Origin of the sequence: Roseovarius sp. CAU 1744, from assembly GCF_039839345.1 — a bacterium.
GTDB lineage: Bacteria > Pseudomonadota > Alphaproteobacteria > Rhodobacterales > Rhodobacteraceae > Roseovarius.
The window spans coordinates 1-112,889 of sequence record NZ_JBDOQV010000004.1; the positions used below are offsets into that span (position 1 = coordinate 1).

The window sequence follows — 112,889 nt, forward strand, 5'->3', positions numbered from 1 at the left end:
GCCGCCACACCGGCCCCCGTCTCGATCACACAGTCATGGCCCAGCTTCCGCAACTGCTCCGCTGAATCCGGCGTCATCGCAACCCGACTCTCGCCCTCAATAACTTCCTTCGGCGTTCCTATCTTCAATGTCCTGTTTCCTCTCCTGGCAAGTTCGATTGCCCGACCGGCCCTGACCGGCCGTCGCTCTTGTTGTCGAGCGTCCTTATTTCACATGGCTTGAGAATATGCGACAGTCAGTTTGTCTCATCAATTACAACCAACGTCGCGTTTTTTGGCAATATCGAGCGAATTCTGCCCGAAATTTACGCCGCAGCCGGTCTTCTTCGGCGACGACAAAGCGTTTTTCGATCACCCAGACGAAAATCGGCACCAGTGATAGCGCCAACACCGCGTCCCATCGCAGAATCAGCCCCGCCAGGATCATCGCATCGCCCAGGTAGATCGGATTGCGCGTGCGTTTGAAGATCCCGCCGGTGATCAGCCGGTCGGCCTCCTGGTGGGGAAGGACGGTCGTGCGGTGGCGGCGAAACGCGGCAAGCGCCAACGCCAAGAGCACCAGTCCGCCCCCCACCAGAAGCCCGCCGGCAAAATCCGCCCAGCCCCCGCCGAAGTTGAGACCCAAGGGCAAATATGCACCCTGCCACCAGGCAAGCGCCACGAAACCCAGCAGCCAGACGGGGGGTGTGTCGATCCACTTGATCATGACAGGGTGCTAACCTGTGGGCCGCCAAAGAAAAAGAGCGCGACTTGTCACAGGCGATACGCCGGCGCACCCGCCGCGATGGACCGGAAAAATACCCATCCTCCACCTTGCTCCTTCGCGGCATTGCGCTAGGCTGCCCCGCATGACTCTCTCGGGCAAACACGCATTGGTCACCGGCGGCGGCACCGGCATCGGACTTGCCATCGCCCGTGCGCTGGCCGATCACGGCGCGCAGGTGACGATCACCGGACGCCGCGCCGAGGTGCTGGAGGGTGTCGCGGGCAATGGTCTCTACCCCGCGGCGATGGATGTGACCGACGAGGCGCAGGTCGCCGACACCATTGCCAAGGCCGCCGATCAGCGCGGCCCGGTCCAGATCTGCATCGCCAATGCCGGCATCGCCGAGGGCCGCGCTGTCCACAAGACCGACATGGCGTTCTGGCGGCGCATGATGGCCACCAACCTGGACGGTGCCTTCCTGACCGTGCGCGAAAGCCTGAATTCGATGCGCGGGTCCGATTGGGGCCGGGTCATCGCAATCTCGTCGATTGCCGGATTGAAGGGGCTGAAGGGCGCCGCCGCCTATACCGCGTCGAAACACGGCATGATCGGCCTGATCCGTGCGCTGTCCGAGGATTACCTGAGCACGCCCTACACGTTCAACGCCATTTGTCCGGCCTATGTCGATACCGAGATCATCAGCCGCAATGTCACGTCGATCCAGGAGCGCGCAGGCGTATCCGCCGACGAGGCGCGCGCGATGATGGTCGACGCCAACAAGCACAAACGCCTGATCGCGCCCTCCGAAGTGGCCCAGGCCGTGCTGTGGCTCTGCGGTCCGGGATCAGAGAGCGTGAACGGACAAGCCATCGAAATTGCCGGGGGAAAGTTCTGATCCGATGACACGGGATGAATTCAACGCCTTCTGCGGCGGCCTCACTGCCACCACACATGTCGTGCAGTGGGGCAATGCCGATGTCTGGAAGGTGGGCGGCAAGGTCTTTGGCGTCTGCGGGTGGAATGACGGCAAGGATGCGTTCACTTTCAAGGCGTCCGAGATCGCGTTCGAGGTGCTGCAGGATCAGCCCGGCATCCGGCCCGCGCCCTACCTGGCCTCACGCGGGTTCAAATGGCTGCAGGTCTACGGGCAACCGGGGCTGAGCGACGATGAACTGCGCGACCATCTCGTCGCCTCCTACCACATGGCCGCCGCCAACCTGAGCCGGAAGAAACGCGCAGAGCTTGGCATTCCAGACAAAAATGATTGATTTCAAGAGACTGAAAGACGATTTTCACCTTCCCGAAGGGGTCACCTACCTTGATGGCAACTCGCTGGGTCCGCTGCCCAAGACCGCTGCGGCCCGGATGGCGGCGGTGATGCAGGCGGAATGGGGCGACATGCTGATCACCGGCTGGAACCGTGCCGGATGGATGGACCAGCCGCGCCGCCTGGGTGATCGAATCGCCCGCCTGATCGGGGCAGAGCCCGGGCATGTGGTCTTGGGCGACACGCTGAGCATCAAGGTTTATCAGGCGCTTGCTGCAGCGCTGGCGCTGCGCCCGGATCGCAAGGTGATCCTGTCAGATACCGGCAACTTCCCGTCAGACCTCTATATGGCCGAGGGCCTGATCCGCACGCTGGACCGCGGGCACGAGCTGCGCGTGGTCGCCCCGGACAAGGTCAGCGATCATATCACCGACGAGGTCGCCGCAACGCTGCTGACCGAGGTCGACTATCGCACCGGCCACCTTCACAATATGGCGCAACTTACTGAAAAAGCGCATAACTCCGGCGCTCTTGCCATCTGGGATCTGGCCCATAGCGCGGGGGCGATCCCGGTTGACCTGCAGGGCTGCAGTGCGGATTTCGCGGTCGGGTGCACCTATAAATACCTCAATGGCGGCCCGGGCGCGCCGGCCTTCATCTACGTGGCGCCCCGCTATGCGGACCGGGTAGATCCGGCCCTGTCGGGATGGCTCGGCCATGCCGCGCCCTTCGCTTTTGACCCCCGATACCAACCCGGCCCCGGTATCGAGCGGATGCGCGTGGGCACCCCGCCCGTGCTGGCGATGGCGGCGCTGGAGGCGGCGCTCGATATCTGGGACCGGGTCGAGATGGACGCCGTGCGCGCACGGTCCATCGCCCTGAGCCAGAGGTTCATCGAACGGGTCGAACGCGCCTGCCCCACGCTCACGCTGGCCTCGCCGCGCGATCCCGAAAACCGTGGCAGCCAGGTCTCTTTTCGGTTCGAACACGGGTTTGCGGCGATGCAGGCCTGTATCGCGCAGGGGGTGATCGGCGATTTCCGCGCACCTGACATCATGCGTTTCGGCATCACGCCGCTTTATCTTGATGAGGCCGACATCGACCGCGCCGCCGCGGTTCTGGCCAAGGTAATGGCTGAAAAACAGTGGGAAAATGCGGAATTCCAGCAGCAGGGACGGGTAACCTGACTGTAATTACAGCCAAAGGTTGAAAAACCGCATTATTAACAAAATTCGCCGCAAATTCACCCAGACGGATGCCCATTTGCGCCTCACGAAATTGTTAACCTGCCTCACCTAAGAAGGGTGTCGTCAAGCACCAGCCCGAAATGCCGGGCAATTCAGAGCAGGCGCAGGTTTTAAAACCTGTGAAACGAAGGGGTAAATTCATGCCCACATATACCGTTGGTCTCTATGATGCCAATCCCGCGTCGATTTTCTCGACCGCGATCGGCTCGACCTTCAGCTGGAGCGGCCCCGCCGATCAGGAGGGCACCGCCACCATCACCGACAACGAAGCCAACTTTCAGGGCTACACGCTGGATGATGACAATAATGGCGGCGAAACGGCCACCGCGGACGTCACCATCGGCGGCAACAGCTCGACCGGCTCGAACGTGGATGCCGAGCTGAGCTGGACAATCCGGGACACCGTCACCGGAGAGACATTCGATGTGTCGCAGTTTCAGGTCGAAAACGGCGCGGCCAACGGGTTCTACACACTATCCGAAAGGCCGCTCATCCCGGGTCGTATCTACGAGGTCGTGGCCTATGACAGCAATCCTGACGTTACTGCCGGGGATCCGGGATTCAATATTTCAAACTTTGTCGGGACCGATACGGTCGTCACTGGCACGTCGGGCAACGACACGATCGACGGCAGTTACTCAGATCACGACGGCGACAGCGTCAACGGCAGCGGCAATGATGACAGCGTTCAGGCCGGCGACGGCGATGACAGCGTGGTCACCGGTGCCGGCAGCGATACGATCGAAGGCGGCGGTGGCGCCGATACCCTGCTGGGCGGCGATGGCGCCGATACGATCTATGGCGGTGACAATGGAGCCCCGCCATCCTCGCCGGAATTCCTGAACTGGGAAGCGGCCGGCAATGACGAGGGTGACGTATCGGGGGGCCTCACCCAGATCACCGGCGAAATCGAGGTCACCGTCAGTTTCACCGATGACGGCGACAACACCCCGACATTCGAGATCGAAAGCACCGACGCCCAGTATGCGGATACCGGTGAGCCCTTCAACACGACGTCTTCGCTGCGGCTGTTCGGCGATGGCGATGCGGCAACCTCGACCACGACGATCGATTTTGCCGCCGCGCCCGGCAGCACCTATGCGGACGAGGTCGAGAATGTCAGCTTTCGCATCAACGACATTGACAGTTTCCTGGGCAATCACACCGACACGGTTACCGTCAACGCCTTTGATGCCGACGGCAATCCCGTCACCGTCACTTTCACCGTCGGCGGGGATGAAACGGTGGCGGGCAACACCGTAACCGCGGGTGGCGCGCTGGACGATCCGGATGACGCCAACGGCTCGGTCCTGGTCGAAATTGCGGGCCCCGTGGCGCAGATCGAAATCATCTACAGCAACGGTCAGGGCGGCACCCACGCGATCAACGTCACCGATGTGCATTTCGACGCGATGCCCCCCGAAGACGGCGATGACAGCATCGACGGTGGTGGCGGGGCTGACAGCCTCTTTGGCGAAGCCGGCAATGACACGCTGGACGGCGGGCTGGACGATGACACGCTGGACGGCGGGGCGGGTGATGACAGCCTGACCGGCGGCCTCGGGTCGGACAGCATGACCGGCGGCGCCGGCGATGACAGTTTTCAGGTGGCCCAGGGCGACACCGCCGCGGGCGGCGACGGGGATGACTATTTCACCCTCACCGATCTGGGCGAGGCCGGTAACGACGCGATCACCATCACCGGCGGCGAAGGTGACGAGACGGCGGGCGATACGCTGCGCCTGACGTCGGATATCTCGCAGGCGGATATCACCTTTACCAATACCGATGACAACGCCGGTGGGCTTTCGGGCAGCTTCACCATGTCCGACGGGACCGTGGTGACATTCTCGGAGATCGAGAACATCATCTGCTTTACCCCCGGCGCGCGCATCCAGACCCCACAGGGCGCCCGCAAGATCGAAACCCTGCAGCGCGGCGATCTGGTGCTGACCCGTGACAACGGCCCGCAGCCAATCCGCTGGCTGGGCCGCCGCACCGTGCCCGGGCTTGGCCGTTTCGCCCCGGTCACGGTGGCGGCCGGTGCGCTGGAGGGCCTCGCGCAGACCCTGACCGTCTCGCCGCAACACCGGTTCCTGTTTACCGGCTACCGGGCCGAGTTGCTTTTTGGCACTTCCGAGGTGCTGGTGGCGGCCCGACATCTGATCAACGGTCTGAACATACGTCAGGCGGAATGCACCCGCGTCACCTACCTTCACATGATGTTCGATCGGCATGAGGTGATCTATGCCGATGGTACCGCGACGGAAAGCTTTCACGCGGGCGAGGTCGGCATCTCCGCGATTTCAGATCGCTCCCGCGAGGAAATGTTCGCGCTCTTCCCCGAGCTGCGTTCGAATATCTCAGCCTATGGCGATACGGCGCGCACCTGTCTTAAAGCCCATGAAGCGCGCTTGCTGGTGCCGCAACCGGCGGCGCAGGAAGCTGTCTGCACGGGGTGATCAGGCCGATTTCAGCACCGGCGCCATGCGGCCCGCCGCCCAGGCCCGTGACGCGTCACCGAAGGCCTTGAAAAGAGGTTGGCTGACCGGATCGTTGGCCGCATTCCATTCCGGATGCCATTGCACCGACAGCGCAAACCCTTTCGCGCCTTCGATATAGATCGCCTCGGGGGTGCCATCGTCGGCATGGCCGTCAATCACGATACGCTTGCCCGGCTGCTCGATACCCTGTCCGTGCAACGTATTGGTCAACACCTTGGTCTGCCCCATCAGCCGGTGAAACGGCCCGCCGGTGCTGAAGGTGACCGTATGGCGCAGGGCAAACTGTTCTTCCAGCGTGCCGTCGGGCGGCATCCGGTGGTTGTTCCGCCCCGGCAGCTCACGGATTTCGGGGTGCAGCGTGCCGCCCATGGCAACGTTGACCTCCTGAAAACCGCGGCAGATCCCCAGTATGGGCTGACCCCGATCGACGCAGGCCCGCACCAGGGGCAGGCACAGCGCATCGCGCGCCCGGTCAAAGGCACCATGTGCCTCGGTCTCGGCATGGCCGTATTCCTCGGGATGGACATTCGGGCGCCCGCCGGTCAGCAGGAAACCGTCGCAGATCTCCAGCAGATCCTCGATCCTGGCCAGTGACGGATCAGACGGCACGATCAGCGGCACGCAACCCGACACATGCGCGATCGCGGCCGAGTTCATTTCGCCGTTGGCGTGAACCATGTAGCGGTTTTCCAGATCGTATTTATTGCCGATAATGCCAATTACTGCACGCGCCATCACGAACCTCAGAAACTACTTCACCTTCAGCGTATATGGTGAAAATTGATAATAAAACATCAATCGCTGCACAGGTTTCCGCGCGTAGGTGCACGATATGGTAACGCGGCGACGCTAAACCGCGACGGGTGGGCGATGGTATGTGGCGTTTGCGGCCGATGGTTCCGATGCGCCGCTGATCCGGCCCAAAGCATCCCGGCCGGTTCAGGTGCCATCGTTCACACCATCCCCACCTTGCAGCCACCCGGTATTCCGCTAAACCTGTCCCCGGACCCGTGACAGGAGACGCAAGCACATGCGCGACGCCGCCCCCCAGACGATTTACCTCAGGGATTACACGCCATTCGGCTACCTGGTTGACGGTGTCGAGCTGACCTTCCGCCTGCACCCCACCCGGACCCGCGTGATGTCGCGCATCCGTTTTCGCCCCAATCCGGAGGCGACGGATCACCGGTTCTTCCTGCATGGCGAGGGCCTGACCCTCATCAGCGCGGCGATTGACGGCCGGCAGGTCAGCCCCGAACCGGTTGAGGGCGGCCTTGTCTGCCCTGCCCCCGATGCCCCCTTCACCTGGGAGGCCGAGGTGGAAATCTCACCCGAAACCAACACCGCGCTCGAGGGGCTCTATATGTCGAACGGCATGTATTGCACCCAGTGCGAGGCAGAGGGGTTTCGCAAGATCACCTATTACCCCGACCGCCCGGACGTGATGGCGCCGTTCAGCGTGCGCATCGAGGGGGGTGAAAACATCCTGCTGTCCAACGGCAATCCGGGCGCGGCTGGCGCCGGCTTTGCCGAATGGCACGATCCCTGGCCCAAACCCGCATACCTGTTCGCGCTGGTGGCGGGCGATCTGGTCAACCATCCTGACAGTTTCACCACCCGTTCGGGCAAACAGGTCGCGCTGAATATCTGGGTGCGCCCCGGCGACGAGGGCAAATGCGCCTTCGGAATGCAGGCGCTGAAGGACAGCATGAAATGGGACGAAGAGGTCTATGGCCGCGAATATGACCTTGACATCTTCAACATCGTCGCGGTCGATGATTTCAACATGGGAGCCATGGAAAACAAGGGGTTGAACATCTTCAACTCCTCCGCCGTACTGGCCTCGCCCGAAACCTCGACGGACGCGAATTTCGAGCGGATCGAGGCGATCATCGCGCACGAATATTTCCACAACTGGACCGGCAACCGCATCACCTGCCGCGACTGGTTCCAGCTCTGCCTCAAGGAGGGGCTGACGGTTTTCCGCGATGCACAATTCACCTCGGACATGCGCAGCGCATCGGTCAAACGCATCTCGGATGTGATCGCGCTGCGGGCGCGGCAGTTTCGCGAGGATAACGGCCCGCTGGCCCATCCCGTCCGTCCCGACAGCTTTGTCGAGATCAACAATTTCTACACCGCCACGGTCTACGAAAAGGGCGCCGAGCTGATCGGGATGCTCAAGACGCTGGTGGGGGATAAGGCCTATTACAAAGCGCTCGACCTCTATTTCGAGCGCCACGACGGCGAGGCCTGTACGATCGAGGATTGGCTCAAGGTGTTCGAGGATGCAACCGGCCGCGACCTGGGCCAGTTCAGACGCTGGTATGAACAGGCGGGGACGCCACGCCTGACGGTGTCAGAAGAGTTCAACAACGGCACGTATACCCTTCATTTCGAACAGAAAACGCCACCGACACCCGGACAGGATGTGAAAGATCCCCGCGTGATCCCGATTGCCGTGGGCCTGCTGGGCGCCAACGGGGACGAGCTGCGCGAAACCACCGTTCTTGAAATGACCGAGGCGACGCAGAGTTTCCGTTTCCAAGGTCTTGCTGCACGGCCGGTTCCGTCGATACTACGCCAGTTTTCCGCCCCGGTCATTCTGGAGCGCGAGACCAGCAGCGCCGAGCGCGCCTTTCTGCTGGCACATGACACCGATCCGTTCAACAAGTGGGAGGCCGGGCTGAGCCTGGCCCGCGAAGGGTTGATGGCGATGATCTGCGACGGGGCCGCGCCGGATGCGGCCTATCTGGAGGCGGTGCAGATGATGGCCCGCGACGATAGCCTCGATCCGGCCTTCCGTGCCCTGGCACTTGGCCTGCCGTCGCAGGATGATCTGGCGCAGGCGCTGTTTGACGCCGGGCACACGCCAGACCCGCAGGCAATCTGGGAGGCGTTGGAAACGCTGCGCCAGGCCAAGGCACAGGCCATGCAGGACCTCGCCCCGCGGCTTTATGCGCAATATCAGGTGACCGAACCCTACCAGCCCGATGCGGCGCAGTCCGGCGCGCGGGCGCTGGCCAATGCGGCGCTGGCGATGATCACCCGGCTGGATGGCGGCGCGCAGGCGCAACGGCAATATGACAGCGCGACAAACATGACCCAGCAGCTTGCGGCCTGGTCCTGCCTCTTGCAGGCGGGCAACGGCGCTGCCGCGACCGGCGCGTTTTACGATCAGTGGCGGCATGACCGGCTGGTGATCGACAAATGGTTCATGCTGCAGATCCTGCACGCCGACCCTGCCGATGCCGCCGATACCGCTGCCCGGTTGACGGAACACCTTGATTTCACGATGAAAAACCCCAACCGATTCCGGGCAACCCTGGGCGGGTTGACGGCCTCGCCCGCCGGTTTCCACCACGCCAGCGGCAAGGGCTATGCGCTGTTGGCCGACTGGCTCATCCGGCTCGACCCGGTGAACCCGCAAACCACGGCGCGCATGTGCTCGGCCTTCGAGACATGGCGGCGGTTCGATGCGGACCGGCAGGCGCTGATCAAGGCACAGCTGGAACGGATCCTCGACACGCCCGACCTCAGCCGCGACACCACCGAGATGGTCACGCGCATCCTGGCGGCTAGATAGGATGTCCAAGACACCAAGAGAGACAGCATAGAACCCTGCGTAGCCAAGCAACCGCCAGACCGATCCGTCCACCCGAAAGTCAGTACCGGCCTGGATAATTGGTTATTCTTGGGTCATCCGATCTTCCGCCACGCTCGCCACTTCAATCGGTCTGGTCCGGGGCCGGACCGCGTTCATCGGTTTGCAATAGGTCTGCCGGCGGGTCCACTGCATCATCTCGTTGCGCTTCCTGCGGTTGTGAAACGGCCCCCAATCGGCGGCCACGCCGCGCATTCCCTTGGATACGACCTGATCGCGCGCAACCGTCCTTGCCATGATGCGGATCGCACAGGAAAGGTTGGCCGCGCCGTCCTTGAGCGCCGCGCCGGACCGCGCCCGGCAGTTGTAGCCACGTGCGGTCCCCGGAGAGATCTGCAAGAGCCCGAACCACTTGCCACCGCCGCCCACGGCGCCCGGCCGGAACGTGCTTTCATGCCTGGCCAGCGCAGACAGAAGCCCGACCCAGAATGCCCGGCGTTGTTTCAGGTCGGCCTCAGGATATGCAGGGCACCAAGCCGCGATGTCCTGTGGCACGGTGCGGGGCAGTTCTGCGCCGTGCTGCTTGAGCGCCGACAGCGCCGCGCGGGTCCACAGCTTGGCCGCGGGGCGGTGTTCCCAGCGGGTGCGCGGCAAATTGCCTTCGCGGGCCGGTGGCTTGGGCTTGGACATGGCAAGATCGGTGTTCCCGGTTTCCCCGGCGAGGGCGAATCCGGGCCACAGGGCCAGCAAAACAAGGGAAATTGCGCGTTTCATCCGGGCATTCTGGCCGGTTTGCACGGATAAGGCAACGCCCCCGCGCGGCCCGCGAAATTCCCAGCATTGACCCAAGCCTTGTCATGATTTGGCCCTTAAACCCGGCCAGTTTGCAACAAGGTAACGAGTTGGAGAATCCATGAAGACCCCGTTCAATACCGGCAAATCCCTCGCCGGTTCTGTGTTCAAATCGCTGAAAACGGCTATTCCCGACGCCGTCGGGTCAATAAGCACCCGCAAGACGCCGCAATTTGACCTGGATGCTTTGACCAAACATATCATTCTGCCCTCTTTGCCGGTGACCGATGAGGAATTGGCCCGTGCCGCGCATCAGGACAACGGGCAGAAGCTTGCCCGTCAGGAAAAATGGGCGGAACTCTCGGATATGATCCAATATGCCGAGGATTGCCGCCTGAGCACGCCCGGTGGTGAATCCGCGGCGATGCTGCTGGCTTTCGGGGCGCGCAGCGATGTGGTCGCGGTGACCGAAGACGCGCTCTATGACGAGGCCGAGCCCAGCCCGGACGGCATCAATGCCCTCGAAGAGATGCTGGCCGAGCATTACGGCGACTATGCCTGTGCGCTGGTCACGGCGCTGGCACATATCGACATCGGCTGGGCCTGGCGCAACACCGCCCCGGACGAGGGTGGTGAGCTGCACGCGCTAAAATTTAAGGAACATTTCAGACGCGCCGAAGACATATTGGGCCCGTTCGACGGGGTGGATCTGGATGCCCCGTCATTGGCGGCGGCGCAATGCGCGCTGTTGGCCGCAAGGCCGCAGCCGGGCAATCGAGTGGCCGATGACTATGCGAAGCTGATCGATCTCGACCCGGACAGCACGCGGCACATGCGGGCGCTCGGGCAGCACCTGCTGCCCGCACATTACGGCGACTACAAGCGGCTGGAACTGGAGGCCCGGCGTACCGCGGCCCGCACCGGGGATATATGGGGGGCCGGCGCCTATGCCTGGGTCTATTTCGACGCGCTGGCACTGGATCCGGCAGCAATCGAACTGCTGGATTGCGAATTCTTCATCGAAGGCATGAAGGACATTCTCAGGCGCCGGACCGACCAGCACGTCACCAACCAGCTGGCGGCCTTCTGTGCGATCACAGTGGCGCCCGACGCCAAGCCTGCCGCAGCCCTGCCCGCCGCCGCACGCGCCGCGCGCGCCCGGCTGCACGATTTCCTCGATTACATATTGACCTGCCACCTTCAGGAACTGCACCCGCTGATCTGGTCACAGACCCTGCTCAGCCCCGGCCTGACCCCGCCCCTGCCCTCGCGCCGGGCATTGGTGAACAAGGGCCGCCAGACAGCGCTGAGGGTCATCGCCGAACGGTTCGCCGACGACATCGCCGACGGCTATTCCATCGCGTTTTCCACCGCAGGTATGTACCGGTTGCCGTCCCTATGATCCGACCTCGGGGTGGAAGAAACGCATTGCCGATTGCCGGTGACGCGGAAACAGTGCGCCTCCTTTCACGGCCGGGACACACCCCGCTCAGAAGATGAAATCGCTAGCGTCCAGATCGCTGAGCCTTACATAGGTCAGGTGGATCGAGTCGCCGCCGCCGGTGTCGATCACTGTATGCTTGTTCTTCTGATAGGCCGCGTCGCGGACATCTTGGAAACTGTCAAAACCGCTCAGCGCGCTCAGGTCGATCTTTTCATTGGAGTTCCGGGCGTTGAAATCGACGATGGCATCATTGCCGTGGTTGTCGTCAAAGACGAAGATGTCTGCCTTCCGCCCCCCTTTCATCCAGTCGTTGCCGGTGCCACCTTCCAGCGTATCCGACCCTCCTCCGCCGCGAAGCACATCATCGCCGCTGCCGCCATCCAGACGGTCATGGCCACGACCGCCCTTCAGCAGGTCCCTATCGCTTCCACCAAGCAGGTAATCGGAGCCGTTTTGTCCGAAGAGCTTGTCGCGATCCCCGCCGCCTTCCAGGCGGTCATTGTCGCCTCCGCCAATGAGGCGATCAAGACCATCGCGCCCGATCAGCGTGTCTTCGCCATTGGTCCCCTTGATCGTATCGTTCGAGTTTGTCCCGACCAGGCGCTCACCCGAACCGGAATCTTCCTGCGGCGGTGTCGGTTGTTCCGCCTCATGGTCGTGACCGTCATGCGACCCGTTATCCTCGGGGGGCGGCGCATTGTCCTGCACGCCATAAATCGCCTGGATTCCCGCGATGTCATCGGCCTGCAGGCCGATCTTGCTGATTGTTGATGTCATGATCGAATTCGCGTGCACGTGACCAAGCCCCAGCGCATGGCCAAGCTCGTGCAGAACGACGCTCTCAAAAAGAGCCTGGTCGGTGTTGAATCGATCCAGCGTGTCCAGAAGCACATCGCCGGCAATCGCGGAGCCCCAGGAAGACGGGTAAAACGCATAGCCTGCCGTGCCGCCCGGAATCTCGCCGAAAAAGATGCGGATATCCGCGTTATGGCCAACCCCTGCGGCCCCGCCACCATCGGCCACCTGCCTGAATTCTATGTCACCGTATTTCGACCACTCCGCGAAGGCGTTGGCGATCACCTGGGTGAAATTGTAATCAAGAAACGAGCTTCCCGAAACGGACGTCTGGGTGCTGACGCCAAAGCGGGAGATATCAAGGCCGGCACCGGCGATGCTCCAGGTGACTGTCCCGCCGGGGGTACCAAGTCTGCTGTCTCCCCACTTAGATCCTACCAGATTTGCCAATTCAGTCACCTCAATGCTTGTTGCCGCTCAGTCCGCGGTCAGTGCTAAACACGTCCCGCCATGCCGCTCAACAACGTTCCCATCACTCCCGCAACGCCCGCGAGAATCCGCCAGCAAATACCGATTTATTAACCAAAAGAGGCGGAAATATGCTCGAACTGTCAAAACTTCGCCGCTATTTCAGCAAGATCGGGAGCGGCCCGGCAACTTGACGAAACCGGTACCGAGTCAAAGATCAACCAAAATGGTTAATTTCCGGTGATCCCGTTGGCTCTGACAAATCCATGTCGGCGCCTGCCGGAACAGCAGGTGCCGAGAAATCGTGATCGGAAACAGGTTGTTTCTGACCTCTGGTCAGAAAAGGAAATCGTCTGCGCTTAGCTTGTTCAGGCTGATGTTGTTCAGCAGAATCGAATCTCCTCCGCCGGTGTCGATCAGCAGCCCGTCGATCGTGTCCGCAGAAGCGGCCAGAACATCGGCGAAATCGCCAAGCGCGGTGACCCCGCTCAGATCAATCACCTCGGCGGTGCCACGAGTGCTGAAATCGCCGATCGTGTCGTTGCCGTGGCCATCGGCAAAGATGAACACGTCTGCATTCCGGTTCCCTTTCAGGTCGTCGTTCCCCGCCCCGCCTTCGATCACATCGTTATTTCCGCCACCGCGCACCACATCATCGCCATCGCCGCCTTCGAGCGTGTCATTGCCGCGCGCACCGATGATGACGTCATTATCCGCGCCTCCCTCCAACAAGTCATTCCCCGCTTCGCCGTGCAACGTATCGTCACCGGTGCCGCCACGCAGCGTGTCGTTGCCGTTGAAGCCGCTGATGAAATCATCACCGCCCCGGCCATCGACCAGATCCCAGCCATGCAGGCTGACGATCCGGTTGTCGTTGTCGTCGGCCAGGATTGTATCCGCGCTCTTTGAGCCGATGATCTTTTCGATGTTGCTCAGAACGTCGCCCGTCGCGTCGCCACCTGTCCCGGCGGGTTGCAGCATGTCCAGTACGATGCCCTTGGCCGAACTGCGGTAATCGGCCGTGTCGAAGCCTTCGCCACCGTCCATCAGATCCGCACCTGCCTTGCCGATCAGAATGTCGTTTCCGGTGCCCCCGCGCAGCTCGTCCGCACCAACCCCGCCGATCAGCCGGTCGTTGTTGGCGCCGCCGTCAATCGTGTCATTGCCCGATGTGCCGACGATAATGTTCTTCCGGCCGTTGCCCTGGGCGATCAGGTCATTATTCTTGGCTGCCAACCGGTAGACACCCGCGCCTTTGATATAAAGCGAGGGCGCGATATCTGGATCGCCGTAAAGCTGTCGCATGGCGTCGCGATCATCTCGCTGCAACCGGGTCAGGCCCAGTACCGGGGTCATGATCGAGTTTCGCGAAACATGATCCAGTCCCAGGGCATGGCCAATCTCGTGCAGAACCAGCGCACGGAACATTTCGCGGTTTGTGTTGTAGGAGGTACGCACGTCCAACAGGATGTCGCCGCCGATAGGGTTGGTTGGATGCGGGAATGCCCCCAGCCCAAGCGTACGCCCCGGCAGCGGCCCGAAGAAAATCCGGATATCACCGTCATCCTGAGATCCCGCGGCGCCGCCCCCGTCGGGTACTTGCTGAAACTGGATGTTGCCGTATTTCGCCCATTCAGCGAAGGCGTTCTCGATCACTTTCTCATAGTTGAACCGCAGGAACCTACCCGGATCGCGGGAGTTCATTTCGTAGTAATAGCGACTGAAGAAATCGTTAATGTTTTCGCCGCCGTCGGCGATGCTCCAGGTTACAACTCCGCCAGTTGTTCCAATTGCGGGATCGCCCCACTTTGTCCCGTACAGATTGGGCAACTCAAACTCTCCATTCATACCTTGCGGGTCGTGTACGGTGATTCCGTCCCGCAGGGCCAGCCAAATTCGCGGAAATGCCGCGGAAACAATACGTTTCACCCCTCTTGCCCGGGCTACGCCGCTGGCATAGAACCGCGTTCAGCAAACCAGAAGGCCCGAACCATGCTTGACCTGACCTATGAAAGCCCGAAACCCAAGGTAATCGCCGGCGCGAAACATGATTGGGAGCTTGTCATCGGCATGGAGGTTCACGCTCAGGTATCCTCGAATGCCAAGCTGTTTTCCGGCGCCTCGACCCGTTTTGGCGCCGAGCCGAACTCGAACGTAGCCTTCGTCGATGCGGCCATGCCGGGCATGTTGCCCGTCATCAACGAGTTTTGCGTCGAACAGGCGGTGCGCACCGGGCTGGGCCTGAAGGCGCAGATCAACCTGAAATCCGCCTTCGACCGCAAGAACTACTTCTACCCCGACCTGCCACAGGGCTACCAGATCAGCCAGCTATATGAGCCGCTGGTCGGCGAAGGCGAGATCCTCGTGGACATGGAACCCGGCATCGCCCGTCTGGTCCGGGTCGAACGCATCCACATGGAACAGGACGCGGGCAAATCCATCCACGACATGGACCCGGCCATGTCCTTCGTCGATCTGAACCGTACCGGCGTTGCGCTGATGGAGATCGTCAGCCGCCCGGATATCCGCGGCCCCGAAGAGGCCGCCGCCTATGTCACCAAGCTGCGCCAGATCCTGCGCTACCTGGGCACCTGCGACGGCAACATGCAGAACGGCAACCTGCGCGCCGACGTGAACGTCTCGATCTGCCAGCCGGGCGCCTATGAGAAATACCGCGAGACCGGCGATTTCAGCCACTTGGGCACCCGCTGCGAGATCAAGAACATGAACTCGATGCGTTTCATCCAGGCCGCCATTGATTACGAGGCCCGCCGCCAGATCGGCATCGTCGAAGGCGGCGGCGAAGTGGTGCAGGAAACCCGGCTCTACGATCCGGACCGGAACGAGACCCGCTCGATGCGCTCGAAGGAAGAGGCGCATGATTACCGCTATTTCCCCGATCCCGACCTTCTGCCGCTGGAGATCGAGCAGGCATGGGTCGACGGTATCGCCGCCTCGCTGCCCGAACTTCCGGACGAGAAAAAAGCCCGCTTCGTCAATGAATTCGGACTGAGTGAGTATGATGCCAGCGTGTTAACCGCCGATGTGGCGAACGCCGCGTATTTCGAAGGGGCGGCGCAGGGCCGCGACGGCAAGCTGACCGCGAACTGGGTGATCAACGAGCTTTTCGGCCGTCTCAAGAAGGACGACCACGACATCACCGCCAGCCCGGTCAGCCCGGCGCAGCTGGGCGGGATCATCGACCTGATTGCCTCGGACGCGATTTCAGGCAAGATCGCCAAGGATCTGTTCGAGATCGTCTATACCGATGGCGGCGACCCGGCAACGATCGTGGAAGAGCGCGGCATGAAACAGGTCACCGATACCGGCGCGATCGAGGCCGCCGTCGACCAGATCATCGCCGACAACCCCGCACAGGTCGAAAAGGCCAAGCAGAACCCGAAACTGGCAGGCTGGTTCGTAGGCCAGGTGATGAAAGCCACCGGCGGCAAGGCCAACCCCAAGGCGGTCAACCAGATCGTCAGCGCAAGACTGGGGCTGTGACGGCCAGCGGATTTCCCTGACCGAAACAAAGCTTCGGCGCACGGGCAGATTAGGCTATGATGTTGCCGGGCTGCACGTTGTCTTGCACCCGCTTCCGTCTGCATAGCGCGGGGCCAACAAAAATGAACGATCTGGAAATCTACCAAAAACAGGGCCTGGGACAGACAATCTCGTTCGGATCTTCGCCGGCCTTGCTGATCGTAGATTTCGTGAACGGGTTTCTTGATCCCGAAATATTCGGCGGGGGCAATTGCCTCGAGGCGGCCGAGAATACGGTGCCGGTTCTGCAGAAGTTCCGGGATTGCGGTCTGCCGGTGGTGTACACCCGGATCGTCTATGCCGAAGACGGGTCGGATTGCGGCATCTGGTGCGAAAAAGCGCCCAGGCTCAGAACCCTGACCGAGGCGGCGCCAAGCAGCCAGGTCGCCGATATTCTCGCGCCTGAACCCGACGACATCATCATCCGGAAAACACAGGCATCCGCTTTCTGCGACACGCCGCTGTCTTCGATCCTCAGGAATCGGGGCATCGACACCTTGTTCCTAGCGGGGGCGACCACAAGCGGCTGCGTGCGGGCCAGCGCCACCGATGCGATCAGTCTGAATTTTCGCCCCTTCGTCATTGCCGACTGTGTCGGCGACCGTGCAATCGAACCACATCGGGCCAACCTGTTCGATATCGGGCAAAAATACGCGGACCTGATCAACGCAAGAGAGGTGATGCAATACCTTTCCAGCTTAGAGGCCGGACAGGGGGTCAGACCGGCGAATTGACAGGCTTCGGCAAACCGATATGGTCCGCGCGACTTCATCCGCGCCGCCGCGCGCACAGGCCTTCTATCAGCGGATAATCGAGTACCGATGACCTCACCTTTCATGTCCACATTCCTGGAGATCGAGCCTGGCTGGATCGACTACAACGATCATCTGAACATGGGCTATTACACGGTCCTGTTCGATCGTGCCGCCGATCAGGCGTTCGACAAGCTGGGCTTCGGCCCCGCCTATGTCACGGCGCGCAACCACACCACCTTCTCGGCCGAATTTCACGTCCGCTACCTGCGCGAGGTGAAACTCGGGGATCGCCTGCGCGCGTCCTTCCGGATCCTCGGCCATGACGAGAAGCGGTTCCATTCCTTCCAGGAACTGTTGCACGAGGATGGCTGGCTGGCCGCGACCGGCGAGGGCATGACCCTGCATGTCGACCTGTCGGGCCCGCGGGTTGCCCCGATGCCCGTCGAGATACTGGATCGCGTCGCCGCGATGGCGGCAGACCACGCCCGCCTGCCCCGGCCCGACGGGATCGGCGGCAGGATCAGCCTTGACCGCGCACGCGGCTGACCCCGTGCGCGGCTTCGTTCACGACTGCTCCGCTGCGCCGGTGTCCAGATCGTCCAGCGGGATATGACAGCGAATGACATGGCCCTCGCCGGCGTCACGCCAGGGGGGTGCCTCGGTGTCGCAGATCGCGCCAAGCCGGCGTTTGCACCGGCGCTGGAACGGGCAGCCCTGCGCGGGAGGCGACAGTTCGACGACATCCTCGGCCATCAGCGCGGGCGCCTTGTCGGGGTCGGGTTCCAGCACCGCGTTCAGCAGCACCGAGGTATAGGGGTGTGACGGGCTGCCATAGACTTTCTCGGTTGGGCCGATCTCACACAACCGGCCCTGATAAAGCACCGCCACCCGGTCCGACAGCGCCCGGACAACGGCCAGATCATGGCTGACGAACACATAAGTCGTGTCCTTCAGCTTTTTGAAATCATTCAGAAGTTCCAGCATCGCCGCCTGTACCGACACATCCAGCGCCGAGGTGATCTCGTCGCAGAGCACCAGCTCGGGTTCTGCGGCGAAGGCCCGCGCGATGGCGACACGCTGCTTTTCCCCGCCCGAGAGCTGCCCAGGCAGACGGTCCAGGTAATGCGCCCCCAGCCGGACGGTTTCCAGAATTTCGACGCTGCGATCAAAAAGCGCCTGCCCGCTGAGCCGGTCATAAAGCCTGAGCGGCTGCGCCAGGATCTCGGCCACCGTATGGCGCGGGTTCAGGCTGTCGTCCGGGTTCTGAAATATCATCTGGATTCGGCGCAGCTGCTCGGGTCGGCGCTGCTCGACCGTGGCGGGCAGGCCGGTATCTTCACCCACGCCGATCCTGCCGCCGGCTGGCGGCAGCAACCCGGCCACCGCCTTGAGGATGGTGGATTTGCCCGATCCCGATTCCCCGACCAGGCCCAGTGTTTCACCGCTGGTGATCTTCAGGGTGATGCCATCAACTGTCGGCACGTCGTCACCGCGCCCGAACAACCGGTCCAGGAACCCCGGCGCGGCATAGCTGATCGAAACGCCGTCCAGGGCCAGCGCAGGGGTGCCATCCGGGCGGTGGTGCAGCGGGTCGGCGCCAGTGCCGCCGGCGGCCAGCGCATGGGCCTCTTCGTGAAAGAAGCAGCGCGCCTGGCTGCCCTGACCGGCCTCCAGCAGGTCGGGACGCGCGGCGCGGCACGCCTCTCGTGCCAGCGCGCAACGGGGCGCAAAGGCACAGCCATCGCCGGCCCCGCCCGGCGGTGGCGGGCGCCCGTCCAGCGCGATCGGCAGGTGGCTGTCGCAAAGCCGCGGGATCGACGCCAGCAGGGCGCGGGCATACGGGTGCGCCGGGTCCCTCAGCACCGCCGCCGTCGGACCCTGCAAGACCGCCTCGCCCGCGTACATCACCATCACCTTCTCACAGACCCGCGCAATCACTCCCAGGTCATGGCTGACATAGACCATCGCCATGTTCCGCTCGCGCGCGAGGTCGCGCAACAATTCCAGGATATGCGCCTGCGTGGTCACGTCCAGACCGGTTGTCGGCTCATCCAGCAACAGCGCATCCGGCTCTCCGGCCAGCGCCATCGCGATCGCCACGCGCTGTTGCTGCCCGCCGGACAGCTCATGCGGGTAGCGGTTGTAGATCACCTCCGGGTCAGGCAGGCGTACCTGCCCCAGAAGCTCGATGATGCGGGCGCGGAACCCGGATTTCGGCAGGGAACAATGCAGTTCCAGCGCCTCGGCCATCTGCGCCCCGATCCGCATGGTCGGTGTCAGCGACTGGCCCGAATTCTGCGGGATCAGGCCCAGTTGCCCGCCGCGGATCGACTCAAGCTCCTGACGTGAGCGCGCAAAGATATCCTCGCCGTTGAACCGCACCCGGCCACCGATCACCCGCAGCCCCTGCTTGAGAAACCCCATCGACGCCAGCGCCAGCGTGCTCTTGCCCGAGCCGCTTTCGCCGACGATGCCGATGCTTTCCCCGCGATGCACGGTCAGGTCGACATTGCGCAGCACCGGCAGGGTCAGGCCGGCGCGTCCGGTGAATCCCACGGAAAGGTTGCGGATGTCGATGATCGGCGTGGCCATTCAGACAACCGCCTTCCGGGCGCGGTCGATGCCCATCGCCTTGGCCAGTGCGTCGGCGGTCAGGTTGATCCCGATGATCAGCGACGACAGCGCAAAGACCGGCGCCAGCACCCCCAACGGCGCCAGCGGCATATAGGCGCGTTCGTCGGCGATCATCACCGCCCAGTCCGGCGTGGGCGGGGGCACGCCGAAGCCCAGGAAGGACAGGGATGAAAACGCCAGCAGCATCCACGACCAGCGCATCGCGCCCTCGACCATCATCGCGTCGCGCACATTGGGCAGAAGCTCGCGCCAGACGATGCCAAGCCGGCTGTGCCCCCGCGCCCGCGCCGCCAGCACGAAATCCCGCGCCACCACGTCATGGGTGGCGGCCCGGATCACGCGAATGACCGGAATGCCGAAGAAGAAGGCCAGCGTGGGGATCATCACCGCATTGCCGGTGCCGAAGATCGCCACCAGCACCAACAGCGACAGCACGCCGGGGATCGACAGGAACGCATCGACGACGCGCATGGCGATCTCGTCCGTGCGCCCGCCGACCAGCCCAAGCAGGATGCCCGTCATCCCGCCCCACAACAGGGCAATCGGGGTGGCAATCCCCGTCACCAGAAGCGCCACGCGCCCGCCCTGCAAGACCCGGCTGAGAATGTCCCGGCCCAGGTGATCGGTGCCCAGCCAGTGCTCGGCCGAAGGGGGTTCGAGGATCAGCGACGAATCCATCGCCTTGTAGTCGTAGCCGGCCAGCCAGGGGCTGATGATTGCCAGCACGATATGGCCCACGACCAGCATCAGGCCGATCGCACCAGAGGGGCGCGATGCCACGTCCCCGGCGATAATCCAGAACTGGCTCAAAGGGGCTTTGCCTTTTTTCTGCGCCACGCTCCCGGTCATTTTCGCCTCTGGCTCAGCGTACGCAGGCGCGGGTTCAGCAGGATGGTCAGCATGTCGGCGGCCAGGTTGACGCCCACATAGGTCGCCGCCACGATCATCGCCAGCGCCTGCACCGTGGGCAGGTCGCGCGACGATATCGCGGCAATCATCGTCCGTCCCAGGCCGGGGTAGTTGAACACCATCTCGACCACCACGACTCCGCCCAGCAGCCAGGCCACCGTCAGCGCAACGACATTGATCGCCGGCAAGAGCGCATTGGGCAGCGCGTGGCGAAACACGATCCGCCAGTAGGGCACGCCCTTGAGCGTTGCCATCTGTACGTAATCGCTGGCCATCACCTCGATCACCGAGGATCGGACCATGCGCATGATATGCGCGATCATCACCATGGTCAGCACCACCGAGGCGAGGACGAATTCAGGGAAGAAATCCAGCGCCGGGGCATCGGCGGGCGTCAGGACCACCGCCGGAACCCACCCCAGCCAGACCGCGAAAATCAGGATAAGCACGGTGGCCGACACGAATTCGGGGATGGTCATGGCGAAAATCGCGCCGGTCGAAAACAGGATGTCCAGCCAACTGTCGCGCCAGAGCCCGGTGACGACACCCAGCACGATCGCCAGCGGGACACCGACGGCAAGCGCGCCCGCCGCCAGCAGGATCGAGTTCTTGACCCGGTCCCCGACCAGCGCCGCAATACGCTGCTGACCATCGGCAGAGACACCGAAATCGCCCCGTATCGCGCCCGAGGCCCATTCGACGTAACGGGTGACGGCGGGCCGGTCTAGGCCAAGGTCGCGGCGGCAGTTTTCCAAGAGCTTGCCCTTGGCATCACGTTCCAGGAAAGCTGTGCAGGCATCTCCGGGCAGGGCCTCGACCCCGGCAAAGATGATCACCGAGACAATCCAGACGGTGACGAAGCCCAGGAACAATCGGCGCACAAGCATTCGTAACATATATCAAACACCAGGTTGGCGGATGTTGGATCAGACAGCCCCCAGACCGCCCATGTGAGTCAGGCCAACCCTAACCCGCCGATCTTTGATGCGTCCAGACGTTTCACGACCCGCCCGCTAGAGCCATTCGGCATAGGTCTGCATCCATTCGCGCCGCAGCGCCTCGCCCTGCCCGGTGAACCTGTCGTCCAGCTGCTTGTAGCTGACGATGCGATCCGGGCGGAAGTTTCTGAAATCGTTTCGTAATTCACACCAGCCCGCCAGCACGATGGCCTCGGAATGGTAGACCATCGCGAAGGGCAGGATGGTGCGGCTTGTCTGCGCGCCGGTGCCATCGCGATAGGTGATCGCCAGCTTGCGCTCCTGCCGGATCGCCGCCCGCAGGTCCGCAAGGTCGACGGTCTCCGGCTCCTCCGGCCCCCAGGTCGAGGAAAACAGCGCATTGCTCAGCTCGGTCGCTTCTTCCAGCTTGCGGCAGGCCCGGCGACCGGCCTCTTTCAGCCCCCGGTCCCCGGTGCGCACGATCATCGCCAGACCGACGGTGACGGCTTCGGCCTCTTCGATATCGAAATTGATCGGCGGCAGGTCGAAACCGGGGCGCATGATATACCCCACCCCGGCCGCACCGTCGATCGGCACCCGCATCGCCTGAAGCGAGGCGATATCGCGATAGATCGTGCGCGGCGTGACTTCCAGTTCCTGCGCGATCTCTGCCGCCGTACGGGGCCGGTTTGCGCTGCGCAAAAGCTGGATGATCTCGAACATCCGGGTCGATCGTGCCACTGTTCTTCCTTCACCGGGTTTTTTCGAGGATAGCACGACACTGCTGACAGATACATGTCAGTAGTCGTCTGGCACAATGCAGGGCCGTCTTGCCAGGAGCACCTCATGACCGCCATTTCACCCCCTCGCCCCGCTGCCCCTTTGTCGCATCTGGCAGGTGTCGCCCTGGTCTGCGTCTCCGCGGTTGTCTTCAGCACCGCCGGCATCTTTACCAAGGCGGTCGACGCCAATGCCTGGTCGGTCATCTTCTGGCGCGGCGCGGGGGCCGCGATCCTGTCGATGGGCTTCCTGATGATGCGCGGCGGGTTCCGTGACGAGGTTTCGCGCTTTGGCGGTGTCGCGCTGCTGGCCGCGGTGGTCGCCGCATCGGGCACCGCGGCCTTCATCCCCGCGTTCAAGCTGACCACCGTCACCAATGTGGTGCTGATCTGGGCAACCGCGCCTTTCGTTGCCGCGGCGCTGGCCTGGCTGCTGATCGGCGAGCGGCCGGGGCTGAAGATCATGCTGACCAGCCTGCTGGCGCTTGCCGGCGTCGGCCTGACCCTGCGCGGCTCTGTCGGCTCGGGTCAGCTGGCGGGCGATCTGCTGGCCCTTTGGATGACGCTGATGATGGCGGCCTTTTACGTGATCTACCGGATCTGGCCGGGCACGCCGACGGTATTGCCCAACGTCCTGGCATCCGTCATCCTGCTGGTGCCGGGCTGGATACTGGGGGGCCCGATGGACACCGACGGCACCGAGATCGGCATTCTGCTGGGCTTCGGACTGGTTTTTGCCGTGGCCTCGATCACCCTGACCGAAGGGGCGCGGCGCATCCCGGCCGCGCAGACCGCCCTGCTGGGTGCGCTTGAAACACCGCTGGCGCCGCTCTGGGCGTGGCTGCTGCTGAGTGAGCTGCCCACAGCCTGGGCAGTTGCCGGCGGTATGCTGGTCATGGTGGCGGTCATTCTGTCGCAAACCACGTTTCGCAGACACAAGAAGGAGGGAGTATCTCATGGGCATTAAGACCCACAAGCTGAACCGCAGTTTTCGCCGCTTCATCGCGGCGCAGCGGATGTTCTTCGTGGCAACCGCCGCGCCCGAGGGCCGGGTCAACCTGTCCCCCAAGGGATTGGATTCGTTACGCATCCTGTCTGACACACGCATCCTCTGGCTCAGTGTCACCGGCAGTGGCAACGAAACCGCCGCACATCTGCTGCAATCGCCGCGCATGACCCTGATGTTCTGCGCATTCGAGGGCGACGCCCTGATCCTGCGTGTCTATGGCACGGCCCGGGTCTTGCACCAGCGCGACGATGAATGGCCGGCGCTGAGCGCACATTTCCCGGCCTATGCGGGGGCGCGCAACATTTTTGACCTGACGATCGATCTGGTCACGACTTCCTGCGGCACCGGCGTGCCGGAGATGACCTTCGTACGCAGCCGCGCTGAAACCGAACTGGTCCCCTGGTATGCCGAGATGTCCGATGACGAATTGGCGGAATTCTGGAAGAAAAAGAACATGACCAGTCTTGACGGTGATCCGACCGGCCTGTGAATGACCATGATAGCCATGTTCTGACTTGCGCTGGTCCGCCACGCGGCTAGGATGCGGCGCTTATTGCGGCATCAGGGTTGGACAACTCAATGATCGGTTACGAATACAAGGTGATCCCGGCACCGGCCAAGGGGTTGAAGGCACGCGGCATCAAGGGCCCCGAGGCACGGTTTGCCCATGCGCTGGAACAGCGCATCAACGAGCTGGCGGCGGAGGGTTGGGAATACCTGCGCGCCGATATTCTGCCCAGCGAGGAACGCCAGGGGCTGACCTCGACCCAGACGGTCTATCGCTCGCTTCTGGTGTTCCAGCGCCCGGTCGGTCATGCGGCCGAGGACGAGAGCACAACCACCGAAGACCCGCCGGCCGCGCAACCAGACAGCGATGACGCCGCAAGACCCGGCAAGGATCAGGACGCCGAAGCCCAGGAACGCATCGAAACCGACGGCGCCCGGGATCATTCAGGCGAGAGCGAAGAAAAAGAACCCGCTTCCTAGCCGCGATCCAAGCAGGTCTGCCCCTGGAAATTTCACCAACCGACCCCAGATAGGCAGCAGGCAATGCTGCTTTACCGTCTTCGCAATTTCCCGCTGTTGCCAACAATTTTTTGCATCTTCCCCCCTTCAATTCGCCGCGTTTTGGCCTAAACTCCCTGCTTCGAGTCGCAAAGGTGTTCCAATGTCCAAGTCTGATCCGTTCGGTTTCGATATGTCGGTCTCTGCCGCGAAGAAGAAAAACCCGCGCGGGCGGCGGGGGATGTCCGGCGAGTCGGAGACCTCGGTACGGATCTGCGAACATGAGGGATGCAAGGAGCCGGGCAAGTACCGCGCGCCCAAGGCGCCGGACGTCCTGGATGATTTCTATTGGTTCTGCCAGAAGCATGTGCGCGAATACAATCTGAAATGGAACTTCTTCCACGGCACCACCGAGGCCGAGATGAATGCCCAGATGTCCAAGGACAAGGTCTGGGAGCGGCAGACCAGGGCGTTTTCAGATCCCGAGGCACGGGCCTGGGCACGTCTGGGTATCGAAGACCCGCACCAGGTTCTGGGCGGGAACGCGACGCAGAATCCCGGGCGTGGCGCGACGGGCGGCCGCAAGCTGCCGCCGACCGAACGCCAGGCAATTGAAATACTGGAAGCCAAGGACACCTGGACCAAGGCCGAAATCCGCAAGTCCTACAAGGCGTTGATCAAGATACTTCACCCGGACATCAACGGCGGCGACCGCAGCCAGGAGGAACAACTGCAACAGGTGGTCTGGGCCTGGGATCAGATCAAGTCCAGCCGGAACTTCAAGTAACCGGCGCCACCGGCTTCGAGCGCCGGACCATTCAGGCACCGTGGGCCTACCACCCTTTAATCAAACGAAACGCGCCGCCTGGCCGGGCGGCGCGCTCTGTCTGAAACCATTGATGACGGCGCGGTCAGACGGCGCCCTGGTATTCGCCGCGGGCTGGATAGTCATTGGCGATGGCGAAATCCAGCGCGCCGACCAGTTCCGAAAAATGCGGGCGCACGAAGGGCATGGTCTGGACCGACCCGTAATAGAGCGTCTGTTCGGGTGTTACCATGAACAGGCCCGGTTCCGAGAACAGCGCCGGTTCCTCGATCCCGATCGAGGTCTTGCCGCGCGAGGTCGAAATATAAAGCCCCCATTCGCGGGCCTTTTCCAGCGACAGGTCAAAACCGAAACGCAGCTTGCCGGCCTTGATCCTGTCGACCATCTGGCGGGTGCGGTCCTCTCCGTCGGAGCTGATGGCGATCGTCTTGACACCGCGTTCCGCGAAATCGTCAACACGCTTTTCCAGCTCGGTCAGATAGTTTGCGCAGATCGGGCAGTGCAGACCGCGATAGAAACAGATCACGGTACCGCGTTCCGAACCGTCATTCGTCAGGTCGAACGCTCCGTGATCGAGCGTCGGCAGCGACAGGTCCGGGGTTTTCTGGCGGGGCATCAGCATAGGGTATTTCCTCTTTCTGTATCTGGTTGCCCTTAGGAATAGCCCGCTTTAAGATCAGGAAAAGCCAATAAAGTTGATTAGTATTCCTGAATGGCCAAGATTGATCGCCTGTCCGCCCTGATGTCCCGTTTCAAACTGTCGGTCTCTCCCTGCGAGGTCGGCCAGGCCAATTTCGTGGTTTCAGGACAGTCCGGCACCCCCGGCCCCGAGGCGATCTGGTTTTCCCCTGCCGGCCACGCCGCCGCGGCCAGCGGCGATCCGGCGGCGGTGTTGCTGAGTGCCCACGTGGATTGGGGCGGGCCGGAAAACCCGTTGCTGGCGGCCCTGCCGCCGGTCATCAGCTATCCGGTGCGTCAGGATCCGGAAATGCAAGCGCTCGCACAGCTGCTGGTCACCGAAAAGCAGGTCGCGCGCTGCGGGTCTGCTTCGGTGCTCAACCGGCTGGGCGAAGTGCTGATCGTACGGCTGATGCGCGCCCAGATCGAAGCCGGCGCGATGCAGCGCGGGCTGCTGGCCGGATTGGCGGATACGCGCCTGAGCCGCGCGATGGTGGCGATCCATGAGCGGCCCGGCGATCCCTGGCGGGTCGAGACGCTGGCGGTCGAGGCCGGGATGTCCGTCAGCCGGTTTTCCGAGCTGTTCCGGAACGCGGTCGGCGATCCCCCGCTGGCCTATCTGCGGAAATGGCGGTTGATCCTTGCCAAACAGGATATCGAACGCGGCGACCGTATCCAGCGCGTGGCCAGCAGGTACTGTTATGGCTCGACCGAGGCACTGAGCCGCGCGATATCGGGCGCCTATGGCACGAGCCCCCTGCAGATCAGGAAGGCCGCGCTGAACCGCAAGGCCGCCTGAACAGCCCGGTCAGTCCGGGCCTGGCCGCGCAAAGCAACGGCACCCCCTATTTCCCAAGTCAGGCCGCCCTGAAAACCAGCGACACGCCGTTCAGACAGTGGCGTTTGCCGGTGGGGGCGGGACCATCGTCAAAGATGTGTCCCAGGTGGCTGCCGCAGCGGCGGCAATGGCATTCGGTGCGGACCGAAAACAGCCTGCGGTCCTCCTTGGTGCCGATGGCATTCGGCAAGGACTGGTAGAAGCTGGGCCAGCCGGTGCCGCTGTCGTATTTGTGCTCAGAAGAATAAATCGGCAGATCACAACCGCGGCAGTGATAGGTGCCCGGATCATAGACCTTGTCCAGCGGCGAACTTCCGGCGCGCTCGGTGCCTTCTTCGCGCATGACCTTGTATTGCAGATCGGTCAGCATGGCACGCCATTCGGCCTCGGTGCGGGTCACTTCGAACGTGCCGGCGGCCTCGGACCGCAGGCCCAGGCTGATCGCGGTGCCGCCCCCCAGGACGGACAGGATGAAATTGCGTCGGTGCATTGTCTTGCTCCCTTTTAATTGACTGGTATGTGAGGTCGGCAGCGCTAGCGCGCAACATGTCCTGCCGCAAATTCGCGTGAGGAACGTTACATCGCGACCGGTCAGAACGCGGGTATCGCAGGGTGATGGACGGGTCATGTACAGGGCGCATTCCGGCCGCCTTTGATTGGGTTGTGACACAGTTACGCGGCACGGCGGGCAAAAGTTTCACCCTGTACCCCGGCGCACAGGCTGGCCCTTGATTGCCCGCCAACTGGCCCTATCTGCGCCCGCCGTGACGCATTATAACCTGACAAGACTTCTGCGCCCTTCCCCTTGCCCTTGGCGGCGAATTCGGGCACCACGGGCGCGAGCAAAAGACCCGATTGAAGGACCCCGCCAATGGCTGACGGCACGACAGAGATGAATGCGAAACCGACCGAGGAGATCTCGGTACGCGAGGTGTTCGGCATTGATACCGACATGATCGTGAAGGGTTTCGCCGGCAAGACCGACCGGGTGCCTGATATGGACAGCACCTACAAGTTCGATCCCGACACCACGCTGGCGATCCTTGCCGGGTTTTCCCATAACCGCCGGGTGATGATCCAGGGCTATCACGGCACCGGCAAATCAACCCATATCGAACAGGTCGCGGCACGGCTGAACTGGCCCGCCGTGCGCGTGAACCTCGACAGCCATATCAGCCGGATCGACCTGATCGGCAAGGACGCGATCAAGCTGCGCGACGGCAAGCAGGTGACCGAGTTTCACGAGGGCATCCTGCCCTGGGCGCTGCGCAACCCGGTGGCGATCGTCTTCGACGAATACGATGCGGGCCGTGCCGATGTTATGTTCGTCATCCAGCGGGTGCTGGAACATGACGGCAAGCTGACCCTTCTGGACCAGAACGAGATCATAACGCCCAACCCGTGTTTCCGCCTGTTTGCGACGTCGAACACCGTGGGCCTGGGCGACACCACCGGGCTTTACCACGGCGTGCAGCAGATCAACCAGGCGCAGATGGACCGCTGGTCGATGGTCGCCACGCTGAACTACCTCAGCCATGACGCGGAAACCGCCATCGTGATCGCGAAGAACCCCCTCTTCAACAACGAGAAGGGGCGCAAGACGATCAGCCAGATGGTGACGGTAGCAGACCTGACCCGCACCGCCTTCATGAATGGCGAATTGTCCACCGTCATGAGCCCCCGAACCGTGATCAACTGGGCCCAGAACACCCATATCTTCCGCAATGTGGGCTATGCTTTCCGCTTAACCTTCCTCAACAAATGCGACGAGCTGGAACGCCAGACCGTCGCCGAATTCTACCAGCGCTGCTTTGACGAGGAACTGCCGGAAAGCGCGGCGAGCATGAGTTTAGGGTAATGATTCCCGACGAACTGGTACCCAAAAAACCTCCTGCAAGCGAGCTATCCATAGCGTCCAAACTGATAGCTCAGCTGGAGCTTGCTTGTGACGAAGGAGACATGGCACCTGCTGCATTACAAGAACTCAGGTCTCTCACCGGGAAATCATCATTGAGTGTTGAGCAGTTTCACGAGATTTCAGGCGCCATGAGCTATGAGGACGCCGCACTGCTAGCTTATTGCCCCGACGCAGTTTCTATACCGAATTTGACGCAACCACAATTCGTTTGGATATGCGAAAAAATGCGGGAAAACGATTTGAATGGTCAATTCAACTACTGGTTTGAACTTTTCTGCATCAACGCGCGCAATAGCCAAGCAGGCGATCTCCTTTTTTACCCGCCACAAGAATGGCTGGATCGACTCATTCAAAACAACGAGGTACCGCCCGAAACAACACGAGAGACTTTCATGCCAAGCGCGCAACAGCTTGCGCGAGAAGCATGGAAATCTGATGCAATCGCGTTGTAGATTGAGACCATGAAAAAGCCCAACGACAACCCCGCTGATCCGTTCAAGAAGGCGCTGGCCGAGGCGACCAAGGTGATGGCCGATGACAGCGAGTTGTCGGTCACCTATTCAGTCGATCCTTCAGGCGTCAGCGGCGATGCGATGCGGCTGCCGCAGGTCAGCCGCCGGATGACGCGTGACGAGGTGCTGATGGCCCGCGGCACGGCGGATGCGCTGGCGCTCAGGCACAAGTATCACGATGCGGCGATCAATGCCCGCTACAACCCGCAGGGCCAGATGGCGCAGGAGCTTTATGACGCGATGGAAACCGCCCGCTGCGAGGCGGTGGGTGCCCGCGTCATGCCCGGCACCGCCAGCAATATCGACAGCAAGATCGAGGCCGAGGCGCTGCGCCTTGGCTATGACCAGGTGAATGAGGCCGCGCAGGTGCCGCTGCCTACCGCCGCGGGCTACCTGATCCGTCATCTGGCCACCGGGCGCGACCTGCCCCCTGCGGCCCGGAACGTGATGCAGCTCTGGCAGGGCTTCATCGAGGAACAGGCGGGCGGCACGCTGGAAAATCTCGACGACATGCTCTCGGACCAGGCCAAGTTCGCCAAGTTCGCCCGCCAGATCATCGAGGATCTGGGCTATGGCGACCAGCTGGGCGACGACCCGGACAATCTGGATGACGAGGACGAAGACGAGGCCGAGGACAGCGGCGAAGAGCAGGAAGAGCCCGACAGCACCGGCGAGGATGACGGTGACGAGGATCAGGCCGATGCCGACCCGGAACAGTCCCAGGATGACCAGCAGGACGAAAGCCAGGCGCAGGTCAGCATGGACGAGATGGCCGATCAGGAGATGGGCGACGAAACCGAGCTGCCCGAGGGCGAGGCGCCGCTGGAACCCCCTGCCCCGCAGCCGATTTCCGATGCCGACCCGGATTACACCGTCTATTCGACGGCGTTCGACGAGGAGATCGACGCCGAGGAACTGGCCGAACCGGTCGAACTGGAACGGCTGCGCGCCTACCTGGATCAGCAGCTTGAACCGCTCAAGGGCGCGGTCAGCCGTCTGGCCAACAAGCTGCAGCGCCGGTTGCAGGCGCAGCAGAACCGAAGCTGGGAGTTCGACCGCGAGGAAGGTATCCTGGATGCCGGGCGGCTGGCGCGTGTGGTGGCCAACCCGACGACCCCGCTAAGCTTCAAGGTCGAGAAGGATACCGAGTTCCGCGACACGGTGGTGACACTTCTGCTGGACAATTCAGGGTCCATGCGGGGGCGTCCGATCTCGATTGCCGCGATCTGCGCCGACGTGCTGGCCCGCACGCTGGAACGCTGCAATGTCAAGGTCGAGATCCTGGGCTTCACCACCCGCGCCTGGAAGGGCGGGCAGAGCCGCGAAACCTGGCTGGGCGAAGGGCGGCCGCAGCTGCCCGGCAGGCTGAACGACCTGCGCCACATCATCTACAAATCCGCCGATGCGCCGATGCGCCGGACCCGTCAGAACCTGGGCCTGATGATGAAAGAGGGCCTGCTGAAGGAAAACATCGACGGCGAGGCGCTGGAATGGGCGCACCGGCGGATGGTCATGCGCCGCGAGACCCGCAAGATCCTGATGGTGATCTCCGACGGCGCGCCGGTGGATGATTCAACCCTGTCGGTCAACCCCGCGAATTACCTGGAAAAACACCTGCGCGACGTGATCGCGATGGTGGAAAAACGCCGCCAGGTCGAATTGCTGGCCATCGGCATCGGCCATGACGTGACCCGCTATTACAACCGCGCGGTCACGATCACCGATGTCGATCAGCTGGCCGGCGCGATGACTGAACAGCTGGCCGCGCTTTTTGACAATGATCCCCGCGCCCGCGCCCGGGTGATGGGCATGAAGAAGGCCGGCTGACACCTGCCCGCGCGCGGCAGACGTGGCGCCAGGATAGCTCGGGCGGCGTCGTCACGCCCTTCGGCCCTGCGCAGCGGCAATCTTGCCCCGGTGCATTCTCTGCCCCATATCTGTAACATGCTGAAATTCGCGCCCATCCTGCTTGCCATTCTCTACGCGCTTGCCATGTACCGGTTCTCGGCCTGGCGAACGCAGCGCGAGCTTGACGCCCGCTCGACCGAACTGGCCGATCCGATGCTCAAGGTCATGACCGACCGGCTGGCCAAGGCGCTCGATCTGCCACGGATCAAGGTCCATATCTACGAGATCGACCCGGTGAACGGGCTTGCCGCGCCGGACGGGCGCATCTTCATCACCCGCGGCTTCTACCGCAAGTTTCAGAATGGCGAGGTGACGGCGGATGAAATGGCCAGCGTGATCGCCCATGAACTGGGCCATGTGGCCCTGGGCCATTCCCGCCGCCGGATGATCGACTTTTCCGGCCAGAACGCGCTGCGGACGGCGCTGGCCATGATCCTCGGCCGGTTCCTGCCGGGCATCGGCGTCTGGATCGCGGGCGCCGTCACCTCGCTTCTGGCCGCGCGCCTGTCGCGTTCCGACGAATACGAGGCCGATGAATATGCCGCGGCGCTGCTGACCAAGGCGGGCATCGGCACGGCGCCGCAGAAATCGCTGTTCACCAAGCTCGAGGCGCTGACCCAGGCGCGTTCCGGCGCCGCCCCTGCCTGGCTGATGAGTCACCCAAAGACCAGCGAGCGCATCGCCGCGATCGAGAAACTCGAATCGAAATGGCAATAGGACGACAGCGCCAAGCTGCCGTCAGCCCTGCGACAGCGCCTTGGCCAGGCGCGGCAGCCGCGCTTTCTTGAGCAGCGCGCGCAAGGTCCATGTCTTGCCCGACAGGCGGTTGGCCTTGGCCAGAACCTCAGCCGCTACCTCTGCCACCAGGTCGGGCTGCGCCTGCCAGATGCCGTGCAGGAAACCGTCGGGATCGGCGCGGCTCAGCCCCTCTTCGGCCAGCGCATTGCGCGGGAAATCGCGGGCGTTGAGCGTCAGGATCAGGTCGGCAGAGCCCGTTATGGCGGCCGCCAGCACGTGAATATCCGCCGGATCGGGCAACCACAGGCGCGCCTCCAGCGACGGCGGATAGCTGACTTCGGCCCCCGGCCAGCGCGCCGCCAGCAGCGCCGCCTCGGCCCCGGCCTGCGCCACGCCGTCCGGGCCCAGCTTGACCGCGGCGCGCTGCCATTCCTCGATGATCCGCGCCGACCAGAGCGGCGTGAATACCCCCCTGGCCGCGACCCCCAGGATCATCTGGCGCATCACCGTGGGATAGATCACGCAGGTATCCAGCAGGATTCTCATAACCGGTAGAACAGCGCCTTGAGATAGCTGCTTTCGGCCAGTTGCGGATGGGTCGGGTGGTCGGGCCCGGCGGCGCCGGTATGGATCAGCTGCCCGGCCCGTCCGGCACGCCCGATCCCACGGGTCGAGGCGGCGCGGAACCGGCAAAGATCGGCGGCATGGGAACACGAGCACAGGCCCAGATAGCCGCCTTCGGCCACCAGTGGCGCCGCCAGGCGCGCAACGCGCTCATAGGCGCGCAACCCGGCCTCCAGCGCCTTTTTCGACGGCGCAAAGGCGGGGGGATCGCAGATCACCACGTCAAACACCTGCCCCTCGCCTGCCAGCGCGGTCATCACCTCGAACGCATCGCCCTTGCGGGTGGCAAACTGTCCGGTCATGCCCATGCGTTCCGCCCCTTGCGCGGCCAGCGCCAATGCGGGGCCGGACCCGTCAACCGCCAGCGCGGACGCAGCCCCGCCTGCCAGCATCGCCAGGGAAAAGCCGCCCACATGCGAAAACACGTCCAGCACGCGCGCGCCAGCCGATAAACGTGCGGCAAAAGCGTGGTTGGGCCGCTGATCATAGAACAGGCCGGTTTTCTGGCCGCCCGTCAGGTCGGCCATGTAGGTCGCGCCGTTCATCGGTACCGGGCGCGGCGCGTCCGGCGCCTGCCCGAGCAGGGTGGCGCCGACATCATCCAGCCCCTCCAGCCCGCGTGCCCGGCCCGAGGCATTTTTGAGCACGGTTGCCACCCCGGTCACATCGGCCAGCGCCTGTGCGATTTCCGGCAACAGCACCTCGGCCCAGGCAGCGTTGGGCTGAATCACGGCGATGTCGCCGAACCGGTCGATCACCACGCCGGGCAATCCGTCGGCCTCGGCATGGACCAGGCGGTAATGGGGATCATCATAGAGCCGCTCCCGCAGGGCAAGCGCGCGGGTCAGCTTGGCCGCCAGCCAGCCCGCGTCGATCCGGGCGGTCAGATCGTGGGACAGTACCCGCGCCATGATCCGCGAAGCCGGGTTGACGGCCACCAGGGCCAGCGGCGCGCGATCGGCATCCTCCAATACGGCGATGGTTCCAGGGTTCAGGGCCCGGGTGCGCCGATCCGTCACCAGCTCGTTGTCATAGACCCAGGGGAACCCGTGGCGGATCGCCTGCGGGCGGATTTTCGGTTTCAGGCGGATCACGGGATAAGTGGCAGGCGTCATGCTGCCCCCTTAAAAGGATTTCGTCCGGCGCGAAAGATCGCATTTTGTCCGTCCCGGCCGCGTCACCGGGGAAATTGCGGCACCAAGGTGGCTGTCGGGGCACCGTGGTATGGCCCTGGCGCGGCGAAATTCGCGCGCTGACCGGCAAGTGAAACGGAAGTGCAACACTCGGCACATACCGGCCCGCCCGGGCGCGTTAGAATTTGACCCTGACCCGGCCACTGCAAATGATGCGCACGCGATTGGGGGCATTCGACACTAGGCAATAGCGGACGTACTGAATGCAAACCAAACTGGCCTCGGACACGATCGAAATGATCTGTCGCACCTCACCGATCATCACCACGCCAACGCTTGCGAATGCCGCGGATGCCGCCCCGCTGGCGCAGGCGCTGACGCGGGGGCGCCTGCCCGTCATACAGATTTCGATCCGGGCACGAAACGCCGCGGCGGTGATCCGGGAAATGGCGCAGGTACCCGACGCGATCGTCGGCGCCGGCATGATCCTGTCACCGGACGATGTGCGCCGGGCGCGGGACGCGGGGGCGAAATTCTGTTCGACCCCGGGCATCACCGATTCCCTGCTGCGGTATTTCGACGGGATCGAACTGCCGCTCTTGCCGGGGGTCGCCACGCCGACCGAGGCGATGCACCTACTCAGCCGGGGCTACACGACGCTGAATTACTTTCCCGGCGGGTCGATGGGCACGGTCGAGACGCTCAGGGCAATGCGGCAACCGCTGCCGCAGCTGCGGCTCAGCGTCGCCGGCGACATCGCGCTGGAGGCCGCCGCCGATTACCTGGCGCTGCCGAATGTCCTCAGTGTCGCGTCGGATTGCGTGGTCCCGGCGGCAATGATCGAAGCCCATGATTGGGAAGCCATCACAACAAACGCCCGCGGTTTTTCGCAAACCAAGCCCTGACCGCCCCGTTGGCCCGGCGGCGCCAGGGACAATCCGGTCGATACAATTGTCATTGTTTCCGACATCACAGGAACGGTCCGCTTCAATCCAATTTCTGCCAGATTCAGCTGCGAGTCTTAGGCCCAGCTGCTCAATGTTTGGTTGTTTGTTATGGCCCTGTTTCCCATCTTGCTGGTGGCGCTCATGCTGTTGGGCGTACTCAGCATATTTTCGATCGAACCGGCGCGCCGGACCTTCCTCGAAGGAATGGCCATTACCGTGATCCTCGGCTGTTCGTTTGTGGTTGCCGTGGTGATCTACATGGCCCTGCAGGCGCTTGGCTGAACGCCGGGTCCGGGATCGACTCAATCGCGCGGGCGGGACCGCCAGCCGCCGCGGCGACGGGGCACCATCGCCCGCTGGTTCCCCTCTTCAAGCACTTGCGTCATCGGATGGTCGGGAAAGTCGGCGCGGTATTTGTCCAGCAGCGCCGCAATCATCGGCCTGCTATCGGTCCCGTCCGGCGTCGACAGCGCCCAATCCAGGAAAATCGAGCGGCATTCACCCAGCGTGATCGCCTCGATCCGGTAGGCCTCTCGGATCAGTCCCTTGTGATCCAGTGGATCGCGTTCCATCTCACATTCCTCGCGGTTGCCGCGCCAGCGCGCTGTCAATGATCGCCGCGGCTTTCCCAGTGGTAGTTTCCAATGCTTCCAGCAACGGGCCGGGCGAGTCTAATCCCGTCTCGCGGATCACGAAGCCGGCGCCGCCTTCGCCAACCTGCGCCGGGTCGAGGGGCTTGTCGCTCAGCAATCGCGCCGCCTGAAGCACCTGCCAGCACAGCCTATAAGCGGTTGTCAGTGCCGTCCTGTCCGCGTCATCCAGCCAGCCGATTGCGACACCGGCCGCCAGCCCCGACGCCACATCGCGCCCCGCACCGCCGGCCATCAGGTTCGCCGCCTGCGCCAGCAGTTCGATTTCCTGCTGCCGGCCCTTGCCCAGCTTGGTATCCCACGGTCCTTCCGGCCTCTTGGCTGCGGCGATGCGGTCGCGCATCTCGGCCACCTCGATCAGTACCCGCGCGGGGTCGCCCTTTTCCGCCAGAAGCGCCACGCGAAACGCCTCGACCTCTGTTGCCAGCGCCGCGTCGCCGGTGATGACCCGCGCCCGTGTCAGGGCCAGATGTTCCCAGACCCAGGCCTCGTTGCGCTGATATTCCTGGAACGAGGCCCACCCGGTTGCAACCGGCCCCTGGTTGCCGGACGGGCGCAGGCGCATGTCCACCTCGTAGAGCCGCCCCTCGGCCATCGGCGCGGTCAGGGCGGTGATCATCGCCTGGGTAAGGCGCGCATAGTACAGGCGCGCCGAGAGCGGCCGCCGCCCGTCGGATTGGTCCACCCCGGCAGCATCATAGATCACGATCAGGTCCAGATCGGACCCGGCATTCAGCTTTTCCGCGCCCAATGATCCCATGCCCAGCACCACCGCGCCACGTCCCGGCGGGCTTCCGTGTTTCTCGGCGAAATGCGAAATCACCTCGGGCCAGATGCCCGCGATCACCGCCCCGGCCAGATCGGCGTAATGCGCGCCGGCGCCATCGGCATCTGTCAGCCCGCGCAGATGATGCACACCGATACGGAAATGCCATTCCTTGCGCCAGCGCCGGGCGGCGTCCAGTTTGCGCTCGTAATCCGCCTCGGTCGCCAGCCGGTCGCGCAGCTCGCGCTCAAGCGCGTCGCGGCCGGGCCACGGCGCGAAGAAATCGCCGCCGATCACCGCGTCGAACACACCGGCGTTCTGCGACAGATACCCGGCCAGCGCCGGCGCGGTGCCGACGATATCGACCAGCAGGTCGATCAGCTGCGGGTTCGCCTCGAACAGCGAAAACACCTGCACCCCTGCCGGCAGCCCGGCCAGGAACCCGTCAAAGGCCCGCAACGCCTCGTGCGGGTGAGCGGTCTCGGCCAGCCGGGACAGGATGTCCGGTTTCAGCCGGTTGAAGATCTGTACCGCCCGCGCCGATCGCAGCGCCGGATAGCTGGGCCAGCGCCGGATCACGTCATCATCCAGGTCGTCATGCACGGCGCTGTCGGCCTCGCCGGCCTCGGGGGCAAAGAACTGCTCGATCACGCTGTGCACCTCGTTCAGCCGGGTGCGCAGATCGTTCTTGAGCGTGTCCGCATCGGTCCCCATGAAACAGGCCAGGCGGTCGAATTCGGTGTCGGATGTCGGCAGCGCGTGGGTCTGCGCATCGCGCAGCATCTGCAAGCGGTGCTCGACCTCGCGGTGGTGGCGGTAATGATCCGTCAGGAGCGTCGCGGCCTCGGCTGGCACCCAGCCCTTCTCGGCCAGTTTCGCCAGCCCATCGACCGTGCCGCGCACCCGCAGATCGGGATCGCGCCCGCCGGCTATGATCTGGCGGGTCTGGGTAAAGAACTCGATCTCGCGGATGCCGCCCTGCCCCAGCTTCATGTTATGGCCGTTCAGGTTCAGCCGCCCGCCAAGGCCCTTGTGTTCTCGAATACGCAGGCGCATGTTGTGCGCGTCCTCGATGGCGGCGAAATCCAGATGCTTGCGCCAGACGAACGGGCGCAGCGTTTCCAGAAACCGCTCACCTGCCTTCAGGTCTCCCGCACAGGCCCGGGCCTTGATATAGGCCGCGCGCTCCCAGGTGCGGCCGAGACTCTCGTAATAGGCCTCGGCCCCCGCCATCGCCATGCAGACCGGTGTGACCGCCGGGTCCGGGCGCAGACGCAGATCAGTGCGGAACACATACCCCCCCGAGGCGCGGTCGCTGAGCATTGCCGACATTCGCCGCGTGGCCCGCACGAAGGACGCGCGCGCCTCATGATAGTCCTCGGCGCTGAACCGGGTTTCGTCAAACAGGCAGATCAGGTCGATATCCGAACTGTAATTCAGCTCGCCCGCGCCCATCTTGCCCATTGCAAGCGCCACCATTCCGCCCGCCGTGTCGACATCATCGGGCGTCACGCCGGGCAGTTTCCCACGCCTGATCTCGGCGCCGATCATTGCCTTGATCGACAGATCGACCGCAAGATCGGCCAGGTCCGTCAGCACCTGCGTCACCATCTCCAGCGGCCACACCCCGGCCAGATCGGCAAGCCCGGTGATCAGGGCAACCTGCCTCTTGGCCTTGCGCAGCGCGTCGCCCAGATGCTCGGGCGACTGCAACCGAAGATCGGCAAAGATATCGCTGACCGCGCCTTCGGGATCATGCAGCGCCACCGGCAGCCAATCAGCCTCCTGCGCGATCAGCGTGGCCAGATAGGGGCTGCACCCGGCGGTGCCTTCGATCAGGTCCGCCAGCGCGCCCGTCAGGTCGGGGATCTGGGCGCGCGCCTCGGCCCCCTGGTCAGGGTCATAGGGGCGCGGCAGACGGGTGATACGCGGGGCAAACTCCATGCGCCCAGTGATACAAACCCGCCCGGTCGGGTCAACGCAGAACAGGCCCCGCGCCGCGACCTTGTGCGGCCCACCTTTTTCTCGGCAGGCAAGAGTGCTACGGATCGGCACGACAAAACCACCGGGACCGTGAGGGTGTACTGAATGCAATACCGCGCCGATATCGACGGGCTTCGCACGCTTGCCGTCATGCCGGTCCTGGTGTTTCACAGCGGCCTGGGTCTGAGCGGAGGTTATGTCGGCGTCGACATCTTCTTTGTCATCTCCGGCTTTCTCATCACCTCGATCATCTTCGCCGAGGCCAGAGAAGGCCGTTTCACCATACTGGGCTTTTACGAACGGCGCATCCGCCGGATCATCCCCGCCCTGTTCACGGTGATCCTGGTCACCGGAACCGCTGCGAGTTTCGTGATGATCCCCGGACATCTGGAAGACCTGGCCCTGAGCGGTATCGCATCAGCATTCTTCTATGCCAATTTCTGGCAATACTTCTCGCAGGGCTATTTTACCGAGGCCGCCGAGCTGAAGCCGCTGCTGCACACATGGTCACTTGGCATCGAAGAACAGTTTTATATCTTCTTTCCCCCGCTCTTCGTTCTGATGTTCACCCGTCTTGGCGGTGCCAAGACCACGCTTGGCCTTTGGCTTGTCGTACTGATATCACTGGCACTGTCTGTCTGGGCGGTCGGCGCGAACCCTGATGCCGCGTTCTACCTGCCGCAATACCGCATATGGGAGTTGGCCCTGGGGTCACTGCTTGCGGTTGCCCTGGCCGAGCGTTCGCTGGACCGTGTGTTGCAAAACCGCGGGATCTGTTCCGCGCTTGCAGCTGCCGGGCTGATACTGATTGCCTGGCCGGTGATCACCTATGGTCCCGAGACACAGTTTCCCGGGCTCGCCGCCCTGCCGCCCTGCCTAGGCGCCGCGGCACTGATTGCCGCAGGCAGCCATGTGCAAACACCCGTCTCATGGTTTCTCGGCCTTGGGCCGATGGTCGGGATCGGCAAGATATCCTACTCGCTCTATCTCTGGCACTGGCCGGTGATCTCCCTGTTTACCTATGTCAATATCGAGCCGCTCAATACTGCGCAGGGCATTCTCTGCATCGCCCTCTCCTTCGGGCTTTCATATCTGTCGTGGCGCTATGTCGAACGCCCGTTCCGGCAAAAACATCTGGTCTCGCGCCGGCAGATCTTTGCAGGTTTCGGCGTGGCATCGGCAATCGTGCTGGCCGCAGCCGTCACCACCGCCAGCTACAAGGGTTTCCCGGCGCGGATGCCCGCCGATGTCGTCGCGCTGCTGGACCGGCAGGGGTTGCTGCATGACCGCCGCGACTGTCACCGCGTGCTGCCCGAACGTGCCCGCAAAGGCGACGTTTGCGTACGCGGCGACCTCTCTGCGCAGCCCAGCTTCATGCTGGTCGGGGACAGCCATGCCGATGCCATCAGCCCGGCGATCTTTGCCGCCGCCGAAATGGCGGGGGTTTCCGGCTATCAATACACCGATGCCACCGGGCTGCTGCCGCTGATTGGCGTGACGCGCCCCGGACGGCCCGATTGGTCCGATACGCTCACAGCTTTCGCGGAATTCCTGAGAGAGCGCCCGGATATCCGCACGCTCATCGTCACGCGCTACTGGCTGGTGCAGATGACCGGGTATTCCTATCGCCATCAAGGCCAGATCTGGCGGGATGAAGAATACGACGGATCGGGGAGCGCCTATAACGTCAACGCCACTGTGGCGGGCATGGACAAATTCGTCCGCGCCTTCCCCGAACTGCGGATTGTCCTGCTGGACGACATTCCGACCGGCGATGAACTGGACCTGCGTACCCATGTGCGGTTCCTGCTTTACGGGAACAGCCACCAGATGTCGCGGCTGGGGTTGGACCCGGCCGAGGAACGCCGCCAGCGGGACAGCTACGAGCCGGTCCTGAGGGCACTTGCGGCGCGCCATGGGAAGGTCGAATATGTCAGCCTCTTCCAGGAACTGTGCACCGAAACCTCCTGTCCGTTATTTTCGGGTGACACGCCCCTTTACCGCGATGGCGACCATCTGAGCCATGACGGTGCCTTGCGTCTGACCCAGGTGGTGTACGACCGCCTCTTTACCGCCCCGACCAACTGAACGGAGGTCCCGTGAGCAAGAGCCTGAAACGTGTCATTCGCGCCCTGAGCGACGCCGGGATCGACTGTGAACCGGTAGAAATCGGCCAGGCCACGACCGCAAGGATGGCCGCCGATCTGGTCGGGTGTGCGGTTGATCAGATCGCCAAATCCATCATTTTCCGCGGCGAGGAAAGCGGCGCGGCGATCCTTTTCGTCACTGCAGGCGGCAATCAGGTGGATGCGGACAAGGCCAGCGTGCTGGCCGGCGAACCCCTGGGCAAGGCCGATGCCGCGCTGATACGTGCGCAGACCGGCTTTGCCATCGGCGGCGTCTCACCCGTCGGGCACCTGACCCCGCCACGGGCGTTTTTCGACCCGCGCCTGCTGAGTTTCGACAAGGTCTGGGCCGCCGCGGGAACACCGCGACACGTCTTTGCCGCGCCACCCGCCGAGCTGATGCAGATGGCTGGTGCAAGCGCCGGGGACTTCGTGATATGACCGCCAATTTCAACAATCAACATAGATAGTTATACACCACGGATAAACCACTTGCCTTGCGATCACGCCGTCATGACGCTACCTAGATCAGGTCGATAAGCCCGAGGCCACATGCTGAAATTCGTCAATCTGAGCCTGCTGATCCTGTTCCCCGTCTCCTGGTTTGCGCCGCTGATGCGCGCGGGTCTGGGACTGCCGCTTTTTGGCCTTAACGAGATCAGCGTCATCTCGGGACTGCAAAGTCTGTGGGAGTCGGATATTTTCCTGGCGCTGATGGTCACGTTCTTTGCGCTGTTTGCGCCCTATCTGAAAACCATCGGCCTGGCATTGATCCACTTTGGCCTGATGCGCCGCAAGGTACTGCCGGTACTGCATGTCCTGGGCAAGCTGGCGATGGCCGATATTTTCCTGATCGCGCTCTACATCACGCTCTCCAAGGGGATCGGCATTGGCAAGATCGAAACCGCCTGGGGCCTGTATCTGTTCACGGTCTGCATCCTTGTCTCGATCGCCATAGGAATGATGACAAGCAAGCAAAATCAACGGATTGCCGCCAATACCTCAACTTAGAAAACCTGATTGGTTACGAATCGCTTACAAAATGTGAACGGAAATCGCCCCCAATACCCATTGATCAGCAAAAAACCGCCACCAGCTGTGATATATTGGAAATGTATTGATTTTGATTTTTGGGGGTTACTGCGATGTCCGAACAGGTGAAATCGTCGATTATTCGACTGGCTGCGCTGGCCAATGCGGTGGGCATGATCGTGCTGGCCGCGCTCGCTGCGCTGCTGACCGGGGCTACGTTGCTGGCGGCGGCGGGTGTCTTGCCATGGCTGGAATTTCAGGCCGGTTTTGGCGGGGTTATCTATGAAAATGCAGGGCAGATCGCCCAGATCGGTACGACCGTGCTGTTGCTGTTGCTGACGGTCTACCTGCCCTCGGCGCACCGGGTGCTGCGGCTTGAGACCTCACACCGGCGTTTCCGCATGGGGATGGAGGATGTGACCAGAGCCTATGCCGCTGCCCATGCGGCAGACCGCGCCGGGCTGTTTCATGCGTCCTCGGAATACGATGCCGTGCGCGAAAGGATGCTCCATCTGCGCGATCATCCCGACCTGCAGGCGCTGGAGCCCGACCTGCTGGAAGTGGCCGCGCAGATGTCACGCGTCAGCGCAGATCTGGCGAACACCTATTCCGATGCGAATGTTGCGCGTGCACGGGCCTTCCTGACCGCACGCCAGCAGGAGATCGACAGCCTGAATGAACGGATCGACCAGGCGAAACAGGTCACGACAGAGCTGCAAAGCTGGAAGACGGCCCTTGACTCCGAAGAGGCCGTGGCCGCCAGCCAGATGAAGCGCCTGCGCGAGACACTCGAAGAGGTTCTGCCGGAACTTTCAAGACCCGAGGAGACCGCGGCGGAAACCGAAAAGGTCGTGCCGATGCCGACCTACGCCGCCGAATAGAACAAGGCGTTTGACCGCCTGCCCCGCATCGGGCATCAGGGGGCATGGCAAGAACGAGCACCTTTACCTGCACATCCTGCGGCGCGGTCCATTCGCGCTGGTCGGGCCGTTGCGACAGCTGCGGCGAGTGGAACTCGATCATCGAAGAGGCGCCGCTTTCCACCGGACCGAAATCCAAAAGCCTTGGCGCGAAACGCGGCACGCCCATTCCGCTGAGCGATCTGTCAACCAATGAAGCGCCGCCGCCGCGCACGCAATCCAACCTGGCCGAACTTGACCGGGTCCTGGGCGGTGGCCTGGTGCCCGCCAGCGCCATCCTGGTGGGCGGTGATCCGGGCATCGGCAAATCCACCCTGCTGTTGCAGGCCGCCGCGCGGTTTGCCGGGTCGGGGCTCAAGACCATCTATGTCTCGGGCGAGGAAGCCAGCGCACAGGTGCGGATGCGCGCGCAACGGCTGGGGCTGGCCGATGCCCCCGTGCAGCTTGCCGCGGCGACCTCGCTGCGCGACATCCTGACCACGCTTGAATCCGAGGCACCGGGGCTGGTCATCATCGACTCGATCCAGACGATCTGGTCCGACACGGTCGAAAGCGCGCCGGGCAGCGTGGCACAGGTCCGCGCCGCCGCGCATGAGCTGACCAGTTTCGCCAAGCGCAAGGGCGTGTCGGTGATCCTGGTGGGCCATGTCACCAAGGAAGGCCAGATCGCCGGTCCCCGCGTGGTCGAGCACATGGTCGACACCGTGCTCTATTTCGAGGGCGAGCGCGGCCACCAGTTCCGCATTCTGCGCGCGGTCAAGAACCGGTTCGGCCCGGCGGATGAAATCGGCGTGTTCGAGATGACGGGGCGCGGCCTGGCCGAGGTTGCCAACCCTTCGGCCCTGTTCCTGTCATCGCGCGGCACCCCCAGCCCCGGCAGCGTGGTTTTCGCCGGGATCGAAGGCACAAGGCCGGTTCTGGTTGAATTGCAGGCGCTTGTCGCCCCCACCCCGCATTCGCAGCCGCGTCGCGCCGTCGTCGGCTGGGACGGGGCGCGTCTGGCGATGATCCTGGCGGTGCTGGAATCACGTTGCGGCATCCCCTTTGCAGGGCTCGACGTCTATCTGAACGTCGCGGGCGGGCTGAAAATATCCGAACCGGCCGCCGATCTGGCCGTTGCCGCCGCCCTGCTTAGTGCCCGCGAAGACACAGTTTTACCCGCAGATACGGTGGTTTTTGGCGAAATCAGTTTGTCCGGGGCGCTCAGACCGGTAGGACAGACGGAAAACAGGTTGAAAGAAGCCCGAAAACTTGGTTTCTCATCGGCCATCGCGCCCGCGGGTGGAAAATCCACCGGGGATAGCGGCATGGAACTGTCGCTGATGGGCGATCTGACGCGTTTCGTGGGTGAAAAATTCGGCGCGGGCTAGCGCCGCTGAGGTTCGAGGAAGAGCAGAATGGACGGCTTTACCATCATCGACGGCGTTGTGGCGCTGGTTATCGTCTTGTCGGCACTGCTGGCTTACTCACGCGGTTTCGTGCGCGAATCCCTGGCAATTGCAGGCTGGATCGTGGCGGGGATCGTGGCCTTCATCTTTGCCCCGCAGCTGGAGCCGATCGTCAAGGAAGTCCCCGTGGTCGGCGAATTCATCGCCGACAGCTGCGAATTGTCGATGATCGGGGCCTTTGCCGTGGTATTTGCGGTCGCGCTGATCATCGCGTCGCTGATCACACCGCTATTTTCCTCGCTGGTGCAACGATCCGCCCTCGGCGGTCTGGATCAGGGGCTGGGCTTCATATTCGGGGTGGCACGCGGCATCCTTCTGGTGGCGATCGCCTATTTCGTCTACGAGACGGTCATCACCTCGCAGAATGTCCAGATCATCGACGACAGCCGCTCGGCCCGGGTGTTCGCGCGGATGACCGACAAGGTCGAAAGCGGCAATCCCGAAGAGGCGCTTGGCTGGATCACCAGGCAATACGAGGAACTGGTCGGGAGCTGCGACGGCCCGAGCGTCGAATAGACGCCTGCGGACCCTCCAGGCGGCTGTCCGCGGCAGAATCACGATGATTCGAATCAGGTAAAATTGCGGCCAACACCTTGTTTTTTGGGCCGAAACCGCTGTTCGTGGTTAACAGCTGCTTACCCGGCGTTCGCATCCCGGGCGGAATGGTGCCCTGATGCGGTGACTGGCGACCATATGGAAATATTGACGATTTATTGCCCTGACAGTGTCGGAATTATGGCAGATTCCGGGGCCTTGCTGGATGGCAGACAACGAAACGCATCTAGCCCAAGGAAACAGTCACATGCTTCTCAATCATTCGACCGCCTTCACCAGTTTTGAACCCGCCACGGACGTTGCCGAAACGCCCCGTCAGATCATCCCCGCACCGGCCCTGACCGCCGGCACCATGGTCGAGACGCAGGCGGGCTGGATGCCGGTGGAACGGCTGTCCCTCGGGGACGCGGTTTACACCTTTGATGGCGGTCTTGCCCCGATCGCCGGCCTGCGCCAGATCCGCCTGACCGCCGGTACCCAGCTGTGGCATGTGCCCGGCGGCGCGCTGAACAACTGCGCCGACATCTTTCTGACCCGCGATCAGCACGTGATGATCTTCGACGACAACGCCGAAGATCTCTATGACACGCCCTATGTGCTGGTGCCCGCCACCGCGCTGCAGGGTTTCCGCGGCACGCGGCAGGTGGATTGCGTGCCCGGCACCGTCGCCGTCGAAGTGACGTTCGACACCGAAGAGGCCGTGTTCGCCAATTCCGGGACGCTGCTGCGCTGTGCCGCGCAATCAGGCAAGGGCGATGGGTTCTTCCGTGCCCTCACCAACGCCGAAGCGCGCATCCTGCTGGCCCTGTTGGACACCGACGAAACCGAGCGTCTGCACGCCCTTGCGGCCTGACCCGACCCCCCTGGAACACGGCCGCGCCCACACCGGGGCGGCCATGTTCCACGCCTTGCCGCTGGCTCAACTGGCCGGTTTCCGCCTAAATCATCGCGAACGAGAAGAAACTGCGGTTTTTTCGTCTAAGATGGGCCTGCCAGTGCAGAATCTGACCATAAGTGGTTCTGAATCCTGGAAATTTGATGGTGTTCTGAATGGTACTTCGCAGCTTTTTCGCATTCGACAGCGCCAGCCTCGTGGTCGACGTCAGCTCAAACCCGTTGATTGTCGGCAATCCGGTCATCAACAACTCAGACACGCCCGATGGCACCGTTTTCACCTATTCCGGCGGCGGCGGCACCACCGTTACGCTGAATGACACTGGCGGACGCCGAAACCGGTTCGAAGATGACGACGCGGCCAACCATGTGATTACCGATGGCGGCGGGATCGTGGCCAACGGTACCGGGGTCGAGGCGGAATCCCTGATCGAATTGCGCGCCCTTGACGCGGGCGGCAACCCCATCGGCCCGACCATCACCATCACCGTGATGTCGCAAGGCGGCGTGACCGGAGACATCTGGGGATTTGCCAGCGACACCCAACTGCAGGACGGGGTCAGCTATATCAAGACCGGCGGGTCGAATACCGGCACGTCTCGCTACAACAGCTTCGTCACCTGTTTCGGCCCGGGAACCAGGATCAGAACCCCGGACAGCGACGTGCCGATCGAGGAGATTACCGCCGGCCAGATGGTCTGGACCCGCGAACACGACGCCATGCCCGTGACCTGGATCGGCACCACCACGGTTTCCGCCACAGGGGCGTTTGCCCCTGTTATCTTTCCCCCCGGCAGCATCGGCAATGATGCCGAACTCGTTGTCTCACAGGAACATCGGATCTTTTTCGCCTCGGCCCAGGCCGAGGTACTGTTTGGCCAGTCCGAAGTTCTTATTGCCGCAAAACACCTGTGCGGCCTGCCGGGGGTGGCCATCCGGGAACGCGGCACGATCCGCTATACCCACCTGATGTTCGACAGCCATCAGATCATCCAATCCAACGGCGCCCTGTCCGAAAGCTTTTTCCTGTCGGCAAACGCGCTGGCGGGCGTCACCGGTGACCAGCGCAGGGAATTGCTGGCACTGTTTCCGTCGCTCGAATCGGGATTGCAGAGCTTTGGCCGCAGCGCGGCATTGACGTTGCGGAAATCCGATGCGGCGCTCTTGCGGCCCCATCTAGGATAAACCATATCCATCGCAGCCGATGTCATGGACGCAAGCCAGCCACATACGGGCAGACTTTATGATAGTTTCGTGACATACTGTACCCAAGTGCTTATGTACGGTTCAAATCGCGCGTAAACGGATTCGGAGCTGCCCCTCTTGTCCAAACAGATGCCCCCCGCCCATCCCTTCGACGATGACAAACTTCACGAGGAATGCGGCATATTCGGCGTCATCGGCCTGACCGATGCCGCGAATTTCGTGGCCCTTGGCCTGCACGCCTTGCAGCACCGGGGGCAAGAGGCCGGTGGAATTGTCTGTCATCACCCGGAACATGGCTTCAACTCGGCGCGCCGGTTTGGCTATGTGCGCGACAATTTCACCAAGCAATCGCTGATGGAAACCCTGCCCGGGCCGCTGTCGATCGGGCATGTGCGCTATTCCACCGCCGGGTCCAAAGGGGCCGTGATCCGCGACGTGCAGCCGTTCTTCGGTGAATTTTCCATGGGCGGCGCGGCGATTGCCCATAACGGCAACATCACCAATGCCGATGCGCTGCGCAAGGAACTGATCGAACGTGGGTCGATCTTCCAAAGCTCATCCGACAGCGAATGTATCATTCACCTGATGGCGCGGTCCCTGCAGCGCACCATCCCCGAGCGGATGGAGGACGCGCTGCGCCGTGTCGAAGGCGCGTTTTCGGTTGTGGCGATGACCCGCACCAAGCTGATCGGCGTGCGCGATCCGCTGGGCGTGCGGCCCTTGGTCCTGGGCCAGGTCGGTGAAGGCTGGGTGCTGAGTTCCGAAACCTGCGCGCTCGACATCATCGGCGCGCAATTCGTGCGCGAGATCGAACCGGGCGAAATGGTCGTGATCACCGACAAGGGTGTCGAAAGCCACTACCCCTTCCGCAAGCAGGCGTCACGGTTCTGCATTTTCGAGCATGTCTATTTCTCACGGCCGGATTCCATCATCGGCGGCCGCAGCGTCTATGAAACCCGCCACCAGATCGGTATCGAACTGGCGCGCGAAGCCCCCGTCGAGGCCGATCTTGTCTGTCCCGTGCCCGATAGCGGCACGCCGGCCGCCATTGGTTTCAGCCACGAAAGCGGCATTCCCTACGCGATGGGCATTATCCGCAACCAGTATATGGGCCGGACCTTCATCGAACCCACCGAGCAGATCCGCAACATGGGGGTGCGGCTCAAGCTCAATGTCAACCGCGCCCTGATCGAGGGCAAGCGCGTGATCCTGGTGGATGACAGCGTGGTGCGTGGTACCACCAGCCGCAAGATCAAGGAAATGATCCTGGATGCCGGCGCCAAGGAGGTGCATTTCCGCATCGCCAGCCCGCCCACCGCCTGGCCCTGCTTTTACGGCGTCGACACGCCCAACCGCGAGAAACTGCTGGCCGCGACCATGTCCGAAGAGGAAATGCGCGAACATCTGGCGGTGGACAGCCTGAAATTCATCTCGCTCGACGGTCTGTATCGTGCCGTGGGCGAGGCGAAGGGCCGCGACAAGGGCTGCCCGCAATATTGCGACGCCTGTTTTTCGGGCGAATATCCGGTGACGCCATCCGACATGATCGAAAAAGGGTTCGAGCTGAAGGCCGCCGAATAATCCCCGCGGCGAGTTGAACGGGCACGAATCCACCTTATGCTGCAATGCGGCATAAATCCGCTGAGTGTTTGCCAGCCCGATCTTTTCATTCCCCGATCTCCCTGCTATGCGCCCGCCGCGCACATCACTGCGCGTCAACGCGGGCCAAAGCGCGCCCGGTCACTTCAAGGCACCGTCCATGTCCGACCAAACCGAAACGCCGCAGGAAACCCTGCGCGCCGCCACCGATGAAAACGCCCTGCGCCAATCCTGGGCGACCCTACTTGGCACCGTCGTCAAACCCGACGAGGTCCGCGCCCTGATCCGATACAGCAGCGGCAGGATCACCAGCGTCACCACCGGCGACCGGGTGGGGCGTGGCCGGGTCGCGGCGATCGACGACGGGGTGGTGATGCTGACGCTGAACGGCCAAACGCGCAAACTGACCATCGGCGGCGTTTGACAAGCGGGTTGTTTTGCGGGCACATGCTGCGATCATGACCCCGCCTGTCATTACATACCGTCCGCATCATTTTCTTTGCTCGCTCGGGTTTCAGGGCAAGGGCTATTCCGACGGGTTCACCGCCAACATGTCCCGGATCGTGGTGGACACGCTGCGCGCGCCGGGCGGCGATGACACGCTGATCGAGGTCACGGGCGTGACCGATGACATCTGCGCCCCCTGCCCCAAGCGCCGCGGCACGCTGTGCACCGAACAGGAAAAGATTTCGGCGCTCGATATGCGCCACGCCCGCGCGCTTGGCCTGTTTGACGGCACACGGATCACCTGGGCCGAGGCCAAGCGCCGGATCGTCAAACGCGTGCCGCCTGGATCGCTGCAAACCCTGTGTCAGGGCTGCCAGTGGCTTGAACTGGGGCTGTGCGAGCAAGCTTTGGCCGACCTGCATTCGGGGTCCTAGGCACCCCGGCAAGTCACGTTTCGGCGGCGGACTCGGATCGTCATGCAAGTTGCAAACGCCACCAATATCGGCGTTTACTGCAAGGCAGGGCGCATCATCACGGTTTGACAGAAAGGGAGAGTAAACATGTCCTTCCCGGATTTCATCAAGGCGTTTCCCGGCATTGAAATCCCTTTTCCCGACGATGTCGTGCAAACGGCGGTGGTTCGCTCCGACGCAGGTCTGGTCGTTTTCTTCAGCTTTCTCAAGGATATGGAACTTCCCCTGCATGCACATGGCGCGCAATGGGGGACCGTCATCGAAGGAGAGATCGAGCTTACCATTGCCGGCGAAACCAAGGTTTACAGGCCCGGGGACAGCTATTCCATTCCAACTGGTGCCGAACATGGCGCTTCGATCAGGTCCGGCACGAAAGTCATCGACGTTTTTGAAGAACCTGACCGGTATCCGCTGAAGGACTGAACAGCGGCGGTCTTGCCGGGCAGCCGGTCGGCATCAAACAAAGACGCCGCCCCAATGGAGCGGCGTCAGGAATGTCATGGCGGCAATAGCTCAGCCTTTGCGGGCGTTCAGCGCCTTCCAGCCGCCCCAGACGACCATCGCGGCAATCACTGCCTTGACCGCATCGCCCAACAGGAACGGGCTGACCCAGTAGGTCCAGATCACGTCAGCCGACGATCCGACCCACTTGCCGGTCATGCCGGCGGTCTCGGCGATCGCCATCGGCCAGGCCACGCCCGGAATGTACAGCAGCGCCGAGATCACGATACCGGCAATTGCGGTCGAAACCACACCGCGCGCCAGGCCCTTTTCAACCGCCAGACCGGCCAGCCAGGCCATGCCGACGAAGCCGAAGAGGAAACCGGCAGTGGGTCCGATCAGCGCCGCGGCAGAACCGGCATTCGCAAAGACCGGCAGGCCCATCGCGCCCTCGGCCAGGTAGGCGGTCAGCGTAACCGCACCCAAACGCGAGCCGAATGTCAGGCCGACGATCAGGATGGCCAATGTCTGCATCGTCAGCGGTACCGGGTAGAACGGAACCGAGATTTGTGCAGCAATGGCGATGAACAGCGTGCCGCCCAATACCAGAGCCGCCTTTTTCAGCAAAGTTTCCTGGCCAATGATGGCCTTGCTCAGAACAGTATCGTGCATGATGCTGTGCCCCTCTTCAAATATGTCTCCATTGACCTTCTTTTTTCGCCGCAGGTGCGAGAAAGTCAAGCGAATGCCCTTGATTATTACCGCAATGGGTGTGATTTCCACCTTCATGACCGACAGGAATCCTTCCAAAACCGCCCTTGTAACCGGTGCATCGCGCGGATTGGGTGCCGCGCTGGCCGAGGTGCTGGCGCAAACCCATCACGTCGTGGCCGTTGGCCGCACCACCGGCGCGCTGGAGGAACTGGATGACCGCATCCAGGCCGCCGGCGGCCAGGCCACGCTGGCGCCGATGGACATCACCAACCCGGATGCAATGGCGCAGCTCTGCCGCTCGATCCATGACCGTTGGGGGGCGCTGGACGTCTGGGCTCATACGGCGGTACATGCCGCACCACTGTCGCCTGCCGCGCATCTGGATGCCCGCGACTGGGATAAATCCGTGGCCTGCAACGTGACCGCGACGGGCCAGCTGATCCCCTTCATCGCACCGCTCCTGGGCGAAACCGGCACCGCGATCTTCTTTGAGGACGCTCAGGCAGGTGCGAAATTCTTCGGCGCCTACGGGGCCACCAAATCCGCGCAGATCGCGCTGGCACGCAGTTGGCAGGCGGAAACCGCCAGCACCGGGCCGAAGGTTCACATCCTGACGCCAGTGCCGATGCCCACTGCCACCCGCGCGCGGTTCTTCCCCGGCGAGGATCGCGCGCCGCTGGCCGATCCCCGCGCCGAGGCGCGGCGGCTTCTGCAGGACATCTGCTGATCCCCACCGGTTTGCGCCCCGCGACGGGTGCGCAAGCAGGGCGTTCCGACGCTTGCCCCTGTGCACCGCCCCCGCTACTAAGGCTCAAGGCACAAAAGGGCAAAAATCTTGCGCATTCTCATCACCAATGACGACGGCATCAACGCTCCCGGGCTCGAGGTGCTGCACGGCATCGCCACCGCGCTCGCCGGCCCGGACGGCGAGGTCTGGACCGTCGCCCCCGCCTTCGAGCAATCCGGCGTCGGCCACTGCATCTCCTACACCCAGCCGATGATGGTCAGCCAGATGGGCCCGCGCCGCTTCGCGGTCCAGGGCAGCCCCGCCGACTGTGTGCTGGTGGGCGTGCACGACATCCTCAAGGACACGCCGCCCGATCTCGTGCTGTCCGGGGTCAACCGCGGCAACAACTCGGCCGAAAACGCGGTCTATTCCGGAACCGTGGGCGCCGCGATGGAGGCCGCGCTTCAGCGTGTCCCCGCCATCGCCCTCAGCCAGTATTACGGGCCCGCGAACCGCGACCTGGACGACACGTTCGAGGCCGCCCGCGCGCATGGGCTGCCAACCCTGCGCCGCCTGCTCGACAAGGGCGTATGGACCGAAGACGAATACGGGATCTTCTACAACGTCAATTTCCCGCCGGTACCGGCCGCGGACGTCAAGGGATTGCGCGCCGCCCCCCAGGGGTTTCGCCGCGACATGGGTTTCGGGGTCGAGCCGCATATGTCGCCCTCGGGCCGCCGATTCCTCTGGGTCACGGGCGCGCCTCAGCAGCAGCCGACCATGCCCGGCTCGGATGCCGATGTGAACCTGCAGGGCTACATCTCGGTCACGCCGATGCGCGCCGACCTGACGGCCCATGATACGCTGGACGCGCTGAAAGCCATCGAATGAGCGACGAAGACGACGATATCGCCCAACGCAAGATGCAGTTCCTATTTGCGCTGCGTTCCAAGGGCGTGACCGATGCGCGGGTTCTGTCGGCCATGGAGAAGATCGATCGCGGCCCCTTCATCCGGGGCCTCTTTTCACAGCGCGCCTACGAGGACATGCCCCTGCCGATCGCCTGCGGCCAGACCATCAGCCAGCCCTCGGTCGTGGGTCTGATGACCCAGGCGCTGAGGATCGAGCCGCGCGACAAGATCCTCGAAGTGGGCACCGGCTCGGGCTACCAGGCCGCGATTCTCAGCCAGCTCGCCCGCCGCGTCTATACCGTCGATCGCCACAAGCGCCTGGTGACCGAGGCCAGCGCGATTTTCAACGATCTCAACCTTACCAATATCACCACCCTTGTGGCCGACGGCTCCTTCGGGCTGCCCGACCAGGCCCCGTTCGACCGTATCCTTGTAACCGCAGCCGCCGAAGATCCGCCCGGACCGCTCTTGGCGCAACTCAAGATCGGGGGTATCATGGTGGTGCCGGTGGGCCAGTCCGATGCCGTGCAGCACCTGATCCGCGTCTCGCGCACCGATCAGGGCTTCGACTACGATGAACTGGCACCGGTGCGTTTCGTGCCATTGGTCGAGGGCCTTGGCAAGGACACGTAACGAGGACTAAAAGCGCAAGCAAAGCCCCGGCAACAAGGGGCAGAGCACGAGGACACGAGCAATGAGTTTTACGACACGCCCCGCCCTGGTTCTTGCCGGCAGCGCCCTGATGGCGCTCAGCGCCTGCGACACGCCGCTGGATTTCGACCTGCGCGGCGGCAGGGCGCCGAACACCGCCGAGGCGGCCCGAAACGCCACGGCCGACCGGCCCGAGCCGGATGGCCGTGGGGTCATCTCTTATCCCGGCTACCAGGTCGTCGTTGCCCGACGCGGCGATACCGTTGCCAGCCTGGCCGCCCGCGTCGGCGCCGATGCCGAGCAGCTGGCCCGCTTCAACGGCATGCAGACCGGCGATGTCCTGCGCCAGGGCGAAATCGTCGCGCTGCCGGGCCGTGTGGCCGAACCCGCCGGCGGCCCGATCCAGCCGCCGAATTCCCAGATCACCTCCATCGCCGGCAGCGCGCTCGACAATGCGCAATCAACCCAGGTCACGACCACGGCGCTGGAACCCGCCGCCCAGACCGGCGCGGAACCGGTTCGTCACAAGGTCGAGCGGGGCGAGACCGCGTTTACCATCGCGCGTCTTTACAATGTCTCGATCCGCAGCCTGGCCGACTGGAATGGCCTCGGCAGTGATTTTTCGGTCCGTGAAGGCCAGTATTTGCTGATTCCCGTGGCTCTGCCCGGTAGCGAGACCGAACCGTTCGACGCTGCCAGCGCCCCAGGCGAAGGCACGCCCACGCCGCTGCCTCCCAGCAGCACGCAGCCCCTGCCCTCGCAGGATACCAAACCCGCCGCGCGCCCGGTCAAGAAAACCGCTACCGCGCCCGACCTGGGGACAACCCGAACCCAGGCGTCGGCGAAGCAGTCGCGCATGGGAATGCCGGTTCGCGGCGATATCATCCGCGAATATCAGAAAGGCAAGAACGAAGGCATCGACATTGCCGCCAATCCCGGCTCGACGGTCAGGGCCGCCGCGTCGGGCGTTGTCGCAGCCATCACCGAAGATACCAACGGCATCCCGATCATCGTCGTCAAACATGACGACAACCTGCTGACGGTCTATTCCAACGTGGGCAATGTCGCGGTGAAAAAGGGCGACCAGGTGACTCGCGGTCAGAAACTGGCCGAGATTCGCCGCGAGGGAACCGCCGCGCTGCATTTCGAGGTGCGCGAAGGGTTCGACAGCGTCGACCCGATACCTTATCTGGGCTGACCGGCCCATTCCCAGGCACCTCCAAGAGGCGTTCGCGCCGCTCACGCAGATGCGTTTTGCGCTCGGGCCGCGCAGGCCTTGGGGCCCTGCCCCAAACCCCGGAGTATTTCGGGCAAGATGAAAGAGGACGCCCTGCTTCAGCTTGCTGCAAGTACTCCCGCCGGAGACAATGTTGCATGGAACGGTCCGGCGATGGAGGCAGTGCAGTCCGAGAGAGCGCACCCGGTCAGAAGGAAACGCCGCGCCGCCCTGCCAGATCGGTGAAATACTGCCAGGCCACCCGGCCCGAGCGGGCACCGCGCGTGGCCTGCCATTCGATCGCCTCGGCGCGCAGTGTATGGTCGTCGATTTCGACTTCGTAGGCGTCGCAATAGCCCCGGATCATGCGCAGATATTCGTCCTGATCGCAGGGGTGGAATCCCAGCCAGAGGCCGAAGCGATCGCTGAGCGAGACCTTTTCCTCGACCGCTTCGGACGGTGAGATCGCGGTCGAGCGTTCGTTTTCGATCATGTCACGCGGCATCAGGTGGCGGCGGTTCGAGGTGGCGTAGAACACGACGTTGTCCGGCCGCCCCTCGATACCGCCATCGAGTACCGCCTTAAGCGATTTGTAATGCTGATCGTCATGCGAGAAACTCAGATCATCGCAGAACAGCAGGAACCGCGCCGTGCTGCCACGCAGCAGGTTCAGAAGCCGCCCCACGCTGGTCAGGTCTTCGCGCTGCAGCTCCACGATCTTCAGCGCCAGCCCCTGTGACCGAATGGCGGCGTGCACCGCCTTGACCAGCGAGGATTTGCCCATCCCCCGCGCGCCCCAGAGCAGCGCGTTATTGGCCGGCAGTCCACGGGCAAACTGCAGCGTATTCTCCAGCAGCGTATCGCGCGACCGGTCGATGCCGACCAGCAGGGACATATCCACGCGGTTGACGTCTGCGACGGGTTGCAGCCGGTCCGGCTCCACATGCCAGACAAAGGCGTCAGCTGCATCGAAATCAGGCTGTCTGAGCGGCGCGGGCGACAGGCGCTCCAGCGCTGCTGCAATCCGCTCAAGTGCATTGCTCACGCCTTGGGCTCCTCGGCGTCCGGACCATCCTCGACCAGATCGTCGGCCAATTCCTCATCGGCCAGCTCTTCGTCGTCGAGCGCTTCGTCGTCGAGATCGTCATCATCGTCCTCGAACCACGTGCCTTCGGCCCGCATCCGCGCCTCGCGCTGCCTCTCCACCCGTTTGACCAGTTGGATCGACACTTCGTAGAGCCCATAGACCACCACGAAGAGGATAAGTTGGGTGACCACATCCGGCGGCGTCACCAGCGCCGCCAGCACCAGTATCCCCACCATCGCGTATTTGCGGACACCGGCGAGGCCCGCGGCACTCACCAGTCCAGCCTTGCCCATCAGTGTCAGCAACACCGGCAGCTGGAAGCAGAGGCCGAAGGCCACAATGAATTTCAGCGTGATGTCGAGCGATTCATTGACCTTGCCGAAGAAGGTAATGCGCACCCCATCCTGGGTCTCGGGCACCACCGCGGCATCGGGCGGCAGTTCTTCCACCGTTCCCGACAACAGGTTGGCGAAGATCGAACTGACATCGGCAAACCCGAGGAAAAACGCCATCGCCAGCGGCGTGACGACGAAATGCGCGAAGGCCGCGCCCAGCATGAACATCACCGGCGAGGCGATGATGAAGGGCAGGAAGGCGTTCTTTTCCGCCTTGTAGAGGCCAGGCGCCACGAACCGCCACATCTGGTGGGCGATTACCGGGAAGGCCAGCGCAAACCCGAACACCATCGAGATGCGGAAAAGCGTGAAAAGGTATTCCTGCGGGCTGGTATACTGCAGCGTAGGCGCCGGATCACCCAGTTCGCGCAGTTGTGCTTCGATTGGCTGCAGCAGGAACTGCAGGATCGGTTCGGCCACCACAAAAGCCAAGACGATCCCGACGATATAGGCCAGGACCGAGCGGATCAACCGCGTGCGCAATTCCGCCAGATGCTCAATCAGCGGGGCCGAGCTGTCTTCGATCTCATCGGCATTGCTCATGCGTCGCCCTCAGCGGTTTTCTTTGCTGCCGGTTTCCGGGGCGCCGCTTTCTTTGCTGGCTTCCTGGGTGCCGTGGCGGGTTTGCCGGATGTCCGGGCAGCGGTCGATTTCTTGGTGGCCGTCTTCTTGGGCGCCGTTTTCTTGGCCGGGGCTTGCTTGGCCGGGGCTTGCTTGTTGGCGGTCTTGACGTCGGTCTCCTTGGCCGCCTCGGCCGCCAGGCGTTCGGTCGCCTTTTCGGCCGCCTTCTGGCGGATCTTGTCGGCCTGGGCCTGACGTTCCGGCGACAGTGTCGATTTGCCGTCCTTGGGCTTGCCGCTGTTCATCGTCTGCTCGGTAAAGCTGGTGGCTTTCTTGACCTCGTCCAGCGCGCTGTTCATCGGGTTGCTGGCTTTCTTCAGCGTGTTGGTCACATCGCTGACACCGGCATCATCCGCCGCCTCGTTCATCGCCCGGCTGAATTCGCGGGCCATCCCCTTGGCCTTGCCGACGAAATTGCCCACCGCCCGGAACATGCCGGGCAGGTCTTTGGGCCCGACAACGATCAGCGCCACGATGCCGATCAGCAGCAGCTCTGTCCAGCCAAGGTCGAACATTCAGGGGTCAGGCCTTGTCTTTTTCGTCTTCGGGCGTCACGTCCTTGGCAGTATCCGCAGCGTCCTTGCCGGCATCGTCGATTTCCTTGTTGCCCTCGGCAACGCCTTTCTTGAACGAGGTGATGCCCTTGCCGACCTCACCCATCAGCGATGAGATCTTGCCGCGCCCGAAAAGTACCAGCACGACAACTGCAATCAGCAGAAGGCCCGGAAGGCCGATATTGTTCAGCATGTTGTTTTCTCCCTAGCTCGGGGCGATCGTTGCGCAGCCCCGGGAATTTCATCAACTGTATCTAAGCCCTTCACGCGCGGGTTGGAAGAACCAATGCGCCGCAAGCGCAAATTTCTGTTGGAAAAGTGATCCCCCGCGGCGCCTGCTCTGGGTCCGTTTCGCGCGACAAAGCAGAAATTGCCGAAAAGATCCGCCGGTGCATTCACCGTTCCTGAAATACTCGGGGGTGATCGACACTGTTGCGCCGTTGATCCGGGCGATCCGAACGGCACGGCGGCATTTCCCGGCCACTAGCTGCCGTAGACGGTTCCCCACCGTTCGATCAGCTTTTGCTGCAGCTTCTTCGCGCGGCTGTTCCAGCCCGACGCGCCGGGCGGTCTGTCGCCCAGCTTCTTGGGCAGGGCGTCGCGGCGCTTCGTGTCGGCGGCAAAGATGGCAAAGGCCATCTCGGTCCCGTCGGTCGCGGTCATGTAACCCGCAAGCCCACTGACAAAATACAGCGTCCCGGTCTTGGCGGCGACTTTCACAGGGTGGTTCCGGTTCCGGCGTCCGTTGGCATCCTTCAGCGCAATCGGCTTGAGCAGCGGCTTCAGCTGGCCGTTCTTGTGCACGGCCGCCAGCGCCCGGGCCATCGCCTCGGCCGACAGGCGCGACATCCCGCCCAGCCCGGAGTGATCGACCAGCCGCGCGCCCTTCATCCCCAGGGTTTCACGCGCCCAGTAGGACATCTCGCGCGCCGATGCCCGGATCGAGTCCACCTGCCCGATGCGCGCCTTGCTCGCCATCTGGCCGACCAGTTCCGCGGTCAGGTTGGTCGAGTATTTCAGCATCTCCCGCAGAATTTCCGGCAATGGTTCGCTTTGTCGCGTCACCAACGCCCGCCCGCCCGGATCGGCCCGCACCACCTCGGGCGCGGCCAGCACGATGCCGTGTGACCGCGCAAGCGTCCTGAACACCTCGCCGGCATAGGCCTCGGGCTTGCGCACCGGCAACCAGCGCGACCCGTTCTTGCCCAGGAACCTGCGCGCCACGCTCCAGCTGTCATAGCTGCCGCCATCCTCATAGGTGTAAACCGGCCCCTTGCGGTCCGACACCTGCATTCGCGCGACGGTCACGTCGGGGCGGTATTTCGCGGTCCGCGCATCCATCGTGACGGTGTAATCCTTGTTGCCGCGCTTCCACTGGAAATGCACCCGGTTGTAGTTCAGGTTCAGGCCCGAAACCGACGGGTTATAGGCCACATGGTCGGGCTGATCCTCGTCAACCGCCAGGGTAAAGGGCAGCTCCCCGCCATAGACCAAGAACCTGCCCCTGACCTCGTTCACACCCGTCGCTTTCAACCATTGCGCCATCTCAGCCAGACCGTCGGTATCAAGCGAAGGGTCGCCCCCGCCCGCCAGGACCAGATCACCCTCGAGAATGCCGTTGGTCACCGGCCCGGTGGCACGCAGCCGGGTCTTGAACCTGTAGTGCTGCCCCAGCGCATCCAGCGCATAGAGCGCCGTTACCGCCTTGGTCACGCTGGCGGGCGGCTGGCCCGAGGCGGCATTTACCCCTTCCAGCGACTTGCCCGATTTCACATCAACCACGGCGCAGCCGACGCGCCCGCCCAGATTGGCCTCGCGGATCAGGACCTCGGCACCGTTTGCCAGGGCAGGCCGCGGCCCGTCCGGGCGCAGTTGCGGCCGCAGCGATACCTCTGGCGCGCGCGCAAAGGCGGCGCTGGCCGCACCGCTCAGCAAGCCGCCCAGGATCGCGCGTCTCGAAAAATTCCTGCTCATGGGCGCAAAATAACCTCAGGCGGGCCAGGCAGACAATCCGCTTTCCACCTCACATACCGTTCAAATCTGCGGCAGTTGCACGACGGTCACCGTGCCGGAACAGACGGCCAGCCGCCCTGTGCCCGCAACCGCGTCGACGAAATCGCCCGCATCGGCATGTTGACAAAGCACCACCGCGGCGTGCCGGAACGGGCCAGCAGCTGGCTCATCCGGCCCGGCAGGCGGGCATGTGCGTAGATCCGCGCGGGTTTCGACATCCTGGCCGAAATCCGCTGACCGGGGCGGGCCAAGACCCCCATGTGCACATTCTCGATGATCCAGCGCCAATCCTGCCACTGATCCAGTTGCGCCAGGTTGTCCGCCCCCATCAGCCAGACAAAACGCACATCGGGGTGAACGCTCTGCAGCGCCGCCAGGGTCTGCGCGGTATAGCGCGTACCGGCGCGGGCCTCGAAATCGCTGATCGCGACGCGCGGATGATCCATGACCGCACGACAGGCCGACAGGCGCTGTTCCAGCGGCGCGGGACCGCGTGCCTTCAGCGGATTGCCGGGGCTGACCAGCCACCAGACCCGATCCAGCCCGAAGCGTTTCAGCGCCTCGCGCGTCAGGTGCACATGCCCTTCATGCGGCGGGTCGAACGACCCGCCCAGCAGGCCGATCACCTGGCCGGCCCGTGCGGGCGGCGTGGCACGCGCCAAGTCGATGCCTGTGCTGATCATGATCTCCGCATCATCCATTACCGATCCACCGGCACGAAGGTGGTAGCGGGGAATTGTTCAAGCATCCAGAAATTCGTTCCCAGGTGGCTCAGGTTGCGCGCCGGGCTGCCCGGCGCGGCATCGGTCTGCAACAAGGTCACGATATCGGTCAGGACCACGGGATTTTCGCGGAAATAGGAATGGCCGCGCGGCGACACCACGCCGCTGACATCGACGAAGTGAACATTATCCGCCTGATGCAGTTGCTGGCGTTCGATCAGGCTCAGCTCGTCATAGGCAAGCCGCCCGAACCGCTGACCGGAATTCACCACCTGGGCCAGCCCCAGTGCCTCGTCCGTCGGGTTCATATAGACCGTGATGGTCTGAAAGGCCGGGCCGAAATCCTCGGCGATCAGGCGCTGGCGAACCACGCCGAAATCCAGGTCGGGCGCAGCCAGCACCAGATTGTCGATTTTCAGCACCTGCCGCGGGTTCCGCCCCGCTGCACGCGCCGCGATGATCATCTCGCGCAGGGCGGCAGAGGCCACATCGGTGCCACGGCTGTGGGCAATTACCTGGATCTTGCTGAGCCCCGGCACACCGGCCAGCAGGCGCAGCGTTTCCTTCAGGTGATAGATTGAAAATTCGCCGCTTTCACGATCCCGGAAATACCCGAAAAGGCCGGGGTTATCCGCAGGCCAGGTATAGGCGATCGGCACCGCAGAGCGGCCCGCCGCCTGCCAGATGTTGGCCATGGTGGTCAGCGCGTCGTCGAAATCATTGTTATAGCCGTGAATGAACAGCACGACCTGGTCCTGGCGGCGCGCCTGCAGGGCGCGGGCCACCTGGTCCTGAAAGGCGCGGCCCGCTGCCTGATACGCTGTCACCGCCGCCGCGTCGGGCCTGATCGCCCCGGTCCGGCGCATGATCGGCAGCGGCGTTGCCGGAAACCGCACCTGCTCGGAAACGTCGCGGACGCGGATGGCCCGGTCATCGAAATCCGCTGCCAGCAGGTCAAAGCCCAGCACCGCCTCGCCAAAGGCCATCGACGCGCTGCGCCTGAACCCGTAAGGCGCCCGCCGATGGCCCGCTTGGACGGGCGCGCGATCGGTGACGTAGAAAACCCTGCCGGTATCGGGTGCTTCGGCCATCCCCGGGATCGCGGTTTCGGTCAGCACCGGCAGCGTGTCGCAGGCCGCGACCAGCGCCAGGACCGCCGCCCACAGCCCTGCCGTCCACCTGCCCCGTCCGATAATCCACGCGCGCATCCCTGGCGTCCCCCGGCTGCCGGTTACTCGCCGCACTATCGCCCAAACCCGCGGGCACAACAATGCCGGAACCGGCAGCGGCATATTTCGTCCGCGCCCGCACCGCAGAGGTTGAAACCCGCCGCACGCCCCCGTAAACCCAAGCGAACATCTATGGCGGAGTTGGATCATGGCAGCCTATCAATATGTCTATCACATGCAGGGGGTCTCCAAGGCCTATCCGGGCGGCAAGAAATGCTTTGAGAACATCCACCTGAGCTTCCTGCCGGGCGTGAAGATCGGCGTTGTCGGCGTCAACGGCGCCGGTAAGTCCACGCTGATGAAGATCATGGCCGGGCTTGACAGCGATTTCACCGGCGAGGCCTGGGCGGCGGAAGGCGCCAAGGTGGGCTACCTCCCGCAGGAGCCGCAGCTGGATGAGAGCCTCAGCGTACGTGACAACGTCATGCTGGGCGTTGCCGCGAAGAAGGCCAAGCTCGACCGGTTCAACGAGCTGGCGATGAACTATTCCGACGAAACCGCCGACGAGATGGCCGCGCTTCAGGACGAGATCGACGCCCAGAACCTGTGGGATCTCGACGCCCAGATCGATGTCAGCATGGAGGCGCTGCGCTGTCCGCCGGATGACGCCGACGTGAAAACCCTCTCGGGCGGGGAAAGGCGCCGCGTGGCGTTGTGCAAGCTGCTCCTGGAAGCACCCGACATGCTGCTGCTGGACGAACCCACCAACCACCTGGACGCGGAAACCATCGCCTGGCTGCAACAGCACCTGATCGACTACAAGGGCACGATCCTGATCGTCACCCATGATCGCTACTTCCTCGACGACATCACCGGATGGATCCTGGAGCTCGACCGCGGCCGCGGCATCCCCTACGAGGGCAATTATTCCGCCTGGCTGGAGCAGAAGGCCAAGCGGCTGGCGCAGGAGGCGCGCGAAGACAAGTCCAAGCAGAAGACGCTGGAGCGCGAGCTGGAATGGATGCGGCAGGGCCAGAAGGCGCGTCAGGCCAAGTCCAAGGCCCGGATCAAGGCCTATAACGAGATGGCCGGCCAGTCCGAGCGCGAGAAGCTGACCCGCGCCCAGATCGTCATCCCCAACGGCCCGCGCCTGGGCGACAAGGTGATCGAGGTCGAGGGCCTCAAGAAGCACATGGGCGACAAGCTGTTGATCGAGAACCTCTCCTTCTCACTGCCGCCAGGCGGCATCGTCGGCGTGATCGGCCCCAATGGCGCTGGTAAAACAACGCTCTTCAAGATGTTGACCGGACAGGAAAAACCCGATGATGGCAGCGTTGAATACGGCGACACGGTGCAGCTGAGCTATGTCGACCAGTCGCGCGATGACCTGAACCCCAACGAGAACGTGTGGGAGGCCATCGCCGACGGGCAGGACATCATCAAGCTGGGCGATGCCGAGGTCAACGCCCGCGCCTATTGCTCGGCCTTCAACTTCAAGGGCGGCGACCAGCAGAAGAAGGTCTCGCTTCTATCCGGCGGCGAGCGCAACCGCGTGCACATGGCCCGGCTCTTGCGCGAGGGCGGCAATGTGCTGCTGCTCGATGAGCCCACCAACGACCTGGACGTCGAAACCCTGCGCGCGCTCGAGGACGCGCTGGTGGATTTCGCCGGCTGCGCCGTGGTTATCAGCCACGACCGCTTCTTCCTGGACCGCATCTGCACCCATATCCTGGCCTTCGAAGGCGAGGCCCACGTGGAATGGTTCGAAGGCAATTTCGAGGATTACGAGGAAGACAAGAAACGGCGACTGGGGGCGGATGCCCTGGAGCCAAAACGGATGAAGCACAAGAAGTTTGCGCGGTAGGTCTATTGCAGCGCGCTTGCTTTGATACTATATATTGTGGTGACGATGGAGACCCTCATACGGTCGTGCGTCGGGTGAGTGGTCCCGTATGGGGCAGCCACAAGCCCCGGCCCGAAGTCGTAAGCGCTTAGCGGCGCTATGTCGGTTCCTAGCCCGGACTGGCTAAGGCGGTCCGACAGAACTCACGACGGATGTCGTGAATACTCTGAGCGGGTAACCGTCGAAAGGGTAGCTCCAAGTGATCATAGGAGCATGCCGAACCGCCGTTTTAAAGGGCGGGATACAAATACTGAGCGAACTCTAACGCTCATCCGGATGGGCATCGCTAGAGGCTAACTCAATGCGGTTTTCATTCAAATTGGAAGGGCGAGTGCGTTACGCCGATGTTATCGGTACTATCGCGCTCTTGCTGACGATACTCGGATTTTTCCTATAAAGTCGGGCGGCTTTGGCCGCCCTTCCTACTTCACCGCAAGCGAAGGGTGCGTGCTCGCACGCACTATGTCCCACCTCTGAACCCGCGCAATGGTGCGTGAAATCACGCACCCTACAATGGTCTCGTAACGACGCGTTTAGAGCCGCCGGGCCATGCGTTCGGCCTCGTCCAGGACGCCGTTCAGGGTGCGTTTGCCCTTGCCCCAGGCGAACATCTGGCCCTTGATCTCGCTGGCGCCGATGACCTCGGTGCCGTCCTGACCCAGGTCCACAACGTCGAATTCGACCCGCCCGCCGGTGGAGAGGATGTCGCTGGGCATCCCGCCCATCAGGATGGCGCCGCGCCGTGTGTCGGTGGCCGCGGTCAGGCCCGTGTCGCCCGCGGACATCGCCAGCACCATCGCCTTGAGCACGATGTCATAGGGATCGCGGAAATGGCGCGTGACCTCCTTCTTGCTGGACAGGCCCAGGCCCTTGCCCAGTTGTTCACCCACCAGCACGACGCCCAGAAAATCACCCTTGCTCATGTCCGCACCGCCGGCAAGCCCGGTGGTGATGGTCGATTTGCTGTCCCCGGACGCGGCGCTGGCAGTGCGAATCCCCTGCTCTGCCAGGATATCCTGTACCGATATCCGGTCACTCTTGCCTGAGTCTGACATCACCACCCCTCCAATAACCTTGTGCTAAAAGGTCAGTGTACCGCAAACCAGCGGGCGCACCAAACCGGCGGGCCCGCCGCGCAGGTGCACGGAGGGTGCCGCCTCTGATGGTATGTGTTACACGGGGTCCCGTCATGGCCGGCCGGGAAACCGGATCGCGCGATATGCGCGCTCAGAACGCTTCGGGCCTGGCCTCGCGCGCCATGTGGTCGAGCACGGCATTGACGAATTTCGGCTCGCGGCCCTCGGGGAAGAAGCTTTTGGCGATATCGACGAATTCCACGATGATCACCTTCGGCGGCGTGTCGGATTGGGTCAGTTCCGCCCCGGCGGCACGGAACAGCGCGCGGAGGGTCGGGTCGATCCGGTTGATCGGCCATTTCGCCACCAGCGCACGGTCGGTCATCTGGTCAATCAGCGCCTGGTGGTTCACCGCGTCCTGCATCAGGCTCTCGAACAGGCCGACATCGCCCTCGGCCATCTCGCCCTCGTCATAGGAGGCGCCGAAACGGTGATCCTCGAATTCGTGCATCACCGCATCCACGGTCTGGCCCGAATGCTCCATCTGAAACAGCGCCTGCACGGCATAGAGCCGCGCGGCCGATTTCATCTGCCGTTTCTGATTGCCGGAGAGCTTCTGTGTCATGCTTTCGGATTATCCTCGAGGCCGCCGGCCAGCTTGTATTCTTCCGCCTCGGGCAGGAATCCCACCCCCTTGCGTGCGGCGCCCCATTTACGGGTGAGCGCCACCAGATGCAAGGCCGCCGCCGCCGCCCCTGCCCCTTTGTTCATGCGCGCAGGATCGGCCCGCACCTCGGCCTGGTCGCGGTTCTCGACCGTCAGGATGCCGTTGCCGATGCACAGCCCCTGCAGCCCCAGCATGGTGATCCCGCGTGAGCTGTCATTGCAGACTGTCTCGTAATGCGTGGTCTCGCCGCGAATGACGCAGCCCAGGGCCACGTAGCCGTCGAAATTCGACATCCGCTCGGCGATGCCGATGGCGGTGGGCACCTCGAGCGCGCCCGGCACCTCGACCAGATCCCATGTGGCGCCTGTCGCCTCGACCTCGGCCTTGGCGCCGGCAATCAGGTTATCGGCGATGTCGCGATAGAAGGGCGCCACCACGATCAGCAGCTTGACCGGTTGGTCGAATTCGGCGCGGGGCAGTGAATATTCCTTTTCGGCCATGATCTTATCCTTCGCTCAGGGCACGGGTGCCGGTGATAGAAATACCGTAGGCATCAAGGCCCAGATAGCGGGTATCGGGGCTGTCGGTCAGCAGGATCAGCTCGTGCAGGCCCATGGTCTGCATGATCTGCGCGCCCAGGCCGGTCTGCTTGATGGTACGCGGCGTGTCCTCGTCTTCCATCTCGCTGGCCAGCTTGGGCCGCGGCTGGCGGAACAGGAACACGGCGCCGCGCCCCTCGGCGGCGATGATCTCCATCGCGCGGGGCAGCTTGCCGGTGGGGCCGCTGGTGGTCTGTTTCAGACCGATGCCCAGCACGTCCTCCAGCGCGTTGAGCGCGTGGGTGCGCGTGAGTACCGGCTTGCCGTCGCTCAGGTCGCCCTTGGTCAGGACCACGTGCTCGGTGCCGCTGATCTGATCGGCGAAAATCCGCATCTCCCACGCGCCGCCATGGGACGAGGTGATGGCCTCGCGCCGAACCTCGCGCACCAGGTTGTCATGCTTGTGGCGATAGGCGATGAGATCGCTGATCGTGCCGATCTTCATGCCGTGTTTGCGGGCAATCTCGACCAGCTCTGGCAGACGGGCCATGGTGCCGTCTTCTTTCATGATCTCGCAGATCACCCCCGAAGGATGCAGTCCCGCCAGGCGCGAGATATCCACCGCCGCCTCGGTATGGCCCGCGCGGATCAGCACACCGCCATTGCGGGCACGCAGCGGAAACACATGCCCCGGCGTGGCGATGGTGGCGGGGCCGTTCTGATCGTTGATCGCGGTGGCCACGGTCAGCGCCCGGTCGGCGGCGGAAATCCCGGTGCTGACGCCTTCGCGCGCCTCGATCGACACGGTAAAGGCGGTTTCATGACGGGACGAATTGTTCACCGCCATCATCGGCAATTGCAGCGCCTCGATCCGTTCGGCGCTCATCGGCAGGCAGATAAGGCCCCGCCCATGCGTTGCCATGAAATTGATGGCCGCCGCATCGGCAAACTCGGCCGGGATCACGAAATCGCCTTCATTCTCGCGATCTTCATGATCGACAAGGATATACATCCGGCCCGCACGGGCCTCGGCAATGATCTCTTCGATGGGCGCGATCGACTGGCGCAGACCAGCCTCGACCGGGCCCGGTTTCTCGAACGGAACAGTTTCAGACATCTGACCCCCGGAAATGTGCTCCCGCCAGATACCGCAGGGGCCGCGCGTTGACCAGAGCGGATGTTGCGCCACGACGCGACGCTGCGTTCGCGAATGGCAAAACGGGTCGAATCATGCCTGTCCCGGCGTAGCGGATTGGCTTTCTTCGCCAACCAATCCGCGCCCTGCCCAATGATCGTTTCCAATCTTGCGACGGTTGCACGACCCTGACGCGAAATTCTTGTGGATTTTGGGGTTTTCAAAGCACCCCCATTGACGTGCGCCCGCGTCCTTTGGCAAGGGAAGGCCCGGTTCTGTATTGTAACGAGTGAGTACACCATGTTTCTACGCACTATCCTTGTCGCCGCCGCGGCGGCAGTCGGCCTTGCCGGCACAACAGCCGGCGCCGCGACGATCTATCACGCGACCAGCCACTACGAGAATGGATCACCCGAGCATTCGGCCTGGTTCGGATCGGGCCCGCAGGGCGCGACCGGCAGCAAGTCGAACCATTTCCTGTTCGAGAATACCCTGGCCGGCGAAGACCCATTTGGCACCTTTGTCGTCACGGGCAACACCGCCACGCTGACCGGCACCGTCCGCAACGCGGCGCTGCAGGGGTTCGACGTGGTCCTGAACCTGATCGAGGTTGCCGACCCTGGCAAATACAAGACGGTCGGCGGGTCGAACCCCGATTTCTCACAGTGGAAATTCTATGATTTCACCAGCGCGCAGCTGATCTCGAAAACCGCGGGTATCGCCAGCTTCTACCTCGAGATGCGCGGTGATGGCCTGAAGGTTCAGTTCGGCGTCGGCGCCAATGACAAGGATCCGCTGAAGCTGGGCCTGTCGACGTGGTTTACCGCGCGTGAGCTGAACTGCCTGGGCGATCAGTGCCAGTCCTATCACGGTGACTTCAACATCGTGCTGGAACCCGGCGGCGGTTCGGGTGTCGTCCCGCTGCCCGCAAGTGCGCTGCTGTTGCCCGCCGCCCTGGGCATGCTGGGCGCTGCCGGTCGGGTGGCCCGCCGCCGCAAGGCCTGAGATTTTTGCGGCATCGCAAAGCACCACCTGTCTCCGTGACGGGTGGTGCCTTGCCCTTATGGGCATGGATTTGCAGCTACACCGATCCGCTTCGGCAGGTTCCCCTTCACGTTGCATTTTCCCGAGTGTTGTTTCCGAACCATCAACAAACCATCCAATTTGCCTAAAATGTTGTCCAATTGTCTCTTCCGTCCGGAATTAATTCCGCTTTATGGGATATTTACCCTGATTCCGCATTGACAGCCCGCCCCATTGCCCGGCATGGTCGCTCGGAAAAATAGTGCACTTATAACGTGTGAGGGTGACGATGTTTATGAGAACTGCGCTACTTGCAGCCGCAACAGCCATTGGGCTTTCCGGCTTGGCAGCCGAACCTGTTTCGGCAGCGTCCTATTCAGCAACCAGCTTCTACAGCAAGAAGGGCAAGCAGATCAGCTCGGCCGGGTTCTCCAAGCGCCTCAGAGGGTATCGCAACCACATGGAGGGCGCGACTGGCTTTCGCAAGAACCACTTCTCGTTCGAAAACTCCAAGGATGGCGCGGGCAACTTCACGATCAACGGCAACACGGCGACGCTGACAGGGATCCTGCGCAACGCCGATGGCCAGGGCTTCGAAGTCACGATCAACTATCAACGCACGAAGAACCCGGGCGTCTACAAGAAACGTCGCCGCACATCCACCGACGACTGGTCATTCTTCAAAATGACATCGGGGACGATGACCTCGATCGACGGCGAACTTGCCAGCTTTGATCTGTCGATGATCGGCAGCAAATGGGACGGCAAGAAACGCCGCAAGCTCGCAGCCCAGTTCGGCACCGGTGCCAACAGCAGGAACCGTGACCTGATGGGCCTGTTTACCCGCTTCCGTGCGACCGAACAAGACTGCGACAGCTCGGTCGAGAAGTGCCGAAAGTATAATGGTTCGTTCAGGCTGGTTCTCACCGAGAACGATCCGTTGGCCGCCGAGGCCGCCGGATTGATCGACGATGGCAACGTCGCTGTCGTGCCGCTGCCTGCTTCGGCCTTGCTGCTGCCTGTCGCGCTTGGCATGTTCGGCCTGGCCGGTGGCATTGCCCGACGCCGCCGCCAAGGCTGATCTTCAAGACAGTCGCCTATTGAACAGCACCCCTCGCGGGTGCTGTTTGTTCTTGCCCATGTGTCCGGGTCCGGATTTCGTTGACACCATAGGCCAAGACACGGACCCGAAAAGGCGTGAAACTCAGGGGCGCTGCCCTGCTCCTGCGGGTGATTTTTTGGTCTATTGGGTTTCGGCGCCCCGCCGGATTGGGTTAGTAACTTCCTCAGGAACGCCCGCTTCCTTGACGAAACCGGATCACCCAGGACACCACCGATGCCGACACCCGACATCCTTTCCCGCCTGATCGCCTTCGACACGGTCAGCCGGAACCCGAACATGGAGCTGATGGCCTATGTCAGGGATCTGTTGGCCGAGGCCGGTGTCGGGTCAACGCTGATCCCGAACGCCGAGGGCACCAAGGCCAATCTGCTGGCTACGATCGGCCCGTCCGATACGGGCGGGGTCATGCTGTCGGGGCATACGGATGTGGTGCCGGTCGACGGGCAGGACTGGACCAGACCCCCGTTTGAGCTGACGGTAGCCGACGGGCGCTATTACGGGCGCGGCACGACCGACATGAAAGGCTTCGTGGCCTGTGCCCTCGCCGCCGGGCTGAAAGCCGCGCAACGCCAGTTGAAATCGCCGCTGCATCTGGCGTTTTCCTATGACGAGGAAATCGGCTGTCAGGGTGTGCGGTCGATGATCGACCTGCTGCAGGACGCCCCGGTGCGCCCCGCCATGTGCATCGTCGGCGAGCCGACAAGCCTGTCCGTCGCCACCGGCCACAAGGGCAAGATCGCGCTCAGGGCGCGATGTGTCGGGCGCGAGGGGCATTCGGCGCTGGCACCGCTGGCGATGAACGCGCTGCATCTGGGCTGTGATCTGGTGCAGGTGTTGCGCGACGTGCAGGCGGAACTGCGGGACAACGGCGTTCAGGACGGCGATTATGATGTGCCCTACACGACCGTGCACGCGGCGCGCATGACCGGGGGCGTTGCGCTCAACATCGTGCCCAATCTCTGCGAGGTGGATTTCGAGATCAGGAACCTGGCGCAGGACGACCCGCAGGCAATCCTGTCCGATATCCGCACCCGCGCCGGCGCGATCGTTGCGGCGGTAAAGGATCACGCGCCCGAGGCCGCCATCGAATTCGACATCAGCTTCTCCTATCCGGGGCTGGACACCAGCCGCACGGCGGATGTTGTCAATTTCGTGCAATCCCTGACCGGCGTGAACTCGACCAACAAAGTCGCCTTCGGCACCGAGGGCGGGCTCTTCTCGCAGGAACTGGATATTCCCACCGTCATCTGCGGCCCTGGTTCCATGATGCAGGGGCACAAACCGGACGAATATGTCGAGATCAGCCAGATCGAACGCTGTGATGCGATGCTGGATGTGCTGCTGGATCGGCTGGAGGCGGGGATCTGACCAACAGGTCGGGCCGATCATGTCGGCAAGGCGGACAAAACAGATCGCACCCCCCGAAGTGATGGGCCGTACAGGCATAAAATTTGAAGATCTGGATGGAACAAGAGCTTTCCGCGCGAAAACTCCGCTCTTTCATCGTTCCGCAAATACTCCGGAGCGAAGCCCCTGACGACCCTCGCGCGCATCGTGGCTAGACCAGTGCCCGTCAAGGGTTCCGAGCGGGCATTCGTAAAACCTGTGTAACATACACTCCCACCCGATTGACCAATTGCCAATATATCAATATTTCACGATATATGGATAAGAAACAAGCACTCGACGCCTTTTCGGCACTATCGCAACCCACACGTCTCGACGCGTTCCGGCTTCTGATTCGCGCCGGCGCAGAGGGCATGAATGCCGGGGATGTCGCCACCCGGCTCGGGGTCAAACAGAACACCATGTCGGCCAATCTCACGGTCCTGACCCAGGCCGGCCTGCTGCGCAATGCGCGCGAAGGCCGCCAGATCCGCTACTTCGCCGATCTTGACGGCGTCCGCGGGCTTCTGGGGTTTCTGATGCAGGATTGCTGCGGCGGAAATCCCGATCTTTGCCAACCGCTTATCCAGGAAATCGCCCATCCCTGCTAACCCGGAGTTCCGCCCATGCCCGCCCCCCAGAAGAACGTCCTTTTCCTTTGCACCGGCAATTCCGCCCGGTCGCTGATCGCTGAATGCATCATTAACCGCGAGGGCCTTGGCAAGTTCCGCGGCTTTTCCGCCGGCTCCCAGCCCGCCGGTCAGCCCAACCCGCACGCCATCGCGCTGCTGGACAAGCTGAACTACAAGACCGACGCGCTGCGCTCAAAAAGCTGGGCGGAATTTGCCGCCCCCGACGCCCCGCAGATGGATTTCGTCTTTACGGTCTGCGACTCGGCGGCGGCCGAAACCTGCCCGATCTGGCCGGGGCAGCCGATGAGCGCCCATTGGGGCGTGCCGGACCCGGCGGCTGTCACTGGCAGCGAAGCCGAGATTGCGCTCGCCTTCGCCGAAACCCACCGGATGCTCATGAACCGCATCACGATATTCGCCAACCTGCCGCTGGCGGAGCTCGACAAGCTCAGCCTGCAGCGCGAGCTGGACGCGATCGGCCGCGCCACCAACGCACATCAGAATGCCTGACCCACGGAGTATCTTCTAATGACCGACCAATCCACGCTGGATGCCCCCGGTGGCATCGGCACGTTTGAACGCTGGTTGTCGATTTGGGTGGCCCTCGCCATCGGTGCAGGGGTCGTTTTGGGCAACCTGGCACCGGACATCTTCCAGGCGCTGGCCGATCTTCAGGTATCGTCGGTCAACCTGCCTGTCGCCCTGCTGATCTGGGCCATGGTCTATCCGATGATGGTAGGGGTCGATTTCACATCGCTCCGGCAGATCGGCGAGCGTCCCAAGGGCCTGATTATCACGGTTGTGATCAATTGGCTCGTCAAGCCGTTCACAATGGCCGCGCTTGGCGTGCTGTTCTTCGAATATGTTTTCGCGGGCCTGATCCCGGCCGATGACGCCCAATCCTATCTTGCCGGCGTGATCCTGCTGGGCGCGGCGCCCTGTACCGCGATGGTCTTCGTCTGGTCCAACCTGACACGGGGCGATGCCACCTATACACTGGTTCAGGTCAGCGTGAATGACGTGATCATGATCTTTGCCTTCGCGCCGATCGTGGCCCTGTTGCTGGGCATGACCGACATCACCGTGCCGTGGGAAACCCTGCTGCTGTCGGTTCTTCTCTATATCGTCATTCCGCTGGTCGCGGGGCTGATCACCCGGACCCGGCTGATGGCAAGGGGCGGCGAGGCCGAGGTGGAGGCGTTTCGGGACCGGATCAAGCCGATCACCATTCTGGGCCTGCTGGCAACCGTGGTTCTGCTTTTTGGCTTTCAGGGGCAGGTCATTCTGGAAACCCCGCTGGTCATCGCGCTGATCGCGGTGCCGCTGCTGCTGCAGAGCTACGGGATTTTCTTTGTTGCCTACGCCGCGGCCCGGTTGTGGAAGGTGCCGTTCAGTGTGGCGGCCCCCTGCGCGCTGATCGGGACCTCCAATTTCTTCGAACTGGCCGTTGCCGTCGCCATCAGCCTTTTCGGCCTTGGCTCAGGCGCAGCGCTGGCAACCGTTGTGGGCGTCCTGGTCGAAGTCCCCGTGATGCTGTCACTGGTGGCCTTCGCCAATCGTACCCGCCACTGGTTCCCCAACTGAGCCGGGTGCCTGACGACTCGCGGACCTGGTGCATAGCGCACGCGCCTGCGGGTCCGCCTCAGCGCCCGCGCAGCGCATCCTGCAGCACCGATTCCACCATTTCAGTCGGCACGTCCGAGGTGACAAAGGCCTGTCCGATACCGCGCGCCAGGATGAAATGCAGCGTTCCGGCCTGCACTTTCTTGTCCTGCTTCATCAGTTCGATCAACCCGCCGGCATCTGGCAAATCTCCTGGAATATCAGCCAGGTCAACCTTCATCTTCATGTCGCGCAGATGGGCACGCACCCGGCTTGGATCCTCCTGTGCGCACAGGCCCATCCGGGCAGACAATTCAAATGCCAGTGCACAGCCGATCGCCACGCCCTCGCCGTGCAACAGGCGGTCGGAATATCCCGTCGCCGCCTCCAGCGCGTGGCAGAAAGTATGACCAAGGTTCAGAAGCGCCCTGTCGCCTTGCTCTGTTTCGTCGCGCACCACGATATCGGCCTTCATCTGGACCGAACGCTTGACGATGGCGACCCGCGCGGCCATGTCGCCTGCAGCCGCGCGCGAGGCATTGCCTTCAAGCCACTGAAAGAAATCGGAATCTCCCAGTAGCCCATATTTCACGACCTCGCCGTAACCGGCCAGGTAATCACGCTCGGACAAGGTGCCCAGAACATCCGTGTCGGCCAGCACGAGGCTTGGCTGGTGGAACGCGCCGATCAGGTTCTTGCCCTGCGGGGCGTTGATCCCCGTCTTGCCGCCGACCGAGCTGTCGACCTGGGCCAGCAGGCTGGTAGGAACCTGCACAAAGCGCACGCCGCGCCGCAGTACCGCGGCGGCAAACCCGACCAGATCCCCGATCACCCCGCCGCCAAAGGCGATCACCATGTCATTCCGCTCGATCTTTTCCGCCAGCAGCCATTCGACGGCCCGTTGAAGGTGGGGCCAGGATTTGGTCGCCTCGCCGGGGGGCAAGGTCAGGACCGAGGCGGAAATGCCGGCGGCCTCCAGCCCCGCGCGCAGGGCGGTCAGATGCTGCTGCGCCACGTTGTCTTCGGTGATCACCGCCACTTTCGGCCGTGCCAGCATCGGCGCGATCAATTCCCCGACACCGGCCAGCAAACCGGGGCCAATCCGGATGTCATAAGCCCGCTCACCCAGTCCGACATGAACCGTTTCCATCATCTGATCTTCTCCAGGACATCGGGGCGCGTTTCCAGCGCCTCCAGCACGTGACCAGCCGTCGTTTCGATCGAGTATTCGGGCCGCGCCACCACGTTCAGATCCGCCAGCCGGTAAATCGGTACCCGCTGGTGGTAGATCTCGCTCAGGGTCTGCTTTGGATTGGGTGTGCGCAGCAACGGCCTGGTATTCTTGTGTTTTACCCTGTTCCACAACAACCCGAGATCGGCATTCAGCCAGACCGAAACGCCCTTGGACGACACCAGGCGCCGGTTTCGCTCGGCCAGAAACGCCCCGCCCCCCGTCGACAATATGCCGCATTCGGTTTCCAGCAATCGGTCCAGAACCTCGGTTTCGCGGTCGCGAAAGAACGCCTCGCCGTCGCGTTCGAAAATTTCCGCGATGGTCATGTTGGCGGCGGTCTCGATTGCGGCGTCGGAATCCAGAAAAGGAACATTAAGCCGCGCCGCCAGTGCCTTGCCGACCGCAGTTTTACCTGCCCCCATCATGCCCACCAGCACGACGGTTTTCTTTAATTCCCAGCCTTCTGCCGCCGCCACGCCTCGGCGCTCCCCTGCCAAAATCAACATTTTGCCCTTGAATGACGTGATCTTGCCCAAAAGGCCAGTTATAGTTTAGCAAAAGAATATCCAAAGCGGGCAGAACAACAATGATACGACTCCTTAAATGGCTGATTTATTTGGCTTGTCTGGCCTTTATCGGCCTGGTCGGCTACGCCTATATCGGCCCGTTCTTCGGGGCAGACTTCTCTCCGCCTTCCGACGAGATTCGCCAGGAAATCATCCTTGAAACCGGTTAAGTCCGCCCTTCTGGGAAGCATCATCGCGACTTCGGCATTCGCTCAGCAACAACCGCTGTCCGCGATTGACTGGCTGGACGAGCTTGTGGCCGTGCCGGTTGCCCAACCGGCCGAGCCCGGCGTGACCGACACCGCCGCCACGCCGGACGTGGATGTGATCCCGCTTGATACCGCCAGCGCGGATGCCGTGGGCCTGTTGCCCGCCAGCACCACCGGGCTGCCGGTGACGCTCTGGTCCGCCAGCGCCACTGCCGATCTGACCGATGCGCTGAACCGGATTGCGCCCGACCCGTTACCGGCACTACAGGCATTGTACTACACGCTCCTGCTGGCCGAGGCTGACGCGCCCGGCGACGCCGGCACGCAAACCCGGTTCCTGCGGGCCCGTGTCCGGTCGCTGATGTCGTTCGGCGCGGTCGACGCGGCCCGCGCGCTGCTGGAACGCGCCGGTCCGCAGACGCCGGAACTGTTTGACCAGTGGCTGGACCTGGCGCTGCTGACGGGCGACGAGGATGAGGCCTGCAAAGCGTTGCGCAGGATGCCCGCGCTCAGCCCAAGCTATGCCGCGCGTATCTACTGTACGGCCCGGACCGGCAACTGGCCCACCGCGGCGCTGATCTATGAAACCGCCGTGGGGCTGGATGCCCTGCCGGAGACGGATGCGGCGTTGCTGGGCCTCTATCTCGATCCCGAGATGATCGAGGTCATCGCCCTGCCCACCCCCCCGCGCGAGATGTCGCCACTGACCTTCCGTCTCTACGAAGCCGCCGGCAGCCCGTTTCCGACTGCCCGTCTGCCGCGGGCATTTGCCATGGCTGACCTGCGCAACACCTCCGGCTGGCGCACCGAGATCGAGGCGGCAGAACGTCTGGTTCGTACCGGCGCATTGCCCGCGAACCGGCTCTTGGGTCTGTATACCGATCGCAAGCCTGCGGCCTCGGGCGGGGTATGGGAACGGGTGCGCGCCGTACAGGCGCTGGAACGCGCGCTCAGCGACAAGGCCCCTGACGCCATCGCCAAGGCGCTGCCGCAGACGTGGAAGCTGATGCACGAGCGCGGCCTTGCCATCGCCTTCGCCCAGCTCTTTGCCGGGCCGCTGCGCAAACAGGACCTGCACGGGGACGCGCAAGAGCTGTCCTTTGCCATTAGCCTTCTGTCCGAAGATTACGAGCAGGCCGAAAACCTGCTTGACGACCCGGACAGACGGCAGGGCTTTCTCATTGGTGTGGCCAGCGGCACACCCGACATCGCCGCCGCCCGCACCGGTCACGAACAGGCCATCGCCCGCGGCTTTGCCACGGCCGCCCCCGCGCGCGATCATGAACATCTGATCCGTGCCGGCAAGATCGGCGTGGCGATCCTCGTCGCGACCAATCAGCTGGACCGGGCACGCCGGGGCAATCCACGCGACCTGGCCGGCGCGCTGAGCACGCTCAGGTCTCTGGGGCTGGAGGACACGGCACGGCGGGCCGCGCTGCAGATATTGATACTGGGAGGATCCTGATGGCCGTTGACCGGCGCTGGATCGACGCATTTCTCGAGGCTCAGGCGGCCGAAATCGGGGCCGCGCAGAACACCCTTGCCGCCTATTCCCGCGATCTGGACGATTTCTGCACATGGCTTGTCAATCGCGGCAAATCGTTGGGCTCTGCCGCCCAGGGTGATGTCGAGTCCTACCTGATCTGGTGTGACGCGCAGGGCCTGGCAAAATCGACCCGTGCGCGGCGCCTTTCGGCGATCAAGCAGCTCTACCGTTTCGCGTTCGAGGAACGCCTGCGCGATGACAATCCGGCGATCAGCATCAAGGGGCCCGGACGCGATCAGCGCCTGCCGAAAACCCTTTCCGAGGAGGAGGTGGACCGCCTGCTGGACGCCGCCCGGCAATCGGCCCGCAGCGCCCGCGACCGGACCCGCAATACCTGCCTCATGGAATTGCTCTATGCCACCGGGATGCGGGTGAGCGAGCTGGTCTCCCTGCCCGTGTCCGCCGCGCGGGGCGATCCGCGCATGTTGCTCATCCGCGGCAAGGGCGGCAAGGAGCGGATGGTGCCGCTTTCGCCGCCCGCGCGGGAAGCGCTGTCCGTATGGCTGAAGCTGCGGGACGAAGCCGACGACGCGGCCCGCGCCAAGGGCGCCGCCCCGTCGGCATTCCTGTTTCCGTCCGGCGGCAAGACAGGGCATCTGACACGGCACCGGTTCTATGCGCTGATCAAGGAATTATCCGTGTTCGCGGGCGTGTCCCCGACCAAGGTGACGCCGCATACCCTGCGTCACGCCTTTGCCACCCACCTGCTGGCGAATGGCGCGGACCTGCGCGCCATTCAGACCTTGCTGGGCCATGCGGATGTGGCCACGACCGAGATATACACGCATGTTCTGGACGAGCGCCTGAAGGATCTGGTGCTGGAACATCACCCCCTCGCCAGGGCCGGTCGACGCAGTTCCGGCGGCAAGACCTCCTCGGACGGCCAATAACCCGTGACCAGAGCGCTGTCGTAGCCTTGGGTCAAACCCTGAGCGCGCATCGTGCCTGCCGCGGCGAGGTGATCGTAGTCCAGCCGCTCGAACCGCACCGCGCCACTTTGCAGAACCGCAAAGCGCGTCGCGGGGCTGCCGTCATTGGGCGGCATCCCGATCACCCCCGCATTGATCCATTCGACCTGACCCATCCGCCGCCGGAACGCCAGCCCGCAATGGCCCGCGATCACCAGGTCGACCTGCCCGGTGATGCCCTGCAGAAGCGCCAGTTCCTCGGCAAACGCCGCCTCGGGGCTGACTGGCCAGAGGAAACGGCTGACATCCGTCACCCCGCCGTGGATCACCGCGCAGCGGCGGCCGTGATGCGTGAAGGTCACGATATCGGGCAGGCCGGCCATCCAGGTGCGATGATCGGCGCCGATGGCGGCGTTGGCATGGGTATACCAGCCTGCCGACAGCAGGTCACAGGTGCTGCCGGTTTCAAACCCGCAACCGCAATCCATCTGGTATGCGGCCAGTTGTTTTTCGCAATTCCCGGCGACCACCGCACAGCCCAGGCTGCGGATTTCTGCCGCCGTTTCGGCAGGTTCGCCGCAATAGGCCACCAGGTCGCCGGTGCAGATCATGTGATCCGGCCGGATCGACAATTCATGCGCCCGCTGCCTCACCGCCCGCGTCGCCGGCAGATTCGAATAGGGCCCGCCAAACAGCAGTACCGGTCCGTCCAATTCCCCCAAATCCTGCACCTGCATGACCGATGATCCCTTGATTGCCGCGCCCACGCGCCCCATAAGCACATTGGATAAAAGGACAAAGGCGGCAATGGAAGCTTCTTCAACCGTGATCGACGGTGCGTTCTGGATCACATCTGCGGCAATTCTGCTGCTGCTGATACTCTCGGCCTATTTCTCGGGCAGCGAGACGGCCCTGACGGCGGCCTCGCGCGGCAAGCTGCGCGCGCAGGCCGAAAAGGGCTCGAAAGGGGCGGAACAGGCGCTGAAGATCACCGAAGACAACGAAACGCTGATCGGGTCTGTTCTGCTGGGCAACAACCTGGTGAACATTCTGGCCGCATCGCTGGCGACGGCCATGTTCACCCGGCTGTTCGGCGAAAGCGGCGTGGCGCTGGCGACGCTGGTCATGACCCTGCTGGTGCTGATCTTTGCCGAGGTACTGCCCAAGACCTACGCCATCACCAATGCCGAGACCGCAGCGGCCCGCACTGCACCGATCATCGTCTATGTCATCAGAATCTTCTCACCGGTGGTGACGCTGGTGCGCGCCATGGTGCGCGGGGTTCTGAGCCTTTTCGGGGTCAAGACCGACCCGGACAGCCACATTCTGGCGGTGCGCGAAGAGATTGCCGGTGCGCTCTATCTGGGTCATTCCGAGGGCGTTGTCGAAAAGGAAGACCGCGACCGTATCCTTGGGGCGCTTGATCTGGGTGAGCGCGCGGTCGAGGAAATCATGCTGCATCGTTCGCAGATCGAGATGATCGACGCCGAGACCGAGCCGGAGGCGATCCTGCGGCAATGCCTGAAAAGCAACCACACGCGGCTGCCGGTCTATCGCAACGATCCCGACAACATCATCGGCGTGGTCCATGCCAAGGATCTGCTGCGCGCGATGCACAAGCTGGTGACGGCGCCGAATGCCTCGTTGAGTTCACTCGACGATTTCGATGTCTGCAGCGTCGCCCGCAAACCCTATTTCGTGCCCGAAACCACGACGCTGGACGAACAGATGCGCCAGTTCCTGCGGATGCGCAGCCATTTCGCCCTGGTCGTGGATGAATACGGCACGCTGGAAGGGTTGATAACGCTCGAGGACATCCTTGAGGAGATCGTAGGCGAGATCACCGATGAATTCGACGATGACGAGGAACTGCCGGTAGAGCAGACCACCGACAATCACTTTCTGGTCGACGGTGCGATGACAATCCGCGACCTGAACCGCGCGACCGATTGGACCCTGCCGGACGAAGAGGCCAACACCATCGCCGGGCTTGTGATCCACGAGGCGCAGATCATCCCGGTTGTCGGCCAGGTATTCAGTTTTCATGGCTTCCGGTTCGAAGTGCTGGAGGTCAAGGATAACCGCATTACCCGGCTCAAGATCCGCCCGCTCTAACCGGTCCTGTGGGGCTGATCGCCGGAGACCTCACGCCGATTTATCCTCCGTTAACCGGACTGATGATAGGGTCGCGCCGTGTTGTCGCGATTTGCGGTGGCGCGTGAACCTGATCCTTAGCAGCAGAGTTGGATGATGCTCGATCGCCGGAAACCCGCCTCCGAAATCACCCCCGCCTACGAGGATGGCGGAATCTTCAAGAATGAACTTGTGCAACTGATGGTGGAACTGGTCCCGCTGACCGCCAAGAACTCGCGCAACGATCTGATCGTCAAGGGTTTCGTGGACGGCAACAGCGCGATCGAAGTGGTGTTTCCCGGGCGCCGGAAGGTCCAGGCGAAACCGGTCGTCGCGCTGCTTCAGGCCAAGCTGACCCATGCCCGCAAGGTGGCAGCCAGAACCGGCGCAAGGGTGGATGTAGACACGCTGCGCTATCCGGCCCGGATCGAGGGATCGTGGCGGCCGCGGTTCAAACGGGACGATAACGGCTGGGAAACCCGCCAGTTTCAGCTTTTCGCCGCGCGGTGGATCCTCAAGGATCTGAACGGCAAGGCCATTACCTTCGGGGAAATGAAGGTCAGGGAATGACCCCTAGCGGGCAGGTTTCATGATCAAGAAAATGACGCGCCCGTTACCGGCGCGTCTTTTCTGAATGACCGCGAAATCATGTGCCAGGTTCGTGACCGCCGGGGCCGAACAGCGCAACCTTCGTGCGGCATCTTCAGCGCGGCAGGTGCCGGTCCGTCCGGATGCATACAGCCATCAGCCGTGAATAGCAGCGCACCGGGCGGTCATACGTTGGCGGTACCGGATTTGCCACCGATGGCCCGGTCAAGGCTCCACGGTCCGCCGCCGGCGGCAGCGATGTAGAGGAAAACGAAGCAGTAGAGCGCGGCAAGCTCACCCCCGTTCAGGATCGGGAAGAAACCCTTGGGCGCATGTGCGATGAAATAGGCCGCGGCCGTCATCCCCGACAGCACAAAGGCGACCGGCCGCGTGAAGAGCCCGACCAGCAACAACGCGCCGCCGACCAGTTCGATGAGCCCGGCAACACCGCTCATCGAGCCGATGGCGGCGTCATTCATCGGACCGACGGGAAAATTGAGATGCTTCGTCGTGCCGTGCTGCAGCACGAGGGCGGCCGACATTATGCGCAGCACGGAAAGTAGCTGAGGACGCCACGGGTCGAGGAAGGTCATGCGATTCTCCTTTGTCGTCACGCAGGATGGTCAGGGCGCTGTGCCGGTATCCGCCGGCTGTGCCCAACGGAATCCTTACACGGGCGGGCGGCCACGGCAAGACGCGGATCACTGACCGTTGCCGCGCCGGGCTGCCGGGCCCGGCGCCTTTGCTCAGGCGCGAAGCTTTTCCCCCTTGGGGTCAAAGGGCGGCTCGTGCAGGATACGCGCCTTGTGCGGCCGGCCCAGCACCATCACCTCGACCTCGTCGCCCGGCGCGGCCTCGCCGGTGCGCACATAGCCAAGCGCCAGGCTCATGCCGACGGTATAGCCATAGGTGCCCGAGGTGACGCGACCAATGCCCTTGCCGTTTCTGAAGATCGGCTCGCCCCCGGTCGCATCGGCGTTTGAGGCATTCACCGCCTCTTCGTCGATATGGATCAGCACCAGGTTCTCACGGGTGGGTTTGGCCAGCGCCTTTTCCGCAGCCGCCTTGTTGAGGAAGGCCTTGTCCATCTTGCAGAGCATGTCCAGCCCGACCTCATGCGGGTAATATTCTGGCGAATATTCCCGGCTCCACGAGCCATAGCCCTTCTCGACCCGCATCGACATCAGCGCCCGCGCACCCACCGGCCCGGCGCCAAGTTCCTTGCCGGCTTCAAGCAGCGCCTCGTAGAGCCGTTTCTGATCCTCGGTGGCGCAGTGCAGCTCCCAGCCCAGATCGCCGGTGAAGGAAACCCGCAGAGCCAGGCACTTGACCCCTGCCAGCTCGATCTGCTGCGAGCGCATGAAGGGGAAATCCTCGGTCGCAAGCGACGCATTGGTCAGCCGCTGCAGCAATTCGCGCGATTTCGGCCCGGCCACGTTGAAGCCGCACATCGCCTCGGTATGCGACTCGAACGTCGTGCCTTCTGGCAGCGGCACCGAGTCGAAGAACCGCTTGTGATAGCGCTCGGCCATGCCCGAGCTGACGATCCAGAATTCGTCCTCGGCCACGCGGGTCACGGTGGCGTCGCCCGCGATCCCGCCACGCACGCCAATCAGCGGCGTCAGGCAGGAACGGCCGATGGATTTCGGCATGTTGTTGGCAAAGACAGCGTTCAGCCAGTCCGCCGCCCCCGGTCCCTTGCAGCGGTATTTGGCAAAGTTCGAGATGTCGATGATCCCCGCCCGGTCGCGCAGCATCCGGCACTCGTCCCCGACAGGCCCCCACCAGTTCTGGCGGGTGAAACCGTTGGTGTCCTTTGCGCCCTTCTGGCCTGCGAACCATTGCGGATGCTCCCAGCCGTAGTTGAGGCCGAAGACCGCGCCCATCTCCTTCTGCAAATCGTAGACCGGACGGGTGCGCAGCGGGCGGCCCGCGGCGCGTTCCTCGTTCGGGTAATGGATGGCGAAACGGTGGGCATATTGATCCTGCACCTTGGCCTTGACGAAATTCTTGTCATTGGCCCAAAGGCCGAACCGGGCGATGTCCCAGGGGAACATGTCATATTCCATCTCGCCCGTGGTCAGCCATTGCGCCACCATCAGGCCCATGCCCGCCGACTGGCTGAAGCCGGGGATAATGCCGCCGCAGACAAAGTAATTCTTCAGCTCCGGCACCGGACCGAGGATCACGTTGCTGTCGGGCGACCAGATCATCGGTCCGTTGATGACGCGCTTTATCCCCGCCTCGGCCGCCACCGGCACCCGGTCCATCGCCCGCATGACGTTGTCCATGATCCGGTCCAGATCATCGGCAAAGAGATCATGGGCGAAATCCAGCGGCGTGCCGTTCTCGGCCCAGAATTTCATGTCCTGCTCATAGGCGCCGATCAGCAGGCCCTTGCCCTCCTGGCGCAGGTAGTATTCGCCGTCGCGGTCCGCGACCGACGGCAGGCGTCGGTCCATCGCGTCGATTTCGGCGATGGTTTCGGTCACGAAATACTGGTGTTCTGTGGGCTGCAGCGGCAGTTCGATCCCCGCCAGCGCCGCCACCTCGCGGCCCCAGAGGCCGCTTGCGTTTATCACCCATTCAGTTTCGATATTGCCCTTGGGGGTTTCGACCGTCCAGGTGCCGTCGGGCTTCTGCGTGGTCCCGATGACGGGGGTGAACCGGTAGATCTCGGCCCCGCGCTGGCGCGCGCCCACCGCATAGGCATTGGTCACGCCCGAGGGGTCCACGTTGCCGCCATCAGGCTCCCACATGATGCAGCGGATCCCGTCGAAATTGACCAGCGGATGCAACTCTTCGGCCTTGTCACGGCTGATCTCGGAGAAGTTCATGTTATAGAGCTTGGCCTTGGCGGCCTGCAGTTTCAGCTGATGTTCGCGCGCCTCGGTCTGCGCGAGGTAGAGCGAGCCGGGCTGGAAGACGCCGCAGGACTGACCGGTTTCCTCCTCCAGCGCGTTATAGAGCGTCATCGTGTAGTGCTGGAGGCGGGAAATGTTGGCGCTGTCATGCAGCCCGTGGATATTGGCCGCCGCGTGCCAGGTGGAGCCGGATGTCAGCTCGTCCCGCTCCAGCAGAACGACATCTGTCCAGCCCAGCTTGGTGAGGTGATAGAGGATCGAGCAGCCGATGACGCCGCCGCCGATAACGACTGCCTGTGCATGGGTTTTCATGGTTCATCCCTTGTTGTCCATCGGGCCAGAGTGCCGATTCTGCGACCCGGCCGGTTGCCCTTTCGCGACAAACTTAGCCATCACGCCGCAAAATCGGTTAAGGAATGCGTCAGGTTCTGTCGGATTTCGGTCACGAGGTACAAAATTGGTGGTTTTGGTACACATCTGGACTTCTCAGATTATGCGCGCACCCACATACGACGCGGCTTGTCGTTTTCTGGCGGGCCGATATTGTGTCAGCGGGCGAGGCTGTCGAAAACTGGGGGAGAGGTCTCATGCAAACCACGGCAAGAGTGGCGGTGATCGGTGGCGGGGTTGTCGGGTGTAGTGTTCTCTATCACCTGACCAAGCTGGGCTGGTCCGACGTGATGCTGATCGAACGGTCCGAGCTGACCAGCGGCAGCACCTGGCATGCGGCGGGCGGGTTTCATACGCTGAACGGCGATACCAACATGGCCGCACTGCAGGGCTATACGATCCGGCTTTACAAGGAGCTGGAAGAGATCACCGGCATGTCCTGCGGCCTGCATCATGTGGGCGGGGTGACGCTGGCCGATAACAGGGACCGCTTCGACATGCTGCTCGCCGAGCGGGCCAAGCATCGCTACATGGGGCTGGAGACCGAGATCGTGGGCCCCGAGGAAATTCGCAAGATCGCCCCGATCACCAATACCGACGGCATCCTGGGCGCGCTTTACGACCCGCTGGATGGCCATCTGGACCCGTCGGGCACCACCCATGCCTATGCCAAGGCGGCGCGCATGGGCGGCGCAACGATCGAAACCCAGTGCAAGGTGATCGAGACCAACCCGCGTGAGGATGGCACCTGGGACGTTGTGACCGAAAAGGGCACCATCCATGCCGAGCACGTGGTCAATGCCGGCGGCCTCTGGGCGCGCGAGGTGGGGGCGATGGCCGGGGTCTACCTGCCGCTGCACCCGATGGAGCATCAATATATCGTCACCGATGACATCGCCGAGATCTATGAGCGTAACGAAGAACACCCGCATGTGATGGATCCGGCGGGCGAAAGCTATCTGCGCCAGGAAGGCCGCGGCCTGTGCATCGGGTTCTACGAACAACCCTGCAAACCCTGGGCCGTCGATGGCACGCCGTGGGATTTCGGGCATGAGCTGTTGCCCGATGATCTGGACAAGATCGAAGACAGTATCGAGTTTGCCTACAGGCGGTTTCCGGTGCTAGAGGCCGCGGGCGTGAAATCGGTGATCCACGGCCCCTTCACCTTTGCCCCCGATGGCAACCCGCTGGTAGGCCCCGTGCCGGGGATGCGCAATTATTGGTCGGCCTGCGGGGTGATGGCCGGGTTCAGCCAGGGCGGCGGCGTGGGCCTGATGCTGGCGCAATGGATGGTCGAGGGCGAATGCGAGCGCGACGTGACGGCGATGGACGTGGCGCGCTATGGCGATTGGATCACGCCCGGCTACACCCGTCCCAAGGTGATCGAAAACTACCAGAAGCGTTTTTCCGTCGCCTATCCCAACGAGGAACTTCCCGCCGCCCGGCCCTTCCTTCAGACGCCGATGTACGACGTGTTCGACCGCATGGGCGCGGTCTGGGGGCATCAATACGGGCTCGAGGTGGTCAACTATTTTGCCGAAGGCGATGAGCCACGGTTTGAAACCCCCTCCTTCCGCCGTTCGAACGCGTTCGAGGCCACGGCGCGCGAGGTCAAGGCCGTGCGCGAGGCGGTGGGCATCAACGAGGTGCATAATTTCGGCAAATACCTGGTGACGGGCAAGAACGCCCGCATCTGGCTGGACCGGATCATGGCGGGGCGCCTGCCCAAGCCCGGGCGGATCAGCCTGTCGCCGATGCTCAGCCACAAGGGCCGGCTGATCGGCGATTTCGCGATCTCCTGCCTCTCGAACGAGGCGTTCCAGCTGACCGCCTCTTACGGCGCACAGGCCAATCACATGCGCTGGTTCGAGGCGAACGAGGTCAAGGGCGTGATCGTCGAGAACATCAGCGACCGGCTGAACGGGTTCCAGATCGCCGGCCCCAAGGCGCGCGCGGTACTGGCGGCCTGCACCCGCTCCGACATCGGCGACATGCGGTTCATGGATCTGCGCCACATCACCGTCGGCATGGTCGAATGCCTGGTGCAGCGGGTCAGCTATACCGGCGATCTGGGGTACGAGATCTATTGTGATCCGATGGCGCAGCGTGCGTTGTGGCACGCGCTCTGGACCGAAGGCCAGAACCACGGGATGCGCCCCTTCGGGATGCGGGCGATGATGTCGCTCAGGCTCGACAAGTTCTTCGGCTCCTGGCTCAACGAGTTTTCCCCGGACTACATGCCGGGCGAAACCGGCATGGACAGGTTCACCAGTTTCGACAAGCCGATGGATTTCATCGGACGCGAAGCCGCCGAAGCGGAACGCGACGCCGGGGCCGCGCGCAAGCTCTGCGCCTTCGAGGTCGAGGCCATCGACGCGGATGTCGCGGCCTATGAACCGATCTGGATCGACGGCAAAGTTCAGGGCTTCTGCACCTCGGGCGGCTATTCGCATTATGCGGGCAAGTCGATTGCCCTTGGCCTGATCCCCACGGCACAGGCGCAGGACGGGCTGGAGGTGCAGATCGAAATCCTGGGCGAGATGTGCCCTGCCCGGCTGATCACCACCCCGCTATTCGATGCCGACGGCGCACGGATGCGCGGCTGATGCTGATCCTGATCCCCGCGGCCGGTGCCTCTTCGCGGATGCGCGGGCGCGACAAACTGCTGGAGTTGGTGGACAAACACCCGCTGCTGGCACGCCAGATCGGCATCGCCTTGCAGACCCCGGCAACCGTTCTTGTGACCTTACCACCGGACGCGCGCGACCGTACCGCGATTGTCGAGGGGATCGTCGATGACAGGCTGGAAGCCCTGATCGTCGACGATGCGGAGGAAGGGCTTGCCGCTTCGCTCAGGGCGGCGGTGCGCTTTGCCGCGAAACAGGAACATGACCCGGAGGCGCTGATGATCCTCTTGGCCGACATGCCGGAAATCGAGGCTGCGGACCTGCACAGGCTGATGCAGGCCTTTGACGGCAAGACCGTGGTGCGGGCAACCGATGCCGATGGCCGGGTCGGGCATCCGGTGATTATTCCGCCACGCCTGTTCCCGGACCTTGACGGGCTAAGCGGCGATCAGGGCGCGCGGCGGGCGCTGGACGGCGAGCATATCATCACCGTCCCGCTTGCGGGCCATCGCGCCACGACTGATCTGGACACGCCCGAGGACTGGGCCGCCTGGCGCCGGAAAACCGGGCGATAAGCCTCTTATCCTTGCAATAAACGAAACAACCCCGGCATCGCGCCGGGGTTGTCTGCTGCGAAACCGGATTGGCCCCCAGACCGGTTCCAATGGTTGATCGGCATTTGGATCAACCAGCTGCATTTCACTTTCGGCATCACTTGACCAGCAATCGCGCCTCGTGCCGTTTCAGCGACTTGCGCGCCGCCTGGTAGGCCTGCAGGCCCTTGTGATCGCGCAGTTCCGGGAACAGATCGAAAATCTCGTCGCGCTGTGCGTCGCCCATCCCGTCAAGCACCTGGTCGCCCGGCTGAAAGCTCTCGGTCCAGGAGCCGTTCGACAGCACCACCTCGTGCTGATCGAACATGAAATGGATATAGGTCGTGCCGGGAATCTCGACCTCGTGCACCCCGTCCAGTCCGGTCAGGTGCTTGGCCGCCGCCAGCACTTCGCGTTCCTCAAAATAAAGCGCGGTCTTGTCGTTGTTGACCAGGATCCGGTGCTGCGGGCTGACCAGCAGGTCATTTTCCGGCAGGTCATGGCCCAGCGATCCGGCGCGGATCAGGATGGGCCTCAGATGCGGGGCCTGGCGCAGTTCGGCGGCATTCAGGCTGCGCTTGCCGATCCAGCGGATCTGTTGCAGGCCGTTATCGCGGGTGATGATCCGGTCGCCCACTTTCAGATCCTCGACCCGGCGTTCGCCCCGCGGCGTGGCGATCACGCAGCCCGGCGTGAAACACGGGATGACATTTTCGATATTGGCGAATTGCATCGATCCGGTGACATTACCGTCGGCGTCGGTGAATTCGACAAACCCGTCCTCCTGATCGGCCGAGGTATAGGTGATGGTCAGCCCGCCGCCCGGATTTTCGGCCTCGGCCGCACCGCTCAGATCAAGCGTGTCAAAATCGTCACCGCTCTCGTTGCCGTCCACCACATCGCCGTCGGTGATGCCGGTGAAGGTATCCCGGTCGGCCCCGCCCAACAGGTCATCACCGCCAAGACCGCCGGTGATCGTGTCATCGCCATCGCCGCCGATAACCGTGTCGTCACCCGCGCCGCCGTCAAGTTCGTCGGCGCCGGCACCGCCCACGATCAGATCGTCGCCAGACCCGCCATCGACCTCGTCGCTGCCCTCGCCCGACAGCACGGTATCGTCGCCCGCACCGGCGATCACGATGTCATCATTGGGCCCTTCGCCCGGCAGGATTTCATCCAGCGCATCAATGCGGTCGCCGTCGGGATCGCCGGTATAGGCGATGTCGATCAGATCGCTGCCGGAGGTCCCCTCGACAATGCCGTCGCGCATGTCGTCGTCAACCGTGACCGTCACGGTGGCGGTATCCGTGCCGCCCTGCCCGTCGCTGACCGTGTAGCTGAACGTGTCGGTACCGGAAAAGCCGTTATTGGGGGAATAGGTGATCGTGCCGTCGGCATTGACCGAGGTGGTGCCGTTGCTGCCATCGGTGGCCTCGGTCACGCTCAGCGGATCGCCATCTACATCATCGTCATTGTCGAGAACGTCGATCACCACATCCGCCTGGAACCCGGTACCGGCAGCATCGTCGGCGGCAACCGGATCATCGTTCACCGCGGTCACCGTGACCGTGACCGTCGCACTATCCGTGCCGCCATTTCCGTCGCTGATCGTATAGGTGAACGTGTCCTCGCCGTTGAAATCCGGGTCCGGCGTATAGGTGATGGTGCCGTCGGGGTTGATCTCGGTGATGCCGTGGGCGCCGTCGGTCGCCTCGGTCACGCTCAGCGGATCGCCGTCGGGATCTTCGTCATTGTCCAGCACCGCGATGACGATATCGGTATCCTCATCGCCGCTTGCGCTGTCGTCGGCCGCCTCCGGTGCGCCGCCGCCCAGGATTTCGGTGTCATAGATCGCGACATAGTCAATCGACCCGTCAAAGTGATTTCCGTATTTCCCGTCATCAACCTCGCGCGCGCCGAAGGTCCAGCTTTCGTCGTCATTGTCGGTGACGGCCATCGTCAGCCCCGGATTGGCCGCCGTGACCGTCGCGTCGGTCGCCTGGGTCAGGTTCTCAACTTCCAGCGTCAGGCCGTTATCGGGGGACCATGAATAAGTCGCCTTGATCGTGTCGCCCTCGTCGAAGAAGCCCGGGCCGGTCGTCAGGTGCGCGTCATGGCCGTTGTCGCAATGCCAGACCTGGACCGCGCCATCCTTGGTCACGCTGATCTCGAACCAGCCTTCCTTGCTGGCATCGGCCTGTTCGCCGCGGTTGACGATCGTGTCGGGCGACGATCCGATATGGTTGTCCTGGGTGAATTCGACCGCGATTGTCCCCTCGGCCAGGTCAAACGGCGCATCGTTGCCGCCGTTCACCTCGAACCGGCCGCAGCCGCCGGTATGCAGCATCCCGCCCGAGATCGTGGCGTCGCCCTCAAGATGGCCGTTCTGAGCGATGCCATCGGCAAGGCCGGTATCGTCTTTGGGGCCGCTTTTCAGAAAATCCCACAGGCCAATCAGATTGGAGGCGTAAGGGCCATCGAAATTACTCGACATCATCTTCTCCTACCCTGCGACCGGCCGGTGCCGAATGACCAGGCCACAGAAACCATTTACCTGTACCGTTCCCGGCACATGCCGGGTCGGATTACCTGCGCAAACCTCGGTTGCCGGTTGGGAGGTGATCCATCGCCTGACGATGGAACGGTTCGCGACATAACCCCGTCGCACCCATACGCGCCCACGGCATTGCCACAGCGACAACGACGTTCGCAACCCATCCGCATCTTTGGTAATGCGCTTTTGTGCGGTCGCCCCCGTGACCTACAATCTTCGCCCCCCAGTTGGGCCATTCAGTTGTAGCAAATAGATGGGTTCAACAAAGCGAAAATTGTCGAAACTTTGGCAGCGACGCGGCGCGACGAACGAAATGCCTTGGCAAATTCGGACACCAGTTCACAACCCTAAGATTATCCGTGCAACTGCCTCTTGTCGTGGCATGTTCCGAAACAAGCGATTCTGCCGGAAGTTCCCGACGTTTTTCAATCACAGGTGTAACTTCGCCCTCTGCCGCCGACCCCGCCACCAGGGCCGCCGAGGCACGAACACTTTTTCGCCACAATGCCAACAGGGTCATGCGCGGTTCCGATCCAATGGGTAGGAGAGCCGCTGACCATTTCCGATATGGAAACAAAGCCGAATTCGAACACGAATCGCTGCATCAACACGGTTGCGAAAGGCTGGTACCCAAGGCCGGACTCGAACCGGCACGCCCGCAAAGGCGGGGGATTTTGAATCCCCTGCGTCTACCATTCCGCCACTTGGGCACTGAGGTAGCTCTACCCAAGTGCATGGGCGGCGTCCAGTGCCCGCAGGCGGTTTTTTGGGCCCGTGCGCCATGCGCCGGGGCTTGACCCGCCCTGCCCCCCATGCTCTGAGGCGCCATGGCCCCAACGAACGACCACCACCCATGATCCGCGCTCTTTACGACTGGACCCTGCGCATGGCCGACCACCCGCGCGCGCTGTGGGTACTGGCATTCGTGGCCTTCATCGAAAGTTCGGTGTTTCCGATTCCGCCGGATGTGCTGATGATCCCGATGATCCTGGCGCGGCCAAACCGCGCCTGGCTGATCGCCGCGGTGGCAATGATCGCCTCGGTGGTTGGCGGGTTGCTGGGATATGCCATCGGCGCGCTGGCCTATGAGCAGGTCGGCCAGCCCATACTTGAAACCCTCGGCAAATCCGAGGCGATGGGCGAGTTCAATACCCGATTCAACGATTTCGGTTTCTGGGCCGTGCTGACCGCCGGGATCACGCCGTTTCCCTACAAGGTCATCACCATCATGTCCGGCTGGACCGGGATGCCGCTGTCGACCTTCATCATCACCTCGCTCATTGCCCGTGGCTTGCGGTTTTTCCTCGTGGCGGGGCTGTTGTGGAAATTCGGCTCGCCCATTCGTGAATTCATCGAGAGACGTCTGGGCTTGATGACTGTCCTGTTTGTGGTTTTGCTGTTCGGCGGGTTCTATCTTGTGAGGTATGTGTGATCATGACGGCGGAACGCAGATGGATCATCCTGGCCGCGGGCGGATCGGCATTTCTGTTGCTGGGCGCGCTGGCGTTTCAGCACCTGGGCGGATTGCCGCCCTGCAAGCTCTGCATCTGGCAGCGTTGGCCACATGTGATCGCCATCGGTATCGGCCTGCTGGCCCTGGCGCTGCCGGGGCGCGGGCTGCCGCTGTTGGGTGCGGTGGCCGCGTTCGCCACCGGTGCCATCGGCATCTACCATACCGGGGTCGAGCGCGGCTGGTGGGAAGGCCCGGCATCGTGCTCGTCGTCGGGGGTTTCGGGGCTAACGGCGGAAGAGCTTTTTGAACAGGTCATGTCCGCGCCGCTGGTGCGCTGCGACGAAGTTCCGTGGGAGCTTCTGAGCCTGTCGATGGCCAACTGGAACGCGATTATCGCTTTTGTGCTGATGCTGTTCTGGGTGAAAGCCACATTTACATCGGCCGAGGCCTAGGTAAGCCCGGGGCGCGCGATGGGCCGGTCTGAGCCCTTTGCAGCGCCCCGCACAGTTAACGCCGGAACCGTTTTCTGCGAAGAAAACGGGTAGGAAAATTGAAATTTTCCGATACGGAATTTTCGAAAATTCCGTTTCTGTCAATGCCAATTGAGTTCGCAAGAGCGACCGACGCTGCACGCGGCACCGATCATCTTGATCGCACAAGCCACCAGGTGCGCCGATGGGTATGTCAGGCCGAGGATTTGCGCGTGCTCAGCAGCAGGTTGGTCTCGGAATGGGCGATGCCATCCATCCGCCGGATATGGGCCAGCGTATTGTCCAGCTCTTCCAGCGTTCCGGTACCGATTTCGATGATGACATCCCACCGGCCATTGGTGGTATGGATGGCGCGCACCGTGCTCATGCCCGACAACTGGCGCAGGATCCGTTGCGTACCGCGCCCCTCGATCGCCAGCATCATCAGCCCGCGCACCGGGTCGCGGGCCACGTCGCCCTTCAGCACGACGGTGAACCCCACGATCTCGCCGGCATTGCGCAACCGTTCGATCCGGCCGCGCACGGTGGTCCGCGACACGCCCAGCGACGCCGCCAGATCCGAAAGTGACGCGCGGGCGTCGTGACGCAAGGCCGAGATCAATCGACGATCGGTTTCGTCCACTTCGAAACTTTCCATTTCCGTTTTGTCAAATCATGGCACGATTAGTGCAAAATGAGGGGTTAAATTCAACCCGTTTCGGCAGAATCATGATGCCGACAGCGATATTGAGGCCAAGATGACCCAAAAAACATGTATTCTGATCGGCGCACCGGTGGATAGCGGCAAGGCACGCCAGGGCTGCCTGATGGGGCCGGATGCCTATCGCGTGGCCGGCATCGCCGAGGCGCTCGCGGATCTGGGGCACAGCGTGATCGACATGGGCAACCTTGCGCCGGCTAAGGTCGAGCCCCCCAACGGCGCCCCGAAGCACCTGGTAAAACCCGCCGAGACCATCGGCTGGACCGTGACCCTGCGCGATGCGGCCCAGGATGCGATGAAGAACGGCTTGCCGATCTTTCTGGGCGGCGATCACAGCCTGTCGCTGGGTTCAGTCACCGGCGTTGCCAATCACGCGGCCAGCACCGGCCGGCCGCAATTCGTGCTGTGGCTGGATGCGCATAGTGACTATCACACCCCCCATTCCACCGCGTCAGGCAACCTGCATGGCACGCCGGTTGGCTATCTGGCGGGGCTTGCCGGGTTCGACGGCTTCCCCAAGGTCAAGAACCCCGTTCCGCAGGAACAGATCTGCCTGCTGGGCCTGCGATCCGTTGACGGGCCCGAGCGCGAGATGCTGCAGGCCACGAAGATCCACTGTCACGACATGCGCGCGATCGACGAATCCGGCATTGCCAAACCTTTGAATGCCTTCCTCGAGCTTGTGACCAGGGCGGGGGGCGATCTGCACGTATCCCTGGATGTCGATTTCCTCGACCCGTCCTTCGCGCCCGCCGTCGGCACCACCGTCCCGGGCGGCGCCACCATGCGCGAGGCGCATCTGGCGATGGAAATCATCTGTGACAGCGGGCTGATGACCTCGCTTGACCTGGTGGAGCTCAACCCGTTCCTGGATGAACGTGGCCGCACCGCACAGGTGATGGTCGATCTGGCGGCCTCGGCCCTGGGCCGTCGTGTCTTCGACCGGCCGACGCGGGCCTATACATGAGCGTTCAGGCGCCCTCCAGCGTGGTGATGATCCGGCCCAGCCGGTTCCATCCCAACCCCGAGACAGCGGCTGACAACGTATTCCAGTCCATGCCCGATCTGGCCACCGAGGAGATCGCGGCACGCGCACAAAGCGAATTCGACGGGGCCGTGTCGCGCCTGCGCGACGCGGGGGTGATGGTGCATGTGTTTCAGGACGAACGCGATGACACGCCGGATTCGATCTTTCCCAACAACTGGTTTTCCACCCATTCCGGCGGCCATGTGGCGCTGTACCCGATGTATGCCGAAAGCCGGCGGCGAGAGCGGCGCTGGGACGTGATCGAGATGCTCAAGCACAATTACCGCGTTGCCGAAGTTACCGATTATTCCGGGCTGGAGCCGGACGGGTTGTCGCTGGAAGGGACCGGCGCGATGGTGCTGGACCATATCGGGCGGCTGGCCTTCGTGGCGCGCTCTCACCGGGCGGACCCGATCCTGCTCGAGAGGTTCTGCACCCGCTTCGGCTATGAACCCATCGTGTTCGATGCGGTCGATGCCGGTGGCACACCGGTCTATCACACCAATGTGCTGATGGCGATCGGCACCGAGGTCGCAATGGTAGGCCTTGACATGGTGCCCGATGACGAGCGCCGCACCACGATCCGCGAGCGGCTCGAGGAAACCCGGCGGCAGGTGATCCCCCTCAGCCACCACCAGATCGCCGAATTCGCCGGCAACGCCATCGAGCTGGAAACGCCCGTCGGGCTGATCCTGGCGCTCTCGGCGCGGGCGGTGGCGGCGCTGGACCCCCGCCAGATCGCCATCCTGGAAAAATCCCTGCGGCTGGTGCCACTGGACCTGCCGACAATCGAAAGCGCCGGCGGCTCCGCCCGCTGCATGATCGCGGGCCTGCACCTGGCCCGCCGCCCCCCATCGAAGGAACACTGACATGACCAATCTTTCCCCTTCCGACAAGGCGCTGGTGCCCTTCGTTTCCGTCGACAACATGATGAAGCTCGTGCATCACATCGGTGTCGAAACCATGCTGAAGGAGCTGGCGGAATACATCGAAGCCGATTTCAGACGTTGGGAACTGTTCGACAAGACCCCGCGCGTCGCCAGCCATTCCGATGTGGGCGTGATCGAGCTGATGCCGACATCGGATGGCGAGGCCTATGGTTTCAAATACGTGAACGGCCACCCGAAGAACATGAAGGAAGGCCTGCAAACCGTGACAGCCTTTGGGCTTTTGGCCGATGTGCATACGGGCTACCCGGTGCTGCTGACCGAGATGACCGTGCTGACCGCGCTGCGCACGGCGGCGACCTCGGCCATGGTGGCGAAATACCTGGCGCCCAAGGGGGCCAGGACGATGGCGATGATCGGCAACGGCGCGCAATCCGAGTTCCAGAGCCTTGCGATGAAGGCGATCTGCGGTGTCGATACCGTGCGCCTTTACGATGTCGACCCTGCCGCCACCGAAAAGGCCGCGCGCAACCTCCAGGGCTGGGGCATGAACGTGGTGGCCTGCCAGACCGCCGAGGACAGCATGGAAGGCGCCCAGATCATCACCACCTGCACCGCCGACAAGCAATATGCCACGATCCTGACCGACAACATGGTCGGGTCCGGGGTGCATATCAACGCCATCGGCGGCGACTGCCCGGGCAAGACCGAACTGCACAAGGATATCCTGACCCGTTCGGACGTGTTCGTGGAATACCCGCCGCAGACCCGGATCGAGGGCGAGATACAGCAGATGGCGGATGATTTCCCGGTGACCGAGATGTGGGAGGTCATAAACGGCACCGCCCAGGGGCGGACCAGCGACCGCCAGATCACGCTGTTCGATTCGGTCGGTTTCGCGATCGAGGATTTCAGCGCCCTGCGTTTCGTCCGTGACCGGATCAGGGACACCGGGCTTTTCATCGAACTGGATCTGCTGGCTGACCCGGATGATCCGCGCGACCTCTTTGGCATGGTTCAGCGCGCCGCCGGCTGATATTTATTCCCCCCGGATCCGCTATTTTGGGGAACGGTGGACCCGGGGGGAACGTAACAGCTGGGCTCAGCTGTCACTGGGGGTCGGAACCAAGCCGTTCTCGATCCCGGAAATCATCTCGGCATCGTCCAGGACGCCGTCATTGTTGGTATCAACCTCGGCGAAGATCTCGGCGGTGATATCGGGATAGACGGCCTGCACCTCGTCGACGGTCATCACCCCGTCGCCGTTCGCATCCACTTCAATGGCGCGCTCGCCCATGGCGATGGCCGCGTTGGCCAGCACGCCAAGCCCGATCAGTATCACGATGAATTTGGTCATTAAGGTCTCCCTGGACGTTGTTGGTTGCCGAGGTGCGGTTTGCGTCCCTCTCATAGACAAGACGGAAAAACAGGCTTTTGCGTCCCGCCGCAACCGCCACACCCCCCACCGCGCAAAGCGCCGCCGATCGCATGCCGGCCAAGCGGCAGAAGCTTGCCCAAAAAGCGCTGCCGGGACGCATCGGCGGAATCTGCCCGTTTGAATCCAACACGTCAGAGGCGCAGATTACCTGTCACCGCAACCAGCCCGAGAGGCCCCGATGCCCTGTCCAACTGACCTGCCCACCGCGCTTTGCGCGCAGCTGCCGGCGATGCAGCGGCTGGCACGGCAACTGACCGGGAGCCGCGATCAGGCGCAGGATCTGTGCCAGGAGGTGCTGCTGAAGCTGTGGACGCGGCTTCAGGACGGACACGAGATCGACGATCTGCGCGCCTACGCGATGACCGCACTGCGCAACCAGTACCGGCAGCACCTGCGCGACGCGCTGCCCGGCGAGGAGCTGACCGAGGCCGACGAAGCGATTGCCCCTGTGGTCTTTGCCACCCTCGCCGTGCACGAACTTGAAACCGCCATCGCACGCCTGCCGGACCCGCAGGCACGGCTGATCCGGCTGGTGGCCGAGGGCGAAACCAGCCCGCTCAGGCTGGCGGAAATCACCGGCTGGCCGCTGGGTACGGTCATGTCGCGGCTGGCGCGTGCGCGGGCCAAATTGCGGGTCAGGGTGGGTTTAGGCGAAAAGTCACCAACGGCCGACCTGTTTTGACGCAGGCTTGCGCGATCGCAAGGCGCTGCTTAGAGATAGAAGTGGTTAGTGTAAGGGCGATGCGTTGGACGTATTGAAGAACTGGCAGGATCGGCGCGAACACCCCTGGAAAGACGTCTATTACGACGCGCTGCGCCTGTGGCGGGGGGAACGCGGGCATACCCTGCTCCATGACTACATGGAACTGCCCATAGGCGGCACCGTGTTCGATTTGGGCGGCGACAAGGGGGATTGGGCCGACACCGTCCTGAACCAGCAGCCCGATTGCACCATTCACCTGTTCGAACCGCACCCGCGCAAGGCGGCGACGCTGCGTGGCAAGTATCGCGAAGATGATCGGGTCAAGGTCTACGACTACGCACTCGGATCGGCCGAGGGCAAGCTGCCCCTGCCCGAAGCCTCGGTCAGCGGGGTCGAGGCGACCGTCGATGTGGTCTCGGTCAAGCGCTATTTCGACACGTTCGATTTTCCGCAGATAGACCTGGTGAAACTGAATATCGGCGGCGCGGAATACGATCTGCTGCCCGCCCTGATGCGCGCCGGCATTCTGCAGCGTATCGGCCGTTTGCAGATACAGTTCCACCTGCAGGGCGAAAGCCAGATTGCCGATCGTGATGACATCCGCGCGGGGCTGGCGGCCAGCCACGATTGCAAATGGTGCTACCCGTTTATCTGGGAAGAATGGCAGCGCCGCGCCTGATCACCGTCACAGCGCCTTGAGTACCTGATAGGCATAGGCCCGCAGATCGCGCCACCCTGCCCGGCCTCGGGTCTTGCGCCAGACATGGCGCAGTTCGGCCCGGCGGAGGGATTTCGTGACGGCGGCGCTGACCTGGCCCTCGTGCAGGCGATTGGCCACCAGGATTTCCGGCACGATCACCGGCGCGCCCAATTGCTGCGCGCAACGGTCGTAGAACTCGACATCCATCAGCCAGATCAGGCTCTCGTCGAAATGCAGCCCAACCTCGGCCCGCAGCGCCAGCACCGACGGGCTGGACACCGTGTTGCGCCCGAACCTGAGCTGGTCATTCAACCGCGGCACCATCGGGTTTTCGACCGTCTCACCGTCGCGCGATATGCCCGAGCCACACAGGAGCCAGCGCGCATCGTCACGATCGAAGCCGCGCACGATCCGGTCCAGCGCATCGTTGCGGGCCAGAAAATCGTCCTGGAACAGGATCTTGAGGATCCTCCCCGAGGCATGGCGCATGGCGTTGTTCGCATTGGCCGAGGATTGGCGCGGACCGTCGGTGAAATCGACCCGGCGGATATTCATGCCCTTGCCATAGCGGGCACAGACCTGCGCCACCGCGCCCGTGTCGGACTGGTCTGACACCACGATCTCGAAATCCCGGAAACTCTGCAGCTCGAGCCGGTCAAAGGACGCCGCCAGGTAGTCGGCCCCTTTGCCACCCATGTCATAGGCGGGAATGCAGATGCTGATGCCCGGTTGTGCCATGGGCCGGTTCTCTACCAGTCGGCATGTGTTCGCAACAGAAAAACGGGGGGCCTCGGCCCCCCTTTAGTTTCGCCACTCAAGCTCACTCTTTGTACCGCCCGGTTTCTGCCTGCGGCCTGAGCGTCGTCAGGGGCGAGCGCACCCGCCCCGGGAGGGGAGAACGGAGCCTGTAAAACCGCTCTCACCCTATCCGATGCCGCTTCACCCGAAGGGGGTGAAGGGCCTTGTTCGTCGGGGTCCGGCTCTGGAGGAGACCGGGACCCCTACGCGCCCCAGGAGGACGCGAGTTCCTCAGCTACACCCGCTTGTCGCGCCACAGGTGTTGCATTTCATGCAGGTGCCGTTGCGCACCAGCGTGTAGTTGCCGCAATCGCCGCAGGGGTCGCCCTCGTAGCCCTGCATCTTGGCCTTGGTGCGGGCGTCCATCGTGGTGGCCGCCGCCACTGCCGTAGTCGATGTGGTGGTCGTGGCCACCGCCGCGGCCGATGTTTCCGGCACCAGCGTTTCCAGCGTCGCCACCGGATCGGCCGCCCCGTTCAGCGCCGTGGCGCCGACGGTCTGACCGCCCTGCAGCACCACCAGTTCCTGCGGCAGACGCTTGCGCAGATAACCCGTCGAGCTGATCTGCTTCAGCACTTCGAGCGATTTGCTGGCGCCGGCTTCGGACAGTTCGGAGATGTTGCTGACGCCCTCTTCCTCGCCGCGGCCCAGATCGTCAAAGCTGGCGCCTTCGGGCTTCACATGGGCCAGGTCGGTGCGGTCCAGGTAGCTCACCGCCAGTTCGCGGAAGATGTAATCAAGGATCGAGGTGGCGTTCTTGATCGAGTCGTTGCCCTGCACCATGCCCGCCGGTTCGAACTTGGTGAAGGTGAAGGCATCGACGAATTCCTCCAGCGGCACGCCGTATTGCAGGCCCACCGACACGGCGATGGCGAAATTGTTCATCATCGCCCGGAACCCGGCGCCTTCCTTGTGCATGTCGATGAAGATCTCGCCCAGGGAACCGTCGGTATATTCGCCGGTGCGCAGATAGACCTTGTGGCCGCCCACAACCGCCTTCTGGGTATAGCCCTTGCGCCGCTCGGGCATCTTTTCGCGGTGCGATTTGACGATTTCCTTGACCACCACCTTTTCGACGATCTTTTCGGCCAGCACGGCGGCCTTTTCCTGGGGCGAGCCGCTTTCCAGCACCTCTGCCGCCTCATCGTCATCCTCGACCAGGGCCGCCGCCAGCGGTTGGCTGAGCTTGGAGCCGTCGCGGTAGAGCGCGTTGGCCTTGACGCCCAGCGACCAGCTGAGCTCGTAGGCGCTCTGGCAATCCTCGATCGTGGCGTCGTTGGGCATGTTGATCGTCTTCGAGATCGCGCCCGAGATGAAGCTCTGCGCCGCCGCCATCATGGTGATGTGGCTGTTGACGCTCAGATACCGCTTGCCCTTCTTGCCGCAGGGATTGGCGCAATCGAAGATCTGATAGTGCTCTTCTTTCAGATGCGGCGCCCCTTCCAGCGTCATGGTCCCGCAGACATGGTCGTTGGCGGCGTCGATATCGGCCTTGGAATAGCCCAGATGCGCCAGCAGATCGAAGGTCGGGTCGTTGAGCTTGGCCGCCGGGATGCCCAGCACGTTGGTGCAGAACTCCTCGCCCAGGGTCCACTGGTTGAAGACAAAGCGGATGTCGAAGGCCGAGCCCAACGCCGCATCGACCTTTTCCAGCTCGTTCGGGCCAAAGCCGTGGCCGATGAGCGAGGTGTGGTTGACGCCGGGCGCGTTGCCGATGGTGCCGTGACCCACCGCATAGCTGACGATTTCCTCGATCTGCGCGGGGCCATAGCCCAGCTTGTCGAGCGCGGCCGGCACCGACTGGTTGATGATCTTGAAATACCCGCCGCCGGCCAGCTTCTTGAACTTGACCAGTGCGAAATCGGGTTCGATCCCCGTTGTGTCGCAATCCATCACCAGCCCGATCGTGCCGGTGGGCGCGATCACCGTGGCCTGGGCATTCCTGAACCCGTGCTTTTCGCCCAGTTTCAGCGCCTCGTCCCAGCTGGCCATCGCCAGTTCGGCAAGACGGCTGTCGGGGCAGTTGGCAAGATCCAGCGGCACCGGTTTCACCTCCAGACCATCATAGCCTTCGGTCGCGCCATAGGCCGCGTTGCGGTGGTTGCGGATGACCCGCAGCATGTGGTCGCGGTTGCGCTTGTAGCCCGCGAACGGGCCCAGCTCCCCGGCCATTTCGGCAGAGGTCGCGTAGGACACGCCGGTCATGATCGCGGTCAGCGCACCACACAGCGCGCGCCCTTCGGCGCTGTCATAGCCCAAGCCCATGTTCATCAGCAGGCCGCCGATATTGGCATAGCCCAGACCCAGCGTGCGGAATTCGTAGGAAAGCTGCGCAATCTCCTGGCTGGGGAATTGCGCCATCATCACGCTGATCTCCAGCGTCACGGTCCAGAGGCGGGTGGCATGGACATAGGATTCAGCGTCGAACTGGCCGTCCTTGTAGAAGGTCAGCAGGTTCATCGACGCCAGGTTGCAGGCCGTGTCATCGAGGAACATGTATTCGGAACAGGGGTTCGACCCCCGGATCTCTCCGTCTTCCGGGCAGGTATGCCAGGCATTCACCGTGTCGTGGTACTGGATCCCCGGATCGGCACAGGCCCAGGCCGCGTGACCCACATCTTCCCAAAGCTCACGCGCCTTGATGGTCCGGGCCGTACTGCCATCGGTACGGTTGATGAGCGCCCAGTCATCATCGTTCTCGACCGCCTTCAGGAAGGCATCGGTGACGCGGATCGAGTTGTTCGAGTTTTGCCCCGAGACCGATGCGTAGGCCTCACTGTCCCAATCAGTGTCATAGGTCGGAAATTCGATGCTGTCATAGCCCTGTCTGGCATAATCCAGCACGCGTTTCACATAGGTCTCGGGGATCGCTGATTTCTTCGCCCCGCGAATGGCGTCCTTCAGCTGTTCGTTTTTCGTCGGATCAACCGCGTCTTCGCTGCTGCCGTCCCAGGCGCGGATGGCGGCGAAGATCTGGTTCAGGCGCTCCTCGTGCATCTTCGAGCCGGCGACGATGCTGGCCACCTTCTGCTCTTCGCGCACTTTCCAGTTGATGAACTCCTGAATGTCCGGGTGATCGGCATCGCAGATCACCATCTTGGCGGCGCGGCGCGTGGTACCGCCGGACTTGATCGCGCCCGCAGCACGGTCACCGATCTTGAGAAAGCCCATCAGGCCGGAGGACTTGCCTCCGCCTGACAGCGGCTCATCAGCGGCGCGCAGGGAGGAAAAATTCGTGCCGGTGCCCGAGCCGTATTTGAAAAGACGCGCCTCGCGCACCCACAGATCCATGATCCCGCCATCACCCACCAGGTCATCGGCGACCGACTGGATGAAACAGGCATGGGGCTGCGGGTGCTCGTAAGCACTGCTCGACTTGGTCAGTTTCTTGGTTTTGTGATCCACGTAGTAATGGCCCTGGCTGGGGCCGTCGATGCCATAGGCCCAGTGCAGGCCGGTGTTGAACCATTGCGGGCTGTTGGGGGCCGCCATCTGTTTGGCCAGCATCACCCGCATTTCGTCGAAATAGGATTGGGCGTCCTCTTCGGTGGTGAAATAGCCACCTTTCCAGCCCCAATAGGCCCAGGCACCGGCCAGACGGTCAAAGACCTGCTTGGCGCTGGTTTCGCCGCCCTTTTCGACATCATCCCCATCCGGGACCGAACGCCACAGGAATTCGGGAACGTCCTTTTCCTTGACCTTCTTCAGCCGCGCCGGAACCCCCGCCTTGCGGAAATACTTCTGCGCGATGACGTCGCTGGCAACCTGGCTCCAGCCGCTCGGAACTTCGACCTCGTCCAGGCGAAATACGATCTTGCCGTCCGGGTTGCGGATCTCGGAACTGGTGATCTTGAAGTCCAGCGCCGCATAGGCGTCTTGTCCGGCCTTGGTAAATTTACGTTCGATTTTCATTTTTGGCGCTGCCCCATGTTCCAGCTATTTCATGTCAAGTGTCGACCCGACGTTACAGGCCGACCGCCCTTCTCCTCAGACAGAAACCTACCCCCACCGCGACTAGCGAACATGCTGCGCAGAAAACCAGCCCGAGCATAGATCCGGGTATGTTTGGGTTTGTTGTCCCTGCCAGGCCGTCGCCACTATATGTTGTGGCTTGTCGGCCGGTTTACACAAACTGACGTATTTCCCCCTATCGGGTCAACGAAAATTTTTGGAAAAAATGAGGAAAAATTCGTTGACCGTCGCAATCCGTCGACAGCCGCGCGATCCCGTGTGATTCACCGCGCCCGATCTTTACGAAGGTTAATCCTGACATGCGGTTTTTGACGGTCCGGGAAAGCCTTTTTATTCGGCCCCTTTAGACCGGGGAACACAATGGCGGGGCGCGCGGCGTTCCGCTGGACAGGACTTCTGGAGCTTTGGCGTTCGCCCCGGTTAATGCCGTCCAAAAAAAAAGCACCACGTCATCCGTGTCGTCAAAATGTTACAAATCTGTGGTCGGCCCGCCACGGCGAGGTTCAGAATCACCCGCATTTAACTGAAAGGAATTCATGGTCGGGACGGCAAGATTCGAACTTGCGACCCCCTGTACCCAAAACAGGTGCGCTACCAGACTGCGCTACGCCCCGGACCGAGGCCGTATCTAATTGCGATTGGCGAGATTGAAAAGCCCAAAATCCGCGCATGGCGCGGGCGCCGTCAACAAGGCCAGACGGCCGTCGCCGGGTCAAAGGCCGGATGCCGCATCTGGCTGCCCTCGGCGATGCCCATGATCTCGGCCATGCCGCCATTGACTTCCAGCACCGCCATGATCCCCGGCCCGCCCATGATCGGACTTTCATCATGGGGTACGGCGTTGGAATGCACGCGGCGCACGGTGCCGGTTTCATCCAGAAAGATCATGTCCAGCGGGATCAGCGTGTTCTTCATCCAGAAACCGATGCGGTCGCTGGGCGCCGGATAGACGAACAGCATCCCGGCGCTCTTCGGCATGGTATCGCGGAACATCAGGCCGTGGTTGCGCTCGGCCTCGTCATCGGCGACCTCCACGGTAAAGCTCGCCTGCCCCCAATCGCCGCGCAACAGCACCCTGTCATCGCGGCATTCATTCGCAGAAGCGACGGCACCGGAAAACAGCAGGCACGCTACAGCGCCTAGCCCGATGCCTTTACCGCGGTTTCCCATCCACACACCTCTGTTGCCATCCGGCCCCGTTTACCTTCTATCACGCGGATTGCCACAGCCTCGCCGGGCTGTAAATCCGCCAGGCCGGAACGGCGCAACACTTCGATGTGAACAAACACGTCCTCATCGCGACCGAACGTGTTGGCAAAGCCGAACCCCTTGCCCTTGTCGAACCACTTGACCCGCGCGGGCTCAAGCGTGGCGGCGCTGATCACTTCGGGATCGACATCGTCAAGATCCAGCAAGCCGGAGGAAACCGCGTCCTGGGGCGGTTCGATGACATGCACTTCGACGGCCTGAACCCCGCGATCCGTGTCCTGCACGTCAATCTCAATACCTGCGCGGTCCGCGACAGAACTCTGCCCGAAATTTCGCAGTACATTTGCGTGCAACAGAATATCCGGTCCACCTTCGTCGGCCACTACAAACCCGAACCCTTTGACAGGGTCGAACCACTTAACTTGTCCTTTTACTCTGCGGGTACCTTCATTATCTTTCGTCACTTTGTCCTACCCAACAGTCTTCGTCCCCAAGACCTTAACAACTTTTGCGTCACTACCCGCTTTCATGCAAGCCAAAAAACCCCATAATTCTCAGCACTTTGCATTTTACGTATCGTGAACGTCACGGATTCAGCCGCTTTATCTCCCACGGTTTTTCGCAAGTGCCGCGGCGCCAGACAAATCTGTCATGCAGTCTGAAGGCACCGTCTGCCCAGAACTCAATCTCAACCGGGCGGATTCTGAAACCTCCCCAAAAGGATGGGCGCGGCGGATTTGTGCCTTTTTGCGCGGTGATCTTCGCCACCTTCGCCATCAGCGCCGCACGCGATGACAATTCCTGCGACTGCTCTGACGCCCAGGCCCCCAATCTGCTCTGTAACGAGCGCGAGGCGAAGTAGACATCCGCCTGCGGACCATCCTCGCGTTCGACCAGCCCGCGCACCCTCACCTGCCGCCGCAGGGATTTCCAGTGCATGACCAGCGCCGCCTTGCCCGTGGCGGCGATCTCCTGCCCCTTGGCGCTGCCGTAATTCGTGTAGAACACGAAAGCGTCCTGTTCGATTTCCTTCAGCAGGACCATGCGCGCATTGGGCATCCCGTCGGCGTCAACCGTCGCCAGGGCGACGGCATTCGGATCGTTCGGCTCGGACTCCGTCGCGTTGCCCAGCCACCTGCGGGCGATTTCGAATGGATCGTCACCTGCGAAAATTCCGTCACGGTCAGTCATCGGCTGAACTCATTACTATTGCCTTAGTTGCGGGTAGACCGCGAAAGCCTGCATATCAAGCTTGTATTTCCAATGCCCGGCTCTGATCGGCGGAGCTACGCCATGCCCTTGATGCCCTACGGCCAATCGCCTAAAGAAATCATATAACAAGAAAATAGGCCGAGGGCACGATATGTCGAACAATCTGATGGCAGGTAAGCGCGGGGTTATCATGGGCCTTGCGAATGACAAATCCATCGCCTGGGGCATCGCCAAGGCCTGTGCGGACGCCGGGGCGGAACTGGCCTTTACCTATATGGGTGATGCGTTCAAGAAACGCGTGGCGCCGCTGGCCGATCAGCTTGGTGTCGAGAACCTGTTTGACTGCGATGTCTCGGACCCGGCCTCGATCGACGCGGCGTTTGCCGAGATCGAGAAAGCCTGGGGCAGGATTGACTTCCTGGTGCACGCCATCGGCTTTTCCGACAAGAACGAGCTGCGCGGGCGCTACGTGGATACCAGCCGCGAAAACTTCCTGATGACGATGGACGTGTCGGTCTATTCCTTCACCGCCGTCGCCAAGCGGGCCGAGAAGCTGATGACCGAGGGCGGCGCGATGCTGACGCTGACCTATTACGGTGCCGAACAGGTGATGCCGCATTACAACGTGATGGGCGTGGCCAAGGCCGCGCTGGAAGCGTCGGTCAAATACCTGGCAGAGGATCTGGGCAAGGACGGCATCCGCGTCAACGCCATCTCCGCCGGTCCGATCAAGACCCTGGCCGCCAGCGGCATCGGCGATTTCCGCTATATCCTGAAGTGGAACGAGCTGAATTCGCCCCTGCGCCGGAACGTCACGATCGATGACGTGGGCAATTCGGCGCTCTACCTGCTGAGCGATCTGGGCAGCGGCGTGACCGGCGAAAACCTGCATGTGGACGCGGGCTATCATGTCGTCGGCATGAAAGCCGTCGATGCCCCCGATATCGACAAGACCTGAACCGTCATGGAAGTCGTCCATCTGATCGCGTTCAACATCGCGCTTCTTGCGGCCCTGATCAGCCCCGGACCGGCCATGCTGATGGCAATCCGCACGACGCTCAGCGCCGGCCGGCGCGCGGGTATCTTCTTTGGCATGGGGCTTGGCGCCGTCGCCGCCTGCTGGACCGGTGCCGCGCTGCTTGGGCTGAACGTCATCTTCCAGACATTTCCCGTGATCTACATGGCGCTGAAACTGGTCGGTGCGGCCTATCTGGTCTGGCTGGCGATCACGACCTGGCGCCACGCGGCGGATCCGATCCAGGCCGCCGGCGACGTCGGAACGCGCAACGCCGTTCTGAATGGCGCGCTGGTGAACCTGGCCAACCCCAAATCGGTTCTCTTTGCCTCGGCGGTGCTGCTGGTGATCTTTCCGCCGGACATGGGGCTTTCCGGCAAGATGATCGTGGTGGTCAACCAGTTCGTGGTCGAAAGCCTGGCCTACGCGCTGTTCGCCTTTGCCCTGTCGACCCGCCCCGCCCGCGATGGCTTTCTGCGGCTGAAACCGCGGCTTGACCGTGTCACCGCCGCCGTTCTTGGCGCGCTTGGGCTGCGGCTGCTGCTGGATCGCGCCTAGCCCGCGCGGCGGCGGGCCAGTTCGCGCCGCAACCCTGCCTCGCCACGCGCCATGGCCCAGCGGTGATTGGCGGCGAATGCGGGCCACAGGATCGGGGCCAGCAGGCGCAGCACGGGTTTGCCCACCACGACGGTCCAGTCATAGCGGATATCGGCAACCGGCCCGTCCTGCCTTAGCGTCCAGACGCCCTGCCCCTGCAAATCGCCCTCGGCCCGGATCGTCCAGCTGTTGGGGCGGTTCACCTCGGTGATCGTGCCCTGCCAGCGCAAGGTGTATGGCAGCCGCCCACGGCTGTGAAAGGCAACCTTGCGCCCCAGCCCGCTGTCATCCCCCGCCTCGACCACCCGGACCGACAGATACACCCCACCCCACCAGTCGGGCAGGCGTTCGACATCGCCAAGCACATCCGCGACCTCCTCTATCGTGGCCTCGATCCGCCAATGTGACTTCAGCATGCGGGATGACATGATCCACTCCGTTACACCCCGCAATTCTAGCCGGAACTGGTGCCAGTTCAAACTGCGGCTTCCGTTCACGGGCGGATTGCGCTATGCGCGGAGCAACCAAGGAGATACGCCGATGAACGACCGTTTGCCCCACGAGAAAGGCTTTCACGTCAGTTGGGATCAGTTGCATCGCGACGCCCGCGCGCTGGCGTGGCGGCTGGACGGTCAGGGGCCGGATGGCGGCGCGTGGAAGGCGGTGGTGGCGATCACCCGCGGCGGCATGGCCCCGGCGATGATCGTCGCGCGCGAGCTGGACATCCGCACCGTCGATACGATTTCGGTCAAATCCTACCATTCGGGCGGCGGCAAGGCCGATCAGCGGCGCGAGGCGCAGGTGCTGAAGGCCCCCGATGCCGAGATGATGGGCGAAGGCGAGGGCATATTGATTGTCGACGACCTTGTCGACAGCGGCAAGACCCTGGAACTGGTGCGTTCGTTGTACCCCCGTGCCCATTTCGCCTGCGTCTATGCCAAACCCGAGGGTGAGAAACAGACTGATACCTATATCACCTCGGTCAGCCAGGACACGTGGATTTTCTTCCCCTGGGACATGGCGCTGCAATATGTCCAGCCCTATCGCGGCGTCGATTGACCCCAAGGTTGCGCGCTGGCCCGCAAGGGCTGACAAGCAGTAACGGAGACCATAATGCCCATCCCCCGCACCGCCACGACCTTTTTCCCCCCGGTGATGGAGGCGCGCCGCTGGCTGGACGGTGTCACGTTTTCCGCCGATCGCCCGCTGATCAATGTCAGCCAGGCCGCCCCCGTCGATCCCCCGCCCGAGCCGCTGCGCCAGGCGATTGCCGACGCGGCATTGAACACACCCGAGGCGCATCTTTACGGGCCGGTGCTGGGCCTGCCCGATCTGCGGGAAGAGGTCGCGCGCCAATGGTCGGATGCCTATGGCGGCCAGATCACCGCGGCGAATGTCGGCATCACTTCGGGCTGCAACCAGGCCTTTTGCGCGATGATCGCCACGCTCTGCGCCGAAGGGGATGAGGTCATCCTGCCAACGCCTTGGTATTTCAATCACAAAATGTGGCTGGACATGGTTGGCGTGGCCTCGGTTCCGCTGCCCGCGGGCCCCGGTCTTCTGCCCGATCCCGACCAGGCGGCGGCGCTGATAACCGACCGGACACGGGCGATCGCGCTGGTCACGCCGAACAATCCGGGCGGGGTCGAGTACCCTGCCGACCTGGTACGCGCCTTTTTCGATCTGGCGCGCGCGCGCGGCATCGCGCTGATCGTCGATGAAACCTATCGCGATTTCGATGCGCGCACTGGCGCACCACATGACCTGTTCACAGATCCCGACTGGCACGACACGCTGATCCAGCTTTATTCCTTTTCCAAGGCGTTCCGCCTGACCGGGCACCGCGTGGGCGCCATGGTCGCGGCGCCGGAACGGCTGGCACAGGCCGAGAAGTTCCTGGATACGGTCACCATCTGCCCCAACCAGCTGGGCCAGATCGCGGCGCTTTGGGGGATGCGGAACCTGGCGCAATGGCTGGCGGGCGAGCGCGCGGAAATCCTCGACCGCCGCGCCGCCATCGAAGACAACATGCCCCGGCTTGCCGCCAAAGGCTGGGCGCTGAAAGGCTGTGGCGCCTATTTCGCCTACATGCAGCATCCCTTTGCGATCTCCTCGGACGAATTGGCCCGCAAGCTGGTGCCGGAGGCCGGTGTTCTGCTGTTGCCCGGCACAATGTTCACCCCCGAATCCGACCCCGCGGGCGGGCGCCACCTGCGCGTGGCCTTCGCCAACGTGGATCGCGCGGGGATCGGGCAGCTCTTTGACCGGCTTTCGGTGCTGGACTGGCCCCTTGCCCCTGCTGGGACGAGCGCGTAGACAGTCGCGAAGCACGACGTTTCCTCAGCAATGAAAAGAATACGACATGGCGGGTAAAGGTATCTCGAAAACTCTGGTCTGGATCCTGATGGGCCTGTTGATCCTGGGCCTTGGCGGTTTTGGCGTAACCAACCTGTCGGGGTCCGTGCGCAGCGTCGGATCGGTCGGTGAAACCGAGATCGGGATCAACGAATATGCCCGCGCCCTGCAGAACCAGATCCGCGCGCTTGAATCGCAGCTGGGCGCCCCGGTCAGCTTTGCCCAGGCCCAAGAGGCCGGGATCGACGCCGCCGTGCTGTCGCAGCTGGTGGCCGTCACTGCGCTGGAAGAGGAAACCCGGCGGCTGGGCATATCCATCGGCGATGGCAACCTGCGCGAGCGGATCACACAGCTGGACGCCTTCCGCGGTGTCAGCGGCGATTTCGACCGCGAGGCCTATCGCTTTGCGCTGGAACAGGCCGGCACCAGCGAGGCCGAATTCGAAAACGACCTGCGCGCCCAAGAGGCCAGTACGATCCTGCAAAACGCCGTACTGGGCGGTGTCAGCGTTCCCGACGCCTATACCGATAGCCTGCTGAATTTCCTGGCGGAAGAGCGTGACATCACCTGGGCCGTGCTGGACCAGGACGATCTGGAGGCCGGCGTTCCCGTGCCCACCGATCAGGACCTGCGCGCCTATCACGAGGCCAACCCGGCCGAGTTCACCATCCCCGAAACCAAGCGCCTGACCTATGCCTGGATGACCCCGGACATGATCATCGACACGGTCGAGGTCGAGGAAAGCATCCTACGCGACGCCTATGAGGACCGCATCGAGGAATATGTGCAGCCCGAACGCCGGCTGGTCGAACGGCTGGCCTTTGGCGACGCCGACAGCGCCACGGCCGCGCTTGACCGGATCACCGGCGGCGATACCACGTTCGAGGCGCTGGTCGAGGAACGCGGGCTGGAACTGGCGGATATTGATCTGGGGGATGTCCGCAAGGTCGAGCTTGAGGCTGCCGGAGACGCGGTTTTTGCCGCCGAGGCCGGTGATGTCGTGGGCCCGCTCGACAGCCCGATCGGCCCGGCGCTGTTCCGGGTGAACGCGATTCTGGCGGCGCGGGAGACCACGTTCGAACAGGCCCTGCCCGACCTGCGTGACGAAATCGCCGCGGACCGCGCGCGCCGCGTTGTCGACAGCCAGATTGAATCGGTGGATGACCTGCTGGCGGGCGGTGCCACGATCGAAGACCTGGCATCGGAAACCGAGATGCAGCTGGGGACGATCGACTGGCACGAAGGCGTCTCTGACGACATCGCCGCCTATAGCGCCTTTCGCCAGGCGGCAGTTGCGATCACGTCCGAGGATTATCCCGACGTGATGCAGCTGGAGGATGGCGGCATCTTCGCCATGCGGCTGGACGAGGTTGTTCCCCCGACCCTGCAACCGCTGGACCAGGTCCGCGCCGAGGTCGAGGAAGCGTGGCAGCGCAATGCCGTCGAAGAAGCGCTGAACGCCCAGGTGCAGGCACAGGCGGCCCGGCTGACCGAAGGCACCCCGTTCGACGAACTGGGCATGACGGCGCAATCAGCGTCCGGCCTGACCCGGCGCGGCTCGCAGGCCGACGTTCCGGCGGAACTTTCCGAAACCGTCTTCGGCATGGCCAAGGGCGATGTCGAGCTGATCCAGGGCGGTGGGCGCGTCTTTGTGCTGCGGCTGGACGAAGTGCGCAAACCCGACACGTCGGAGGCGGATCTGGCCGTCCTGCGTCAGAGCATCCAGGCCCAGACCGCCAGCAGCATGGCGCAGGACCTCTACCAGATCCTGGCCAATGACATCCGCACCCGCGCGGGGATCGAGTTGAACCAGCAGGCGCTGAACGCTGTCCATTCGAACTTTCAGTAGGAGCCGGCGCCCGTGGACCTGACCCCCAGTTTTGACGCATTCGCCAGCGGGTTCGAGGCCGGGCGCAATCAGGTTGTCTATGCCCGCCTGGCGGCCGACCTGGACACGCCCGTGTCGCTGATGCTCAAGCTGACGGGGGCGGCGCGCGATGCCTTCATGCTGGAATCCGTGACCGGCGGAGAGGTCCGCGGACGCTATTCGATCATCGGCATGAAACCCGACCTGATCTGGCAGTGCCACGGGCAAACCAGCCGCATCAACCGGCAGGCCCGGCTGGACCCCGAAAATTTCGAGGCCGAGGGCGGCGCACCGCTGGACAACCTGCGCGCGCTGATCGGCGAGTGCCGGATCGACCTGCCCGAAGGTCTTCCGGCGGCAAGCGCCGGGCTGTTCGGCTATCTGGGCTATGACATGATCCGGCTGGTCGAGCATCTGCCCGACGTGAACCCCGATCCGCTGGGCCTGCCCGACGCGGTGATGCTGCGACCCTCGGTGGTCGCCGTTCTGGACGGCGTCAAGGGCGAGGTGATCGTCGTGGCCCCTGCCTGGGCCAATTCCGGCCTCAGCCCGCGCGCCGCCTATGCGCAGGCGGCCGAACGGGTGATGGATGCGACGCGCGACCTTGAACGCGCCCTGCCCCAGCAAGCCCGCGACCTGGGCGAGGCGCATGAGGACGCGCCGCCGGTGTCGAATTTCACGCCTGAGGCCTACAAGGAGGCGGTCGAGACCGCCAAGGAATACATCCGCGCGGGCGATATCTTTCAGGTCGTGCCCAGCCAGCGCTGGACCCAGCCGTTTCGCCAGCCGCCCTTTGCGCTCTACCGCTCGCTCAGGCGCACCAACCCGTCGCCCTTCATGTTCTATTTCAACTTCGGCGGTTTCCAGGTGGTGGGCGCCAGCCCCGAAATCCTGGTGCGCGTCTTCGGTAACGAGGTCACGATCCGCCCGATCGCCGGGACCCGCCCCCGCGGCGCCACCCCGGAAGAGGACCGCGCCCACGAAAAGGATCTGCTGGCCGATACCAAGGAACTGGCCGAACACCTGATGCTGCTGGATCTGGGCCGCAACGACGCCAGCCGGGTCAGCAAGATCGGCACCGTGCGCCCGACCGAGGAATTCATCATCGAGCGCTACAGCCATGTGATGCACATTGTCAGCAACGTGGTCGGCGAACTGGCCGACGATCAGGACGCGCTGAGCGCGCTGCTGGCCGGCCTGCCCGCGGGAACGGTCTCGGGCGCGCCCAAGGTCCGCGCGATGGAGATCATCGACGAGCTGGAGCCGGAAAAGCGCGGCGTCTATGGCGGCGGTGTCGGCTATTTCAGCGCAAACGGCGACATGGATGTCTGCATCGCCCTGCGCACGGCGGTGGTCAAGGACGAAAAGCTATACATTCAGGCCGGTGGCGGCGTTGTCTATGACAGCGACCCCGAGGCGGAATACATGGAAACCGTGCACAAATCCAACGCCATACGCCGCGCGGCGGCGGACGCGGCCCGGTTCACCGGGAACGGCAATTCCTGAGGCCCCGATGGCCCGTCTGATCCTGTTCAACAAACCCTTCGGCGTGTTGTCGCAATTCACCGACAAGGGCACCACGGACAGCCCGCGTGCCACCTTGTCGGATTACATCGACCTGCCGGGGGTCTATCCCGCCGGGCGTCTGGACCGCGACAGCGAGGGGCTGCTGATCCTGACCGATGACGGCAGATTGCAGGCCCGCATCGCCAACCCACGCCACAAGATGCAGAAAACCTATCTGGTGCAGGTCGAGGGGCTGCCCGACGAACTGTCGCTGGCGGCACTGCGCCAGGGCGTCACCCTGAAAGACGGACCGACCCGGCCCGCGCAGGTCCGGCGGATTGACCCGCCCGTCCTATGGCCCCGCACCCCGCCGGTGCGCTTTCGCAAATCCGTGCCCGATTGCTGGCTGGAAATCACCATATCCGAGGGCCGAAACCGGCAGGTTCGCAGGATGACGGCGCATGTGGGCCACCCGACGCTGAGACTGGTGCGCTGGCAAGTCGGTGACTGGACGCTGGCGGGGATCCCGCCGGGACAGTGGCGGCCGGACAATTCACCGCCCGGCCGGCGCTGAATAACCGCCGTCACGCCCCTGTCTGCAAACCGGCAATGAATGATGTCAGCGCCTCGTTCACCGCCTCCGGCCTCTCGATGGTCGAGCTATGGCCGGCCCCCTCGATCACGACCAGACGTGACCCGGCAATCGCCGCGTGCATGCGTTCGGACTTGGCCGGAACCGTTGCCACATCCTCGTCACCGACGATGATCAGGACCGGCTGGGTGATGCCCGAAAGCTCTGCTTCGAATGCATCGCGCGCGATGACCCCGTTTACCGCACGGGTGATGCCGATGCGGTGATTGGACAGGATCGCCTTGCGCCAGCGCGCGCGCTCGTCCGCACGGTCCGGATCGGACAGGAAGCTCTGGCCGAACATGATCGGCATCACCCGCCCGATCACGGCCCAGAGACCGATCCACCGGGCGACGAAATTCAATTTCCCGTAGCGTGGGACGTTATCGGCTGGTTCGGCATCCGCCGAGGTCTCGATCAGGGTCAGCGACCGGATCAGCCCGGCATGGCGTACTGCCAGTCGCATGCCGACGAACCCGCCCATCGACAACCCGACAAAATGGCAGGGGCCGGCGTCCAGCGCGCGGATCAGCCCGGCGGCGTCCTCGGTAAGCGTGTCCATGTCATAACCGTCCTCCGTCACGTCACTGCCGCCCTGGCCGCGGTGATCGAAGGTGATGCACCGATACCCGGCACGCAGCGCCGCGACCTGGGCTTCGAACATGGCGCCGGAAAACAGCAATCCATGAGAGAACACGATGGTCTCGCCGTCCCCGCCGCTATCCGTATAGTGAATCTTGACCCCGTTCAGCGAAACATGCGGCATGGCTTCCCCCTCTCCTGCGCCAGTCTAGCACCAGCCGGTCAATGCCGCACGCGCGCGGCGCTATTCGGCTTGCAGAAGGGCCGACACCGGCGCAATCGCAACACGGCCCGCGCGATCCTGCAACCCCCAGAGCAAGAGCGCGCTGATCGTGTCGGCACGCAGCCGTCCCACCATGACAACGCCCTTTTCCTCCTGGCCCGCGCGGAACGCCGCCTGATCCAGGAACCGGCGGATCACGGTTGCATTCTGCCCCTTGGCGTCGAAATCCCGGAACACGCTGGCCGAGGGGACGCCCTCGCGCGCGATCAGCTTCTGCGCGGTGTTTAGCCCGTTGGAAAACAGCACCGCACCGTGGCCGCTGTCGCGCAGGATCTCCGCCAGCTGCTCGCTTGCCTCGCGCCCTGCTTGCAGCCCGCTGCCGACGCCTTCCATCACCGCGACGGCCTCGGGGACGCGTTCAAGATAGGTCTGCATCGACACCTCGGTCTCGGTCGCCGCCTGACCTGCTGGCAGGTCGACCATCGCCAGCACCTCGAACCCCGCATCGCGGTATTTCTGCATCGCGGCCCCGGCCCCCGGCCAGGCGGTGTCGACGGCGAAATTCAGCGGGTAGGGAAAGCTCTGAAGCGCATCTAGGCCGATCGGGCTGTTGCCGTCGTCGATCAGGACGATCGACATCAGCGGTTTGCCATCGGGGTTCTCGAACGCGGCGGCATAACGCTGGATCGGCGGCATGTCGGGATCGGCAACGGCGGTGCCTTCTTCCGATGGCGCGGCCTCTGCTGTATCTTCTTCTCCGGTCGGCGCCGGATCGTCGCCCGTAACCGACGGCAGCCGGTCGGTTGTCACGTTGGGCGCGATATTGTCGATCGTGCCGGATGGCTCGTCGGATTGTTCAGTTTCGGCCGCGACTTCTTCGGTGGCTTCAGGGGTTGCCGGCACCTCCTCCGGGGCGGTGTCTGGCGCTTCGATCACCGGCAGGTTCGGCTCTGCCACGTTGTCCTGAACTTCGACCGTTTGGGTTTGCCCGGCCGTGGCATCGGTGGCAGCACCCGCATCAGTGGCCGGTTCCGGCTCCGCCGCTGCGGTGGTTTCCGGCTCTGCTTCCGCCGTCGGTTCCGGCTGCGCCTCCACGGTGGTCTCCGGTTCGGCTTCTGCGGACGGCTCTGCCTCCGGTGCCGGATCGGCGGCGGCAATTTCGGGCTCTTCGATCGCGCGGGCGTCCTCTTCGGCTGTCTCGGTGGGGCTGTCCCCGGGCGCGGCAAAGGCCGTTTCCTCATCCGAAACATCCGGCAGGCTGGGCTGCGCCGGTTCGGTCGAGATCGACAGCTCTTCCTCACCCGCGGGGGCCTCGGGGGCGTTGGCCTGCGGTGTCGGCAAGACCGGGTTCTCGGTGTCTACCGCGATGCCCGGCGCGGCGTCTTCGCCGGCAACAGGCGCATTCAGCGCCAGTTCGGTATCGCCGGTCTCGGGTTGGGCGGCGCTGGCGGTGGCGTCGGTATCAATCGTGCTCAGGTCATCCGGCTTGGGCGCTTCGATCCGCGCGACATCACCGGCATCGGGCGTTTCCTGCGCTGCGGGCAGGTTGGCCTGGGTATCGTCACGCGACTGGTCGAACTCGGATCCGGCCGGCACTTCGATTGCCGTTGCCTGCGGCGCGCCCGTTCCCGGCACCTCGGTCATCACCGATGCCGTTCCCACCGCCAATGCCGAGACCGCCAATCCGGTGATCGCGCCTGATAAACTTCCCCGTGCCACTGCCTCTGCCTCTCTATTTGCCGTTTTCCCAGCTTTGCGCCCCTTGACGCTGCCTTGCAAGACTGAACAAGTATAGCGCGACCCTATATGGGGCCTCCAGCCCCCCAAAAGCAAGGACTGGCGAGATGCTGCTCTTGATCGATAACTACGACAGTTTCACCTATAACCTCGTGCATTACGTGGGCGAGCTTGGGGCAGAGGTCGTCGTGCGCCGCAATGATGCACTGAACGTGCAAGAGGCGATGGGCATGAATCCGGCGGGTATCCTGCTCAGCCCCGGCCCCTGCGACCCGGATCAGGCGGGCATCTGCCTGGCGCTGGTCGCGGCGGCGGCCGAGACGGGAACGCCCCTGCTGGGTGTCTGCCTGGGCCACCAGGCGATCGGCCAGGCCTTTGGCGGCAGCGTCATCCGCCATTCCGAGATCGTGCACGGCAAGATGGGCATCATGCACCACCAGGGCACCGGCGTCTTTGCGGGGCTGCCCTCGCCATTCGAGGCGACGCGCTATCATTCGCTGGTGGTCGAGCGTGACAGCCTGCCCGAAAGCCTTGAGGTCAACGCCGAGCTTGAGGATGGCACGATCATGGGGCTGCGCCACCGCGAATTGCCGATCCACGGCGTACAGTTCCACCCCGAATCCGTCGCGTCGGAACATGGCCATGCGC

The 112,889-nt window shown here is 63.2% G+C and carries 109 protein-coding genes and 2 tRNA genes (1 of these 111 running past the window's edge); 65 read left to right on the top strand and 46 right to left on the bottom strand.

Annotated features, from left to right (window positions below):
- Both AAFO92_RS08690 and AAFO92_RS08695 read right to left on the bottom strand, forming a co-directional pair.
- A partial coding sequence (locus AAFO92_RS08690; RefSeq protein ID WP_347534932.1) for a hypothetical protein occupies positions 1-128 on the bottom strand: 128 nt, incomplete at its 3' end.
- A gap of 124 nt (positions 129-252) precedes the next feature.
- Complete coding sequence (locus AAFO92_RS08695; RefSeq protein ID WP_347534339.1) at positions 253-705, bottom strand: isoprenylcysteine carboxylmethyltransferase family protein; 453 nt, start codon at positions 703-705, stop codon at positions 253-255.
- 142 nt (positions 706-847) lie between these two features.
- Here AAFO92_RS08695 and AAFO92_RS08700 point away from each other — a divergent pair, with 142 nt between their 5' ends.
- The 4 genes from AAFO92_RS08700 (at position 848) to AAFO92_RS08715 (ending at position 5,681) form a co-directional block, all read left to right on the top strand.
- Complete coding sequence (locus tag AAFO92_RS08700) at positions 848-1,600, top strand: SDR family NAD(P)-dependent oxidoreductase (protein ID WP_347534340.1); 753 nt, start codon at positions 848-850, stop codon at positions 1,598-1,600.
- Between the two features lie 4 nt (positions 1,601-1,604).
- Positions 1,605-1,973 carry an MmcQ/YjbR family DNA-binding protein gene (locus AAFO92_RS08705; protein ID WP_347534341.1) on the top strand — a complete coding sequence of 123 codons (369 nt, stop codon included), beginning with the start codon at positions 1,605-1,607 and terminating at the stop codon, positions 1,971-1,973.
- Positions 1,966-3,159 (top strand): kynureninase, encoded by a 1,194-nt coding sequence (gene kynU, locus AAFO92_RS08710; protein WP_347534342.1) that lies wholly within the window; start codon positions 1,966-1,968, stop codon positions 3,157-3,159. The genes AAFO92_RS08705 and kynU overlap by 8 nt, the downstream gene beginning before the upstream one ends.
- Positions 3,160-3,359: 200 nt before the next feature.
- Positions 3,360-5,681 (top strand): Hint domain-containing protein, encoded by a 2,322-nt coding sequence (locus AAFO92_RS08715; RefSeq protein WP_347534343.1) that lies wholly within the window; start codon positions 3,360-3,362, stop codon positions 5,679-5,681.
- Here the strand turns inward: AAFO92_RS08715 and AAFO92_RS08720 are convergent, their stop codons facing one another.
- Positions 5,682-6,458: a gamma-glutamyl-gamma-aminobutyrate hydrolase family protein gene (locus AAFO92_RS08720; protein WP_347534344.1), complete on the bottom strand. Its 777-nt coding sequence runs from the start codon at positions 6,456-6,458 to the stop codon at positions 5,682-5,684.
- 295 nt (positions 6,459-6,753) lie between these two features.
- Between AAFO92_RS08720 and pepN the strand changes: the two genes are divergently transcribed.
- Entirely contained in the window at positions 6,754-9,309 is a 2,556-nt protein-coding gene (gene pepN / locus AAFO92_RS08725; protein WP_347534345.1) for an aminopeptidase N, read from the top strand.
- A gap of 102 nt (positions 9,310-9,411) precedes the next feature.
- On the opposite strand, the gene AAFO92_RS08730 is transcribed toward pepN, so the two are convergent.
- Entirely contained in the window at positions 9,412-10,101 is a 690-nt protein-coding gene (locus AAFO92_RS08730) for a transglycosylase SLT domain-containing protein (RefSeq protein ID WP_347534346.1), read from the bottom strand.
- A 139-nt stretch (positions 10,102-10,240) separates the two neighbouring features.
- Between AAFO92_RS08730 and AAFO92_RS08735 the strand changes: the two genes are divergently transcribed.
- Positions 10,241-11,521, top strand: coding sequence for a hypothetical protein (locus AAFO92_RS08735; RefSeq protein WP_347534347.1), 1,281 nt, complete (start codon positions 10,241-10,243; stop codon positions 11,519-11,521).
- An 87-nt stretch (positions 11,522-11,608) separates the two neighbouring features.
- On the opposite strand, the gene AAFO92_RS08740 is transcribed toward AAFO92_RS08735, so the two are convergent.
- Complete coding sequence (locus tag AAFO92_RS08740; protein ID WP_347534348.1) at positions 11,609-12,808, bottom strand: matrixin family metalloprotease; 1,200 nt, start codon at positions 12,806-12,808, stop codon at positions 11,609-11,611.
- Between the two features lie 354 nt (positions 12,809-13,162).
- Complete coding sequence (locus AAFO92_RS08745) at positions 13,163-14,656, bottom strand: matrixin family metalloprotease (protein ID WP_347534349.1); 1,494 nt, start codon at positions 14,654-14,656, stop codon at positions 13,163-13,165.
- Between the two features lie 162 nt (positions 14,657-14,818).
- Between AAFO92_RS08745 and gatB the strand changes: the two genes are divergently transcribed.
- The 3 genes from gatB to AAFO92_RS08760 all read left to right on the top strand — a co-directional run bounded on the left by gatB (position 14,819) and on the right by AAFO92_RS08760 (position 17,670).
- On the top strand, positions 14,819-16,330 hold the full coding sequence (gene gatB, locus AAFO92_RS08750) for an Asp-tRNA(Asn)/Glu-tRNA(Gln) amidotransferase subunit GatB (RefSeq protein WP_347534350.1): 1,512 nt from the start codon (positions 14,819-14,821) through the stop codon (positions 16,328-16,330).
- A 122-nt stretch (positions 16,331-16,452) separates the two neighbouring features.
- Entirely contained in the window at positions 16,453-17,103 is a 651-nt protein-coding gene (locus tag AAFO92_RS08755) for an isochorismatase family protein (protein ID WP_347534351.1), read from the top strand.
- 102 nt (positions 17,104-17,205) lie between these two features.
- Entirely contained in the window at positions 17,206-17,670 is a 465-nt protein-coding gene (locus AAFO92_RS08760) for a thioesterase family protein (protein ID WP_347534352.1), read from the top strand.
- 18 nt (positions 17,671-17,688) lie between these two features.
- On the opposite strand, the gene AAFO92_RS08765 is transcribed toward AAFO92_RS08760, so the two are convergent.
- From AAFO92_RS08765 to AAFO92_RS08780, 4 genes are all read right to left on the bottom strand, one after another.
- Positions 17,689-19,716, bottom strand: a complete 2,028-nt coding sequence (locus tag AAFO92_RS08765) for an ABC transporter ATP-binding protein (RefSeq protein ID WP_347534353.1) — start codon at positions 19,714-19,716, stop codon at positions 17,689-17,691.
- On the bottom strand, positions 19,717-20,607 hold the full coding sequence (locus tag AAFO92_RS08770) for an ABC transporter permease (protein WP_347534354.1): 891 nt from the start codon (positions 20,605-20,607) through the stop codon (positions 19,717-19,719).
- Positions 20,604-21,563: an ABC transporter permease gene (locus AAFO92_RS08775; RefSeq protein WP_347534355.1), complete on the bottom strand. Its 960-nt coding sequence runs from the start codon at positions 21,561-21,563 to the stop codon at positions 20,604-20,606. The genes AAFO92_RS08770 and AAFO92_RS08775 overlap by 4 nt, the downstream gene beginning before the upstream one ends.
- A gap of 117 nt (positions 21,564-21,680) precedes the next feature.
- Positions 21,681-22,346, bottom strand: coding sequence for a YafY family protein (locus AAFO92_RS08780; protein ID WP_347534356.1), 666 nt, complete (start codon positions 22,344-22,346; stop codon positions 21,681-21,683).
- A 105-nt stretch (positions 22,347-22,451) separates the two neighbouring features.
- Here AAFO92_RS08780 and AAFO92_RS08785 point away from each other — a divergent pair, with 105 nt between their 5' ends.
- From AAFO92_RS08785 to AAFO92_RS08800, 4 genes are all read left to right on the top strand, one after another.
- The gene (locus tag AAFO92_RS08785) at positions 22,452-23,351 is read left to right on the top strand and encodes an EamA family transporter (protein WP_347534357.1); all 900 of its coding nucleotides are present in this window, start codon (positions 22,452-22,454) and stop codon (positions 23,349-23,351) included.
- The gene (locus tag AAFO92_RS08790) at positions 23,341-23,883 is read left to right on the top strand and encodes a pyridoxamine 5'-phosphate oxidase family protein (protein WP_347534358.1); all 543 of its coding nucleotides are present in this window, start codon (positions 23,341-23,343) and stop codon (positions 23,881-23,883) included. Before AAFO92_RS08785 ends, AAFO92_RS08790 begins: the two co-directional genes overlap by 11 nt.
- Before the next feature lie 89 nt (positions 23,884-23,972).
- Complete coding sequence (locus AAFO92_RS08795) at positions 23,973-24,380, top strand: DUF4177 domain-containing protein (protein WP_347534359.1); 408 nt, start codon at positions 23,973-23,975, stop codon at positions 24,378-24,380.
- Positions 24,381-24,561: 181 nt separating this feature from the next.
- Positions 24,562-25,185, top strand: a complete 624-nt coding sequence (locus AAFO92_RS08800) for a DnaJ domain-containing protein (protein WP_347534360.1) — start codon at positions 24,562-24,564, stop codon at positions 25,183-25,185.
- A 124-nt stretch (positions 25,186-25,309) separates the two neighbouring features.
- On the opposite strand, the gene AAFO92_RS08805 is transcribed toward AAFO92_RS08800, so the two are convergent.
- Positions 25,310-25,846: a peroxiredoxin-like family protein gene (locus AAFO92_RS08805; RefSeq protein WP_347534361.1), complete on the bottom strand. Its 537-nt coding sequence runs from the start codon at positions 25,844-25,846 to the stop codon at positions 25,310-25,312.
- Between the two features lie 90 nt (positions 25,847-25,936).
- Here AAFO92_RS08805 and AAFO92_RS08810 point away from each other — a divergent pair, with 90 nt between their 5' ends.
- Positions 25,937-26,701 carry an AraC family transcriptional regulator gene (locus AAFO92_RS08810; protein WP_347534362.1) on the top strand — a complete coding sequence of 255 codons (765 nt, stop codon included), beginning with the start codon at positions 25,937-25,939 and terminating at the stop codon, positions 26,699-26,701.
- A gap of 58 nt (positions 26,702-26,759) precedes the next feature.
- On the opposite strand, the gene msrB is transcribed toward AAFO92_RS08810, so the two are convergent.
- Positions 26,760-27,230 (bottom strand): peptide-methionine (R)-S-oxide reductase MsrB, encoded by a 471-nt coding sequence (msrB, locus tag AAFO92_RS08815; RefSeq protein ID WP_347534363.1) that lies wholly within the window; start codon positions 27,228-27,230, stop codon positions 26,760-26,762.
- Positions 27,231-27,611: 381 nt separating this feature from the next.
- On the opposite strand from msrB, the gene cobS reads away from it, so the two are divergent.
- The 4 genes from cobS (at position 27,612) to AAFO92_RS08835 (ending at position 31,795) form a co-directional block, all read left to right on the top strand.
- Positions 27,612-28,598, top strand: coding sequence for a cobaltochelatase subunit CobS (gene cobS / locus AAFO92_RS08820; protein ID WP_347534364.1), 987 nt, complete (start codon positions 27,612-27,614; stop codon positions 28,596-28,598).
- Entirely contained in the window at positions 28,598-29,110 is a 513-nt protein-coding gene (locus AAFO92_RS08825; RefSeq protein WP_347534365.1) for a hypothetical protein, read from the top strand. The genes cobS and AAFO92_RS08825 overlap by 1 nt, the downstream gene beginning before the upstream one ends.
- A 9-nt stretch (positions 29,111-29,119) precedes the next feature.
- Positions 29,120-30,997 (top strand): cobaltochelatase subunit CobT, encoded by a 1,878-nt coding sequence (gene cobT, locus AAFO92_RS08830; protein WP_347534366.1) that lies wholly within the window; start codon positions 29,120-29,122, stop codon positions 30,995-30,997.
- Positions 30,998-31,114: 117 nt separating this feature from the next.
- Positions 31,115-31,795 (top strand): M48 family metallopeptidase, encoded by a 681-nt coding sequence (locus AAFO92_RS08835; RefSeq protein WP_347534367.1) that lies wholly within the window; start codon positions 31,115-31,117, stop codon positions 31,793-31,795.
- Positions 31,796-31,816: 21 nt separating this feature from the next.
- Here the strand turns inward: AAFO92_RS08835 and AAFO92_RS08840 are convergent, their stop codons facing one another.
- Both AAFO92_RS08840 and AAFO92_RS08845 read right to left on the bottom strand, forming a co-directional pair.
- Positions 31,817-32,362: a PIN domain-containing protein gene (locus tag AAFO92_RS08840; RefSeq protein WP_347534368.1), complete on the bottom strand. Its 546-nt coding sequence runs from the start codon at positions 32,360-32,362 to the stop codon at positions 31,817-31,819.
- Positions 32,359-33,555, bottom strand: coding sequence for a class I SAM-dependent rRNA methyltransferase (locus AAFO92_RS08845; protein ID WP_347534369.1), 1,197 nt, complete (start codon positions 33,553-33,555; stop codon positions 32,359-32,361). The genes AAFO92_RS08840 and AAFO92_RS08845 overlap by 4 nt, the downstream gene beginning before the upstream one ends.
- Positions 33,556-33,836: 281 nt before the next feature.
- On the opposite strand from AAFO92_RS08845, the gene eda reads away from it, so the two are divergent.
- A complete protein-coding gene (gene eda, locus AAFO92_RS08850) occupies positions 33,837-34,478 on the top strand; it encodes a bifunctional 4-hydroxy-2-oxoglutarate aldolase/2-dehydro-3-deoxy-phosphogluconate aldolase (protein WP_347534370.1) in 642 nt (213 codons plus the stop codon).
- A 150-nt stretch (positions 34,479-34,628) separates the two neighbouring features.
- Positions 34,629-34,802 carry a hypothetical protein gene (locus tag AAFO92_RS08855; protein ID WP_347534371.1) on the top strand — a complete coding sequence of 58 codons (174 nt, stop codon included), beginning with the start codon at positions 34,629-34,631 and terminating at the stop codon, positions 34,800-34,802.
- Positions 34,803-34,822: 20 nt separating this feature from the next.
- Here AAFO92_RS08855 and AAFO92_RS08860 read toward each other — a convergent pair whose 3' ends face one another.
- Both AAFO92_RS08860 and AAFO92_RS08865 read right to left on the bottom strand, forming a co-directional pair.
- A complete protein-coding gene (locus AAFO92_RS08860; protein ID WP_347534372.1) occupies positions 34,823-35,092 on the bottom strand; it encodes a hypothetical protein in 270 nt (89 codons plus the stop codon).
- A gap of 1 nt (position 35,093) precedes the next feature.
- Positions 35,094-37,880, bottom strand: a complete 2,787-nt coding sequence (locus tag AAFO92_RS08865; protein ID WP_347534373.1) for a glutamine-synthetase adenylyltransferase — start codon at positions 37,878-37,880, stop codon at positions 35,094-35,096.
- A 144-nt stretch (positions 37,881-38,024) separates the two neighbouring features.
- Here AAFO92_RS08865 and AAFO92_RS08870 point away from each other — a divergent pair, with 144 nt between their 5' ends.
- The 12 genes from AAFO92_RS08870 (at position 38,025) to AAFO92_RS08925 (ending at position 49,042) form a co-directional block, all read left to right on the top strand.
- A complete protein-coding gene (locus tag AAFO92_RS08870) occupies positions 38,025-40,007 on the top strand; it encodes an acyltransferase family protein (RefSeq protein ID WP_347534374.1) in 1,983 nt (660 codons plus the stop codon).
- An 11-nt stretch (positions 40,008-40,018) separates the two neighbouring features.
- On the top strand, positions 40,019-40,486 hold the full coding sequence (locus AAFO92_RS08875; RefSeq protein WP_347534375.1) for a YbaK/EbsC family protein: 468 nt from the start codon (positions 40,019-40,021) through the stop codon (positions 40,484-40,486).
- 111 nt (positions 40,487-40,597) lie between these two features.
- Positions 40,598-41,056: a paraquat-inducible protein A gene (locus AAFO92_RS08880; protein WP_347534376.1), complete on the top strand. Its 459-nt coding sequence runs from the start codon at positions 40,598-40,600 to the stop codon at positions 41,054-41,056.
- A 134-nt stretch (positions 41,057-41,190) separates the two neighbouring features.
- Positions 41,191-41,958 (top strand): DNA repair protein, encoded by a 768-nt coding sequence (locus AAFO92_RS08885; RefSeq protein WP_347534377.1) that lies wholly within the window; start codon positions 41,191-41,193, stop codon positions 41,956-41,958.
- Positions 41,959-42,002: 44 nt separating this feature from the next.
- The gene (gene radA, locus AAFO92_RS08890) at positions 42,003-43,367 is read left to right on the top strand and encodes a DNA repair protein RadA (RefSeq protein WP_347534378.1); all 1,365 of its coding nucleotides are present in this window, start codon (positions 42,003-42,005) and stop codon (positions 43,365-43,367) included.
- 27 nt (positions 43,368-43,394) lie between these two features.
- On the top strand, positions 43,395-43,961 hold the full coding sequence (locus AAFO92_RS08895) for a CvpA family protein (RefSeq protein ID WP_347534379.1): 567 nt from the start codon (positions 43,395-43,397) through the stop codon (positions 43,959-43,961).
- A 286-nt stretch (positions 43,962-44,247) separates the two neighbouring features.
- A complete protein-coding gene (locus AAFO92_RS08900; protein WP_347534380.1) occupies positions 44,248-44,853 on the top strand; it encodes a Hint domain-containing protein in 606 nt (201 codons plus the stop codon).
- 197 nt (positions 44,854-45,050) lie between these two features.
- Positions 45,051-46,079 carry a Hint domain-containing protein gene (locus AAFO92_RS08905; protein WP_347534381.1) on the top strand — a complete coding sequence of 343 codons (1,029 nt, stop codon included), beginning with the start codon at positions 45,051-45,053 and terminating at the stop codon, positions 46,077-46,079.
- A 150-nt stretch (positions 46,080-46,229) separates the two neighbouring features.
- The gene (gene purF, locus AAFO92_RS08910) at positions 46,230-47,681 is read left to right on the top strand and encodes an amidophosphoribosyltransferase (RefSeq protein WP_347534934.1); all 1,452 of its coding nucleotides are present in this window, start codon (positions 46,230-46,232) and stop codon (positions 47,679-47,681) included.
- Positions 47,682-47,859: 178 nt separating this feature from the next.
- Complete coding sequence (locus tag AAFO92_RS08915; RefSeq protein WP_347534382.1) at positions 47,860-48,123, top strand: hypothetical protein; 264 nt, start codon at positions 47,860-47,862, stop codon at positions 48,121-48,123.
- A 34-nt stretch (positions 48,124-48,157) separates the two neighbouring features.
- The gene (locus AAFO92_RS08920) at positions 48,158-48,580 is read left to right on the top strand and encodes a DUF1284 domain-containing protein (RefSeq protein WP_347534383.1); all 423 of its coding nucleotides are present in this window, start codon (positions 48,158-48,160) and stop codon (positions 48,578-48,580) included.
- A 126-nt stretch (positions 48,581-48,706) separates the two neighbouring features.
- Positions 48,707-49,042 (top strand): cupin domain-containing protein, encoded by a 336-nt coding sequence (locus tag AAFO92_RS08925; RefSeq protein WP_347534384.1) that lies wholly within the window; start codon positions 48,707-48,709, stop codon positions 49,040-49,042.
- 90 nt (positions 49,043-49,132) lie between these two features.
- Here AAFO92_RS08925 and AAFO92_RS08930 read toward each other — a convergent pair whose 3' ends face one another.
- On the bottom strand, positions 49,133-49,732 hold the full coding sequence (locus AAFO92_RS08930) for a biotin transporter BioY (RefSeq protein ID WP_347534385.1): 600 nt from the start codon (positions 49,730-49,732) through the stop codon (positions 49,133-49,135).
- Between the two features lie 115 nt (positions 49,733-49,847).
- Between AAFO92_RS08930 and AAFO92_RS08935 the strand changes: the two genes are divergently transcribed.
- The 4 genes from AAFO92_RS08935 to AAFO92_RS08950 all read left to right on the top strand — a co-directional run bounded on the left by AAFO92_RS08935 (position 49,848) and on the right by AAFO92_RS08950 (position 53,261).
- Positions 49,848-50,501, top strand: a complete 654-nt coding sequence (locus AAFO92_RS08935) for an SDR family NAD(P)-dependent oxidoreductase (protein ID WP_347534936.1) — start codon at positions 49,848-49,850, stop codon at positions 50,499-50,501.
- 108 nt (positions 50,502-50,609) lie between these two features.
- Entirely contained in the window at positions 50,610-51,392 is a 783-nt protein-coding gene (surE, locus tag AAFO92_RS08940; RefSeq protein ID WP_347534386.1) for a 5'/3'-nucleotidase SurE, read from the top strand.
- Positions 51,389-52,045 carry a protein-L-isoaspartate(D-aspartate) O-methyltransferase gene (locus AAFO92_RS08945; RefSeq protein WP_347534387.1) on the top strand — a complete coding sequence of 219 codons (657 nt, stop codon included), beginning with the start codon at positions 51,389-51,391 and terminating at the stop codon, positions 52,043-52,045. Before surE ends, AAFO92_RS08945 begins: the two co-directional genes overlap by 4 nt.
- Positions 52,046-52,106: 61 nt before the next feature.
- Positions 52,107-53,261, top strand: coding sequence for a peptidoglycan DD-metalloendopeptidase family protein (locus AAFO92_RS08950; protein WP_347534388.1), 1,155 nt, complete (start codon positions 52,107-52,109; stop codon positions 53,259-53,261).
- A 226-nt stretch (positions 53,262-53,487) separates the two neighbouring features.
- Here the strand turns inward: AAFO92_RS08950 and AAFO92_RS08955 are convergent, their stop codons facing one another.
- From AAFO92_RS08955 to AAFO92_RS08985, 7 genes are all read right to left on the bottom strand, one after another.
- A complete protein-coding gene (locus AAFO92_RS08955) occupies positions 53,488-54,324 on the bottom strand; it encodes an ATP-binding protein (protein ID WP_347534389.1) in 837 nt (278 codons plus the stop codon).
- Positions 54,321-55,304, bottom strand: coding sequence for a twin-arginine translocase subunit TatC (locus tag AAFO92_RS08960; RefSeq protein ID WP_347534390.1), 984 nt, complete (start codon positions 55,302-55,304; stop codon positions 54,321-54,323). Before AAFO92_RS08960 ends, AAFO92_RS08955 begins: the two co-directional genes overlap by 4 nt.
- Positions 55,301-55,897 (bottom strand): Sec-independent protein translocase protein TatB, encoded by a 597-nt coding sequence (gene tatB, locus AAFO92_RS08965; protein WP_347534391.1) that lies wholly within the window; start codon positions 55,895-55,897, stop codon positions 55,301-55,303. Before tatB ends, AAFO92_RS08960 begins: the two co-directional genes overlap by 4 nt.
- Before the next feature lie 7 nt (positions 55,898-55,904).
- The gene (locus AAFO92_RS08970) at positions 55,905-56,129 is read right to left on the bottom strand and encodes a twin-arginine translocase TatA/TatE family subunit (RefSeq protein WP_347534392.1); all 225 of its coding nucleotides are present in this window, start codon (positions 56,127-56,129) and stop codon (positions 55,905-55,907) included.
- A 290-nt stretch (positions 56,130-56,419) separates the two neighbouring features.
- A complete protein-coding gene (gene dacB / locus AAFO92_RS08975; protein ID WP_347534393.1) occupies positions 56,420-57,910 on the bottom strand; it encodes a D-alanyl-D-alanine carboxypeptidase/D-alanyl-D-alanine-endopeptidase in 1,491 nt (496 codons plus the stop codon).
- 86 nt (positions 57,911-57,996) lie between these two features.
- Positions 57,997-58,650, bottom strand: coding sequence for a nicotinate-nucleotide adenylyltransferase (locus AAFO92_RS08980; protein ID WP_347534394.1), 654 nt, complete (start codon positions 58,648-58,650; stop codon positions 57,997-57,999).
- Positions 58,650-59,879, bottom strand: coding sequence for an alpha/beta hydrolase (locus tag AAFO92_RS08985; protein ID WP_347534395.1), 1,230 nt, complete (start codon positions 59,877-59,879; stop codon positions 58,650-58,652). Before AAFO92_RS08985 ends, AAFO92_RS08980 begins: the two co-directional genes overlap by 1 nt.
- 169 nt (positions 59,880-60,048) lie before the next feature.
- Between AAFO92_RS08985 and ettA the strand changes: the two genes are divergently transcribed.
- Positions 60,049-61,704 carry an energy-dependent translational throttle protein EttA gene (gene ettA / locus AAFO92_RS08990; protein WP_347534396.1) on the top strand — a complete coding sequence of 552 codons (1,656 nt, stop codon included), beginning with the start codon at positions 60,049-60,051 and terminating at the stop codon, positions 61,702-61,704.
- Positions 61,705-62,276: 572 nt separating this feature from the next.
- Here ettA and AAFO92_RS08995 read toward each other — a convergent pair.
- The 4 genes from AAFO92_RS08995 to ribB form a co-directional block, all read right to left on the bottom strand.
- Positions 62,277-62,798 carry a hypothetical protein gene (locus AAFO92_RS08995; protein WP_347534397.1) on the bottom strand — a complete coding sequence of 174 codons (522 nt, stop codon included), beginning with the start codon at positions 62,796-62,798 and terminating at the stop codon, positions 62,277-62,279.
- A 172-nt stretch (positions 62,799-62,970) separates the two neighbouring features.
- Positions 62,971-63,444: a transcription antitermination factor NusB gene (gene nusB, locus AAFO92_RS09000; protein ID WP_347534398.1), complete on the bottom strand. Its 474-nt coding sequence runs from the start codon at positions 63,442-63,444 to the stop codon at positions 62,971-62,973.
- On the bottom strand, positions 63,441-63,986 hold the full coding sequence (locus AAFO92_RS09005) for a 6,7-dimethyl-8-ribityllumazine synthase (protein WP_347534399.1): 546 nt from the start codon (positions 63,984-63,986) through the stop codon (positions 63,441-63,443). The genes nusB and AAFO92_RS09005 overlap by 4 nt, the downstream gene beginning before the upstream one ends.
- 4 nt (positions 63,987-63,990) lie before the next feature.
- On the bottom strand, positions 63,991-65,142 hold the full coding sequence (ribB, locus tag AAFO92_RS09010; RefSeq protein ID WP_347534400.1) for a 3,4-dihydroxy-2-butanone-4-phosphate synthase: 1,152 nt from the start codon (positions 65,140-65,142) through the stop codon (positions 63,991-63,993).
- Between the two features lie 318 nt (positions 65,143-65,460).
- Here ribB and AAFO92_RS09015 point away from each other — a divergent pair, with 318 nt between their 5' ends.
- The 6 genes from AAFO92_RS09015 (at position 65,461) to arsB (ending at position 70,908) form a co-directional block, all read left to right on the top strand.
- Positions 65,461-66,165, top strand: coding sequence for a hypothetical protein (locus AAFO92_RS09015; protein WP_347534401.1), 705 nt, complete (start codon positions 65,461-65,463; stop codon positions 66,163-66,165).
- 307 nt (positions 66,166-66,472) lie between these two features.
- Complete coding sequence (locus AAFO92_RS09020; RefSeq protein WP_347534402.1) at positions 66,473-67,264, top strand: VPLPA-CTERM sorting domain-containing protein; 792 nt, start codon at positions 66,473-66,475, stop codon at positions 67,262-67,264.
- Positions 67,265-67,519: 255 nt separating this feature from the next.
- A complete protein-coding gene (gene argE / locus AAFO92_RS09025) occupies positions 67,520-68,674 on the top strand; it encodes an acetylornithine deacetylase (protein WP_347534403.1) in 1,155 nt (384 codons plus the stop codon).
- A 296-nt stretch (positions 68,675-68,970) separates the two neighbouring features.
- The gene (locus AAFO92_RS09030; RefSeq protein WP_347534404.1) at positions 68,971-69,303 is read left to right on the top strand and encodes a metalloregulator ArsR/SmtB family transcription factor; all 333 of its coding nucleotides are present in this window, start codon (positions 68,971-68,973) and stop codon (positions 69,301-69,303) included.
- Positions 69,304-69,318: 15 nt separating this feature from the next.
- Positions 69,319-69,834, top strand: coding sequence for an arsenate reductase ArsC (locus AAFO92_RS09035; RefSeq protein ID WP_347534405.1), 516 nt, complete (start codon positions 69,319-69,321; stop codon positions 69,832-69,834).
- 18 nt (positions 69,835-69,852) lie between these two features.
- The gene (gene arsB / locus AAFO92_RS09040) at positions 69,853-70,908 is read left to right on the top strand and encodes an ACR3 family arsenite efflux transporter (protein WP_347534406.1); all 1,056 of its coding nucleotides are present in this window, start codon (positions 69,853-69,855) and stop codon (positions 70,906-70,908) included.
- Positions 70,909-70,966: 58 nt separating this feature from the next.
- Here the strand turns inward: arsB and aroB are convergent, their stop codons facing one another.
- Both aroB and AAFO92_RS09050 read right to left on the bottom strand, forming a co-directional pair.
- Positions 70,967-72,079: a 3-dehydroquinate synthase gene (aroB, locus tag AAFO92_RS09045; protein WP_347534407.1), complete on the bottom strand. Its 1,113-nt coding sequence runs from the start codon at positions 72,077-72,079 to the stop codon at positions 70,967-70,969.
- The gene (locus AAFO92_RS09050) at positions 72,076-72,666 is read right to left on the bottom strand and encodes a shikimate kinase (protein WP_347534408.1); all 591 of its coding nucleotides are present in this window, start codon (positions 72,664-72,666) and stop codon (positions 72,076-72,078) included. The genes aroB and AAFO92_RS09050 overlap by 4 nt, the downstream gene beginning before the upstream one ends.
- 80 nt (positions 72,667-72,746) lie before the next feature.
- On the opposite strand from AAFO92_RS09050, the gene AAFO92_RS09055 reads away from it, so the two are divergent.
- Genes AAFO92_RS09055 through AAFO92_RS09065 form a run of 3 tightly spaced genes read left to right on the top strand, consistent with a single transcriptional unit; the run spans position 72,747 to position 75,371 of the window.
- Positions 72,747-72,896: a hypothetical protein gene (locus AAFO92_RS09055; protein ID WP_347534409.1), complete on the top strand. Its 150-nt coding sequence runs from the start codon at positions 72,747-72,749 to the stop codon at positions 72,894-72,896.
- A complete protein-coding gene (locus tag AAFO92_RS09060; protein WP_347534410.1) occupies positions 72,883-74,400 on the top strand; it encodes a hypothetical protein in 1,518 nt (505 codons plus the stop codon). Before AAFO92_RS09055 ends, AAFO92_RS09060 begins: the two co-directional genes overlap by 14 nt.
- A complete protein-coding gene (locus AAFO92_RS09065; protein ID WP_347534411.1) occupies positions 74,400-75,371 on the top strand; it encodes a site-specific tyrosine recombinase XerD in 972 nt (323 codons plus the stop codon). Before AAFO92_RS09060 ends, AAFO92_RS09065 begins: the two co-directional genes overlap by 1 nt.
- On the opposite strand, the gene AAFO92_RS09070 is transcribed toward AAFO92_RS09065, so the two are convergent.
- On the bottom strand, positions 75,308-76,126 hold the full coding sequence (locus tag AAFO92_RS09070; protein WP_347534412.1) for a metallophosphoesterase family protein: 819 nt from the start codon (positions 76,124-76,126) through the stop codon (positions 75,308-75,310). The genes AAFO92_RS09065 and AAFO92_RS09070 overlap by 64 nt on opposite strands.
- Before the next feature lie 70 nt (positions 76,127-76,196).
- On the opposite strand from AAFO92_RS09070, the gene AAFO92_RS09075 reads away from it, so the two are divergent.
- Complete coding sequence (locus AAFO92_RS09075) at positions 76,197-77,504, top strand: HlyC/CorC family transporter (protein WP_347534413.1); 1,308 nt, start codon at positions 76,197-76,199, stop codon at positions 77,502-77,504.
- A gap of 132 nt (positions 77,505-77,636) precedes the next feature.
- The gene (locus tag AAFO92_RS09080) at positions 77,637-78,092 is read left to right on the top strand and encodes a hypothetical protein (RefSeq protein WP_347534414.1); all 456 of its coding nucleotides are present in this window, start codon (positions 77,637-77,639) and stop codon (positions 78,090-78,092) included.
- 203 nt (positions 78,093-78,295) lie between these two features.
- Here the strand turns inward: AAFO92_RS09080 and AAFO92_RS09085 are convergent, their stop codons facing one another.
- Both AAFO92_RS09085 and AAFO92_RS09090 read right to left on the bottom strand, forming a co-directional pair.
- Complete coding sequence (locus AAFO92_RS09085) at positions 78,296-78,703, bottom strand: DoxX family protein (RefSeq protein ID WP_347534415.1); 408 nt, start codon at positions 78,701-78,703, stop codon at positions 78,296-78,298.
- Between the two features lie 153 nt (positions 78,704-78,856).
- Positions 78,857-81,286 carry an FAD-dependent oxidoreductase gene (locus AAFO92_RS09090; protein ID WP_347534416.1) on the bottom strand — a complete coding sequence of 810 codons (2,430 nt, stop codon included), beginning with the start codon at positions 81,284-81,286 and terminating at the stop codon, positions 78,857-78,859.
- 275 nt (positions 81,287-81,561) lie between these two features.
- Here AAFO92_RS09090 and AAFO92_RS09095 point away from each other — a divergent pair, with 275 nt between their 5' ends.
- Together AAFO92_RS09095 and AAFO92_RS09100 are read left to right on the top strand one after the other, a co-directional pair.
- Positions 81,562-83,970 carry an FAD-dependent oxidoreductase gene (locus AAFO92_RS09095; protein ID WP_347534417.1) on the top strand — a complete coding sequence of 803 codons (2,409 nt, stop codon included), beginning with the start codon at positions 81,562-81,564 and terminating at the stop codon, positions 83,968-83,970.
- The gene (locus tag AAFO92_RS09100) at positions 83,970-84,566 is read left to right on the top strand and encodes a nucleotidyltransferase family protein (RefSeq protein ID WP_347534418.1); all 597 of its coding nucleotides are present in this window, start codon (positions 83,970-83,972) and stop codon (positions 84,564-84,566) included. The genes AAFO92_RS09095 and AAFO92_RS09100 overlap by 1 nt, the downstream gene beginning before the upstream one ends.
- Before the next feature lie 136 nt (positions 84,567-84,702).
- Here AAFO92_RS09100 and AAFO92_RS09105 read toward each other — a convergent pair whose 3' ends face one another.
- Both AAFO92_RS09105 and AAFO92_RS09110 read right to left on the bottom strand, forming a co-directional pair.
- Entirely contained in the window at positions 84,703-87,078 is a 2,376-nt protein-coding gene (locus AAFO92_RS09105; protein ID WP_347534419.1) for a Hint domain-containing protein, read from the bottom strand.
- A gap of 684 nt (positions 87,079-87,762) precedes the next feature.
- Positions 87,763-87,848 (bottom strand) — tRNA-Leu (locus AAFO92_RS09110).
- Positions 87,849-87,991: 143 nt separating this feature from the next.
- On the opposite strand from AAFO92_RS09110, the gene AAFO92_RS09115 reads away from it, so the two are divergent.
- Together AAFO92_RS09115 and AAFO92_RS09120 are read left to right on the top strand one after the other, a co-directional pair.
- On the top strand, positions 87,992-88,570 hold the full coding sequence (locus AAFO92_RS09115) for a YqaA family protein (protein ID WP_347534420.1): 579 nt from the start codon (positions 87,992-87,994) through the stop codon (positions 88,568-88,570).
- A gap of 2 nt (positions 88,571-88,572) precedes the next feature.
- Complete coding sequence (locus tag AAFO92_RS09120) at positions 88,573-89,043, top strand: disulfide bond formation protein B (RefSeq protein WP_347534421.1); 471 nt, start codon at positions 88,573-88,575, stop codon at positions 89,041-89,043.
- A gap of 232 nt (positions 89,044-89,275) precedes the next feature.
- Here AAFO92_RS09120 and AAFO92_RS09125 read toward each other — a convergent pair whose 3' ends face one another.
- Positions 89,276-89,704, bottom strand: coding sequence for an Lrp/AsnC family transcriptional regulator (locus tag AAFO92_RS09125; RefSeq protein WP_347534938.1), 429 nt, complete (start codon positions 89,702-89,704; stop codon positions 89,276-89,278).
- Positions 89,705-89,819: 115 nt separating this feature from the next.
- Here AAFO92_RS09125 and rocF point away from each other — a divergent pair, with 115 nt between their 5' ends.
- Genes rocF through AAFO92_RS09140 form a run of 3 tightly spaced genes read left to right on the top strand, consistent with a single transcriptional unit; the run spans position 89,820 to position 92,732 of the window.
- Positions 89,820-90,749 carry an arginase gene (rocF, locus tag AAFO92_RS09130; RefSeq protein ID WP_347534422.1) on the top strand — a complete coding sequence of 310 codons (930 nt, stop codon included), beginning with the start codon at positions 89,820-89,822 and terminating at the stop codon, positions 90,747-90,749.
- Positions 90,746-91,678, top strand: a complete 933-nt coding sequence (locus AAFO92_RS09135; RefSeq protein ID WP_347534423.1) for an arginine deiminase-related protein — start codon at positions 90,746-90,748, stop codon at positions 91,676-91,678. The genes rocF and AAFO92_RS09135 overlap by 4 nt, the downstream gene beginning before the upstream one ends.
- A gap of 1 nt (position 91,679) precedes the next feature.
- Complete coding sequence (locus AAFO92_RS09140; protein ID WP_347534424.1) at positions 91,680-92,732, top strand: ornithine cyclodeaminase; 1,053 nt, start codon at positions 91,680-91,682, stop codon at positions 92,730-92,732.
- A gap of 66 nt (positions 92,733-92,798) precedes the next feature.
- Here AAFO92_RS09140 and AAFO92_RS09145 read toward each other — a convergent pair whose 3' ends face one another.
- Positions 92,799-93,053 carry an EF-hand domain-containing protein gene (locus tag AAFO92_RS09145; RefSeq protein ID WP_347534425.1) on the bottom strand — a complete coding sequence of 85 codons (255 nt, stop codon included), beginning with the start codon at positions 93,051-93,053 and terminating at the stop codon, positions 92,799-92,801.
- A 259-nt stretch (positions 93,054-93,312) separates the two neighbouring features.
- On the opposite strand from AAFO92_RS09145, the gene AAFO92_RS09150 reads away from it, so the two are divergent.
- Together AAFO92_RS09150 and AAFO92_RS09155 are read left to right on the top strand one after the other, a co-directional pair.
- Complete coding sequence (locus AAFO92_RS09150; protein ID WP_347534426.1) at positions 93,313-93,816, top strand: RNA polymerase sigma factor; 504 nt, start codon at positions 93,313-93,315, stop codon at positions 93,814-93,816.
- Positions 93,817-93,880: 64 nt separating this feature from the next.
- Positions 93,881-94,516 (top strand): FkbM family methyltransferase, encoded by a 636-nt coding sequence (locus AAFO92_RS09155; protein WP_347534427.1) that lies wholly within the window; start codon positions 93,881-93,883, stop codon positions 94,514-94,516.
- A 6-nt stretch (positions 94,517-94,522) separates the two neighbouring features.
- On the opposite strand, the gene AAFO92_RS09160 is transcribed toward AAFO92_RS09155, so the two are convergent.
- The 6 genes from AAFO92_RS09160 to pdxH form a co-directional block, all read right to left on the bottom strand.
- On the bottom strand, positions 94,523-95,275 hold the full coding sequence (locus AAFO92_RS09160) for a glycosyltransferase family 2 protein (protein WP_347534428.1): 753 nt from the start codon (positions 95,273-95,275) through the stop codon (positions 94,523-94,525).
- 291 nt (positions 95,276-95,566) lie between these two features.
- Positions 95,567-99,247, bottom strand: a complete 3,681-nt coding sequence (locus tag AAFO92_RS09165; protein ID WP_347534429.1) for a vitamin B12-dependent ribonucleotide reductase — start codon at positions 99,245-99,247, stop codon at positions 95,567-95,569.
- A gap of 597 nt (positions 99,248-99,844) precedes the next feature.
- Positions 99,845-99,921, bottom strand: a tRNA-Pro gene (locus tag AAFO92_RS09170).
- Between the two features lie 70 nt (positions 99,922-99,991).
- Positions 99,992-100,477: a DUF192 domain-containing protein gene (locus AAFO92_RS09175; RefSeq protein ID WP_347534430.1), complete on the bottom strand. Its 486-nt coding sequence runs from the start codon at positions 100,475-100,477 to the stop codon at positions 99,992-99,994.
- Complete coding sequence (locus tag AAFO92_RS09180; RefSeq protein ID WP_347534431.1) at positions 100,447-100,980, bottom strand: cold shock domain-containing protein; 534 nt, start codon at positions 100,978-100,980, stop codon at positions 100,447-100,449. The genes AAFO92_RS09175 and AAFO92_RS09180 overlap by 31 nt, the downstream gene beginning before the upstream one ends.
- 121 nt (positions 100,981-101,101) lie before the next feature.
- Complete coding sequence (gene pdxH / locus AAFO92_RS09185) at positions 101,102-101,707, bottom strand: pyridoxamine 5'-phosphate oxidase (protein WP_347534432.1); 606 nt, start codon at positions 101,705-101,707, stop codon at positions 101,102-101,104.
- A 172-nt stretch (positions 101,708-101,879) separates the two neighbouring features.
- Between pdxH and fabI the strand changes: the two genes are divergently transcribed.
- Positions 101,880-102,686 (top strand): enoyl-ACP reductase FabI, encoded by an 807-nt coding sequence (fabI, locus tag AAFO92_RS09190; RefSeq protein ID WP_347534433.1) that lies wholly within the window; start codon positions 101,880-101,882, stop codon positions 102,684-102,686.
- Positions 102,687-102,692: 6 nt separating this feature from the next.
- Positions 102,693-103,301 carry a LysE family transporter gene (locus tag AAFO92_RS09195; protein ID WP_347534434.1) on the top strand — a complete coding sequence of 203 codons (609 nt, stop codon included), beginning with the start codon at positions 102,693-102,695 and terminating at the stop codon, positions 103,299-103,301.
- Here AAFO92_RS09195 and AAFO92_RS09200 read toward each other — a convergent pair.
- Positions 103,298-103,768 (bottom strand): SRPBCC family protein, encoded by a 471-nt coding sequence (locus tag AAFO92_RS09200; RefSeq protein WP_347534435.1) that lies wholly within the window; start codon positions 103,766-103,768, stop codon positions 103,298-103,300. The two genes, AAFO92_RS09195 and AAFO92_RS09200, sit on opposite strands and share 4 nt — an antisense overlap.
- Positions 103,769-103,880: 112 nt before the next feature.
- Between AAFO92_RS09200 and gpt the strand changes: the two genes are divergently transcribed.
- From gpt to AAFO92_RS09225, 5 genes are read left to right on the top strand one after another with little or no spacing between them, the layout of a single operon-like run.
- The gene (gpt, locus tag AAFO92_RS09205) at positions 103,881-104,399 is read left to right on the top strand and encodes a xanthine phosphoribosyltransferase (RefSeq protein WP_347534436.1); all 519 of its coding nucleotides are present in this window, start codon (positions 103,881-103,883) and stop codon (positions 104,397-104,399) included.
- A gap of 54 nt (positions 104,400-104,453) precedes the next feature.
- The gene (locus AAFO92_RS09210; protein WP_347534437.1) at positions 104,454-105,656 is read left to right on the top strand and encodes an aminotransferase; all 1,203 of its coding nucleotides are present in this window, start codon (positions 104,454-104,456) and stop codon (positions 105,654-105,656) included.
- Between the two features lie 46 nt (positions 105,657-105,702).
- On the top strand, positions 105,703-107,544 hold the full coding sequence (locus AAFO92_RS09215; protein WP_347534438.1) for a peptidyl-prolyl cis-trans isomerase: 1,842 nt from the start codon (positions 105,703-105,705) through the stop codon (positions 107,542-107,544).
- A 12-nt stretch (positions 107,545-107,556) separates the two neighbouring features.
- Positions 107,557-109,068 (top strand): anthranilate synthase component I, encoded by a 1,512-nt coding sequence (gene trpE / locus AAFO92_RS09220; RefSeq protein WP_347534439.1) that lies wholly within the window; start codon positions 107,557-107,559, stop codon positions 109,066-109,068.
- Between the two features lie 7 nt (positions 109,069-109,075).
- Positions 109,076-109,642 (top strand): pseudouridine synthase, encoded by a 567-nt coding sequence (locus AAFO92_RS09225; protein WP_347534440.1) that lies wholly within the window; start codon positions 109,076-109,078, stop codon positions 109,640-109,642.
- A gap of 10 nt (positions 109,643-109,652) precedes the next feature.
- On the opposite strand, the gene AAFO92_RS09230 is transcribed toward AAFO92_RS09225, so the two are convergent.
- Both AAFO92_RS09230 and AAFO92_RS09235 read right to left on the bottom strand, forming a co-directional pair.
- Positions 109,653-110,465 carry an alpha/beta hydrolase gene (locus tag AAFO92_RS09230; RefSeq protein ID WP_347534441.1) on the bottom strand — a complete coding sequence of 271 codons (813 nt, stop codon included), beginning with the start codon at positions 110,463-110,465 and terminating at the stop codon, positions 109,653-109,655.
- 60 nt (positions 110,466-110,525) lie between these two features.
- Complete coding sequence (locus AAFO92_RS09235; protein WP_347534442.1) at positions 110,526-112,223, bottom strand: divergent polysaccharide deacetylase family protein; 1,698 nt, start codon at positions 112,221-112,223, stop codon at positions 110,526-110,528.
- A gap of 125 nt (positions 112,224-112,348) precedes the next feature.
- Here AAFO92_RS09235 and AAFO92_RS09240 point away from each other — a divergent pair, with 125 nt between their 5' ends.
- Positions 112,349-112,889: the 5' portion of an aminodeoxychorismate/anthranilate synthase component II gene (locus AAFO92_RS09240; protein ID WP_347534443.1), read on the top strand. Its footprint extends 41 nt past the window's final position; 541 of the gene's 582 nt are visible here — the first part of the coding sequence; its start codon is at positions 112,349-112,351; the stop codon falls past the right edge of the window.

Excerpts from the sequence above, each read along its gene's own strand:
- AAFO92_RS09030 (WP_347534404.1), top strand. The coding sequence starts at position 68,971 with ATGGATAAGAAACAAGCACTCGACGCCTTTTCGGCACTATCGCAACCC.
- AAFO92_RS09090 (WP_347534416.1), bottom strand. The coding sequence starts at position 81,286 with ATGAAAACCCATGCACAGGCAGTCGTTATCGGCGGCGGCGTCATCGGC.
- AAFO92_RS08805 (WP_347534361.1), bottom strand. The coding sequence starts at position 25,846 with ATGCTGATGCCCCGCCAGAAAACCCCGGACCTGTCGCTGCCGACGCTC.
- AAFO92_RS09070 (WP_347534412.1), bottom strand. The coding sequence starts at position 76,126 with ATGCAGGTGCAGGATTTGGGGGAATTGGACGGACCGGTACTGCTGTTT.
- AAFO92_RS09055 (WP_347534409.1), top strand. The coding sequence starts at position 72,747 with ATGATACGACTCCTTAAATGGCTGATTTATTTGGCTTGTCTGGCCTTT.
- AAFO92_RS09120 (WP_347534421.1), top strand. The coding sequence starts at position 88,573 with ATGACGGCGGAACGCAGATGGATCATCCTGGCCGCGGGCGGATCGGCA.
- AAFO92_RS08925 (WP_347534384.1), top strand. The coding sequence starts at position 48,707 with ATGTCCTTCCCGGATTTCATCAAGGCGTTTCCCGGCATTGAAATCCCT.
- AAFO92_RS09115 (WP_347534420.1), top strand. The coding sequence starts at position 87,992 with ATGATCCGCGCTCTTTACGACTGGACCCTGCGCATGGCCGACCACCCG.
- fabI (WP_347534433.1), top strand. The coding sequence starts at position 101,880 with ATGTCGAACAATCTGATGGCAGGTAAGCGCGGGGTTATCATGGGCCTT.
- AAFO92_RS08705 (WP_347534341.1), top strand. The coding sequence starts at position 1,605 with ATGACACGGGATGAATTCAACGCCTTCTGCGGCGGCCTCACTGCCACC.
- pdxH (WP_347534432.1), bottom strand. The coding sequence starts at position 101,707 with ATGACTGACCGTGACGGAATTTTCGCAGGTGACGATCCATTCGAAATC.
- AAFO92_RS09065 (WP_347534411.1), top strand. The coding sequence starts at position 74,400 with ATGGCCGTTGACCGGCGCTGGATCGACGCATTTCTCGAGGCTCAGGCG.
- AAFO92_RS08920 (WP_347534383.1), top strand. The coding sequence starts at position 48,158 with ATGACCCCGCCTGTCATTACATACCGTCCGCATCATTTTCTTTGCTCG.
- argE (WP_347534403.1), top strand. The coding sequence starts at position 67,520 with ATGCCGACACCCGACATCCTTTCCCGCCTGATCGCCTTCGACACGGTC.
- AAFO92_RS08895 (WP_347534379.1), top strand. The coding sequence starts at position 43,395 with ATGGACGGCTTTACCATCATCGACGGCGTTGTGGCGCTGGTTATCGTC.
- AAFO92_RS08720 (WP_347534344.1), bottom strand. The coding sequence starts at position 6,458 with ATGGCGCGTGCAGTAATTGGCATTATCGGCAATAAATACGATCTGGAA.
- AAFO92_RS08715 (WP_347534343.1), top strand. The coding sequence starts at position 3,360 with ATGCCCACATATACCGTTGGTCTCTATGATGCCAATCCCGCGTCGATT.
- tatB (WP_347534391.1), bottom strand. The coding sequence starts at position 55,897 with ATGTTCGACCTTGGCTGGACAGAGCTGCTGCTGATCGGCATCGTGGCG.
- AAFO92_RS09160 (WP_347534428.1), bottom strand. The coding sequence starts at position 95,275 with ATGGCACAACCGGGCATCAGCATCTGCATTCCCGCCTATGACATGGGT.
- AAFO92_RS09215 (WP_347534438.1), top strand. The coding sequence starts at position 105,703 with ATGGCGGGTAAAGGTATCTCGAAAACTCTGGTCTGGATCCTGATGGGC.
- AAFO92_RS08730 (WP_347534346.1), bottom strand. The coding sequence starts at position 10,101 with ATGAAACGCGCAATTTCCCTTGTTTTGCTGGCCCTGTGGCCCGGATTC.
- AAFO92_RS08760 (WP_347534352.1), top strand. The coding sequence starts at position 17,206 with ATGTCCACATTCCTGGAGATCGAGCCTGGCTGGATCGACTACAACGAT.
- AAFO92_RS08835 (WP_347534367.1), top strand. The coding sequence starts at position 31,115 with ATGCTGAAATTCGCGCCCATCCTGCTTGCCATTCTCTACGCGCTTGCC.
- eda (WP_347534370.1), top strand. The coding sequence starts at position 33,837 with ATGCAAACCAAACTGGCCTCGGACACGATCGAAATGATCTGTCGCACC.
- AAFO92_RS08915 (WP_347534382.1), top strand. The coding sequence starts at position 47,860 with ATGTCCGACCAAACCGAAACGCCGCAGGAAACCCTGCGCGCCGCCACC.
- AAFO92_RS09105 (WP_347534419.1), bottom strand. The coding sequence starts at position 87,078 with ATGTCGAGTAATTTCGATGGCCCTTACGCCTCCAATCTGATTGGCCTG.
- AAFO92_RS08985 (WP_347534395.1), bottom strand. The coding sequence starts at position 59,879 with ATGCGCGCGTGGATTATCGGACGGGGCAGGTGGACGGCAGGGCTGTGG.
- aroB (WP_347534407.1), bottom strand. The coding sequence starts at position 72,079 with ATGATGGAAACGGTTCATGTCGGACTGGGTGAGCGGGCTTATGACATC.
- AAFO92_RS09075 (WP_347534413.1), top strand. The coding sequence starts at position 76,197 with ATGGAAGCTTCTTCAACCGTGATCGACGGTGCGTTCTGGATCACATCT.
- AAFO92_RS09100 (WP_347534418.1), top strand. The coding sequence starts at position 83,970 with ATGCTGATCCTGATCCCCGCGGCCGGTGCCTCTTCGCGGATGCGCGGG.
- AAFO92_RS09020 (WP_347534402.1), top strand. The coding sequence starts at position 66,473 with ATGTTTATGAGAACTGCGCTACTTGCAGCCGCAACAGCCATTGGGCTT.
- AAFO92_RS08860 (WP_347534372.1), bottom strand. The coding sequence starts at position 35,092 with ATGGAACGCGATCCACTGGATCACAAGGGACTGATCCGAGAGGCCTAC.
- AAFO92_RS08870 (WP_347534374.1), top strand. The coding sequence starts at position 38,025 with ATGCAATACCGCGCCGATATCGACGGGCTTCGCACGCTTGCCGTCATG.
- AAFO92_RS09005 (WP_347534399.1), bottom strand. The coding sequence starts at position 63,986 with ATGGCCGAAAAGGAATATTCACTGCCCCGCGCCGAATTCGACCAACCG.
- AAFO92_RS08765 (WP_347534353.1), bottom strand. The coding sequence starts at position 19,716 with ATGGCCACGCCGATCATCGACATCCGCAACCTTTCCGTGGGATTCACC.
- AAFO92_RS08905 (WP_347534381.1), top strand. The coding sequence starts at position 45,051 with ATGGTACTTCGCAGCTTTTTCGCATTCGACAGCGCCAGCCTCGTGGTC.
- ribB (WP_347534400.1), bottom strand. The coding sequence starts at position 65,142 with ATGTCTGAAACTGTTCCGTTCGAGAAACCGGGCCCGGTCGAGGCTGGT.
- AAFO92_RS08825 (WP_347534365.1), top strand. The coding sequence starts at position 28,598 with ATGATTCCCGACGAACTGGTACCCAAAAAACCTCCTGCAAGCGAGCTA.
- rocF (WP_347534422.1), top strand. The coding sequence starts at position 89,820 with ATGACCCAAAAAACATGTATTCTGATCGGCGCACCGGTGGATAGCGGC.
- ettA (WP_347534396.1), top strand. The coding sequence starts at position 60,049 with ATGGCAGCCTATCAATATGTCTATCACATGCAGGGGGTCTCCAAGGCC.
- AAFO92_RS08840 (WP_347534368.1), bottom strand. The coding sequence starts at position 32,362 with ATGAGAATCCTGCTGGATACCTGCGTGATCTATCCCACGGTGATGCGC.
- AAFO92_RS09145 (WP_347534425.1), bottom strand. The coding sequence starts at position 93,053 with ATGACCAAATTCATCGTGATACTGATCGGGCTTGGCGTGCTGGCCAAC.
- AAFO92_RS08855 (WP_347534371.1), top strand. The coding sequence starts at position 34,629 with ATGGCCCTGTTTCCCATCTTGCTGGTGGCGCTCATGCTGTTGGGCGTA.
- AAFO92_RS08785 (WP_347534357.1), top strand. The coding sequence starts at position 22,452 with ATGACCGCCATTTCACCCCCTCGCCCCGCTGCCCCTTTGTCGCATCTG.
- AAFO92_RS08845 (WP_347534369.1), bottom strand. The coding sequence starts at position 33,555 with ATGACGCCTGCCACTTATCCCGTGATCCGCCTGAAACCGAAAATCCGC.
- AAFO92_RS09150 (WP_347534426.1), top strand. The coding sequence starts at position 93,313 with ATGCCCTGTCCAACTGACCTGCCCACCGCGCTTTGCGCGCAGCTGCCG.
- msrB (WP_347534363.1), bottom strand. The coding sequence starts at position 27,230 with ATGCACCGACGCAATTTCATCCTGTCCGTCCTGGGGGGCGGCACCGCG.
- AAFO92_RS09080 (WP_347534414.1), top strand. The coding sequence starts at position 77,637 with ATGATGCTCGATCGCCGGAAACCCGCCTCCGAAATCACCCCCGCCTAC.
- AAFO92_RS09140 (WP_347534424.1), top strand. The coding sequence starts at position 91,680 with ATGACCAATCTTTCCCCTTCCGACAAGGCGCTGGTGCCCTTCGTTTCC.
- AAFO92_RS08810 (WP_347534362.1), top strand. The coding sequence starts at position 25,937 with ATGGCCAAGATTGATCGCCTGTCCGCCCTGATGTCCCGTTTCAAACTG.
- AAFO92_RS09165 (WP_347534429.1), bottom strand. The coding sequence starts at position 99,247 with ATGAAAATCGAACGTAAATTTACCAAGGCCGGACAAGACGCCTATGCG.
- AAFO92_RS08970 (WP_347534392.1), bottom strand. The coding sequence starts at position 56,129 with ATGCTGAACAATATCGGCCTTCCGGGCCTTCTGCTGATTGCAGTTGTC.
- gatB (WP_347534350.1), top strand. The coding sequence starts at position 14,819 with ATGCTTGACCTGACCTATGAAAGCCCGAAACCCAAGGTAATCGCCGGC.
- AAFO92_RS08950 (WP_347534388.1), top strand. The coding sequence starts at position 52,107 with ATGAGTTTTACGACACGCCCCGCCCTGGTTCTTGCCGGCAGCGCCCTG.
- AAFO92_RS08755 (WP_347534351.1), top strand. The coding sequence starts at position 16,453 with ATGAACGATCTGGAAATCTACCAAAAACAGGGCCTGGGACAGACAATC.
- AAFO92_RS08995 (WP_347534397.1), bottom strand. The coding sequence starts at position 62,798 with ATGTCAGACTCAGGCAAGAGTGACCGGATATCGGTACAGGATATCCTG.
- pepN (WP_347534345.1), top strand. The coding sequence starts at position 6,754 with ATGCGCGACGCCGCCCCCCAGACGATTTACCTCAGGGATTACACGCCA.
- AAFO92_RS09035 (WP_347534405.1), top strand. The coding sequence starts at position 69,319 with ATGCCCGCCCCCCAGAAGAACGTCCTTTTCCTTTGCACCGGCAATTCC.
- AAFO92_RS08900 (WP_347534380.1), top strand. The coding sequence starts at position 44,248 with ATGCTTCTCAATCATTCGACCGCCTTCACCAGTTTTGAACCCGCCACG.
- AAFO92_RS08775 (WP_347534355.1), bottom strand. The coding sequence starts at position 21,563 with ATGTTACGAATGCTTGTGCGCCGATTGTTCCTGGGCTTCGTCACCGTC.
- AAFO92_RS08865 (WP_347534373.1), bottom strand. The coding sequence starts at position 37,880 with ATGGAGTTTGCCCCGCGTATCACCCGTCTGCCGCGCCCCTATGACCCT.
- AAFO92_RS09135 (WP_347534423.1), top strand. The coding sequence starts at position 90,746 with ATGAGCGTTCAGGCGCCCTCCAGCGTGGTGATGATCCGGCCCAGCCGG.
- AAFO92_RS08770 (WP_347534354.1), bottom strand. The coding sequence starts at position 20,607 with ATGACCGGGAGCGTGGCGCAGAAAAAAGGCAAAGCCCCTTTGAGCCAG.
- AAFO92_RS08880 (WP_347534376.1), top strand. The coding sequence starts at position 40,598 with ATGCTGAAATTCGTCAATCTGAGCCTGCTGATCCTGTTCCCCGTCTCC.
- AAFO92_RS08695 (WP_347534339.1), bottom strand. The coding sequence starts at position 705 with ATGATCAAGTGGATCGACACACCCCCCGTCTGGCTGCTGGGTTTCGTG.
- AAFO92_RS09230 (WP_347534441.1), bottom strand. The coding sequence starts at position 110,465 with ATGCCGCATGTTTCGCTGAACGGGGTCAAGATTCACTATACGGATAGC.
- AAFO92_RS09195 (WP_347534434.1), top strand. The coding sequence starts at position 102,693 with ATGGAAGTCGTCCATCTGATCGCGTTCAACATCGCGCTTCTTGCGGCC.
- nusB (WP_347534398.1), bottom strand. The coding sequence starts at position 63,444 with ATGACACAGAAGCTCTCCGGCAATCAGAAACGGCAGATGAAATCGGCC.
- AAFO92_RS08800 (WP_347534360.1), top strand. The coding sequence starts at position 24,562 with ATGTCCAAGTCTGATCCGTTCGGTTTCGATATGTCGGTCTCTGCCGCG.
- AAFO92_RS09085 (WP_347534415.1), bottom strand. The coding sequence starts at position 78,703 with ATGACCTTCCTCGACCCGTGGCGTCCTCAGCTACTTTCCGTGCTGCGC.
- AAFO92_RS09210 (WP_347534437.1), top strand. The coding sequence starts at position 104,454 with ATGCCCATCCCCCGCACCGCCACGACCTTTTTCCCCCCGGTGATGGAG.
- AAFO92_RS09225 (WP_347534440.1), top strand. The coding sequence starts at position 109,076 with ATGGCCCGTCTGATCCTGTTCAACAAACCCTTCGGCGTGTTGTCGCAA.
- AAFO92_RS08935 (WP_347534936.1), top strand. The coding sequence starts at position 49,848 with ATGACCGACAGGAATCCTTCCAAAACCGCCCTTGTAACCGGTGCATCG.
- dacB (WP_347534393.1), bottom strand. The coding sequence starts at position 57,910 with ATGAGCAGGAATTTTTCGAGACGCGCGATCCTGGGCGGCTTGCTGAGC.
- AAFO92_RS08795 (WP_347534359.1), top strand. The coding sequence starts at position 23,973 with ATGATCGGTTACGAATACAAGGTGATCCCGGCACCGGCCAAGGGGTTG.
- AAFO92_RS08945 (WP_347534387.1), top strand. The coding sequence starts at position 51,389 with ATGAGCGACGAAGACGACGATATCGCCCAACGCAAGATGCAGTTCCTA.
- purF (WP_347534934.1), top strand. The coding sequence starts at position 46,230 with ATGCCCCCCGCCCATCCCTTCGACGATGACAAACTTCACGAGGAATGC.
- AAFO92_RS08960 (WP_347534390.1), bottom strand. The coding sequence starts at position 55,304 with ATGAGCAATGCCGATGAGATCGAAGACAGCTCGGCCCCGCTGATTGAG.
- AAFO92_RS08885 (WP_347534377.1), top strand. The coding sequence starts at position 41,191 with ATGTCCGAACAGGTGAAATCGTCGATTATTCGACTGGCTGCGCTGGCC.
- AAFO92_RS08700 (WP_347534340.1), top strand. The coding sequence starts at position 848 with ATGACTCTCTCGGGCAAACACGCATTGGTCACCGGCGGCGGCACCGGC.
- arsB (WP_347534406.1), top strand. The coding sequence starts at position 69,853 with ATGACCGACCAATCCACGCTGGATGCCCCCGGTGGCATCGGCACGTTT.
- AAFO92_RS09015 (WP_347534401.1), top strand. The coding sequence starts at position 65,461 with ATGTTTCTACGCACTATCCTTGTCGCCGCCGCGGCGGCAGTCGGCCTT.
- radA (WP_347534378.1), top strand. The coding sequence starts at position 42,003 with ATGGCAAGAACGAGCACCTTTACCTGCACATCCTGCGGCGCGGTCCAT.
- AAFO92_RS08980 (WP_347534394.1), bottom strand. The coding sequence starts at position 58,650 with ATGGATGATGCGGAGATCATGATCAGCACAGGCATCGACTTGGCGCGT.
- AAFO92_RS08930 (WP_347534385.1), bottom strand. The coding sequence starts at position 49,732 with ATGCACGATACTGTTCTGAGCAAGGCCATCATTGGCCAGGAAACTTTG.
- AAFO92_RS09095 (WP_347534417.1), top strand. The coding sequence starts at position 81,562 with ATGCAAACCACGGCAAGAGTGGCGGTGATCGGTGGCGGGGTTGTCGGG.
- cobT (WP_347534366.1), top strand. The coding sequence starts at position 29,120 with ATGAAAAAGCCCAACGACAACCCCGCTGATCCGTTCAAGAAGGCGCTG.
- AAFO92_RS09175 (WP_347534430.1), bottom strand. The coding sequence starts at position 100,477 with ATGGGAAACCGCGGTAAAGGCATCGGGCTAGGCGCTGTAGCGTGCCTG.
- AAFO92_RS09200 (WP_347534435.1), bottom strand. The coding sequence starts at position 103,768 with ATGTCATCCCGCATGCTGAAGTCACATTGGCGGATCGAGGCCACGATA.
- AAFO92_RS09050 (WP_347534408.1), bottom strand. The coding sequence starts at position 72,666 with ATGTTGATTTTGGCAGGGGAGCGCCGAGGCGTGGCGGCGGCAGAAGGC.
- AAFO92_RS08790 (WP_347534358.1), top strand. The coding sequence starts at position 23,341 with ATGGGCATTAAGACCCACAAGCTGAACCGCAGTTTTCGCCGCTTCATC.
- AAFO92_RS08735 (WP_347534347.1), top strand. The coding sequence starts at position 10,241 with ATGAAGACCCCGTTCAATACCGGCAAATCCCTCGCCGGTTCTGTGTTC.
- gpt (WP_347534436.1), top strand. The coding sequence starts at position 103,881 with ATGAACGACCGTTTGCCCCACGAGAAAGGCTTTCACGTCAGTTGGGAT.
- cobS (WP_347534364.1), top strand. The coding sequence starts at position 27,612 with ATGGCTGACGGCACGACAGAGATGAATGCGAAACCGACCGAGGAGATC.
- kynU (WP_347534342.1), top strand. The coding sequence starts at position 1,966 with ATGATTGATTTCAAGAGACTGAAAGACGATTTTCACCTTCCCGAAGGG.